A 115343-nucleotide genomic window follows, 5' to 3' on the forward strand; every position below is an offset into this window, starting at 1 on the left:
GGGGCAAGATAATATCCCACATCATAATCGTGTAGGGAACACCCATCGTCAGAGCAGCTTCCCGTTGTCCCTTATCAACTGCCAGAATACCGCCACGAATTGTTTCTGAACTGTAGGCAGCGGAGTTGAGCGAGAAGGTGATCACCCCTGCTTGAAACGGTGGAATGGCATAGCCGATGAGCTGGGGAGTTGAAAAATAAATAATCGCTAACTGCAAGATCAGGGGCGTTCCCCGAAAGACAGAGGTATAGAAATCAGCCAGGACTTTCAGCGGTTTAATATTTGAGATTTTGAAGATAGATAAAACTGTGCCCCATGTAAAGCCAAAAAAGGCAGAAACCAGGGTAAATGCCAGCGTAGTACTAATCCCGCCCAGGATGAACGGAATATTAGGCACAATTTGGGAAAAATCTAGATTTAATCCTGTTGCCTGAGCCAGCTTGAGCAGGGTTGAAGGGAACAGTATGGGATTCAATAGGAGGGTAAATAAGTCAGACACCATGCCCTAAGCAGTCCTTTATTTTTGAAGCATTGAATTGCCAGTTTGATTCCCAACAATGCTAAAAGTGCTAAAAGTAAAGGAATAAACTGACTGATCGAGTTGATCCTCCGATAGTCTACTACGAACAAAGGTAGAGAAAAGTAGCCAGTCGCTCAAGATTTGTTTCTTGCTCGATCGGCTCTAAAGCAACAAAGATCTAGCACAGCGATCGAAATAGAACCTCCATTATGGAACCTCCATCATTCGATCGCCCCACTAAACCTAAAAATTTGAACTACCCATCTGTACAACTTAGAAATCTATTGTAAGGACGCACAGCAGTGCGCCCCTACTGGGTACGTTACTTTGCCGCATACCCCTTACTCTGCGACTTAATTGGCTAACTCATCCGCTGCCGGAGAATCATCACCAAACCACTTCGTAACTAGCTCATCCATCATGCCGCTATCAATCATCTCTTGTAGCACTGGATTGAACTCTTCCCGTAGCTCTGAACCCCTGGGGAAGGCGATCGCTGAACCTGCTTCGCCCATGTTGGGAATATCATGCGCTTCGAGATCAGGGTTGGAGGCAAGAAAGCCCGCTGCAACGGTATCTTCCATGATGATGGCTTCAATTCGCCCCGCTTTGAGTTCCTGAATCATCTCGTTGATCCGGTTGAGTGGCTTGATGTCTAAGCCTTCTAAATCTCTGGCAGCCTGCTCTTGAGTGGAACCGAGTTGTACCCCAACGGACTTTCCAGCCAGGCTCTCAGGGGTGGTCAATCCACTGCCCTGCCGGGAAACGATCGTGTTTCTGGCTTCGTAGTAAATCTGAGAAAAATCGACGTTTTGTTGCCGCTCCTCCGTTGGAGTCATCCCTGCCATGACAAAATCAGCCCGGTTCGCCTGGAGAGCCGGGATCAAGCTATTAAAATCAATATTTTGAATTTCCAGTTCATACCCCAATTCCCCGGTGATATGTTGGGCAATCTCAATGTCAAACCCAACAATTTCCTGGGTTCCACCAGAGGAATCCACAAATTGATAAGGTGGATAATCGGCTGAGGTTGCCATGACTAGTCGTCTTGCCCCACTGTCAGCCGTGCCACCGCCCCCCGCACAGGCTGCAACTGCAACGGACAGGATCGCCGATAGGGCCGATGTGAACAAAAACTTGCGTCGTTTGATTGCCATCAATGATTCCTCTACTCGTGAATTAATAAATGTCAGCAGCACCAAGAAAGTAAATCGTTGAAGAGCCTATTTTCTAGCAAAGAGAAATGTATCATCCGTAACCGATCGACAGTCTAAACCGTAATGCCGAATCGTCTCTTTGTATGTCTAGAACCTACAAAGCATCAGAGTTTCCTGATCTTCTAGCTGTACGAAATGACAATCAGAAGCCAGAAACCTGATCCAAACAATCGAGTAGGTTTGCTGTGACTCTTTGGTTTTAATTCTTGCGTGAAACTACGCTGTGAATCTTCATCAGGAAGAGTGAGTTTGTATGCACAACCGTGTCATGCTAATGGGTGAACACCAAACTTTCTGCATTAAATGATGCTTTCTTGGATATAAAATACAATCTCATCCAGACTATCGCAAACCCATACGACTTGACATTCAACCCATTGAATATTTTGCTCCGTTACAATGCGGAAAACCGAACTGATGCCCGCTCAACATCAGAATAAATATCAAACCGACAGTAAACCGATATTAAGAAGTTGCAAATTTATAATCCCAAATCCACAGCAACTCGATGGGCACAGGCAAACCCAGAAAAGGCAACGGCATTCAAGCCCTGACCGGGGAAGGTGCTATCTCCGACGCAGTACAAGCCAGGAATTGAAGTGCGGTTAAACGGCATTCCCAACAAGCCCATCAGTTTCCGACTGGGGATAGGCCCGTAGGTGCCATCATCTCGTCCCAAAAAGCGGCGATGGGTGCGCGGAGTTCCCGCCTCTTGATAGTCCAACCCGGCGGAGAGTCTCGGAAAAATGGCTTCCAGGCGATCGACGATTTGCGCTGCCGTTACCTCTTTCTTTGCTTCGTAATCCTTCGGAGCAAGCCCCTGCCACTCCTCCATCCAGCTCGGCGTAAAGGTATGGATGATGTGATGCCCTGCCGGAGCCAGATCGGGGTCGAGCAAGGTGGGAATGGAAACAAAGATCGTGCCGCAGGAGTCCTCCATCCGGTTCCAATCTTCCAGAACAATATGATGGCATTCCGTGCCAGGGGGTAATACTTCGGCTTTCACTCCCAAATGCAGGCTAAAAAAGCTAGGGGATTTCTGGTACCGCTGCTGCCATTTTTGTTCCGATCGCGGCATTTGCTCTTTGTCGATCAGCTTCTCAAACGTGTCCCACCGGGTCGCATTGGAGATAATTCGTTTCGCGTATAATGCTTCACCGGTTGCCAACTTCACGCCGATCGCCTTGCCCTGTTCCAGCAAAACTTCCGTGACTCTGGCTCGATAGCGAATTTGCCCTTCCGCTTTTTCCAGCCCTTCCACCAACTTCTGGGCAATTTGCCCCACGCCCCCTTTGGGATAGTTAATCCCGCCATAGTGCCGATCGCTGAAGACCATCCCCGCATTAATCATCGGAGTCAGGGTTGCTGGAACCACCGACCAGCAGTAGCACTCGATGTCGATGAACTTGAGTAAGGCTGGATCGCTAATGTAGCGACGGGCCAGATCCCCAACATTTTGAGGCAAATACTTCACCAAACCCAGGCAGGCTAAGGGATTCTGGAAAAACACCCGCATCAGATAACGTGGCTCCTCCAGGGACAGCAGTTCGATCGCATTGAGGCAATTAAACACCTTCCAGCACTCATCATAGAACTGGCGAATCCCCTGAGCCTCATGGGGAAAGTGGGCGATCAATTCTTGCAAGAATTTTTCGTAGTCCCGATGCACCTTTAGCTCCAACTGATCTGGCAGGTGGTAGTGAATCTGCACGGGATCAGGCAAAGTTTCCAGGGACATATTGACCGCATCCAGGGCGCGAGTCAGCAAATTGGTGGTTCCCTGCGTCCCAAAACCAAAAATCATCGATGCTCCCACATCAAATCGATAGCCCTGCCGCTCAAAATACCCTGCACTGCCGCCCGGAATCACGTAGCGTTCTAAAACGAGGACATTTGCTCCCTTTGCCGCAAGCTGAGTCGCAGTCACTAATCCACCAATCCCAGAACCAATGATGATGGCATCAAATTCTTCAGAATCTTGATTAGCTCTGATGGTTGCAGCGGGTTGTGACTGAGAGGGGCGATCGGAGGGCATCGCAGATTGCGACGAAGAAGGAACGGCAGACATAGACAACAACTTTTTTGTGAAGAAATCCTACCTTGGCTGTCTATATAGTGTATCGGTTTGTGGAACCCCCTCTAAGTTCCATCCTTCTGAAACTGCGTCTTCTGCCAGCAAGTTCCTCAAGGATCCACCCAACAAAGATTCATAACCATCAAAAGATCCAAAAAAAAAGTGGGGGATCAGAAACCTGACCGCTCCCACCTGCCGATCCTTTGAGAGGAGAACACTATAAATAGATAGTAGAGTTATTGCGAATAGATGTCAACATTATTGAAAACTATTTTCAATAAAAAATCACCAGAGTGAGTGAAGCGAAGGGATTGGCTTGTTTGATAAAGTACGTGAGTTTGCTAGATTGCGCCAACGGAGAGCGATCGCCTGAGTGAAACGATGCATTTACTACCCAAATCCAAGCTCATCACCGAAATCCATGCCTGTTTGCTCTTAGCAGTTCCCTTAGCTGGCGCACAACTCGCTCAAGCAGCCACTGCTTTTGTCGATACGGTCATGATGGGGATTCTAGGCAGCCAGACGATCGCCGCTGGAGCCTTGGGAGCCTTAATGTTCCATGTGTTGACGATCGTGGGCAGTGCCATTCTGGCGGCGGTCAGTCCCCTGGTAGCAGAAGCCTATGGTGCAGGGCAAAAGGCTCGCGTGGGGCTGGTGGTGCGGCAGGGTTGGTGGCTGGCGATTCTGCTGGCAGTGCCGATGTCTCTGGTGCTTTGGTATGGCGAGGGGGTGCTGCGGTTAATGGGGCAGGAAGCTGAAACGGCCGCATTAGCTGGAACCTACCTGCGGGCGATCGTTTGGGGCTATTTCCCAGCCCTGGGGTTTGCTGTACTCCGCAATTTTGTTTCGGCTCTGTCCAGACCCCGTCCAGTAATTGTAGTGATGATAGGCGGAACGCTGGTTAACGTGACGATTAACTATGTTCTGATCTTTGGTAAATTTGGCTTGCCGGCGCTGGGACTGGCTGGAATTGGTCTGGCCAGCACTATTTCCCTGTGGGGAATGTTCCTGGCCCTGGGAGTGTACAGCCTTCAGCAGCGATCGATCCGTCCCTATGGAGCCTTTAGCAAGCTATACCAGTTCGATCGCGTTGTGTTTCTGGAACTGCTGAATGTAGGGCTGCCGATCGGAGTATTGGCTGCGGTTGAAACGGGCTTGTTTGCCGTGGTGACGCTCCTCATCGGTCAATTGGGCACCACCATGCTGGCCGCCCATCAAATCGCCCTACAGACAGCCTCCATGACCTTCACCATCCCCCTGGGCATTTCCCTGGCAACCACGGTGCGCGTCGGTCAACTCATGGGGCAAAACCATCCGACGGGAGCGCGATTGGCTGGCTTTGTCGGGATTGGGATTTCAGCCTTCTTTATGTTCTGTATGGGCATTCTATTCTGGGCGTTTCCCACCCAAATTGTCTCGCTGTATATTGATGTAACCGATCCCGCCAATTCCACCGTCGTTAACCTGGCCAAGGCATTGCTTGGCGTAGCGGCCATGTTCCAAATCGTGGACGGAATTCAAATCAGTGCAGCAGGGGCATTACGCGGGATTAAAGACACTCGCATTCCGATGTTGATTGGCATTCTGACCTACTGGGGACTGGGCTTAACCAGTGGCTATCTCCTCGGCTTACACTTCGGCTTCGGCGGGGTCGGGCTGTGGTGGGGACTGGCGATCGGCTTACTGGTGGCAGCCTGTGTGTTGACCTGGCGGTTTGGTACGGCGAGGCAGTGGCGATTGGGAGTGAGGAGTGAGGAGTGAGGAGTGAGGAGTGAGGAGTGAGGAGTGAGGAGTGGGGAGAAAATCCGTAGCGCAGGCATCTTGCCTGCGGGTAGAAGAAGGATTTCATTTAGGAACGCGAATTCAATAAACCGAAACTCTTGTGGGGTGGGCAGCGTTTCGACTGAGCTTTCGACCTGAACTCAAGCCGAAGGGCTCAAGCCGAAGTCTTGCCCGCCCAGTCAACAAAGTAAAATGCTTTGCAGTGCTTTACAGACTATTTCATCCAAAATCCTCAGGATGATTGGGGACGATCGGGTGTCTGGGTATCGGGAAGGTGCTTTAAGCCCCAAAGGGTGATGACTTTGAGCACAGGACGCAGGCTTTCCCCCTTCTCCGTGAGTTGGTAGTTCATGCGGCGAGAATGGTTGCTGTAGGGTTGCTTTTTGACCAAACCTGCCTCTTCCAGCAATCTCAGGCGATTGGCCAGGATATTGGTTGAAATACCCTCAGGGGATTCTAAGAATTCTTCAAATCGCTGTTTGCCAAAAAACATCATGTCCCGGATCACCAGTAACGTCCAGCGATCGCCAATCAGATCTAGGGTGCAGGAGACAGGACAGGGAGAGCGTCTGGGCTGATTCATCGCAAAAACGGCAGTGGAGTTACCTGGGAATTTATTACTTGCATTACTTGCATTACTTGCATTTTACAAGCTACGCCTGCTACGATTACTTTTAATTTGCAATTTACAAGTTATAAAATCAAACAACTGGAGTTTAGACTAATTGGGAAAGAAAAGCAGCCAAACCCGACGGTTTGGCTGCTTAATGGTCATGTTGCATCAATAATGATTGACCATGACTAATTTTGACCGCTTGAGGGCGTTTCGACATAAATCCTACATGCTGATTGGCAACGGCAAGGATGCTCTCTTCGACCTGATGGATGCCGTGCTAGTGAGCCGCAGTGTGTACTCCTTTGCCGAACTGTCGGTTGCCCCTGTCTTTCGACGCCAATGGCCGAGTTTGTATGAAGCCCTACAGGATAGCAACCCGCCTCGACTGGAGTGGATGGGGTTGTACCTGGAGCAAATGCCCCAGGACGAACGGGTTGTCTTAGCGGGAGACCACACGGCATGGTCAAGGTTACAGGCACAAACCCTGCGAGAACGGACGTATGAACATCAAGCAACTCCGATGAGTGGAGCCAAACCGGTGACGTTGGGACAAGGATATAGTACGATTGCGTGGATTCCAGAGGAGCAGGGCAGTTGGGCATTACCGTTGCTGCATGAACGCATCACTAGCGCAGAGAGCCCCATTAGCAAGGCAATAGTGCAATTGCGTCAGGTGTGTGAGCAGTTCCAGGTTCGTCCCTTATCTTTGTGGGATGCCGAATATGGCTGTGCCCCATTCCTCAATGGTACGGCGGATATTGCTTGTGACAAGTTGATTCGGTTGCGTTCCAATCGAGTACTGTATGGACCACCGCCTGTTTATAGCGGAACGGGTCGTCCTCGGCAGTATGGGGAGAAGTTCAAACTTAACGATGCCACCACCTGGTGGTCATCTGATGCCGAACTCCAGGTAGAAGAGTCCCGGTGGGGACGATTACACGTGCGGATGTGGTCATCAATGCGACTGCGACGCGTTGCCAACCAGACGATCTGGTTAATTCAACTGCAACGCCTCCATGACTCTGCCCTCCACCCCGCCAAACCTTTGTGGCTAATTTGGGTGGGACAAGCACCACCCGACTTAGAGACGGTGTGGCAACAGTATTTCCGTCGCTTTGCCATTGACCACTGGTATCGCTTCGCTAAGCAACGATTGCACTGGACGTTACCCCAGTTGGCAACGCCCGAACAATCCGAACGCTGGAGCGATCTGATGCCCTTGCTCACCTGGCAGTTGTGGTTGGCTCGTTGCCACGTCCAGGACTCCCCCCTGCCCTGGCAAAAGTCATCTGCTAAGCTATCTCCGGGACGAACCGCAAATGCCTTTGCCTCTGTTTTAGCGTTGATTGGCACACCTGCCCCCCCGCCCAAACCACGCGGAAAGTCACCGGGGTGGACTCCAGGGCAACCCCGTTCCCGCCGTATTCGCTATCCAACGGTCAAAAAGCGCTTCACCAGACCCAAGAAGGTGGCGAACAAGACCGCTTAACCACTAAATTTTTCCCAATCTTCAGTCTCGCTCAATCCAGATAAGGGGGTTGGGCTATTTCTGCTGTGATTAGTCTAAACTCCAGAAACAACCTATGAACATCGTGTCTCAGCGACCGTTTGAGGTGGAAATCCCTTTGCCTGTCAGAACCTACGATATCGACTTTGCCGGGATCGTCAACAATATTGTCTACGTTCGCTGGTTAGAAGATCTGCGCCTGGAAATGCTAGCCCGTCATTTCCCGTTAAATGAGCAGGTTGAGAACAACATTGCTCCTGTGCTGTTGCAGACCAAAATTGACTACAAGCAGTCAATTAAACTGTCAGATACTCCGATGGGAAAAATGTGGATGAAGTCGCTGGAACCCTTGCGATGGACGGTCAATGCCACGATCGGAGTCAACGAGCAGGTGGCGGCGATCGGAGAACAGGTGGGGATTTTCGTTAATTTGCAAACTAATAAACCAATTCGGATACCGAAAGTCCTAAAGCAAAAGTATTCAAAAGTATTCAGTTGATCGCCAGAGGTTTATCGCGCATCCTCAACACTGAAGGATCCTGGGTGTAGTGTTCCAACTCTGTCAAAGGCACCCACCGTAGGTCATGGGACTCTGAACTGACCATCAGCGGTTCCGATCGATCGCCCACCAAGCAATAGCGAATATCAAAGTGGTGATGGGCTGGAATGCCCTTACGTTCAGGGATTAAATGAACATCCACATCAAAGATGGTTTCAGGGTAAGAGAGCCGCTTTAATCCAGATTCTTCTATCGCCTCTCGGAACGCCGAGCCCATCACATCGGGTTCATCACAATGTCCACCCAACTGAAACCACTGATTCAGCTTGCGGTGATGGGTCAATAAAACTGCATCTGCTGCCACAATCCAGGCGGATGCGGTAATATGCCCCTTCAGGTTATGGCGATCGTACCAGTTGTGAGGATGTGCCTGAAGAAAGGCGATCGTCTGCGATAGGAACTCACGTTCGGCTGAATTATACGGCTGATGGGCTTCCAGTTCTGCAATCAGGGCTGTGCCTTTGAGCAGAGCAGTTTGTGCGAAATCTCGATCGGGGGTGGGCTGATGATCCGATGGGCTGAGTTGCTTAACCATAAAACAAATTGGCTTTCTCCAATAAAACCGTTGCGCTGTCCTCAGGGGAATATCCCGTTAAATCGATCGGGTAAATTGCAGCATCGCGGCGTTGCAGATCGTAGGTATAGGTTTTGTCGTAATAGTCCAGGATGATATCGCAGGCAGCGGCTAGCTGATCTTGACGGAGCAATTCCACCGCTTGCTGGGTGCGAAGTCCGCCCAACCGTTTGCGGATGCGTTCAGTGGCCGTAATTAATGCCTGGCGATCGGCCGTGCCATAGACTTCCACTAATGCCGCCAGACGTTCAGATCGGGAGCGGTTGACTTCTAAAACAGGCGATCGATCCATTTGCTGGAACAGCGGTTGGGGAATGCGGCAGGTGCCAACCCGCTTACTTTCAGCTTCAATCCAGATGGGTTCTGTCTCGTTAAAAGTAGCCCACTGCACAGCGACTAAATTCTCAAATTGTTCATTGCTGGGTTGGGGGGCAAACCCAAATTGCCATAGCTGCTGCCGCGATGATTGGCCAGAGCTTCCAGATCTAAAACTTGCGCTCCTCGCACGGCTAATTCCTGCAATATTACCGTTTTCCCTGCTCCCGTCATTCCCCCCAAAATTAAAATCGGCTTCGGCTGATCAAAGCAGGACAGCACCCATCGCCGAAACGACTTGTATCCCCCCTCCAGTACCGACACCCGCAGCCCCGCCATTTTCAATATCCAGGCGATCGCCTCACTCCGCATTCCGCCCCGCCAGCAGTGAACCCGCACCAGACGATCGGGAGCCAACCCCTTCGCTCGCCGGACAAACTCCGCACACTTCGGCCCAGCAATCTCAAACCCCAACTCGATCGCCTGCTCTCGCCCCTGCTGCTTATAACACGTTCCTACGATCGCCCGTTCCTCATTGCTGAACAACGGAAAGCTAACGGCTCCAGGAATGTGGCCCTGCTCATACTCAGCCGGACTCCGGACATCCAGGATGATGCCGGGGGTGGTGAGGAAGGAGGAGAGGGGGAGGGGCATGGGGGAGTGAGGAGTCAGGAGTCAGGAGTGTAGGGTGGGCATTGCCCACCACCATGCATTCATTTTGGAACGGGATTGAAATGACCTTGCCTAATTCTCTGGTTGGGTAATTTTCTGGTTGGGTAATTTTCTGGTTAGGTTGATTTTCTGGTTAGGTTGATTTTCTGGTTAGGTTGATTTTCTGATTAGGATCGTCAATTAAACGACCTGTGCAGCGTTGTACTTCGCTGACTGGGCGGGCAAGATGCCCACCCCACAAGAATTTCAGCTTAGTTGATTCGCAGTCCTTAGGTTAACTATCTGGTTGGATTAATTCTCTGGTTGGGTCGCAATCGCCATCCTCACTCCCTCGATCGCCCGCAGTCGATCCATGACGGTAATCACCTGACCGTGGCTGATAGCTTCATCGGCGTTGATGATCAGGAAGGGTTGCTGTCCCGTGAGAGCGAGGGCGCGCACCTGAGCTTCCAGTACCTCCAGGGTGATGGGTTCCTGATTAAAGAATAGATCGCCTTGAGCATCGATCGTCACGACAAGCTGGCTTTGGGGCTGCTGTTCAGACGTATCTGCGGTGGGCAGGTTGACGGGGAGTCCTTCGGAGCGGGTGAGGAACAGGGTGGACATGATGAAAAAAGTCAGGATCGCAAAGATCACATCGATCATCGGCAAAATGTTGATCTGAAAGGGGCGATCGGGTTCTTCAGGAAGACGCATAGGTGCCTCCACGCTCGTAGCGACGACGATAGATCAGTTCCAGTTGCCCGCCGTACTCTTGAATCAGGGCAATCTGGCGTTGGTATAGCCCGCGAAACAGGTTCGCAAAGAGCAGAGTGACGATCGCCACCACCAGTCCAGAGGCCGTGGAAACCAGAGCTTCACTGATTCCGGCTGAAACGTTGATCGAGGAACCACCTCCCAGATCGCCAATCCGCAGGGAGGCAAAGGCTGTAATTAGCCCCAGAATTGTGCCGAGCAGCCCCAGGAGCGGTGCCACACCAATTACAGTCTCAAACACCGTATTAAATCGCTTGAGCAGGGGAATTTCAGCTTGAGCCGCACTTTCCAGAGCCAGTCGGAAATCATCTGACGTGGCATGATCCAGTTCTAAAGCAGCCAGAAAAATCCGGGCGATCGGCAAATCTGCGTTTTTCTGAAGTTTTTGCATGGCCGCCTTGGCACTGCGTCGATACAGAGCCAGAACTTCTCGTACCACCTTGTCTTGCCGTCGTACCAGACGAAACCAGAATAATAGCCGTTCCAGAATCAGGGCGATCGCCAGGATCGAGAGTCCCAGCAGGGGCAGCATCACCACCCCACCTAGCGTAAATAGATTACCCGTTGGCATCAGTCTTTTTTCTCATCGGTGGATTGCACCCAGCACCCAACCGATCGCCGGATGCTATGTGCCAGGAAAATGATCGATTTGAGCGTATCCGCTAAAGACTAGCTTTTTCCCGTGCGTCTCTAAACGGTTAATTCGCAGCAGCACCCCGTCCAGATCAAACCGATCAAGATCGACCATATTATCTAACACTTCTGCGAAGGCCTGAGAGACAACTCCGGCAATTCCCCTGACATCCTCTGGAACCTGCTCCGCATCAAATTTTGGATTGCTAAAGGAAATCCGGCGACGCTTTTCTACGGCCAGCGTGGCGAGTAACCGAATGGGAATATTCTGGCGATTGGGAAAATCTGTTTCTGCGGCAATGCTGACCTGATTATCAGGCAACAGTTTCACCTCAACATTGCGAAACGTCACGGGTTCTCCCCCAGAGAGGTTGGTTAACTCCTCGGAATCCACGTTTTGCAGCCGCTTTTGGACCAGCTCCGCCTGGAATGCTCGGTTAATCCCCGCTTCATTCAAGGTGATTTGCGCCACCGCCTGAGTGGGTTGCTTGAGCCGAAGTTTGCCCCCCATCACCGAACCAAAGTCGATCGCCACCGCATCGGTTTCAAACGACATTTCATCCACCTCAAACTGCCGCCGGATCACTAGACCGCGACCGCTCATCTTGAAGCTGTCGATGCTGCCCTGGAGAAGCTTACTGGACGGATAGCACCGCACAGAAACCTCTACCACATCGCTCTTGGTAAATAAGTGCCGGATGGATTGGGCCGCGACTGTATTGAGCATTTGCTCGCCGAAGTCGGTTCCGGAAGATTGATTTGAACCTAGAAGACCACCAAACATGGAGTCACTCGTTGCAATGTTCTCGTCCGTTGTAACAAATTATGAAGCTTGTAGCAACACAAATAACTTTTAGTTAACTAAGGTTAAGTTTTATGAATGAATCTGTCATCCTGAAGATAGGTTACGTCTCTTAATGTTTTCAGCCCTTTGATGGGCTTGCGGTGGGCTGACTAAATTTTATCTATATGGCGATAGTAGCTGTGCAGGCAGCCCTTCACAAGAGTTCGTTTTATTCTTGGCAGAGAGACGCTGTTCAAAGCTGACCTGAAAGCACTAATCTAGATAGGGAACGGCATCCAGAGTCAGTCTTTACGGTTCTGAATGGGTGCCTCACCTGTTGTTCCATTTGCATCGGATACTGAGCGTGCCCAAAGCTGGCATCATTTACAACGATATCAAGCCTGTCGCTTGCCGTGTCGCCCAAGAACTGGAGAACAAGCTCACAGACTACGGTTGGGAAGTTTGTCTGGCCACAGGGGTCGGCGGAATTTTGGGCTATTCTCAGCCCGGTCGCCCGATTTGCCACACGCCAATTAACCATCTGGCTCCTCCAGGGTTTGATCAGGATATGGCCTTTGCGATCGTCCTGGGTGGGGACGGCACGGTTCTCTCGGCCTTCCGACAGGTCGCCCCCTTCGGCATTCCTTTACTCACGGTCAACACTGGACATATGGGCTTCCTGACTGAAACCTATGTGAATCAGCTACCCCATGCGATCGAAGTCTTACATTCCCAATCCTTCGATATTGAGGAGCGGGCCATGCTGTCGGTTCAGGTGGTTCGGGATGACATCCTGGTCTGGGAAGCCCTCTGCCTCAACGAGATGGTGATTCATCGGGAACCGTTGACCAGTATGTGTCACTTTGAAATTGCCATTGGCAACCATGCTCCGGTGGACATTGCGGCAGATGGAGTGATTGTTTCCACGCCAACGGGTTCGACAGCCTATTCCCTCTCGGCAGGCGGCCCTGTCATTGCTCCGGGGGTGTCTGTCCTGCAACTGGTGCCCATCTGCCCGCATTCCCTGGCATCGCGGGCCCTGGTGTTTGGCGATCATGAACCCGTGGCGATTTATCCAGCGAATCACAACCCGTTGGTGATGGTGGTTGATGGCAATGCGGGCTGTGCGGTTTTGACTGACGATCAGGTGCGGGTAGTGCGATCGCCCTATTCTGCTCGATTCATTCGCCTGCGTCCTAACGAATTTTTCCAGGTGCTGCGGGAGAAGCTGGGCTGGGGATTACCCCACGTTGCCAAACCCACCTCGGTAGAGTTGCCGTAGGTTTCAGCCTGGACAATGGGCTGTGGTCGATTGACTACGCTACTTTGCCTCAGAACTGGTAAAACAGAGGAGTCATACCTCGTGGTGCTTGATATGAATCCTCCCTCGGATCGGAGTCCCTGTGTGTTGGTGATTGAAACCGACGAAGCATTGGCGCACCATATCAGCTCTGATTTAAGGGAGTCTGGTTATGAGACGATCGTGGCCTTTGATGCGCCGAATGGGCTACGGCAGGTAAAGGAGTTTCAACCCGCTCTGGTGGTGGTCGATCGGATGTTGTCGGGCGAATCGGGATTATCCCTCTGTACTCACCTGAGGGCAGCGGGGCCAGAATGCCAGTCTTGCTACTGATGGCGCGGGATGCAGTGGACGATCGGGTGGCCTGCTTGCAGGCAGGGGCCGACGATTACTTCCTCAAACCCTACCGGACTGAAGAATTTCTCAAGCTCGTCCGGCTGTATCTGCAAACCGATGCCCCCAGCAACGAGCAATTGCGGTTTGGCGATCTGGTGTTGGATCTGGCAACGCGGCGAGCGATGCGGCATGAGCGGGTGATTGACCTAACCATGAAGGAATTTGAGTTGCTCAAGTACCTGATGGAGCATCCCCGTGAGGTGTTGACCCGTGAACAAATTCTGGAGAATGTTTGGGGGTACGACTTTATGGGCGAGTCCAATGTGATCGAGGTGTATATTCGCTACCTGCGCCTCAAGATTGAAGATGAGGGAGAAAAACGGTTGATTCAAACCGTGCGTGGGGTGGGATATGTCCTGCGGGAGACCTAGATCACTATCTCCAAGAAGTAAGGGCGCACAGCAGTGCGCCCCCAGCGGGTGTGTTACATATCCGCGTATCCCTGCGCCCCCAGCGGGTACGTTATATGTCCACATCCCCCGAAGCAGGAACCTGAACGGATAAAACCCGATCGTTAATAGAGATCCTTAACCAGGATCATGGGAGCATCCCACTTTTGTAATACGGTGAAGATTAACCCACCCCTGCCCCTCCCAAAAGGGGATTTGATGGACATTCTCCGGGTTGAGTAGGGATTTCCCAAAGTTTCCCTCCTGGGAGGGGTTAGGGGTGGGTTCCAACGTCTGATTCCACCGGATCTTTCTATGCCGATCGCCCTCATGGGGAAAGGGGTTGCTGCAAAACTGGGATGCTCCCAAGATCATTAACAGAGATTGTCAGTAGATGTTATGCGACCTATTTCTCGAATGAATTATTTAGCCAGCCTTGGGTTAATACTGCTGTTGGGCTGTAGTGCAGTGACCCCACCCACTTCACCCACTTCTTCAACCCCACCCACCTCACCCACCTCAGGTGACACCCACGCACCTGCCGAAGCAACTCCGATCGCCCAATCTCCTGAACCTCAAGCTGGACAAGCCCAGGTGTTACCCATTTCTGCTGAAGCTGATATCAACGGACAAATTATTCAACTGGAAGTGGCCAGGACTCAGGCACAACAGTCCCAGGGGCTAATGCACCGTCCGCCATTACCCGACGATCGTGGGATGCTGTTTGTGTTTGACCCACCCCGATTTACTCGATTTTGGATGAGAAATACCCCCTCACCCCTCGACATGGTGTTTCTGCGAGAGGGTGAAGTTCTGACCATCATCGACAGTGCCCAACCCTGCGAGGCGGATCCCTGTCCCACCTACGGCCCAGATACTCCCACCCGAATTGATCAGGTGATTGAACTGCGGGCGGGACGAGCGGCTGAACTGGGTTTAGCAGTGGGCGATCGGGTGCAGATTCGCTTCTTTGATTGACGCTGATTAACGCCTGAGATCCACCGCTTTCAGGTGTGGCAAGCTGGGTTCACAAAATTTATTGTGTTTAGCGAGAAAAATTAGTGCATTAGACCTGTATAGAAGATTGCCAATCTGCTATCATTCTCCTCCTAGAAGCAGCGCAATGGAGGGACTCTAATTCTTGCCCCAGACAGCATCACTGCTCCAAGGAGCCTTGTTCGGAAGTTTACAATCGTTTCGGGTTCTACGGAGTAACCGATCGTGATCTGGGATAGCCCAAATAAAAATGGAGGTAATCTTTCGGAAGATGCAGTCCAACTTTCAAGATTTAATCTATCCTTGATACTTAAATCTTGAGCATCTCAAAGTCATCCCGATCGCAAGAAACGGTTACAGCAAGAAACGGCTAATCGAAAGTTGCGGTTTTAGCTCAGGATGGGGTGAATCAGGATTGTGTTAATCAAGAGTGGGACGTGAGCTATTTGGGAACCCTGACTCAGAATCTCAACTAGATACAAATCTCAACCATATACAAATCTCAATTATATAAGGAGGTGAGCTGCTGATATGAACCCGACAAGTCATTCCCGTTTAATTCGTTTTCTCCAAGAGGATCTGGCTTTATCCTCCTCCTCGATCGCCATCGCCCTGCGCTATCGAGAGCAAGACCCCGGACCATTACCCATGATTTTGTGGCAATACGGTTTGATTACCCTGGATCAACTCGATCGAATTTTTGATTGGTTAGAAACGGCGCAAACCTCATAGTCTCCCTCAAGGAGGATGAATATGTTGAGTGATCAACACTGTATTGCTCCCTTGCATTCCACAACTCAATACACTAAAAAAGAGCGGGTCACTACAAGACTCGCTCTTAATCGTTTAAAGGGATTGATTCAGACCTAAGCCGTTAGCACTTTCGCCGCGGCCGATACGCCTGCTCCAGGGGTAAAGTCATAGTTCAACTTCTGCAACGTCGCTTCCAACGCCCCTAAGGCCGTCAAAATATCTCGATCGCTGACAAAGCCCAAATGTCCGACGCGGAAGATCTTACCCTTCAAATGATCCTGTCCACCTGCCAAAGCAATATCAAACTGTTTTCGCATCACCGATCGGATCTGCTCCGCCTCAACGCCGACCGGAGCCACCGAGGTAATGGCTGGACTGGCTGCATAATCGGGAGCCAGCAGGGGCAAGTTCAGCGCGCGCATGGCAGCACGAGTCGCGTTCATCTGCCGTTGATGCCGGGCAAAGATATTTTCCAGCCCCTCTTTCTGCATCATTTTCAGAGCCACTTGCAGCCCAAAGAACATATTGACGGGAGGCGTGAAGGGATGGCTGTTTTTCGCTGCCTCTTTGCGGTATTTGCCCAGATCCAGGTAGAAACGCGGCAAGTTTGCATGGGGATACGCTTCCCAGGCTTTTGGACTGACGGCAACAAAGCCCAATCCGGGAGGCAGCATATAACCCTTTTGCGACCCAGAAGCCACCACATCCAATCCCCATTCATCGATCGGCACAGTGGTTGCCCCTAAGCTGGTCACAGCATCCACCATAATCAGGGCTCCGTGAGCTTTGACATGGCGATTGATGGTTTCTACATCGTTGAGAACCCCCGCTGAGGTTTCACTGTGGGTGACAATCACCGCTTTAATTTGCTTGTCGGTGTCTGCCTCTAGCTGAGTGCGGAATTCTTCTGGGTCAAGGGGTTTACCCCACTCGGCGGAAATCCGGGTGACATTCAAGCTGTAGGCTTCGCACACCTGGGCCCATCGATCGCCAAACTTACCATTAGTGCCGACTAACACGCGATCGCCCGAACTCAGAAAGTTGATGATGCCTGCTTCCATCGCCCCAGTCCCGCTAGAAGCCAGGATCAGCAGATCATTTTGCGTTTGGTGCAGCCACTTGAGTCCCTCTGTCACCTCCGCAATGACCTTCGAGAAATCCCCACTGCGATGCCCGATCGGATGCTTGGCCATGGCCAGTAGCACCTGCTCCGGTACGGGAGTGGGGCCGGGAATCATTAACATTAACTTGTCGTCCATCTGAGTCTGTCCTGCTTTTCCAAAAAGTCACCTAGCACTCATCCAGTTTGCGGGCTGTTAGAGGCTCCAAAGCCTAATATTGTCTCATTGTTTTCGGATCTATCGATAAAGATAATCTATATTTCCACAGTCTATCTCCGATTTGAGCCATCTACTCCCTGGACTCCGCTTCTCCCATCAACCGCAATGGGCTAGGACTGCGTTTCTTGAAACGATCGCTGCTTTTCCCCAACTGCATCACAATCTGCTGATGCCGCTCTCGCGTAATTGGGTAGAAATACGCCAACACCAGTCCCCCAATTAGCACAATACTGGGCACAGGGGCAACCAGCCAGCGAATCGCCTGCAAGGCGGAATCCGGTTGGGTCAGAGTGACCTGATCCGCTCCACCCGATACTAAACCTGCCCACTCCAGGACTGCACTGACCACGAACAGGGCGATCGCCACCCCAATTTTTTTTAATTGCACCACGAATCCATAGAAAATCCCTTCGCGCCGCTGTCCCGTATTCAGTTCATCCAGATCGACTACATCCGGCAGCATTGACCACGGCACCAGATAGGCGGTTGCCAGTCCTGCCCCGGCCAGGGCACCTAATCCGTACATCCAGCCGATCTGCCCCGGTTGCAGGAAAAACAATCCAGCCTGAGCAATTAACGTGAGCGGAATCCCCATGCAGTAGATTGCCCGTTTACCGAATTTTTGACCCAACCATCCCCAGACCAGCATCGTCAGCAGAGCCGTTCCCTGAACCACCAGAGCCATCTGCGTGAAGTGGTGCTCCGGTAGCCCCATCCAATTGACCACAAAATAGGGTAGCATCGCCGCTGTCACCTGCAATCCTAACCAGGAGCAGAGATAGATCCCAACCACATAAAGAAAAGGACGATTTCTCAACGCCACCCGCATCTGCCACCAAAAGGGAGGAGCCGTAGGACGTTCCACCAAAGCCCGTTCAGACTCAATCTCTCGAAACCGGCGGTAAGTTCCCCAGATGCACAGGAATACCGCCAGCGTTGCCAGCCCGCCGCAGATGCCCCCCATGACGAGATACTTGTTACGGGGATCCGCAATCACCGTAAAGATCAGTTGCGCCAGGATTAAGCCAACAATGCTGCTGCCAATGCTAAAGGCGGCTTTATAGCTAACCAGGCTGGTACGTTCATCGTAATGACGAGTCAGTTCAGCGGCCAGGGTCGAGTAGGGCACAATCACCGCCGTTGAAGCAGCATAGAACAGAAAAGCGATCGCACTGTAATAGCCAAATAGCCCGATTTGATTCGACAGCGGGGGCACCCACCACTGCAAGACAAAACACAATCCCAGGGGAACCGCTCCCCAGACCATCCAGGGATACCGTCGTCCCCAGGGAGAACGGGTGCGATCGCTGAGCCAACCGACCAACGGGTCATTAATGGCATCCCAAACCTTTCCGACCAACAACACTGAACCGGCCAGGGCAGGGTTCAAGCCAGCGACATTAGTTAGAAAAAACAGCAAAAAGAAAACCAGGATACTACCCGGAATTTCACTCGACATTTCTCCCACTCCGTACCCTAATTTGGTTTGCAGGTCGGGCGGCTGGGTTGCGGCAGGCATGGACGGGTTAATCATTGAAGCGGATAGCAGATAGGGAGAAAGGCAATACCGACATCCTATCTTGAGAAGAGCCACGCTTATTCTTCGCATCTGTCACACTGGAGAAGTTAAGCGCAGGATTTCCGGTTCCTGGCTCCCCATTCTCGATTTCCCATTCTCGATTTCCCATTTCATGACTTCAAACCACGACTTCACCACCGATCTTGATCAGGCAATTCAAAGCTTCGGCGATATTCAGGCAGAACTGAACTATCGTCAGGCGCAGGAGGTGTTGCGGGAACTGGTGAAAAAACTGGATCTCACCCCCAAAGAACGAGAAGGTTTAGAGGCAGAAATTCAAAGCCTGGAGTTAATGCTGGATAAGCTCGATCGCCAGGTGATTCACATTGCCGTGTTTGGCATGGTGGGACGGGGGAAATCCTCGCTGTTGAACGCGCTGTTGGGACAAAACATTTTTGAGACAGGCCCAACCCACGGAGTCACGCAGACGATCCAAACCGCCCAGTGGAGTGCCAAGCGAGAGGCGATCGGCAGTAGTGATCATGATCTGTGGACTGTGACTTTACCCGGTTTAGGCAATTCCCGGATTGAACTGATTGACACCCCTGGCATTGATGAAGTGGATGGGGAAACCCGCGAGGCATTGGCGCAGCAGATTGCCCGACAGGCAGATTTGATCCTGTTTGTGATCGCTGGAGATATTACCAAAGTTGAATTTGAGGCATTGTCAGAACTGCGTCAGGCGAGCAAACCGATCCTGTTAGTCCTGAACAAAATTGATCAGTATCCTGAAGCCGATCGCATTGCCATCTACGAAAAAATTCGAGACGATCGAGTGAAAAAGCTGCTGTCGCCGGAGGAAATTGTCATGGCAGCGGCCTCTCCCCTCATGGCCAGAGCTGTGCGTCGTCCCGATGGCAAACTGGTTCCCAACCTGAGTCGGGGAGAACCGCAAGTAGAGCAGGTGAAGCTGAAAATTCTGGAAATCCTGAATCGGGAAGGGAAGGCCCTGGTTGCCCTCAACACCATGCTCTACACCGATGATGTGAATGCCCAACTGGTACACCGCAAGCTGGAAATCCGCGATCAAAATGCCAATCAGGTGATCTGGCGCGGAGTCATGACCAAGGCCATCACCACTGCAATTAATCCTATTACCGTTGTGGATTTGCTCAGTGGAGCGGCGATCGATGTGGCTCTGATCGTGACCCTATCTCGCCTCTACGGGATTCCCATGACGGAACAAGGGGCAGTTGGTCTGCTACAAAAAATCGCCCTCAGCCTGGGGGGGATTACCGCCAGCGAACTGTTGATTACCTTTGGGCTAGGTTCCCTCAAAAGCCTGCTGGGACTTTCAGCTCCTGCGACAGGCGGCTTATCCCTGGCTCCCTACCTTTCGGTTGCCATCACTCAGGCTGCCATTGCTGGAGTCTCGACCTACGGCATTGGCCAGGTGATCAAAGTTTACCTGGCTAATGGAGCTTCCTGGGGGCCAGATGGGCCGAAAGTGGTGATCGATCGGATCCTATCGACGCTGGATGAAACCTCGATTATGAATCGGATTAAGGATGAATTGCAGGCAAAGCTGGGAACCGTTGAAGAATAATCCGTAGTTTCACGAATTTCTCGTCAGTCTTCATCCCAGCTTAGTAAACTTTTCGCCATCTCAGATTAGTCTAGGTGCAGGGCTAGTTACATACCCTACCCCGGAGAGACGGCAGGCAGAGAAGGGGGCTTACATCTGTCTGCCCATCTCTTGGGCAATGGCAATAAAAATCCCCGCTTGGGAGCTACGGTGTACACACAAGTCATCTGCTCTAGCCACGACTGGGTTTGATCCTCCCTAACCCTCCTTAAAAAGGAGGGAACCGGATTAGAAGTCCCCCTTTTTAAGGGGGATTTAGGGGGATCTATCAGGGTTTGAGCCTCTCAGTCAAGATCTGTGTACACGGTAGCTCTTGGGAGGGGAAGGGTGGGTTTTACTTCGACTGCACAGCATACACACCATCCCAGGATGCGGGCGGAGATTCTTGCAAATAATGACTTGCCCGGTGCAGTAATAGCGCGGTAGCCCGATCGTCAGGTTTCAACCGTTGAGCCTGCCCAAAGTACTGCACAGCCGCCTTAAAGTTGCGCTGGTTATAGGCTTCTCGCCCAGCCTGATAAAGCTGAATAAATTCCTGCAAGGGACGATCGAGTCCTCGATTGCGATCGTCAATTAGTTCATAAATCCGAATTGGTTTGGTCTTCCCCTTCACCCGCACACAATCCAATTCCCGAACCCAAACTTTCTCCTGACAAAACTGATAGGTGAATTCGCTCAGGATAATGTCGCATCCGTATTCCTTGGTTGCACCTTCCAGGCGGGAACTGATATCCACCCCATCCCCAATCACCGTGTAATCCATCCGCTTTTGGGAACCAATATTTCCTGATACCACTTCACCCGAACTAATTCCCACCCCAAACCGGATCGGCGGTAAACCGATCGTTTCTCGCTTTTGGTTAAAGGCTGCCAACCGTTGTCGCATATCCAACGCAGACTGCACCGCCATCCAGGCATGGTTTTCCAACGGTAATGGGGCCCCAAATACCGCCATCAGCGCATCGCCAATGAACTTATCCAGCGTCCCATCAAAGTTAAAGACGGCTTCCACCATCGTTTCAAAGTAGTTGTTCAACAACGCCACCACATCAGCCGCATTCATTTTTTCGGTTAACGAGGTGTAGCTGCGAATATCCGAGAACAGGATGGTGACTTCCTTCCGTTCCCCCACCATCAGGGCATCATCGCCCAGGGCCATCACCCGCTCTGCCACCTCAGGAGTCATATAGCGATACATCGTCGCCTTCATCCGTTTTTCCTGACTAATATCCTCCAAAACCACCAACCCACCTCGAACGCTTCCTTCAGGATTGGTAAGCGGACTGACGGTGAGGTTGATACTGCGTTCAAAGGTTTGGATGGTCAGGAGTCCGGAGTCCGGAGTTGGGAGGGGGGAGTCGGGAGTCGGGGGAGAGGGGGAATCGGGCGGGAGAAGCGTTGGGTCGTTCCAGCAGGGGATGAAGGCGTTGGGGTTTTGGCGATCGCGGGTGGCTAAAACGAGCTTGACCTTGCCAGACTCCGGATCCTGGATTTCTCCCACACCAACGACCAGGCTTTGTTCAGGCACATAGTGTCTGGCTCCGGTCTTGAGGCTGTCTTCCAGGCGAAACTGCAAATGGTCGATCGGGACAATTTCCCAGACCAGACGACCCAGCAGTTGGGGAATCCAGTCCTCCCATTGCGATCGATCAGGCGAAGAGTTTGAAGCATTCAACGCACAGCCCAACAGGTGTAACGCAGCATCGTTAATCGTGACAATTCGGCCCTGCATATCAGTGGAAATGACGGCATCCGAAAGGCTTTGCAGAATATCTTTTTGATATTGCTTTTCCAATAGCACACTTTCAAACAGCTTGGCGTTTTCCAGGGCCATGCCCGCCTGAATGTTGAACGCCTGCATGAACTCCTCGTCAGAATTCGTAAAGTTGGACTGATTTTTGTTGATTAACTGCGTTACGCCAATCCGCACTCCTTCTGAGTTGTAGATCGGCATACAGAGAATATTTCGCGTTCGGTATCCGGTCTGCTGATCGATCGTGGGGTCAAAGCGGGGATCGTCGTAGGCATTGGGAATGTTCAGCGTTTGCCCGGTAGAGGCCACATAGCCCGCAATCCCGCGATCGGCCGGAATCCGAATTTCCATCATGGTTTTGCCATCGGCTTTCGCCACCTTCGACCATAGCTCCCCCTTGTCTCGATCGATCATGAACAGGGTGCTGCGATCGGCGTGCATCAGGTTGCGGGCTTCATTCATCACCACTTGCAGGGTTTTCTCCAGGTCTAAACTCTGCCCCAGAAAGGAGGTGGCCTTCATCAGGGCTGCCACGCCGCGTTGGTTGCGAGCTGCCACGTAGAATGAACCGCAACTCTCTAAAATAATGCCGATCGACTCAGCAAACTCCCGAAACTGCTGCTCATCCTCTGCTGAAAAGGGACTGTCCCCCAGCTTATTCAGCAATTGCACCACCGCCACCACCTGATTTTTTTTGGTGTTGAAAATGGGCATACAGAGAATGTTGTGGGTGAGGTACCCCGTTTCCCGATCGATTTCTTTGTTGAAGAGGGGATGGGCGTAGGCATCGGCAATATTCAACACTTCTCCCGTCGTTGCCACATGACCCGCAATCCCAGAATTCAGTGGCACTCGCAGTTCCAGGACTTCTCCATCTTCCGCCTGAGCGATTTTTGACCAGAGTTGCTCCCGCTCCCGATCAACGAGAAAAATCGTGGTACGGTCTGCCTGAAGAATTTGCCCGATTTTCAGGGTAAAGGCCTCCAGCAGTTGTTCGAGCATCAACTCCAAAGATTCGGTATTGATTAGCTCGATCGCCTTCAGAAAATGCTCAAACTCATCGGTAATTTGCCGTAACAGTTCCATAAACTGCGTGACAGGCAAGTCTCGGACGCGATCGGTTAAGGTGCCGGAATGGCTTTGAGTGAGGGCAGTTAGCATGGGGGACTGCAAAATGCTAGAGGCTACAGGTGAAAATATCAACAAAAATATAAACAATAGGCTATCGGCTATTGGTTGAAAAAAGAAGAACGGCGATGGAGAACTTGTCGGAATCTTTATCTTTCCTCCCTACTTCTACCTCCTATATTCATCACCCCGAGCACCAATCCGTGCATATGGGAGGAGATTACAGAGGCAGCAACCCCTAATTGATGCGAAATTGATGCCAATTTAAAGAGGGAGCATGTCACTTTTGCAGCCCTCACCCTAAATCCCTCTCCCTTTGGGAGAGGAACTTCCGATCCCCTTCTCCCTAGGGAGAAGGGACTGGGGGATGAGGGTAAACTTTCAAAGGTGACATGTTCCCATTTAAAGATGCCTCAAAGATGCCAATAAACATAATTTCCGTAGCGCAGGCATCTTGCCTGCCCGTAAGCTATTGGTGCTGCCCGTGAGCTATTGATCCTGTAAACGCAAAACAGAGATACATCAGAGCGCAGACTCCGATCGCCAAAGCTGAATGCGATCGCCCAGCCGGAGTAGGTCTGTAATAAGATTGCAATCAGAACGTCATACCTGCGTCATCTCAATGGAGGGCAAAAAATTTATACTGAAACGAATTTGCCAGTACTCCATAGCGCAGTTCGCTTGTCCGTAAACCAGATGTACCGACTTAAAGAGCTTAGGGGGAATTTAAAGAAATTATTAAGCAAACTTAATTCAATTCCGGGTACATTTACGAAAAGACTCGTTATTCTTAATGAATAAAGAATAAAATTTGCTCAGGGAAAAAACTGAAGTGCCCTGATACCTGTCAGCAGAAATACTGCCTATCCCGTGTTCCTCCTGACTTCTAACTCCTGATGAAGGGTTGTCGAACGGATATCAGGGGTGACGGATACAGGTCAGGGTGAGTCAGCAAGGAATAGGCGATCGATTCTTGCAGATTCAATGTCTGAAGATTAAATAGCCTCAAGGTCGATCGTCTGGGACGGGAATCCCTGAAGGGGTTCAAACCGTCTGTATTGTGAGGATGTGAACCAAGATCTCCGTTATCGGTATGAAGTTAACGTTTGGTAGACGATTCAAAAAATTAGTGGCTTTGATGAGCGCAGGTTTGTGTAGTGTGTTGATCCTGCAAGCCGGGCAAGCCGTTGTCAGAGCTTTGGAACTGGGTTTGGTTCCTACTGATCCCGTCCTGGAAATCACTGAGCAAATTCAATCTGTCCCTTTCCCAGGGGACGACACGGAGATTGAATTTCCGACCCTGGGCACCGGACTTTCGCCTTCAACTTCGGATGCAGCTTCGGCTACTTCATCGGAAGCATCCTCTGATTCTGAGGCTCAAACTCCAGAGGCTCAAACTCCAGAGGGGCGATCGACTTCCGAACGGCAACTGGTAGCGGTGAATACGAGTGAAGTCGCTCCACAGGAACCCGTTTCCCAGGTTTCTCCCCAGCAAATCGCTGCCAACGACTGGTATGGAGCCTCATTTCCGGTTGAAGACTTTCAGGCGTATACTTCTCCCTTTGGCTATCGTCAATCTCCCGATGGCGGCTACTCCACTGAGTTTCACTATGGGCTGGACATGGCCGCTCCTGACGGCAGCTACATCCGCAACTGGTGGGGCGGTGAGGTGATTGAAGTCTCAGACGATAGCAATTGCGGCACTTCGGTCGTCGTCCAGTCTGGCCCCTGGATGCACATCTACTGCCATATGCGCGGTCATGTGGAGGAAGATAGCCGGGGTCGTTACATGATCGATCGAGATGGCGGGATTCAAATCTGGGAAGGACAGGAAATCATCGCAGGGGGTCGCATTGGTCGAGTTGGGATGACGGGTCGCACCACGGGGCCCCATCTGCACTGGGGCTTGAAGTATGACGAAAACTGGGTCGATCCAGCGTTAGTTTTACGGGCGATGTACACGACTCAGCAGGCGGCTCAGGCGGGTAGCAGCGGCGTGCAGTGATTTCCCTCAGCAGGGTGTACCATTAAAATTCTCTCTGGGCGATCGGCTCAGGTTCCCAAACTGAAGCAGTCGGCGCGTAGAACTGAGGCGGAGGGGGAGGGGGCGCAGGCTGCGGGGAATATTGGGTGATTTGGACAAAGTTGGGCGTGAAGAGAAAAACGTTTTCACCAATTTGCTGCTGATGTCCATCAATTGCAAAAGCTCCACCTGCCACATAATCAGCACAGCGTTGGGCCTGATCCACCTCAATGTAGTTGAGGTTAAGGATGATTGCTTTGCGTTCGCGGAGGGCGGTGACGGCATCGGGAATTTCCTCAAACGATCGCGGCTGCATCAGAATCACTTCCATCATCAGTCCGGGTAGCCCGATCACATTACTGGATGGATGATTGAATGGCTGATTAGATGCATTAGAAGCATGACCCGTCGTATTGCTGGGTAAAGCCTTCCGTCGAGGAGCGTCTTCTTCTTCCAGGTAAGGCTCCTGGTTCATCTCCTCCTCTGGATAGTAATACTCATCGTATTCTTCGTTTAGTCCCAGCGCATCCCGCAAGCGTTGAAAGAGACCCATAGATACCCTCATCTCTTGAGTAGATCGCTTGTTCTATCTTAAACCGAGATTCGCTGGAAAACATCCGTATAGAGCAGTTTCTATGGTTTTTTTTCTAAGAATGGCCGAGCCAGCATATAACTAGATATGGATTTTGCATCGATCGGCGGATTACCCGTCAAAACAGCCTGCTCAAATTCTTCGGGGGTCATTAACACGACTTCAATATCTTCGTCATCATCTTGAGCGGGCAAAACGTCCAGGGCTTCTAAATCTTCTGCCAGGTACGCATAGATAATCTCATCGGAGTAGCCTGGAGCCAGGAAAAACTTGCCCAACGTTCGCCACTGCTTCGCCCGATAACCCGTTTCTTCCTCAATTTCCCGCCGAATTGTTGCTTCTGGATCTTCACTCGGCTCCACCGTCCCTGCCGGAAACTCCAGCAGCCGATCTTGCGCCGCAAACCGATACTGACGCACCAGCACCAACTTCCCTTCGGAGGTAACGGGAACTGCCAACGCTCCCCCTGGATGACGCACACACTCCCATTCGCCTTCCGCCCCATTCGGCAACCGCAGGCGAATCACCTCATAGTCAAATTTGCGGCCGCGATAGAACAGTTTTTGCTTGAGGAGTTGGGGGGGTTCAGGTCCAAAGGGCATGAGTGTTTTAAGGATAAAAGGATGAACAATGGGCGATCCGCCTGGGTGACTGGGCAGGCAAGATACCCACCTGACAAGACTTTCAGGTTATTCAATTCGCATTCCTAAGGAGCATAGATTAAATAACCTGCGCAACGTGTTACTTCGCTGACTGGGCGGGCAAGATGCCCACCCCACAAGAACTCCAGATTATTAAATTCGCATTCCTAAGGTATGCTCTACGCTTTAGGATTCTGGTTGCTTTGAGCGTTAGCTTATCAATGAATGGTCGATCGGCTCAACGATCGGTTGTACAGCTTCACTCCTGAACAGTCTACCTGCTGAAGGAGTTCGGCGATCGTCTGCCCTGTAACAGGTTCAACCCAGGAGGGTGCAATCTCATGCAGGGGAACCAGCACAAACGCCCGTTGAGCCATGCGGGGATGGGGAATTTCCAGCTCAGATTGCCGCAGGATCAGGTCATCAAACAGTAACAAATCAATATCCAGCAGACGGGCCCCCAGCGTTCCCGCCGTACCCGCCCAAACTCAGCCTCCACTGATAGAAGAACTGAGAGTAAGGGTTCAGGATCGAGGCGGGTTACAAGCAAGGCACAGGCATTGAGATAGTCTGGCTGGGGCGGCCCCACAGCAACAGTTTGATACACCGGGGATTGGGCTTTTACCTGAATTCCAGGAGTCTCCGCTAAAACCCGCAGGGCCCCTTCCAAAATGCCGAAGGAATCCCCCAGGTTACTACCCAATGCGATCGCCACTCGATGCAACATCTCTACCCTCAATCTCTAATCCTTGATGCTTGACCCTGTTTAGGGTAAATAGCCGATCGCCCCTACGTCATACTAATTGCGGTTTGAGCTGCACCCTTCACCTACCCTCTGCTACCAGGTCGGATCCACAAACAAATTAATCGTCATCACTTTCTGATCCGCAGGAACAGAACTCATACAGGCGCAAATAATCTCCCCATCCTCCAGTTCCACCTCGCAGGCATGACAGGATCCCATCAAGCAGCCCGTTGGAATGGAGAGTCCCGCCCGTGCGGCCACCTTGAGGAGAGGTTCTCCGGCAGTGGCTTCGATCGTCACATCATCCGGTAGAAAGTGAATTTGAACGCTCATGTTGTCCTGTTTGAACGATGAAGGAGCATGGATTAAATAACCTGCAACGTTTTTCTTCGCTGACTGGGCAGGCAAGATGCCCACCCCACAAGAATTTCAGATTATTAAATTTGCATTCCGAAGTCAAACCTGAATGATCCCCAGAGTTGATCCAGATTATTGATCCAAAATTGCTCCAGATTATTGATCCAGGCTTTGGAGGATCTGATTCAAGTCTAAATGTTTTCCAATCTCGTCTGCCAGGGAGTTCAGCATCGCTTCTCGCTGTTCTCGATAATTGGAAATCCCGGTGGGCAAGGATTTTAGACCACGCTGTTGCCGTAACCGATTCAGCCAGGCTCGTCGCCAGGGCCCATTGTCGAAAATACCGTGGAGATAGGTGCCCCAAATCGACTGCGTAGAGTCCACGACCCCCAGGTTGTTGTCTTCAAACAAGGGCTGGTAAACCATGTCGCCATCCGGTTCGTTAAACACAATATGGCTGCGCCCCTGGTGAATTTCGTACCCCGCCACGGGCAAGCCTTCCTGGGGGAAATTAGAGGTGACTAATCGCTGTCGAGCTACCTTTTGAGGGGTAATCACGGTTTTCAGCGGCACCAGACCCAACCCTTTGTAGCGACCTTCCTGCCCTTCTAACCCTTCCGGATCGGCCAGGATTTTACCCATCATCTGGAAGCCGCCACAGACCCCCATGACGGTTCCCCCCGCCGCCACGTATTCCTGAATCGCTTCAGCCATACCACTGCGTTGGAGTGCGACCAAATCGGCGATCGTGGTTTTAGAACCCGGTAAAATCACAGCATCGGGATAGCCCAGCGACTCCTTGAGGCTGACATAGCGCACGGCTACGGTGGATTCTGACTCCAGGGGGTCAAAGTCGGTGAAGTTGGAAATCCGGGGCAGGCGAATCACTGCGATCGTCAAATCACTACTAAAGCTGCTGGCTCTACGCTCAAACAACGACAGGGAATCTTCCGCCGGAAACATTTGCTCCAACCAGGGGATCACTCCGATCACCGGAATGCCGGTACGCTCCTCTAGCCAATCGATCCCCGGTTGCAGGATCGATCGCTGACCGCGAAACTTATTAATCACAATTCCGCGAATGAGCTGCCGTTCCTCTGGCTCCAGCAGTTCCAGGGTTCCCACCACATGGGCAAAGGCTCCACCGCGATCGATATCCACCACCAAAATCGTTGGCGCATTGAGATGCTTGGCCACCCGCATATTGCTCAAATCACGGTGCTTCAGGTTGATTTCCGCCGGACTGCCCGCCCCCTCACAGACAATCAGGTCAAACTCTTCTCCCAATCGCTGCAAGGATTCTTCGATCGCCTGCCAGCCCATCTCAAAAAACTGTTCATAGTAGTCGGAGGCTTTGGCCTGTCCCACCACTCGTCCCTTAATAATGACCTGAGAAGTCATATCCCCTTGGGGCTTCAGCAGAACCGGGTTCATTTCCACTCTGGGAGAAATGCCTGCTGCCCAGGACTGTACCGCCTGAGCATGACCAATTTCACCACCCGTCGTCGTCACGTAGGAGTTCAGTGCCATGTTCTGCCCTTTGAATGGCGCAACTCGCCAACCGCGACGGCTCAAAATTCGGCACAGTGCTGTTGTCATCAAAGATTTACCGACGTGTGAAGTCGTCCCCACAACCATGATGGCTTTCATTTGGAACCTCCAGGGAGGCGTAGTGAATTACAAATCAGTTGTCCAGTCATACACATCAGGGAATTAATATTGTTCTCAATGAGTCTCAACTATTGGATCAGCACTACTCTCTATACAGTTGAGGGGCGCGGCAATTGAAGCAAGGAATGATACAAGCTCGTTAGTTCAAATCAGTTCGGACGGTACAGGTAATTGAACGAGCAGGGACTACTGAAGCCAGGCTGGAAAGCGTACCCAGCGATGACAAGCATTATATAAACGATCGCCCACCGACGGGGGAGGTAAGGTATCTCCGCCTTGCTGCCACTGATTGACCAACTGATGCCCCAGGGGGGTAAGTCGAAAACTATCGGTTAAACCCTGCCCATCCACTTCACGGCGCAGCAGTCCAACCTGAATCAGCCAGAGCAGCGCATTTTCTGCGGTTAGTTCAGAAATCGATTGAGCTGTATAACCATTTTGAACGCCTGTTTTTCCGGCGATCGCCCGTAACCCCACACTCTGCCGTTGCATGGTGCAAAACAAGGGCAACTGAAACGGTGTACAGCGGGCAGCACGTTCCGCTCGGAGAATCGTTGTGGGAGAGTAGGTTGTCCGTTGAGAATTGGGAGAAGTAGAAGTCATTTCCAGCTATGCGAATCAAACTATGCAAATCAAACTATGCAAATCAAACTATGCAAATCAAACTATGCAAATCAAACTATGCAGATCCAAGTATCAAACGGCATATTCAGGCTTGAGCAGTCCAGCGTTAATTGAGTGATTACTCCCAGTGTAGGAAGAAATCACAACCGTTATCCTCTATAATATTTTGTTTTGCTATGTGAAAAGCAACCAGATTCTATGTCAGTTTACTAAGCAGTTCAGAGGGTCGGCAGCCCAAAACCGTTCAATCTTGCCCTCATCACTTCAATTTGCGAACAATAGCCTATTTTCCCTATGAAAGATGCAGCGTTTGGAATTGTGCCTGTTCATCGTCACCCTGCAGGCGATCGCTTCCTGTTAATCCAACACCATGCTGGACACTGGGGTTTTCCGAAAGGCCATGCTGACCCAGGAGAAACGGCCCAGGAAACGGCCCAACGGGAGTTTGAGGAAGAAACGGGCATCCAAGATTACCGCCTTTTAGAAACTGCCTTTGTTGAGCAGTATCAATTTCAGCAGCAGGGGAAAACGATCGAAAAAACCGTGACGTACTTTCCTGCGATCGTCCAGTCTGAAACGGTAACTTACCAGGAAGCGGAAATTCAAGCCTATGCCTGGCTTCCCTACGATGCTGCCCTGGAAACAATTACCTTTGAGCAGTCCAAACAGCTTTTGGTGAAGGTTGCGGACTATCTCAAGCGTCAAGGTTGAGCCGATCTGGTTAAATCAGCGGCAGTAAGCGCAGACTGGCAGCCCAACCCACGGCTAATCCAGTCAAGGAAAAGATACTCAGGATGATCAACGCCTGAAAGCGGTTAAACCCGGCATTCTGTAAGTCCAGACGCGCCAGGACTTCAGAGGCAATCAACACCAGGATGTACCCAAAGACCCTGAACCAGAGAAAAACGATCGTCACCCCCAGGGAAAACAGCATAATCAGGGTGAAATAACCGACATCAGACTTCAGCCATCGCGCCAGCAGCATTTTCAACCCATCAAACAGGGTCGTCAGCAGCAGAGCTTGGAACACGGTAAACGCCAGCACGATGACCCAGGCTAGCCAAGTCACTGTTTCATGCGTCAAAAACGCACTAAAGGTCGTATAGGCAGCGAACAAAACGGTAAGGGATAACCAGGGTAGTTTTCTCACGAGCAGCGTGTTGATGTCCATTCAGCCCAACCATCCCTGAGTGTACTGGCTTTGCAGCAGCTTTATCTCAATCAGTGTACGAGCAGGCCACGGTCTGCACCAATTGGGCAAACTGCTGAACTGCACCCGATCGCCCCCGCACCTGACGTAATTTTCTCCGTGTTTCTGCCAGAACCTCTGGTCGATCGAGCCAATCCAGCACCAGATCCGTTACTGCTTCCGGCTGAAGCTCCCCGATCAGTTCAGGGACGATCGCCTCTCCTGCCCAGATATTCGGCCAGGCTAGTAATCTTGATTTTCGTAAAAACCAGCCGTTAATCAGTTTGGCAAACAGAGTACCAACTCCCGGTAGGTTCGCCAATAATCCCGGAATCCCATCCCAGGCTCGCATCGCATCCAACTGTTGAGTCGGAATCAGCACCACCATCGGAATCGCCAACGCCCCCAGTTCCGCCGTATTTGCTCCCACCGTCGTAATGCAAAGGCAACACTGCGCCAACACATCGTAGGCTGGAGCCGTCGTCCAGAGCCGAATCTGAAGCCCACTGGATGTTTTCAGGTAATAGTCCTCCCCCTGCCGCACCACGATCGCCGATCGTTCCCCAAACAGCCGCGCCACCGGATTCTGGTTTGGATCGGCAAACTTCTCTAATGTGACTGGGTCTAAGGTTGGAGCGATTGGAATCACAAACCGAGTCTCTGGACGCGCCCGGTGAATTTGCTCCACGATCGCCAGTCCCAGCGGCACTCCCTGTGCCAACTTTGCAGGCTTAGACCCCGGCAACAACCCAATCAAAATCTCCTCCCCATCTTTTTTCCCGACTCCCGACTCCCGACTCCCCACTCCCTCCCTTCCCACATCCGCCATCAAATCTCCCACCACCACCACCTTATGGCGATACTGGCCGGGCACTCGATCGACTAACTCTGGCTTCATCACCCCAAACCGATCGACCCACCGATGCCAGCGGGTTTCCCACTCGCCATAGACCACAATCCGGTAGCCCAGACGCTTACCGATAATCACCGGATAAACCTGATCGCCACCGAGAAATACGACAATTCCCTGCGATCGCCAGTCCCAATTTGCCGCCGTTTTACCCCAGAGCAGAAAGGGAAAGAAAGATTGGGCTGCTTGAACGCGATCGATTTCAGGATAGCTTTGGGCAATTTCCACCTCCCGACCGCTGGCATTGGGGCAGGGAGAAAGCACCAGGGAAATCCGCAACTGCTGGCGATCGTCTCCCATATTTTGCCGCAGGGCTTTCACGACAGGACGAACCCAGGTGGTCAATTCGCCCGGGCCGTTGGAGAGGATGAGGATATCGAGGGGGGACATGGGAGTGGGGAGTGAGGAGTGAGGAGTGGGGAGTGGGGAGTGAGGAGTGGGGAGTAGGGAGTAGCGCAGGCATCTTGCCTGCCTGGTCTCAGATATTGGGGGGGAGTCGGGAGTCGGGAGTCGGGAACCTAGAGAGGCTTAGGCATGGAAATTAATCACCTGAAATTCTCGTGGGGTGGGCAGCATTTCGACTGATCTCAAGCCGAAGTCTTGCCTGCCCAGTCAACTCAGCGAACCGATCGCCCAGATTATTTAATCAAAGTTCTTAGTCGCTGGGGGTATGGCTGGAGAACACATAAATCCGCTGGGTTGCCAGATTGTCGCAGACCTGGGAGGGTTGAACGGAATCAGACTCAGGATGGGGATCGAGTCGGAAAATTTGCCGATCGAGTTGCACTTGTAGGTTGAGGAGCGGATCATGTCCTGAAGAAACCAGGAACTCCAGGCGTTCAACCGTTGACCAGGATACCAGTTGATCCAAAATCTTGCCGATCGCCAATACACAGGGGTGATCGGGCTGGGTAAACCAGTCTGTGGCAACTACATTCGGTTGATCAAATCCCAGATGGAAGATTAGCGATGAGCCAACAAATAGAGCCACCCCCAGCGATCGGGCTTCCTCTTGCAGGAGCATCCCATAATCCTTGGCGATATGACGCATTTTTTCTAACCGCTCGTAGCGTTCTGCTAAAGGGGGTTTGTCCTGCCAGTGGATGGCGATCGTGGTCAGGTAGGTTTGCAGCAGCAGATGCCCCAGTTTTTCGGCTTTGGTGGTGAGATAAATCGCATTGTGGGTACTGGCTTCGATGATTAACGGGACGCGATCGACCATTTCCAGTCCGTAGCCCTTCAGTCCAGCAATCTTGCGGGGATTATTGGTAATCAGCCGGAATTTTTGTACCCCTACATCGTTGAGGATTTGCGCACCCATGCCGTAGTTGCGTTGATCGGCGGGAAAACCTAACCGTTCGTTGGCCTGTACGGTATCCAGCCCCATGTCTTGCAGGGAATAGGCCTTGAGCTTGTTAATTAACCCAATCCCTCTGCCCTCCTGCCGCAGGTACACCAGCACCCCCTCCCCTGCATTGTCGAGCATCTTCAGGGCCGCCTGGAGCTGCATCCGACAGTCACACCGCAGGGAGCCGAGGGCATCTCCGGTCAGGCATTCGGAGTGAACTCTAACCATCACCGTTTTGTCTTTGAAGGTGGTGGGATCGCCCTTCACCAGAGCAATATGTTCTGAGTTATCCAGCTCGTTGTGGTAGGCATACACCTTGAACTCACCAAACTGAGTCGGAAGGTTGGCGATCGCCTCTCGCTGGACAAATCGTTCATGCTGAAGCCGATAGCTGATCAGATCGGCAATGCTGATGATCTTCAGGTTGAAATGTTTGGAGTATTCGATTAATTCTGGCAACCGCGCCATTGAACCATCGGGATTTTGGATCTCGCAAATTACCGCCGCCGGATACAGTCCCGCCATGCGGCCAGATCAACCCCTGCCTCCGTATGTCCTGCCCGCTTCAAAACTCCACCTTCCTTGGCTCTCAGGGGGAAGATATGACCCGGACGACGCAAATCATTCGGCTTACTGGTGGGATTAATGGCAATCTGAATCGTTTTAGCCCGATCGTCTGCTGAAATTCCAGTGGTTACGCCCAGGTGATAAGCTCCATCAATGCTGACGGTGAATGCCGTTTGCTCGTTGCTATCCTCATAGGCGCGGTTACTCACCATCAGGGGCAAATCCAGCTCATCCAGCCGATCGCCCGTCATCGCCAGGCAGATCAACCCCCGCGCTTCTACTGCCATGAAATTGATCATGTCTGGCGTGGCAAATTGACCTGCACAGATCACATCGCCTTCGTTCTCGCGGTTTTCGTCATCCACTACCACGATCGCCTTACCCCCTTTCAAATCCGCCAGGGCAGCATCGATCGAGTCAAATTCAAATAGTACGTTGGGATCAGACACAGGTTCGTCGGAGGGGGGTAGCGGTTCCACAGGAAATTTCCAGAATTTTCAGGTGAATTTTCGGTCAAATTTTCGGACAAAAATATATGAACTTTTTTAAAGTTCTCTCATTATGATCTTATCGTGTCTCAGTGGGTGCAGGATTCGCTACATTAAATTGGCAGCAGGATTAGCGATATTAAATACTATTGTGATTGTGTACAGATAGCCAAACCACCACGATCGCTCCCTTCAAACCAAATTGCCTTAAACCCAAACTGATTGAAAACCAAAATGCCAGCTTTGATCAATGCAGCAAAAGTAAATCCAATCTTCATAGACGCAGTTGACGGGGTTCCCTTATTGTATTTCTACTTAAACCTTGGAGTGTTAAACCATCATGGGTGATTCAGGACGCATACCCGTTGGTATTGTTGGTGCGTCGGGCTACGGGGGCGTACAGTTGGTGCGTCTAATACAAGACCACCCAAACCTCGAGCTTGTATACCTGGGAGGAGACAGCACGGCTGGAAAACCCTTCTCTGAAATTTATCCTCACCTGGGGCATCAGACGGATTTGGGCGTTGAGGCGATCGATCTGGAGGTAATCGGGAATCGCTGTCAGGCGGTTTTTCTGTCTTTACCCAATGGGCTAGCCTGCGATATGGCTCCTGCCCTCCTGGAAAAGGGGTGTAAAGTCTTAGATCTATCTGCCGACTATCGCTTTGACAATCTGGAAACCTACGAGGTTTGGTACGGCAAGCAGCGTACTGATCATGCCATTGCTGAAACAGCGGTCTATGGATTGCCAGAACTGTACCGCGATCGAATTTCTGAGGCTCAGCTGGTTGGGTGTCCGGGATGCCACTGTACTGCCAGCCTGCTCGCCATTTCGCCCCTACTCAAACAAGGATTGATCACGCCAGAATCCGCCATCATCGACTCCAAGACCGGAACCTCTGGGGGCGGACGGAAAGGCAGCATTCCCATGCTGTTGTCAGAAGCCGATCAGTCGGTGGGAGCCTACAATGTGGCACGCCATCGCCATACGCCGGAGATCGAACAGGTTTGCAGCGATCTGGCGGGTCACGAGGTATTGGTACAGTTCACCCCTCACCTGATTCCCATGATCCGAGGCATTTTAGCAACGGTCTATGCTACCCTCCGCGATCCCGGACTAGTCAGGGATGATCTCCTCACCATTTACCAGGCGTTCTATCGTTCCTCTCCCTGGGTAAAAATTCTGCCCAGCGGCACCTATCCCCAAACCAAGTGGGCCCTGGGCACCAACCTTTGCTATATCGGTATTGAAGTAGATCCCCGAACCGATCGGATCATTGTCATGTCGGCGATCGACAACCTGATGAAGGGGCAGGCAAGTCAGGCGATTCAGTGTCTCAATATCATGATGGGCTGGGATGAAACGCTGGGCTTACCCCAGTTAAGTTTCTATCCGTAATGCCAAATTGGGGACATAGAAACTATAGAATTCTCTATATGCGTTTGCGCTAATTTTCGTTTGCGTTAATTTTTGGATGATCACAGGAAAGAAAGCATGCCAGATGCGGTGGGCGTAATTCAAACCTACGGGTTTCCGGCAGTACTGTCGGCAGCGGATGCAATGGTGAAGTCGGGACGTGTCACCCTTGTCTACTACGATCGAGCGGAGAGCGGTGAGCAGGTGGTGGCCATTCGAGGCCCTATCTCAGAAGTTCGACCGGCAATGGAAGCGGGGATCGAAGCGGCAGACAAAGCTCCACCCAACGGAAAGCTCGTCACGTACTACATTGTCCCCAATCCACCCGAAAATGTCGAAATGGTTCTACCGATTCACTACACCGAAAAGGTAGAGCAGTTTAGATGGATCTAAAGCTGCGTAGAATAATGGATGGCGTTCACCACTCAGCAATTACTTTAAGGAGACAACAATGCCTGTTGCGGTTGGAGCATTAGAAACAAGAGGATTTCCTGGGATTTTGGCGGCAGCCGATGCAATGGTTAAGGCGGGTCGTGTGACCCTGGTGGGGCATCTGCGCTGCGGAAGTGCCCGGTTCTGCGTCATTATTCGGGGTGACGTTTCCGAAGTGAAAACCGCAATGGCAGCAGGGGTTGAAGCAGCCGAAAATTGCTTTGGCGGAAACCTGGAATCCTGGGTGATTATTCCTCGTCCTCACGAAAACGTAGAAGCCGTATTGCCGATCGACTTTAGTGAAGAGGTACAACGCTTCCGTGACTCAGTGGAAATTCCAATCATTCCAGGACAGAGTGGGAATCGGTAGAGGACTGAGGACTGAGGGCTGAGGGCTGAGGACTGAGGACTGAGGACTGAAGATACAAGGGTGGGCACTGCCCACCTTATATTTTGGAGCCATACTTTGAAGCGTCATATTTTGGAGCGTCAGGAATACCATCATGCTGCCTGCCCACGATGCTGAACGGCTGATTCTGGAATTGGTTACTCCCCTGAATGCCCAACGGGATGTAGAGACGATCGATCTGCTGTCGGCATCGGGACGAGTTTTGGCGGCAGATGTCAGCGGTGCGCTGGATTTCCCCCATTGGGATAATTCAGCAATGGATGGCTATGCCGTGCGCTACGACGATGTTCAGGGATGCAGTGCTGATCATCCCGTCACGCTGGAAATTGTGGAGGAAATTCCCGCAGGCTATCAACCTCAGATGACGATTCAACCTGGACAAGCAGCACGGATTCTCACGGGATCAATGATGCCAGCAGGAGCCGATACGATCGTCATGCAGGAAGAAACCCAGCGAGAGGGCGATCGGGTCACCATCTTAACCACTCCAAAACCCAAAGCTTTTGTGCGCCATCGAGCTGCTTTTTATCGGGCAGGCGAACCTTTACTACCCGCCGGGATTTCCTTAGCTGCCCCCGAAATTGCGGTTTTAGCCACGGCGCAATGTCCGAGCGTGACCGTATACCGCCGTCCCCGCGTGGCCATTCTATCCACCGGCAATGAACTAGTTTCCCCCGATGAACCCCTTGCCCCCGGACAAATTGTAGACTCTAACCAATACGCCCTCGCCTCCCTGGTTGCCGCCGCCGGAGCCGAACCCGTCCTGATGGGTATCATTCCCGACCAGCCCGAACCACTCCAGCAGGCGATCGCCAACGCAGTCTCTTTGTCCGACATGGTGTTATCCTCTGGCGGTGTTTCTGTGGGAGATTATGATTACGTCGATCGGATTCTGGCTGATTTGGGCGGAACCCTCCACATTCGATCGGTCGCCGTCAAACCCGGCAAACCCCTCACCGTCGCCACCTTCAACAAACCAGAAGCGCAACCAGACGCTGAAGCGCAATCCACCCACTCCTCACCCCTCACTCCTCACTCCTCACTCCTTTACTTCGGACTCCCCGGCAACCCCGTCTCCGCCCTCGTTAGCTTCTGGCGATTCGTCCAACCCGCCCTCCGGAAGCTCTCTGGATTAACCGCCGACTGGCATCCCAACTTCGTTCAGGGTCGATCGCACCACGAATTGCGATCGGACGGAAAGCGAGAAACCTACCTGTGGGGAAGGGTTAATCTCGTTGATGGAGTGTATGAATTCCAGTTAGCAGGCGGCTCCCACAGTTCAGGGAACTTAATTAACCTGGCTCAAACCAATGCCCTGGCGATCGTGCCTGTGGGTCAGACTGCGATCGCCCCAGGGGACGCAGTCCAAATCCTGCTCATTCACTGAGGACAGCAAGTCCAATCACTTAAAATTCTTGTGGGGTGGGCATCTTGCCCGCCCAGTCAAACCCTACAACAGACTGAGTACAATAAAGCATCGGGTTTGGAATTGCTCATGACTCAAGAACTCATAGATGACGAAATCGTCACCGAACTTGACATCAGCCATTTGGTCATCGAAGACGACACGCCTGTGGATAACTTTCAATCTGAAGTGCAGCAACGCTTGCTCGTGGAACCGCTTTACAGTTCTAAAGCTTTACCGTCTCCCTTCCTGGCGGCTGCAAATGTCGGACTGTTCTACAAACTCAAAGGCGAACCGATCGTGCCTGATGTCATGCTCAGTCTGGGAGTGCAGCGTGCCGATGACTTTTCCCAGCGACGCAACCGCTCCTACTTTGTTTGGGAATTTGGCAAAGTTCCAGAGGTTTGTATCGAAATTGTGTCCAATGCGGAAGGGGATGAGCTGATCCTCAGCCCAAAATCCCGCCAGAAAGGTAAAACAGCCGCCAAGAAAGAAATCTATGCCCAAATTGGAGTCCGCTACTACGTCGTGTTTGACCCTCTACAACAGATTCAGGGCGAAGACGAAATGAACAGTGCCTTGCTGCGAGTCTGGTCAATCTCACCGGAAGGATACACCGAACTCACGCCACCATCAGGAATCACAACTCCCGGAGAATCGGTTTGGTTGAATAGTGTGGGGATTGGCTTGACGCTGTGGGAAGGACAATTTGAGGAAGAGATCCCTCGCCTGTGGCTGCGCTGGTGCGATCGAAGGGGACAAGTGATTTCAACCGGAGCCGAACGAGCCGATCGGCTTGCAGAACGACTCCGGGCAATGGGCATAGACCCAGATGAGATCTAGCTATCACCATCACGCCCTGGGGACGTAGATGGCTGGGAACGTAAATGCAGCAATTCCTCCAGCGAAGCCAGAAGATTTACTCGCACCTGCTCAATCTTGCCCTGAGCATTGACGACAAATACCCAGCTCACACTGACCTCAAACACCAGCAGCCGCACCTGACCCCCAACCTGCACCTGGATTTGGCGATCGGGCAGAACTTCAAAAGCAAAGCGTTTGGGGGTAATGTGCATCCCCTCAGCTTCCTGGTTCAGGTAAGCGACGATCGCCGCCTGTCCAACCACTGGCTCATCAAATGGCGGAAACAATACCCCATCCGCAGCGAAGAGAGCGGCCGTGTCCTGAAATTGTCCCTGGTTCAGCATGGAAAAGTAGCGTTCAATCACTAACTTTTCCACACTGAATCGAGACACATCATCCACTAATAAAGGATGTGTCATACAACGTCCTACGCATCAACCGCGAGGGGATCTACTCCCATGTCTACCACAGCCTTCCGCAGAACCGTAATTTGCTGACCAAAATCCAGGGATTGGATGGCGTTCAATACTTCCGTAGCTGCAGCCGAAAGTTCGTAGCCAGAAGGAACCGGAACAACCAGCGTCCCCATCCATTCTGCTAACTGATACCAGAAAGCGAGTTTGGTGTTGGTGCTCAACAACCCGTAGGCGCGAGAAATGGGAGTATTGACTTTGTTAGCCAGATCGCGCATGACCTGAAGCTGCTCATCATGAGACATTTGCTTGATCTGATTCAGGGTACCCTCAGCAAATTGCAAACGGGCTGCACCTAGGGCAGCTGGGGTAACGGAGCGTCCCATTTCCGTGTAGGCAAACCACAGCACTGCCAGTTGGTCATCCACACTTAACCGAGTCAAGGCAGTGACGGCTGAAGGAACAGCCTGAGTTCCGGTTTCGATGGCAATTCGATTCATTGTGGTCGGACGATCGTTTGTGAATGTCATGGTAAAAGCCTCCAGAAGAGAATAAACTAAGTGACTTGAAAACAGAAATGACCCGAAGTTGTGAAGTCACTTCGCTGCTCACTGCGAAGGCGGTAAGCATGGCAAGACCGTTTGTGTTCGTCCAGCCTGTAACGTTATGTCAACAATCGTAACAATTGATTTACAAAATGTGTAGACTTGAAAACTTATGTCTACTATCGGCGATTTCTATGTGCTAAGAGCTACAAGCACAGAAACATTGCGTCCAGTCCTCCGTAGCGCAGGCATCTTGCCTGCCCGTAGTCCGATCGCCCGATCGCCATGTGCTTTCCAAGGAATGCAAAGTGAATAAGCGAAATTCTTGTGGGGTAGGCAGCGTTTCGACTGAGCGTTCGACAGCTCGAGTGAGCCTCGCCGAACTCCTGATCTCACGCCGAAGGGCTCAAGCCGAAGTCTTGCCTGCCCAGTCAACAAAGCAGCGTGATGGACAGGGTATCTAATTCACAATCCTAAGGAACGCGGATTAAATAAAATTGAAAATTTAATCTCCACAAGGGACGCACAGCAGTGCGCCCGTACAGAAAAAATCGGAGTTATTTAATTTGCGTCCCTAAAAGAAGGGAAACCGACGATTTTCTCGACCATAAAAACTCAGTCGTCCATAGCCGAGAAACTGCCCCGCAGCAAATTCTGCTTCTGGATACGCAGTCACCCCAAACAGGTAAACGCCACTCAGACGCGGGTTTCGTTGCGGTTTCAGTCCTACAGTGACCACTGTTGCGGGTGGAACGGGGGAATCAAAAATGACTGTAACGGTTTGACTCTCCCGATCGAAGCGAGTTTCTCGGACAGGAATCTCATTGCCGCGATTGCGAGGCGTACCTTCAAAGGCGATCGTGTCTTCAGAGTAGCGAATCAGTCGGGCGGCACTGGAGCCATCTCGCTGGCTAATTTCTACCCGTCCCAGGGATTCCCCAGCATCCTCAAACATGGTGAGCGTAAAGTAGTAGGTGGGTCGCCACGCCAGGACTGTATTTTGGGTGGTCGTGATGTCATCCAACATCGGTGGACGGACAAAGTAAGTCTGACCATCCTGCAATTCCACAGCTTGAGTCGATCGCACAGGCAACCCGATCGCCCCAAGGGTTAAAGATGCCGCAACTGCCAAACTCAAACAAATGGAGGAACGCATATCTCACCTCTACTGAGTCCAGGATGGGTAACACTCATTGATCCTAGCGTGCTTGGCTTGGAGGATGGGACGTTGAGTGAGCAGTGATGGCAAATTGAAACCCGCTAAAATGCTCTCAGGACTTTGTTGTCAGCTCAAACTAGTATCGGCTCAGAATGGCTTCCCAAGTTTTTGAACAATCGATTCAAATTAAAGCAAGTGCAACGGCAGTTGAGCATTGCATCACCGATTTGTCCCTGATGCATCGATGGTTAAACCCCGCTCTGCGTTGTGAACCCATTGGCGAATGGAGTACCGACTTGGGCGGTAGAAGTCGCTTTGTGATTCAGGTGCCGGTTCTACAACCTACCCTCAACAGTAAAGTGGTGGAACGAGCACCCGGTCTAATTGTCTGGGAGTTTCGCGGTTTTTTTGAAGGGCGCGATCGCTGGGAGTGCTATCCCAACCTCAAGGGCACTAAGTTAACCAATCGGTTTGAGTTCAAAATTCCCAATCCGATCGTTCGCTATGGATTCCAAACATTTGCATCCCAGTGGACAAAGCAAGACATGGAAGCCCAATTGCGGCGATTAAAGCGGGTGGCGGAGGGTGAATATCGGCGGATGGGTTAGGGAACCTGGCTGGGCGGGCAAGATGCCCACCCCACAAGGGTTTCAGGTATCAAATCTGCATCCCTAAAGCTTAATCACTGAAAGGGTGACTTCGCTATCATTATCGTCCAGATGCGTATCAATGAAGAAGGCACAGAGCTGGCATGGCTCAACCACACCCAGGTTCAGCGTTTCGTTGTAACCATTTAAGGTTGACCAGGTTGCCGCCACTGGAACGCTCGTTTTTTGGTTGATCACCTTGCCACCATAAATCCATAGCAACACCAGAGGTTCCGCCTCATCCACCAAACTGTTCTGGTAGCTAAACGCACCTTCTTTAATCCGAACGATGTAACTTCCAGGCACCAGCTCGATCGATGTCGCAATCTCATCCTGAAGTCTTTGCATCTGCTCCTGATCCAACAGGAAGCTATTGTGCTTGCTGTGGACGCGGATATTAGCGATCGCACATCCAGGCTCGGCACTGTCCATCGTCGGGGGAATGGCAGGGGATTTTGAGGCAGTAACAGCCGTTGCACCTGTTGCAGCCGTTGCTCCCGTTGCAGCCGTTGCTCCCGTTGCCAGGACTGCCGCACTGCCGATGATCGCAGCTGGAACACCTGCTGCCCTTGCCGGAACCTCTGCCATTTTGACTGTGTTGGAACGGGCCAACATCAGCCACTTGCCATCATTATCCACATAGCCAACTTCTGCTCGGTACACCCGATCGGGAACCGTAATCGGAATGTGGCGATCGGTTGCCTGATCATCTAACTCAAACACTTGAACCCTGTGGACTGAACGGGCACCCGGATTAACCTCAGGAACATCAGCATCAGTGACATCATAGAGCCGCAGTTGCAGTTCCTGTCCACCCTGTGCCCGCAAATTCGCTCGGTGGCTTTCTGGTGTTTCCCAATAGGCATAGAGATTCTTTGGGTCATAGGGCGTGATCACCATGCGGCTCTCACCGATCGCCCCTGCTGGAGGAACGACTGCCGGAGGAATTGATGCTGGAACTGAATTAACGGCTGCCACTGGTTCGGGCGGTAGGGCTGTTTTGGCAACGGCTGCACCTGCCAGGGCAACCCCTCCCAACGCAGCAGCGGCTTTAATCCCATCGCTGCCTGTAACGGGCGGACAGGCTGGAACCCGAACCTGATCCGACTGCGCCAACTTCACCCACTGCCCATCAGTCGTGGTGTATCCTAATTCAACCCGGTAATCTCGATCGTCTACAGCAATGGGCAAGTGCAAATCCGATTCTCCCGGAATGCAGTCAAACTCCTCCATGCTATGGGCGGACTGGCGATCGAGTTCAATATCCGTCACGTCATATAAACGAAGTTTGAGCGATCGGTTGTTTGGCAAATTGCGGGCGACGGAATCCGGAATTTCCCAGTAGGCATAGGCATCTCGACAATTGCGGGGAGTCAAGATAATCCGACTATCTCTGGTGGGAAGAACGGCTGCTCCTGCAACGGCTGCTCCTGCAACGGCTGCTCCTGCAACGGCTGCTGCCCCTAACGGAACCGCTGTCCCCGTTGCTGCTGCTGGAGGAGTTGCCACTGGAGGGGTAGCCACTGGAGGAGTTACCGCTGGAGGGGTGGCCGCTGTAGCTGCCGGAGGAACGGTCTCCCGCCCTTTGAATAACCACCAGAGCAAGCCACCTAAAATTGGAATGCCCAATAGCCACCAGGGAAATCCACCCCGTCCGGTCGTAGCGGCTCCATCTGCGCCAGTAGACGGAACCAGGGCCGTGTCAGCGTCGGGGTTGGGAGACACTCCTCCTGCGGCCGCGCCAGCCACTGCATCCGGGGAAACCTCAGTCGTTTCGAGGGTTGTACCTGCAGCTTCAGGGTCAGCTCCCGCTTTCTCAACGCCCTCGATCGCAGTTCCTCCAGGGGGAAGAACCCCTGCGGCTTCCGTTTCGATCGCCTCCCCAACGATTTCCTGTCCCGGTTCAGAGGTGGCAAATCCCAAAAATGCTTGTGCTGCTGGGCTTAGGGCACCTTCCCGATAAACATAGCCACGAGGTTGGGAGTAGGGATAGCGGGGATCATCGGGCAAGGTTTCGTGCATCGGCAGAATGGTCACAACATCTTCCTGCCCCAGCACCTGACTGGCGACTGCATAGCTGATGCCATCGTTACCCAGTTCACGAATGACCGTTGGTGTTTCATCGTCCGCCACCTGGACGGCATTGGGCCCGGTTTCAAACGGAATGCCTTCAAACACATCGTATTTGCTCAGGGCAAGGCGCGTATCACTGTAGTCCGGGCGATCGATAAACCGAATGGCTCCGGGCTGCCCGCCCACTTCTGACCAGTCGGTGATTTCACCTCGAAACATCTGGGCAAATTGTTCAAAAGTCAGGTTGCTATTGAATGGATTGTCCGCCCCAACAATAATGGCAATCTTTTCGCGGTTAATGGGAACTTCAATCAATCCCTGCGCTTTTTCCGCCTCTGTCAAAGGTCGGCCGATCGCCGCCAGTTCAATTTCCCCTCGTTGCAAGGCGGCCAGAGCTTCATCCGTACTGCTGGCATCCAGGGTAACGGTGATCTCAGAAAACTGTTGTTCAAATCGCTCCTTCAGGGCTGTGTTGACCACTTGCATACTGGTGGAACCATCAACCCGAAGCATCGACCCTTCCGGAATGGAACTGGGTACGGGAAAACTGGTTGGAGAGGGAGCCTGCGCCAGTAAAGGGATCTCCGTTAGGGGCGCAATGGCGATCGCTCTGGACGCTGCTGTGAGGGACAGTAAGGCGATCGAAAGATGGGTCAATGTTTTTCTATGGTGCAGCTTAGAATACGGCATAGTCATTGCCTCGGCTTATTGAATCTGCTTTGGTATTAAAGTGGAGCAGCGTCCATCGGGAACCGATAGGAGCATAGGCGGTTTGAACCGCTTCAAGGATTGCTGATTCGACACAGCTGAACCATTCATTGCCCTCGCTAGCGTTCCCTGTTTTCTGACGCTTCAACGAAGGCAGCGCAGTAACGATTAAATGCGGAATTCAATACAGACGCAACGAATACTTTAGAACAGCATTCCTACCCTTGTTGCGATCGTTTACTGCATGGTTTACTGCATGGTCTACTGGATGATCTACTACATGGTCTACTGGATGATCTATTGCGATCGTCCAGAAACTGATCTGAATCGAAACGTTAGGACAACTTTGACAAACCTTACCCAAATCAACAATATCTAAATCAGGAAACTGAGTAACACCAAAGCTACTCATTCCCTCATCAAGATCTTGAATGGAAAAGAATGCGGATTGAAGCCTGCAAAGAGATCTGAAATACCGAACTTAAGACCGGACTTAAGATTTGGAATTTAAGATCTATTACAGCTCAACTTCAATTGTTAAATTCGCACAACGGACAGAAAAACTTCTCCCTCATTGTCCTCAAGGTAAGTATCGAAAAAGAAGGCACAAAGCGTTGCCTTTTCCTTCACATTTAGGGTCAACGTGTCATCATAACCGTTCAGTGAAGACCAGGTTGCTCCTACTTCCACTTCCGTTTTTTGGTTCGTCACCTTGCCACCGTAAATCCAGAGCAGCACCAAGGGTTCAGCCACCGTCCCGTCCACAGTTCGATAGCTAAACGCGCCACTTCTAATTTTGACAATGTTAATACCTGGCTCCAGAGGCACTGAAACGGCAACCTCATTCTGAATTTTTTGCATTTGCTCAGGACTCAGGACAAAGCAATTTTTCTTGCTATGAACCTTGAGATCTGTAACAACACAACCTTCCATACTTACCTCACTTCTAAGATTCAGTGATAGATGAACAAGCTAACCAGCAGATTAAGGAATGCAAATTGAATAATCTAAAATTCCTGTGGGGTGGGCATCTTGCCCGCCCAATTAATCAGGCGGAATGATTGACAGGTTATCCAATTCACAATCCTAAGGAGCGTGGCAAGCAGATCAAGGAGTGTTCAGATTCAGGAGCGTCTAATCAAGGAGTTAAAATAAACAGCCTGGAAATTTGTCCACTGCTGTATTGCCAAAGGACGATCGGAAATCTCAACCGGGTCAACCCACAAGGATTTAATGAATCAACTTTGTGGACGATCGAGTCATCCATATCGCGCCATACATCACGAGAATCATAACGGCTTGTTGCAGGATTGTAAAGCAACGATGTGCGCTGAGTGACTCAGGGTTACGGAATCAGCCCCCATTGGCTCTGGCAAAGCTGTCTCTGGCTTCATCAGCTCGTCCTAACCGCATCAGCGCATCCCCTCGACTGATCCAGGCATCAGGGAAAGCAGATTTCAGTTCTACGGCCCGATCGAAGTTATGGAGGGCTGCATCGTAATGTCCTAAGCCCATTAGGGCCCCTCCGCGAGCTGCCCAGGCTTCGGGTAAATCGGGATTGTAATGAATCGCCCGATCGAAATTGGCAATGGCTTCCTCTAGTCGTCCCATATCCACCAGCACATTGCCCTTCGTCACCCAAATAGTAGCTAGCTCTGGATTCAGGTCAGTGGCGCGGTTGAAGCTGTCGATCGCCTCCTGAAGTCGTCCCAAACCAATTAGCGTATAGCCTTTACTTGTCCAGGACTCCAGCAAATTCGGTCGGTAATCAATGGCGCGATCGAAGTTAGGAATCGCTTCTTCACGGCGAGCGAGACAGGTTAACACGGTGCCTTTGCTTACCCAGACTTCTGGTAAATTGGGCTGCAAATCCGTGGCGCGGTTGAGGGTATCCAGGGCCTCATCCAGCCGACCCAGCACAAATAGCGCATTCCCTTTACTAGCAAAAACGGCGGGTAAGTCTGTTCGGACTTGTAAGGCGCGATCGAAATTGGGAATGGCTTCTTCTAAACGACCCTGCCGGATCAGGAGATTCCCCTTAGTCGCCCACACTTCAGCAAAGTCTGGTTTGAGATCCGTAGTGCGATTGAATGCGGCCAACGCTTCATCTAACCGTCCTAACTGAAACAAGGCATAACCCTTTACCGCCCATAACTCTGGATTGTCTGACTGTGAGGAGGCGCGATCGAATTCCATCAACGCTTCAGTGAATTTGCCAGCTTCATACAATGCCATTCCCTGCGCAAACGCTGAAATAGTAGATGTATCTTCTAAATTTTGTTCTGGGATCGGTTCTGAGATCGGTTCTGAGATGGCTTCTGGGATCAGCTCTGGAATCGGTTCTGAAGTGATTTCGGGAATGGATGCAGTGGATTCACCTTTGAGGTTACGTTGAGTGAGCCAGCGGAGCAACCCAATGACCACAACCACGAACAGCAACAAAATCCAGGGAAATCCGGTGGCAGGATCTGAGCTTGCACCTGAAGCAATATCGGAAGGAAGGTCGGGAGGAAGATTGACCTGCGGTGCGATCGGCGGTGAAGCGGTGAAGTCGGAGTTCAGATCAACCCTTTGCGGTTTAGTAATTTCTGGGTTAACAATCTTTAAATCTGGCGTGTTAGCCGCTATCCCCTCCGCCTGAACGGGGAGCGAAACAACGGGGATACTCACGATCACTAGCAGCAACACTAACTTGGGGAAAATGGCGCGGTTGGTTTGCATATTGCGACCTGCTTTCACCTCAACGTTCCGATAACATCCAAAAAAATATTCTATGGCTATCAATTTTGTCTGCTTGAGTGATTCTTAGCACCTATCCCAAGGGGAATAGTGCTGAACTTCAACGAGATCAGGCAGAACTGAAGGTATTTTACGCTGAAACCCCAGTTTATCCGAATTCCTTTTGGCTGAGCAGTTACAACTAGCAAGACAAAAGAGGGGGCAGTTCAGCACCCCCTCATCGTTGTAGATTCATACTGATTAGAAGCCGAACCGATCGATGAGACTGTAGGCGATGAGTCGATCGTTTTACGCCAACCCCACCAGCTTCTCGCTCAACTCCCACATCCGTCCCGCCTTTTCATCATCCCGGGCCTGGGGAGATACCCGTTGGGCAAAGGATTTGCCATCCTTTTTCTGACGATTTCCCCAACTCCAGTAAACTCCAGACTGGTTGTAGGCTGGGTCAGCCACCACCGCAGCTACTCGCTCACCGGCCAGTTCCTGAGACACATAGCCGCCCGTAATGTGCTTCTGGAACAGGGGAAAGAGTTTTTGGAACAGGGGGTAATGGTTGCGGAACAGAGGCGTATCGGCCACGCATCCGGGATAGAGCGAACTGAAGACAATCCCCGTGGAATCGTGGTAGCGACGGTGCATTTCCCGCATGGTCAACACATTACACACCTTGCTATCTTTGTAGGCTTTAACGGGTTCAAATTTCTTACCGTCGGCCATTGTGACCGGGTCTTTGAATCCCGCCGCAAAGCCCTCAAGGTTCCCTAAATCGGGACGGGGCGGAATTTTACCCCCCAGTTCATCAGGGTTGTGTGTCACCGTACCCAAAATCACGACCCGTTTTTCTGGCGCAGGGGAACGCTTGAGGTCATCCATCATCAGGTTGCACAGCAAGAAATGCCCCAGATGATTGGTAGTCATGGTCAACTCATAACCCTCTGGCGATCGCTCCGGTTGCTTCAGCAAGGGTTTATAGATCGCAGCATTACAAACCAATGCCTCCAGGGTTTTACCACTGGCTCGAAAGGTATCGACAAACGATCGCACACTATCTAAGGAACCCAGATCAATATGCATCAGGGTATAGCTATCTTTGGGAATGCCGACGGTTTGGGCTGCATCCTCCGCTTTCTTCAAATCCCGACAGGCCATTACGACATGCCATCCTCTGGCAGCAAGGGCTTTTGCAGCGTATAAACCAACCCCAGAAGAAGCCCCTGTGACAACAACCGTTGACTTCTGATTTTGTGTCATTTTTTAAAACTTCGTTAATCACCGTTGATAATCTTTATGATCTCATAGGGATGGATCAGCCGATCGGACTGTTTATGGTGCTTAACAGTTGATTGTATTCAACGTAATAGTTGACTGTACTCAATAGTTGATCGGCAGTGACTCAGCAGTGACTCGGCTCAACCGTCTTTAAAGATGTTTGGAAAATGAGCTGCGATCGAAGGATTCAGAAGAATTTTGCGCTTCCTTATGATTAGCGAGACGCTGAATGGTTAACAGGGCTGAGACTAAGGCTCCCTGATTGAGAGTGGGACAATTTAATAGATCCAAAATCCGCCTCATGCGGTTAACCGCTCCACTGACCAATGCATCTTTGCGAAATCGGGGAAACAGGTCGGCTGCCCCTTGAAAAACTGCCCATTCCCGCTCGGAGGGAATGATCTCCCGCTGGGCTCCATTCACCAGGACGATTTTGATCTCAGGATAGTGTTCGCGGCACCAGCGGCAGAAAGTATAAGGGTTAAACGTCTGGACTCGGGTATCAATCAAAATTAAATCAGGCAGGGAAAAATCCGCTGATTTTAAGTGATCCAGGCTGTCCGCCAGGTTGACATCTGCCGCTTCCCAAATCACGGAAATACTTTGCGATCGCAGGATAGATTGCCAGATCGAGCCTTGTAAATTCATTGGCTGAATCATCAAGACAAATTTCGCACCATCCGCACCCTGCTCGGAATCGGTGGAAGGCACGCTTGCCAGATCTAGATGATTAGACGGAATCCCTGATGATGAATGAGTCTGCACGGAAGGAGGGCACAATAGCATATGACTAAGTATAGTTACTGGTCAGAATACCTAATTGAAGGCTATTCTCTCACAGGGGTTTCACGCAACTTGTGCCCTAAACTTCATCACCAATACGCGAAATGTTTGGAGCCAGTATCTAGTCGGAGATTCCCGATAAAATTAGCTCCCCTGTCCCCGCAATCACTTCACCGATCGCCCAGGTCTGAAGCTCTTGCTCACCGAACCATTGCAGCGTTGTCTCAGCCTGATCCGGCGGGACAAACAGGACAAATCCAATGCCCATATTGAAGGTATTAAACATTTCCACCGGGTTAATAAATCCAATGGTCGCCAGCCACTCAAACACAGAGGGTGTGTCCCAGGCATGGGGATCAATTTGTACCGACTGACCTTCCGCCAAGCAGCGCGGTAAGTTTTCCGGCAACCCCCCCCCGGTAATGTGGGCCATCCCGTGAATGTCCAGACCTGCCCGCAGTGCTGACAAAATAGGCTGAACATAAATTCGGGTTGGAGTTAGCAATACGTCTCCCAAAGCATGGCCCTCCAGCAGTTCTACCTGATCGCTGAGAGCTAACCCCGATCGCTCCACGACTTTCCGCACCAAGCTGTAACCATTGCTATGAATTCCGGCACTGGCCAACCCGATCGCCACATCCCCGATCGCCACCTTTGATCCATCCAGAATCTCGCTGCGTTCCACAATGCCAACACAAAATCCCGCCAGGTCATACTCTCCAGGCTGATAAAAACCTGGCATTTCTGCCGTTTCCCCTCCCAGCAAAGCACAACCCGCAGTGCGGCAACCTGCGGTAATTCCCGTCACCACCTGGGCCAGTTGATCCGAATTGAGCTGTCCCGTCGCCAGATAATCCAGGAAAAACAAGGGTTCAGCCCCGCAGGTCAACACATCATTGACACACATCGCCACCAGATCAATCCCTACAGTGTCATGGCGATCGTACTGTTGCGCCAGCTTCAGCTTCGTTCCCACTCCATCCGTTCCCGATACCAGCACAGGTTCTCGGTAGCCCGTCGGCATCTGAAAAAAGCCGCTGAATCCCCCCAACCCTCCCAAAACTTCAGGTCGATAGGTGCTTTCCACCAGCCCACGAATCCGCTTAACAAACGCCCGTCCTGCCTCAACATCTACCCCAGCTTCCCGGTAGTCCATAATCCTTCCCTGCGATCGTCTGCAAACAGGTATTGTAGCTGAGGACAGGTAGGGAGTTCTCTAGACTCAGGATCGCAGGTTAAATAATCTGGGCAATGATTCTGCTTCGTTGACGGGCGGGCAAGACTTCGGCTTGAGCCCTTCGGCTTGAGCTCAGGTCGAAAGCTCAGTCGAACGCTGCCCACCCCACAAGAGAGAAGAAAGGCGGAAGCATGAAGGCGCAACAAAGGAACTTCCTACTTCCTCACTCCTCACTCCTCACTCCTTACTCCTCACTCCTCACTCACTCCTCAACGCTCCACCACGCCAGCGCATAGGGCTGAATTGGCTCATTCACCTGTTCATCGAACACAACCCGCAGTTTGTACTGTCCGGTTTGGGGAATCTGGAAGAAAATGTGTTCGACGCTATCTACAGGACTGTTAGAGGCCCAAATGGCTTCACTGATATCGTTGGCTAGGGCGGGCATCAGGTAAAGGTTCAGGTCATTCAGGTGGCGATCGACGAAGGATTCCCCAACGTCGTATTGTCCGTTGTTGTTCTGATCTTGCAGGTCTACAACCCGATCCCAGGCTAAGGTGGCTGAAATGAAGCTCTCCCGCTTCAGGGGCGCATCGAAAAAGTAATCTCGATAGGGGGCAGTGTGTTGCCGAGGGGCTTGCTCCGATCGATCGGTCGGTAAACTGACGGTGCGGTAGTCCCAGCCGATCGCCGGAATTCTCCCTGGCTGCCACTGTCCTGGACTAAATTGTTGATAGGCACGAAAAGCGTTCAGGTGCCCGGTTCCCAGGTCAGCATCCAGGGGCAAATGGGTCGATTCGTAGGCATCAGACTCCAACCAGGTACGGTTCCGCGGGCTTCGCAGGGTGCGGGTCATGCCCAGGTGTAGGCCATTGCCGTTATCTTCAATTTTGTCAGCCGAGTTCATTAAGACTGCTTTCATCACCAGTTGATGACGAGCATCCAGACCCCAGTGGGTTTCCTGAGGATCACGGGATGACTGGACGACTTCTCGAATCGAGCGATCGCCAAATTCCTGAAGTAAAGCCACGGTCGCTGCCACATGGGGTGCAGCAAAACTCGTCCCTGAGGCGGGTGCAGCGGTTTCACCATCTGGGGTGATGGTTTGCAAATTGCTCCCAGGGGCAACGAGGGCCACAGACCGACGCGCTCCAACATTACTTTCGCTGGATGGATCTCGTCCAGGGACGACGGTGGGTTCACTGCCTAAACTGGAAAAATCCACCCTGGTAAAGCGACCATTCACCGACATTGAATTAGCAATCACCATCCCATTAAAGGTGTCAGTCGGAATGGGGAAGCCCCCCGATCCTGATTTCCTGCCACCACATGCAGCACATCATGGACTCTGGCCGACCAGTCCACACATTGAGTCAACAGCGCATTGCCATCTAAAACGGCATTGGGCCGGGGATCTCGATCGAGGGATTCGCCAAAGCTGTAGTTAATGGCCCGTAGATCTCCCCCATTTTGCATTGCCAAAGTTTGTAACGCTAAACATTCTTCGGGTTGTTCACTCCGATCCTCCAGCCCAATGGCCGCTGCATAAAGGACTGCATCCGGGGCTACCCCCGTCAGGGTTTTATCCTGGCTGATCATCACGCTGGCCACACTGGCGGCATGGCGATCGACCAGGGTATCTGATTCCGCCTGGGAATCCCGGAAAAATAACCGATTGGGACGTACTGCCCGGTTGGTTGCCCCAGCTTTGTCTAGCCCGAAGAGTGCCGGACGACCAATTTCCACCTGGCCGATCGCAATTTTTCGTCCCGTTAAGTTATAAGGCGGCTGATGCAGTACCGATGCCTGAATGCCATCCTCCCCAATGGAAACCGATAGTCCAAAAACTGGAGATACCAGTGGGGAAGCGAGTACCGCACAAATCAATCCACAAACCAATCCCAACCATTGCCGTTTCAGCCACCGATTCATGCAGTTCTCCAGAGTAATCTATTCATTTCAAGCCATCTCAAACTATTGGCGATGAACTCATGCAAAATTCATCATTGATTTCGACGATTCCGGGGATCATCGGGTATTGGGACAACAACACACTTTGTTAAACTAATTACAAGACAGGCAGCAGGAGAGTACAAATACCCATGAGCCAATCCACTAAACAGACCGTAATTGCTCCGTCCATTCTATCGGCAGATTTTAGCCGTTTAGGTGAAGAGATTCAGGCCGTTGACAAAGCTGGAGCCGACTGGATCCATGTTGATGTGATGGATGGTCGTTTCGTACCCAACATCACGATCGGCCCCCTGATTGTCAAGGCAGTTCGTCCCCACACCCAAAAGCCTCTGGATGTCCACCTGATGATTGTGGAGCCGGAGAAATACGTTGAAGATTTTGCCAAAGCCGGAGCAGACATCATTTCGGTTCATGCAGAGCACAATGCCTCTCCTCACCTGCACCGTACCCTTTGTCAAATCAAAGAACTGGGCAAACAAGCTGGTGTTGTGCTGAATCCTTCCACGCCGCTGGATTTGATCGAGTACGTCCTGGAAGAATGCGACTTGATCCTGATCATGAGCGTGAACCCTGGCTTCGGCGGCCAAAGCTTCATTCCCGCTGTGGTTCCCAAAATCCGTAAGCTGCGGCAAATGTGCGATGAGCGCGGCCTCGATCCCTGGATTGAAGTGGATGGCGGATTGAAGGGGAACAACACCTGGCAGGTCCTGGAAGCGGGAGCCAATGCGATCGTCGCTGGGTCTGCGGTCTTTGGTGCCAAGGACTATGCTGAAGCAATTTCAGGCATTCGCAACAGCAAGCGACCGGAACCTGAGTTGGTGACTGCGTAATTAATTAGAGGTATGCAAGATAGCGTACCCGGTTGGGGCGTACTGCTGTGCGCCCTTACAGCAGCTTTCTGCAAGAATTGGGATGGCATCACGTCAGATGTAACATCCACCGGGCAAATTTCAGGTAAACCCATACTCCGAGAATGTCAACCACCACAGAGCTGACCGGAGCAGACATCAGGGCTGGATCAAAACCCAGTGCCTTAAAGCAATAGGGCAAAATAGAACCTGAAACCGCAGCAATCACAGCAACCGCAAATAGACTAATACCGATCACGATCGCCACATCCCATTCTCCCTCCAGGACGATTGCAATTCCGGTCACGACCGCTCCCAATACCAGCCCCAGCAGAATCGATACAAACGTTTGTTCAACAACTCGTTTCAGGCTGACTCGCCAATTCACTTCTTCCTGACTCAGGGCCCGCACAATCACGGTGGCAGACTGAGTGCTGACATTGCCCCCACTGCCAATCAACAAGGGAATAAAGGCGGCCAAAGCAACGACCTGTTGCAGGACACTTTCCTGGGCATGAATTACAGCCGTTGTAGCCGTATTTGCCAGCAGCAAAACCACCAACCATACAATTCGCTTCGCCGCCCGCTGCAACACGCTGATCTGAAAGTAGTCTGTTTCCTGATCGATCGGCTCCCTAGACTCAGAACCTTGAGGGCTATTGTCTCCGTTCCCCGATTCCTGCTGCGACAAAATGGCTCCCAGCGAACTCTGGCGAAGGTGCTGCACCAACTGCTGCTGCTGATCTTCCCTCAAATTCTGATACAGCTCAAGGGCGATCGTCGGCGACAGATCCTGCAACGCCACTATTTGCTCCTGAAACGACAGGTCTTGAAACTGCACAGCAGCCTCAGAGGGTGACAGCTTCTGCAAGGAGGGGGGATTTAGCTCGGACGGAATGGACATGAATCTTCGGACAACCCAAACGGGGTGTTTTAGCCATCAACAAAATGATACGTCTTCGCATCATACTCAGCGGGCGATCGCTTTCCTCTGTATCGGCAGAGATAACTCCCCCAACCCCTCAGCCCATCCAAAGAGATAAATGGGCACACTAAATATTCCTCCGCCCTCCGCCCTCCGCCCTCCGCCCTCCGCCCTCCGCCCTCCGCCCTCCGCCCTCCGCCCTGCCGACTCCCGACTCCCGACTCCTCCCTCCGCCCTCCGCCCTCCTCACTCCTCACTCCTCACTCCTCACTCCTCACTAAAAAAGAGGCACTCCACCGAGCACCTCTCAAAATGGGGATCAGCCCAAAAGCGTTAGAACGTCATTTCGGCAGCCTGTACCCGTTCCACTTGCTTCTTCTTCAGCACCAGCATGATCTGGGACAAAGTAACTGCCGCCAGGAACGCCAGCAAACCCTTCACCCGGTTGGGGCTTTGCAGCACAATTTCCGTATCTTTCTGACCAAAGCCACCCACATTAGGGTTGTTGGTCAATGCTGCCCCTGCGGCTACCTCATCGCCCTCAGACACAATCAGTTCAGGGCCGGGCGGAATCGCATCCATGACGGTTCCATCCACCGACTCAATGGTGACGGAATAACCACCATCGTCCGCCTTAGCGATCTGACTCACAGTACCGGCGGCTGAAGCGGTATAGACAGTATTATTGCTCTTTTCACCCGTAGGATAAACCTGCCCGCGGCCCCGGTTGCCACCCAGGTGAACCGAATACTTACCAAAATAAACAGATTTGTTGGTGCTGGGGTCAGGGGAAAGTACCGGGAAAACGATTTCCTGATACTGATCGCCTGGCAACGGCCCCACCAAAACAATATTTTCTTTACCTTCTGCGTAGGGCTGGAACAAGTAGCTGGGCCCTACCTCTTCCTTCATTTCTTCGGGAATGCGATCCTCTGGAGCGATCGTAAAGCCGTCTGGCAACATCAGGACAGCCCCAACGTTGAGGGGGCCTTTATCGCCTGTACTCTGCACTTGCTGAAGATTAGTATCGTAGGGAATCTTCACCACTGCTTTGAATACAGAATCGGGCAGAACGGCTTGCGGCACTTCAATCTCAACTGGTTTCTGAGCCAGGTGACAGTTAGCACAGACAATGCGTCCCGTTGCTTCACGCGGGCTTTCGTAGTTTTGCTGCGCCCAGAACGGATAGGCATGGGCAGCCTGGGGATGAATTAAATCACTTCCCAACAGTAGAGTAATAGCGGCCAGGGCAACCAGGGCACTGTGGCGCAGAACCCTTCCTCCCTTAGACCATAGCGTTGACCAAAACGTTGACTTCATGGGTACGTCGTGTTCAGTTACAAAGGATGCGATCGACAAAATAAATAATGGCTGATGTTATGCCCACCAGGGATTTTCGCCCGTCCGGAAATCAGTCTCTGTCCATTCCGTGAAGGAAATCTTACCGTTTTCAGTCACGTTGGCATGGGCCAGAGCCAGGGAAAGGGGAGCAGGTTCACGAACCACCTTCCCTTGAGCGTTGTACTGAGAACCATGACAGGGGCAGACAAACTTGTTCTCGCTGGCATTCCAGGGCACTACACAACCCAGGTGAGTACAAACGGCATTGATCCCATAGTCAGCGATCGCATCGGTGCTTTCCACCACGATGTAGGTCGGATCACCCTTGAGTCCTTGAGCCAGAGTCCGCTCACCGGGCTTATGCTCGGCCAGAAAATTCGCCAGGGTAATATCGTTACCCAGGGCATCTTTGGCGATCGTTCCACCGCCAGCACCACCGCTAGAGGGAGGAATGAAATATTTGACGATCGGATATAACGCTCCCAAAGCAGTTCCAGTCACCGCTCCGAAGGTTAGCAGGTTCATAAATTGGCGACGACCCAGATCAGGTACGTCGGGGGTTCCAGAAATTTGAGCCATGAGTTGAGCAGAAGTGTATTGACAAAACAGTTAAACAATGTGGCTTTTAATTAAAGTAGCCTGCGATCGGACACTTTAACGTAGAGTCCTATAATTTTTTCCCGGTCTGCTGTGCCTTAAAGCCTGGGCAGACGGAAACAGCTTTGAAACTGCAAACCGTGAAGCCACCGTCCAACACAGCCATCGTTGCCATAATTCAGCAACTTTACAGTTATTCATTATCGCATGGATGGATCTCAGGAATGAAGGGTTCTGCGGGAAGTGATAAGCTAAATTCAGACGCAAAAAAACAACATCAAAAAAATGTTTGACAAATGCGTCATCAGTCAGCACAATAGAGATTGCGCGAAAAAACAAGGGACTGTAGTTCAATTGGTTAGAGCACCGCCCTGTCACGGCGGAAGTTGCGGGTTCGAGCCCCGTCAGTCCCGTAGAAGTTGGTTTCATATAAAAAGCTTGTACTAGAAATTAGATTTTCTGGAGCGAGTACATTTATTCCTGGAAGATTTTATTGGGATTTGGCGCAAAGATTTAGCTTTAGGCGTAGGCTACGGAAGCAGTCTTTGGGCTAAGTTTCCCATAGGGGTTTGGGCATGACGTACTATCAACCGGATCATCTGGCTCACTTTGGAGATGTGGGGGAGGGTAATTCTGAACTGGCAGAAAAATTTTTTGCTTACTACGGCGCGGTTTTTGCTGAGGGGCCCTATCCGCACGGGAAAAGGCGTTGATCGCACTGGCGGTGTCCCATACGGTGCAGTGTCCTTACTGCATTGAGGCCTATAGTAAAGAATGTTTACAGCAGGGTTCAGATCTGGAGCAGATGACGGAGGCAATTCACGTCGCAACAGCCATCCGAGGTGGAGCGTCCCTCGTCCATGGCATGCAGATGTTGGATCACGTGAAGCAGGTAGGGATGTAACGTAGGGCCCCGTTGCGTAGGGGCGCATTGCTATGCGCCCGCACAGGGAATGACGAGGTAGGGACCCATTGCCCACGCCTGAAGTGTAATGCAGGAGCACAGGGCCCACACCCGAACAAATTGAATGGTTTTTGCCGCAATGTATAGAGGAACGTTTCAAAATGTTTGAGGAAACGCAAAGGGAAGAATCGATCGCAGTCTCACTAGATCTAGAAAGTCTCAATCTAGAAAGTCTCAATCTAGAAAGTCTCAATCTAGAAAGCCTCAATCTAGAAAGCGTGGAGGCTGGGCGAAAACCCACCACCTCTTTGATGAAACGTCGATCGCCTCTAGCTGATCCCCAGGAGCAGTTAGCGAATCTAGAGGCAGTGGATTTATCCCACACGCGACAGAACGGTAATTTTTCCGCACGATTAGCCAATGTAGGATATTCAGGTCTACGTCCTGGAACGTTAGAAATTTTCCAAATCAATGTTGGTAAACTCTGTAACATGACCTGTCGCCACTGCCATGTGGATGCAGGGCCCGATCGCCGCGAGATTATGAGTCGGGAAACGATCGATCTGTGTTTGCAGGCATTAGATCAAACCCCGGCCTATACGGTAGATATCACTGGGGGTGCGCCAGAGTTAAATCCCCACTTTCGCTATCTGGTGGAACAATGTGTTGTGCGCGGCAAACACGTCATCGATCGCTGTAATCTCACAGTACTGCTGCTGCCAACGATGGAGGATTTGCCGGAGTGGTTAGCGGAACGGAAGGTGGAAGTGGTCTGTTCGTTACCCCACTATCGCAAGCTGAATACGGATTCGCAACGGGGGCAGGGAACCTTTGAAAAGTCGATCGCAGCCCTCAAACGATTAAATGCAGCAGGATATGGTTCAGGTCATCCCGATCGCCAGCTTACTTTGATGTCTAATCCCGTGGGCGCATTTTTAGCCAGTGGTCAGGCTCGAATGGAGCAGGAATGGAAAGCGGGGTTGTTTAAGAATCATGGTGTAACATTCGATCGCCTGATTGCGCTGAACAATATGCCCATCTCTCGGTACTTAGAATGGCTGGAACAATCGGGCAACCTAGAACGGTATATGGAACTGCTGGTGAATTCATTTAATCCAGGAACGATCGAAGGATTGATGTGTCGAAATACGCTTTCAATTTCCTGGGATGGTCGCTTGTTTGACTGCGATTTTAACCAGATGTTGGAACTGGAAGTGGCATCCCCTGAAAATCAGTCTGCTCACATTCGAGACTTTCAGCCCGCATGGTTGGCAGAACGGGAAATCGTTACGGGACGACATTGTTTTGGTTGTACTGCTGGAGCCGGAAGTTCCTGTGGTGGGGCGATCGAGAAAGGTTAAACGGAACCTTTGCCGAACCGTTGCAAGAATTTCTGACAACCCATTGAAGAATCAAACAGGTGTAGCCCAAAATAATCCGATAACTCCTCACACACTTTCACCCCCCGAACGCTATTGGCGCGATCGTCCAAAGGCGGAGAAAAAACTGCAATCCCAAGCTGATTGGGCACAACCACAATAATGCCGCCAGAAACTCCACTCTTTGCCGGTAGACCCACCCGATAGGCCCACTCCCCCGCAAAGTTGTACATGCCGCAGGTGTACATCACGCTGAGAATGTCTCGAATGTAGGTTGCGGCAACAGCCCGTTCCCCGGTAATCGGATTCACCCCCAGATTGGCCAATGTGGCAGCCATCACCGCCAGATCGCGGCAGGAAACCATGACGGAACACTGCTGAAAGTACAGATCCAGTGCCTCATCGATCGCCCCATCGATCATGCCGAAGTTTCGCATCAGGTAAGCCATCGCCCGATTGCGATCGCCCGTTGCCCGCTCACTCATAAACGTGGCAATATCTACAAAAATATCGTGCCCAATGTAACGACGAAACATTTCCAGCATCCGATTCAGTCGTTCCGTTGGATCTGCGCCTTTAATCAAACTGGTGGTAGCGATCGCACCAGCATTGACCATCGGGTTGTAGGGCCGTTTGGATTGCTCATCTAAAATGATGGCGTTAAAGGCATCCCCGGTGGGTTCAACGCCCACTTTAGTCAGAAAATAATCTCGCCCATGATCTTCCAGGGCCATCCCCTGCACAAATACCTTAGAAATAGATTGAATGGTAAACAGCTGATCGGCTTCTCCAACTGTAAATACCTGCCCATCGACGGTCGCAACGGCAATTCCAAACCAGTCTGGATCCATCTTGGCTAGTTCGGGAATATAGTTCGCTACTTTACCGACAGTCAAGGATCGATATTTCGTATGCAGTTCACTCAGGATGCTCTGGCAGGAAGGAGAAGTCGGATCGATCGCTGGGAGGGGAGTGCTGTCAGATGGAGGCATAGAAGGGGAAGGAGAGGGAGGACTGAGGACTGAGAGGGAGGACTGAGAGGCAGAGGGAGAGGGAGGACTGAGGACTGAGGGCTGAGAGGGAGGAGGGAGGAGGGAGGACTGCGAATTTGATCACCTGAAATTCTTGTGGGGTGGGCATCTTGCCTGCCCAGTCAGGAGGACTTCTGAAATTCTTGTGGGGTGGGCATTTTGCCTGCCCAGTCAGGAGGACTGAGGATTTGGGTACACTGGTTGGGAACGTGACGGCATCATGCTGGTATTGCATCGTGCCATGAGCCATATGATAGGTGGTTTTATCGCGGTTGATTGACAAAACAGGACTGGCGCGACAGGAGAATCGGGATTTATGCCTAAACCAGACGATCGCCTACGCGGGTTTTCTCCAAATTCTGTAGATATTGAAACCACCCTGAGCCAGATCGCGCAACTGGGGCAATCTGGACAGTTAGCCAAGGCAGAAAAGCAGTGTCAGCAGTTTCTCCAACGGCATCCCAGGGTCGCAAGGGGCTGGGATATGCTGGGGTTAATTGCCCTGCAAAAAGGACAACCTCAGGCGGCCCTGCAACATATTGAACAGGCGATTCATCTAGATCCAACTCAGGCGGACTTCCATGACCATGCTGGAGTCGCCCACTGCAATGGCGGAGATCTGGCAGCCGGAATTCTCTGCTATCAGGAAGCTTTGCGGCTCAATCCTCGGACGGCTCATGTGCAATACAATCTAGGACTGGCGCAATCGAAGCTGGGTCATTACGAGGAGGCACTCCACACCTTTGCCATGTTGACGGCTCAACAGCCCAGCCATGCCCCTGCGTACTACCAGATGGGCAATATTTACCAGCAGCAGCGAGAGCTGAACACTGCGATCGTCCATTACCAGCAGGCCGTCCGCCATTATCCGCAGTATGCCGAAGCCTGGTACAACCTGGGGGTGTCTTTTCAGGAAACCAGCGAATATCCGCAGGCTGAAGCCGCCTATCAGAAAGCACTGTCCATCCGACCCGACTATCCAGAAGCCCTGAACGGCATGGGAACCATCCTGGAACGGCAGGGACAAGCCACCGCTGCGATCGACCATTATCAACGCGCCCTCTCCCTTCAGCCCCAATCGATTCACGCCTTACTGAACCTGGGTAATTTGTATGTTCGATTAGAGCAATTACCAGAAGCCAAAGCCACCTACCGTCAGGCCCTCACCCTGGAGACGCAAAACCTGCAAGCGTTAGATAACCTGATCAAAATCCAGCTCAAACAGTGCGATTGGCAAGATTTAGCTGAGTTAGTCGATCGCCTCAAAACCCTCACCCTGGCTCACCTCACCCCCTCCCTGACTCATCCCCCTTCCCCCTTCAACAGCCTCTTCCTCCCCTTCACCGCCGCCGAACAGCAACACATCGCCCAATCCCACGCCCAAACGATCGCCCAACGCATCCAGCCAACTCCAGATCCGACTCCTGACTCGTCTGGGCGATTCGCCGATCGCATCCAACCAACCTCAGATCCGACTCCTGACTTCTCGTCTGGGCGATTCACGAATCGCCCCTACCCTACCCTGCGCCTCGGTTATGTCTCTGGCGACTTCCGCTACCATGCGGTGGGTCATCTGATCCTGCAACTGTTTGAACGCCACGATCGCCAACAGTTTCAGGTTTATGCCTATTCCCTGGGGCCGAAGATGGCAGCGATGAACGCCAAAAGCTGATGGCAGACTGCGACCAGTTCCGGGAGGTCAGAGACTTAACCCCGCGCCAAATTGCCCAACAGATTCAGCAGGATCAAATTGATATTCTGATTGACCTGTCCGGCTACACCGACTATTCCTGTCCCGAACTCTTCGCCCTCCGTCCTGCCCCGATTCAAATCAATTACCTGGGCTATCCGGGAACGATGGGTGCGGATTACATGGACTACATTATTGTCGATCCAGTCGTCGCTCCTCCAGAAGTGGCGGATTACCTGACGGAGCAATGCCTCTACCTCCCCGACTCCTACCAGTTGAACAGTTATTCCGCCATTGATTTAGCTCCAACCGCGATCGCCTCCCCTGTCACCGATTCCGCCTTTGCCTTTTGCTGTTTCAACAAGAGTGAAAAAATTGAGCCGCAACTGTTTGCCGTCTGGATGCGAATTCTGGATCGAGTGCCAGGAAGCGTCCTGTGGTTATTGAGCGATCGCCCAGAAACAGAGCAAAATCTAAGAGCGGAAGCAGAACGCCACGGGATTGACTGCGATCGACTCCAATTTGCGCCACGGGTGCTCAAGGCAGAACATTTAGCCCGCCATCCATCCTTCGATTTATTTTTAGATACGCTGTTCTACAACGCCCATGTCACTGCCAGCGATGCCCTCTGGTCGGGTGTGCCCGTGATTACCGTAGCGGGTCAAACCTTTGCCTCTCGCGTCGCCGCCAGTCTACTCACTGCCGCTGGCTTACCCGAACTGATCACCCACTCCCTCCAGGAATACGAACAACTCGCGGTTCACCTGGCTACCCATCCCACTGAACTGAAGCAACTGAAGGATCGGTTGATCAGCGATCGGCATTCCTTACCCCTATTCGACACCGATCGTACGGTTCGTCATCTAGAGGCGGGCTATCGTCAGGTTTGGGAACGGCATCAGGCAGGGTTGGCTCCGGGGGTGGTTTGGGTAAAAGTAAGGGGAGTGGGGAATGGGGAGTCGGGAGTGGGGAATGGGGAGTCGGGAATCGGGAGTCCTGATGCAGGTTCCGCGAATCCTGGCAGGCAAGATGCCTGCGCTACGGAGACTACGCCTTCCTCCTCACTCCTCACCCCTCACTCCTCACTCCTCACTCTGCAATCACTCCTCACTCCTCACCCCTCACTCCCTACTCCCCACTCCCCATCTACCCTCACCTGCTCGATCGACTCTGGCTTCCAAACCTGGCTCAAACAGGCCAATGGTTCCGTGCTGATTACCACCTATCAGGCCGGTAAGGTGATTTTGGTGGGATGGAATGGGGAGCAGGTGACGATTCTGCCGCGTCAGTTTCCTAAACCGATGGGGGTGGCAATTACCGCCGATCGCATGGCTCTGGCCACTCACCAGGAGGTGCTTCTATTTGCCAATGCGCCTGCCCTGGTGCGAGATTATTTACCCGATCAGCCTGGACAGTATGATGCGCTGTACATCCCTCGTGCAGCTTACTTCACGGGAGATTTGCTGATTCATGATCTGGCCTTTGGAGGGGATGAACTTTGGGCGGTGAATACGCGCTTTAGCTGTTTGGTCACCCTCAGCCCTGAATTTAGCTTTATTCCGCGCTGGCAACCTGCATTCATTTCAGAACTGACTCCAGAGGATCGGTGTCATCTGAATGGCATGGCGATCGTTGCGGGTCAACCGAAGTATGTCACAGCACTGGGCAGTACAGACACCCCACGGGGTTGGAGTCCTGGTAAGGTCAATGGCGGGATTTTGATCGAGGTGGAAAGCCAGGAAATTCTGCTACAAGGGTTATCCATGCCCCATTCCCCCCGCTGGTATCGAGACAAACTCTGGCTCTTGAATTCGGGTACTGGCGAACTGTGGCAGGTTGATCCCGCATCGGGACAGCAGGAAGTGGTCTGTGCTGTACCTGGCTTTGGGCGCGGTTTGGCGTTTGTGGGAGACTATGCCCTGGTGGGATTGTCCCAAATTCGAGAACAGCACATCTTCGGCGGTTTACCGATTCAAACTCAGTTCGATCGCCTCCTGGCGGGGGTAGCGGTGATTAATCTCAAGACAGGCAACCTGACGGGACTCCTGGAATTTCCCACGGGCAGTCAGGAACTCTATGATGTGGCCTTCTTGCCCAATCTGCTGCGACCGATGCTGCTCAATCCTTCTGATGAGGCGGCTGAAGCCATCACCACCCCCGACTTTGACTACTGGATGCGCCGTGCCTCCCCCTGAATCAAACTCTAAAATCTAAAATTACCAGTAGAGGGATTTCAGACGGTCAATCATCAGCAACAGGAAGCAGGCGGCAATGCACCAGGCGTTCTATCAGCAGGGAATGGCGAAAGTCAGGGAAGGAAATTGGGAACAGGCGATCGAACAATTCGATCAAGCCCTGGATGCAAATCCCAATTTTGCTGAAGCTTACTATCAGCGGGGACTGGCTCAGTTCAAACTGGGCAACGGGCAGGCAGCCGTGAATGATTACACTCGCGCCCTCCTCAGTGATGCTGAGAACCCCAGGATTTACTACGCCAGAGGGTTGGCTCACCTGGCGATCGGCAAAACGGAGTATGCAGTGGCGGATGCCAAACAGGCGATTTTGCTAAATCCCACGGATGCTGAAGCTTACCGAGTCCTGGCGGCGGCTCGTCGTCAACAAGGAGCGATCCAAAAGGCAGTCAACAGCTACCAAAAGGCGGCTGAATTGTATCTGGATCAACCGGATGTAGCGAACTGTCGTTACTGCCTGGAACAAATTCGCGCCCTCCAACCCGATCGCATCCCAGATGCCGGATCGATCGCAACTCCTTCGACCTCCTTTTCCTCAGAGACATTTATCAACCAGGCCACGGCAAAGGCTAAACAGCGCAACCACCGCTCTGCCCTGGAGGATTTGAACTGGGTCATCCAACTGGATCCGGGCGATGTTCAGGCATATATCCACCGGGGCCAAATTCTGGCGGATCTGCGGGACTGGCGGGGCGCGATCGCCGACTATCATCAGGCAGCTCGGATTTTCCTCGATCGGGCGGATAAGACCAATGCCCAGAACATGCTCGATCGGATTCAGCAGCTTAAAACGGCTCAAACCGAAGCGGCTCGATCGGTGAGAAGAACCCCCAGTAATGTGGTGATGTTTCCGACTCGATCGGTTCCGCCCAGAGAACTCAGTGCCGTTCTGCGCTACAAACTCCAATCGCTAGTCGGAGATGATCGCCGGATTGTGGCAGGACTGGTCGATCGCCTCAAACTCAAACATCCGGGAATGCCGGAGGAATGGTACTGGGGCAAGGCAATTTACGACCTGGAGCGCGATCGGCGGTAGAGAAAAACCGTAGGGCGATCGTCGCGATGGGTCAGATCCTCCCCCGTAGTTTCCGGCTCACCCCCTCAGTTCCTTGATTAATGAAGGCAGAGCTATATCAGTGAGCCTTCCATGCCACCCGGAGTTTTATTTTTTCCCAGCCAAATTGTTCCACCTGAATTCTTTGTGGGGCGATCGAACGAAATTGCCACCGCCTTCGATCAAATTGCCGGCGGGGGAGCCAGCCGTGGGCATTTAGCCATCTGGGGCGGGACAGGGATGGGAAAATCTTCGTTTCTAGAACTTTTAACCTCACCGCGAGTATGGCAATGGCACAACCAGGATCACCACAGGGCTATCATTGTCCACTTTAACTGCTGGACGCTGACTCCCTTTACCCCTGATGCCTTCTGGCGCGAAGTATTGACGCTGATCCAGGAGGAAGTAGCAGCCGAAAATCCGCTCCATGCCGAGCTAAGGGGACTGCTGGCGGAAGAGACCGTCACCGTTAATCATCTGCGGCAGGTGTTAAAGCAATTGGGTCAGCAAGGCAAATTTCTGCTGTTACTGGTGGGCGATTACGATGTGGCTTTGCGATCGAACCCCTACTACAGCGATGAGTCCATGGAAATCTTCCTGAATGACTGTCGCAACCTGGCCTCGCACCATCGAGAAAAGAAATTTTTTTCCATGGTCGTCACCACCCTACGGCCCCTGGATACCCTGGGGCCCCAAATTACCCCCGATCGCTCCCCCTGGTTTAACCATTACCTGTACCTTTGCCTGGGCCCCTTAACCGTAATCGAAATGGATACTCTGTTGAGCGGAATGCCCATGACTCCTGCGCTGCGGGAAGTCATTCGTCAAATTGCGGGAGGAAATCCTACCTTACTGCAAAACGCGGGTTACGTCCTCTATAGTCGCCTGCGGCACGGTAAAGTACCTACTGCTGACGAGTTTTTTGCTGATTTTCTCGAACGCACCCAGCAATACTTCCGCAAAACCTGGTCAGTGATTAATGAAATCGAACGGACGCTGTTGATGCTGATTGCTTTAGCGGGCTTGAAAGGACGGTTGCAAAATCGGCATTATGATCTAGGAGACATCGATCGCATTTTCAGCCAGAAGGAGCGAGAGTTGATTGACCTGAGCCGATGGGGTGTAGTCGTCCGGCAGATGCATCAGGGGAAAGTTTCCTATTCCTTTGCCTCCTCGGTGATGGAATGGTGGGTGATTAAGGAAATTGAAGAACTGGCAGGGGATACCCAAAAGAGCCTGGAAGACCGTCAGAAGGTATTTCTCAACCTGATGAGTAAAAAACAGGCCACTCAGGTGACAAACGCCATCCTGTATTTATGGGATCATAGAGAAGAGATCCCGGCGATGACAGAGTGGTTGGGCAAGTTAGCTGGGGCATTCTCACGGGGATTTGTTGGGTAATCTCAGCCAGTTGGGGTGCGATAGAAGGATAGACCGATATGATCGCTTCAACCGCTTGGAAAGGCAATCCCTATGTCATCGGTACGCCCATTGATGACACACAAATGTTTTTTGGGCGCGAAACCCTATTGCAGTTTATTGACGATAACCTGCGGCAAGGGGCGCGAATTGTATTGCTCTATGGGCAGCGTCGTATCGGCAAATCTTCGGTGCTGGCGCAAATCCCTAACTTTATAGAACCCGATCAGTTCTGTTTTGTTTCCTTTGATCTACAAAATCAGGGCAAACGGATGCTGGGGGAAGTGCTGCATTCCCTGGCACTGACGATCGTCGAACAACTGGAAGATGAGGATGATCTGTTGCGCGATGCGATTCAGTTACCCTCCGAAGCCGATTTGTTGCGGGATCCCGATCAGTTTTCCTACCAATTTTTACCTGAGGTTTTTCACCACCTGGGCTGCAAAAATTTGGTACTCCTGCTGGATGAATTTGATGTATTAAGCAACTATAGTTCTGAATCCGCGATCGAACACTTTTTTCCGTATCTCAAGTCAATCATTTCGATTCACGAAAAGCTGTTTATTATCCCGGCGATCGGTCGTCGGCCGGAGGATCTCCAGAATTTAATTAGTCTATTCAAAGGAGCACCGGCTCAAGAGGTTTGGCTGCTGGATGACCACAGTGCGCGATCGCTGATTACGAAACCGGCTGAAGGACTGCTGCACTTTGAACCAGAGGCAATCCAAACCATTCTGGATCTCACCTCTGGCCATCCCTACTTTACCCAGGTGGTTTGTTTCAGCATTTTTGGGCAGGCGCGGGCCCGGGAACGCTGGACGGTGACGCAGGCAGATGTGGAACAGGTGGTGCATAAGGCGATCGAAAGTAGTCGTCCGGGACTCACCTGGTTTCGAGATAGTTTGCCGATCGCCGAACGGGTGATTTTTTCTGCCGTGGCCGAAGCCCAACAGCAGGCGCGATCGAATCCTGGTTTGCCGCTTCAGTCTCCCCTATCTCTCCTGAAAGCCTATGGCATTGTCCAGACGGCATCCCTGGCGCGAGCTGGCAACCGTTTGGTGGAATGGGGATTCCTGGATGCGCTAAACCCTGCTGGTAGCTCTAAGTTTCCCCTGTATCAGGTCAAAGTAGAACTGGTGCGCCGGTGGTTGGTGGAAGCCTATCCGCTGCACAAGGAAGCCTGGGAATTGGAAAAGCTGATCCCAGAGGCAGAACGCCTTTATGCCCTGGCTGTGGAACAATCTCAGATGGGAAATCACTCAGCAGCACTCCAAAATTATGAACAGGTTTTAGAACTGAATCCAAACCATTTCACGGCGGTATTTGAAGCAGCAGATGCCTATTTGGAATTGGAGGAATTCTCTAAAGCGGTGAAGCTCTACCAACGCGCCTTTAAGCTGGATGCCCTGCGCGTACAGGATGGGTTAGTGCAATCGCTGCTGGACTATGGACGAGATTTAATTCAGCAAGGTCTGATCGATCGCGCCAGGGAGCAGTTTACTGAAGTGCTGGATATTGAACCGGAAAACGCGATCGCCCGGAAGCAGCTTGAGGCCGTGCAGGCCCACATTGGGCAACGTTATCTGGCGGCCCCAATCCCTTCACGGTGGGGCAACTGATTTCCCCCCATCGGTTCATCGGTAGAAGCGGTGAACTGGCCACGGCCTTTGATCATCTATCCAGCTATGGGCACTTAAATGTTTGGGGTGGGCGGGGTCGGTAAAACAACGTTTTTACAACAGCTTGCCTCCCACTGCGTCTGGCAGCAGCACGGCTTTGAGCCCAATTCACTGGTGATTGTTCTGGTCAGTTGTCTGAGTGTTGCCCCCCCCTTTACGGCGGCCAACTTCTGGTTTGAAGTGTTGAATTTGCTCCACGATGAACTGGAGGATTTGCCCCAAGTGCAGGCAGAGGTCAACACCCTGCTGGAACAAGAAACTTTTAACGTGCGGGGCATTCGCCAAATTTTGCGGCGATTGAGCAAGTACAACAGGCGGTTGGTGCTGCTGATTGATGACTACGAGGAAGCCCTCCAACCCCATGAGCACTATACTAAGGCAGAAATTGATTTATTTTTGACCGAGCAGCGCAGCCTGGCCTACTCTTCCACCCAACGACAGCAGATCTCGCTGGTTGTCTCTACGTCGCGTCCCCTGGGGGAATTCAGTTTCCCGCCTCGACCCGATCGATCGCCCTGGTTTAATCATTATTTGTTTTTACCGCTGCATTCCTTTAGCCGCAGTGAAGCCGAAGCACTACTCAATCCGATTTCCATGCCAGCAACGCTTCAGGATACGGTGTGGGAAGCGACGGGGGGAAACCCTACGCTGCTGCAACTGGCGGGTTCACTCCTCTATACCGAGCTGCGGAATGGTCGATTGCTAGAACCGAATCAGTTTGTGCAGGCTTTTGTGCATCAAGCAGAACCGTTCTTTCAGTACATCTGGACGGAGTTGAGTGAGATGGAACAAATGCTGTTGATTGTGATTATCCTGAGGAATTTGGCACATCGCCTGCAAGGAAAGCAAGCCGTTGATTTATACAAAATCGATCGCCTGCTGAGTCAGCGAGAGCGGGAATTACTTTACCTGGTAGATTGGGGAATTCTCACCAAGGGTTCGCATTCGGGGGAAATGAGCTACACTTTCTGTTCATCCATGCTGGAATGGTGGATGCTCAAACAAATTCAGGAAAGCCATTCAGAACGATTGCCCGATCGATCGATCACCGCTTTCAGTTTTGTTGATGCCGATCCGGCAAATGATATGTCTGGAATTTTCCGTCTTGTATGGCAATACGTGGATCTAAATGTATCGATTTCAGAGTGGATGAATTATGCTTTAGGGCGTTCAAATCGTTAGATTGAATCGTTTCTAAGTAACGAAATCCCAGTTGACCCATTTGCTGCAAAATCCATCCCTGCCGTTGTCGCACCTGAAAGGAAGGGGCATCGACAAAGTAAATCTCTGGGCCAGGCAAAACAGCGGCCAGTAAAGCCGCCTCTTCCACCCGTAGGTCAGCGGCTGACCGATCGAAAAATTGCTGACTGGCTGCCTCCACGCCAAAGACTCGATTACCAAACTGAGCAATGTTTAAATACACTTCCAGAATTCGCTGCTTTGACCACAGCAACTCAATAAATAGGGTCAACCAGGCTTCTAACCCCTTGCGAACAAACGTCTGCCCCGACCACAAGTACAAATTCTTCGCCACTTGCTGCGTGATGGTACTTGCCCCCCGCAGGGCTTCCCCTTGCTGATAGTCCTCGATCGCCCGTTCCAATTCCGTCAGGTCAAACCCACGATGCTCAGGAAACCGCTGATCTTCGGCGGCAATCACGGCCAGGGCCATGTTAGGCGAAATGTTTTCATAATCCACCCACTGGTAACGATAGGGCTGAGACTGGGCAACTAAGGTCTGCACCATGAAGCTCGTGGTTGGCGGCGGAACCCATCGCCAGGGCAGCACCAGCAAAACGGTCAGCACAATTAACGCGATCGTCAGTTGGGCGATCGTTTTAATGAGCCAGCACAGTAGGCTTCTGGAACGACGACGTTTACGCCTGGGCACGAGGTAGATCTCACCTTTACAGCTTTGTCTTCTTCATTAAACCAAATTCGTTACAATCTGGTTACACAGATACATTGATGGGAAATTCAGTTTCATTCGGTTAAGCCACACTGCCCTCTACTCTCCACTCCCTACTCCCTACTCCCACTGTGGCCTATCCATCTGAAAACTGCTGCCAATACTCTATGTCAACGGATAAGCTAAAGGATCATTGCCCGATCATGTTGTCAGCAGGCTAGCGGCTGAGTTATCCTAATGCTCTCCTCACTTAGATTCCTATGAATCAACTCATCGAAAGCATTGATCAAGAACTGCTTCCCAAACTCCAAATTGAGAGCCCTGATACTCACAATCCCGTCGTTGTCCACGTTGTACCCGCTCCCTGGCAACTGTTGGGTACTGGCAACTATGCCGCTGTGTTTTGCCATCCCGACTATCCAGACTTGGTTGTGAAAATCTATGCTCCCGATCGCCCCGGTTTTGAAGCAGAGGTTGAGGTTTATCGCCGCCTTGGTTCTCATCCGGCTTTTTCTGAATGTTTGCACGCGGGAAAGAATTACCTCATCCTTAAGCGGCTTCATGGCGTAACACTTTATGATTGCATGCAACGAGGATTGCGAATTCCCAAGCAAGTGATCCAGGATATTGATCAGGCATTGGAATATGCCCGTGAACGTGGACTATACCCCCACGATGTGCATGGGCGCAATGTGATGATGCTGAACGGTCGGGGGCTGGTGGTGGATATCTCAGACTTCTTGCAGGAGGAAACCTGCTCCAAATGGCATGACTTGAAACGGGCTTATTACGGGTTGTATCTGCCGCTCCTTTCTCCGTTGGGGCTGCGGTTGCCCTACTGGGTGCTGGATCTGGTTCGGCATAGCTACCGTTTGTTCCGCCGTTTGACGGAAAAAAGAAAAGAAAACCGTAGAGCAGTGAGGCAAGATTCTCTTCATTCAAGATTCTCTTCATTAAGGAGGATGAAACCCTAAAATCAGTTGTGAGAGGGTAGGGCGGATGCTATGAATTTATGATTAAAACCTATGAGAAGTTTGTTGCAGCTTGAAATATTACGTGAGCATTCTTCCCGTTCTCAGAAAAATAGAAGCTACGAAGATATTGTAGTAGTGGGTCAGCCGCTCCAAGTCTCCTTAACCGATCTGGCTCCTTCTGAGGATGCAATGGTCAGCCTTAAACTTCATGGAGAACTTGAAATCTACTCGGAGGCAAATCAACGCATCGATACACAAGTGTTGATCCCGCTTAAACAGTTTCCAAGCATTACCCTAATTGCCAGAACCTTCAGCGATCGCCGCAATGATCGTTCCCTAACCATCATGTTTGAAGATGAGCAGGGTCAACTCCTGCGGCAAGTTCAAGTGAAGCTCACCTGTCTGAGAGTCTGTCTGGATGTGGATGCCGATCGAGATGGCATTGTGGATGATGATAATCCTTATAAGGCAGACTGGCAATGGGGACAGGAGGGTCATGGGGCAATCCTGATGGTGACCACCGATCGAGATCATGTGCATTCCGATAGTCAGTATGTGGAGCGCATGAAAGGACTGATGGATCTGAAGGATTCCAGCTTTATGATTATTCGTAGGGTGGGATTACCAGAGAAAGATCTGCCGTCTGGATGCGAGGTTTACCTGTCTGTGAGTCAGGACACAGCCCAACGGATTTGCGTTTATGATGAGCTGGACAGAAGTGGCTACGAAATCATTAGCCCAAAGCGATCGAAAGCCAGAATCCGAAATACCGATCGGGATATTTTGTTAGCGGTTCGGGGTGTCAGCTATCCCGACATTGACTTTGATGGACTGGTGGAGATTCACTTAGAGCTGGTAAAAGATGGAGAAACGATTCACCGCGATCGCGTTGTGTTTCGGGTCGCTCCCTGGATGATGACTCCGAATACGCTCACACCAACTACCGTCTTTGTATCTCGATTGTCTAAAGGACAGAACGAGGAATTTATTGAGGATTTGAGAAAAGTCGTCAGTCAAGCCAACGCCCAACTTGATCCCGTGCCCTACGAATATCACAAAGATGATCCCTGGATGCGGGATGAGATTGAAGTGGGATACACGCAAGCACCCGGAAAATTTATTCATGTGGTACTGGATTCACCCCGCGATCGGGGACTGGATCACCTGACCAAACGCCAACTGATTGGGGGTGATTTTGGCTATGTGATTCGCAAAAGCCGCCATCCAGTGACCAAATTGGACTCCTTCGGCAATTTGGAAGTTTCTCCACCCGTCACCGTCAAAGGAACAGAGTATCCCTTCGGCCGTCTGATGTTTGGCGGAACCCGCGAGGAACTGTTTGCCGAACCACGCCGCAAGTTAAAAGTTTTACGCGATTTCTTCTTTGCCCAAAAGATTCAAGCCCCGTTTGAAATCTTTTCAGATTGGTTGAGTGTGGGACATATTGATGAGTTTATGAACTTTGTTCCCGCGCCGAACCCCAAAGGGTTTAAACTCCTACTGGCCAGTCCCGATAAGACGTATGAGCTACTTAAAAGATTACGAGAGGAAGGCCATGCCCAGGCAATCTTGCGGCAGGGTAAACAAATTGGTGACGAACCGGCTGATATCAGCGTGGAAGATCTGCTGAACAATGAAGATTTAGCGCAGCAAAACCAACGCTTTCAGGAATACATTCACTGGAATCGATCGGTTTTGCAGCAGGAACTGGGGTTAGAGGCAGATGACATCATTGATTTGCCTGCGTTGTATGAAGCAGATGACGATGGACGCGCCAAAGCTTTCTTCCCCAACATGGTGAATATGCTCGTGCTCCAGCAGCAACTAGCCATCCCAAAACCCTTTGGGCCTCAGGTCAATCACCAGTATCAACTGGAAGCCGCTGTGAAAGAGGTTCTGGAACCCCTGGGTTTAGCCTGCCACTTTATCGATGATTGGGACACTTATTTCCGGGATGGTGGGGAAATTCATTGCGGAACGAATACCGGCCGCCAACCCTTCCCGCAAAAATGGTGGGAGATCGAACCCAAATTCCTCAACCCTGCTTAACCCAAATTCCTGATTCCCAAAAATCTTATCCTCTCTCCATCTGGCTTGGGCGATCGGCAGTCAAGGACACCGCAGATCAGGTCGGAGGCTTTACAGTTTCTTTAGCTTCTGCTCTTTGCCTTTTGGCTTCTGACTTTTGCCCCCGGTTGTTTGGCCCTGGGCGATCGCCCTCATATTTTCCTCACAAGTTCCACATATTCTTTTCCTATAGTCAGAAATATAGATGTGAAACACCCCAACCCCCTTCAAGCTGTTTCCATCACGCTTCCATACTTTTAATCAACCAGGCTGGAGGAAAGATCCATGCTACAAACAGCAGCCGCCACCCAATCGACTTCGACTGCAAAAACCAGAGCTTTTGTCTTGCCGTTCCGAGAAGTGGGAATTACAGACATTCCCCTGGTCGGTGGTAAGAATGCTTCGCTGGGAGAAATGTTACAACAGTTGTCACCTAAGGGCATTAGCGTTCCCGATGGATTTGCCACCACAGCTCACGCCTATCGTTACTTTGTTGAAATTGCAGGATTAGAGGCAAAACTGCGTCAGTTGTTTGCGGAACTTGATATTGAAGATGTGCTGAGTTTGCGTCAGGTCGGGAAACAAGCCCGATCACTGATTCTGCAAACGCCCTTCCCCGATGAACTGCAAGAGGCGATCGTTCAGGGATATCACCAACTTTGCGAGCGGTATGGTGCAGATACCGATGTGGCGGTTCGTTCCAGCGCCACGGCAGAGGATTTGCCCGATGCCAGCTTTGCCGGACAGCAGGAAACCTACCTCAACGTCCACGGGGTTAAAGGGGTTCTGGAAGCCTGCCACAAATGTTTTGCCTCGATCTTTACCGATCGGGCCATCTCCTACCGCCAGCTCAGAGGCTTTGATCATTTTGAAGTGGCTCTGTCGGTCGGTGTGCAAAAAATGGTGCGATCGGATCTGGCTGCTTCTGGAGTGATGTTCTCGATCGACACGGAAACAGGCTTCAAGGATGCAGCGTTGATTACGGCCGCCTACGGGTTAGGGGAAAATGTGGTGCAGGGAGCCGTTAACCCGGATGAATATCTGGTGTTCAAACCCACTCTAAAACAGGGTTTCCGTCCAATTTTAGAAAAGCGACTGGGCAGTAAAGAGATCAAAATGATCTATGATGTCGGCGGTTCTAAGTTCACCAAGAATGTGCCTGTCCCCCCGGAACAACGCCGCGAGTTTGCCCTGACGGATGATGAAATTCTGACGCTGGGCCGCTGGGCCGCTGAGATTGAAGATCACTATTCCAACGTGCGGGGCATGTATACCCCAATGGACATTGAATGGGCAAAGGATGGCATGACCGATGAATTGTTCATTGTTCAGGCTCGCCCCGAAACCGTGCAATCTCAGAAGGCTCAGAACGTATTGCGGAACTATGAGCTGAAGGAAAAAAGTGTGGTTCTGGTGAAAGGTCGAGCTGTGGGCGAAATGATTGGCCAGGGTAAAGCTAAGGTCATCCTGGATGTCCACAAAATCGATCAGTTTAAACCGGGTGAAGTCCTGGTTACAAACCGAACTGATCCGGACTGGGAACCCATCATGAAGAAAGCCAGTGCGATCGTCACCAACCAGGGGGGACGAACCTGCCACGCCGCGATTATTGCCAGGGAAATGGGAATTCCGGCGATCGTCGGCTGTGATAATGCCACAACTGTATTGCAAACGGGACAGGAGGTGACCGTCTCCTGTGCCGAAGGGGAAGAAGGTCGGGTTTATCAAGGCTTGCTGCCCTTTGAAATCAAGGAGGTGGCCCTGGAAAATCTGCCACGCACCCGCACTCAAATTTTGATGAATGTGGGTAATCCAGAAGAAGCCTTCAGCCTGTCTGCCATTCCCAATGATGGGGTCGGGTTAGCCCGGATGGAGTTTATTATTGCCAATCACATTCAGGCTCACCCCCTGGCATTGCTCCACTTTGACCAACTGGAGGATGAACTGGCTCGCTACAAGATCTCTGAACTGACGGCTCAGTACGAAGATAAAGCTCAATTCTTTGTAGACAAGCTGGCTCATGGGATTGGCACGATCGCTGCCGCCTTCTATCCCAAACCAGTGGTCGTGCGTCTGTCTGACTTCAAGAGCAACGAATATGCCAACCTGCTGGGCGGACGGCAATTTGAACCCCACGAAGAAAACCCGATGATTGGCTGGCGCGGGGCATCGCGGTACTACGACGATCGCTACCGGGAAGGCTTTGCCCTGGAATGTCAGGCGATGAAGCGAGTGCGGGATGAAATGGGCTTAACCAATGTCATCCTGATGGTGCCCTTCTGTCGGACTCCTGAGGAGGGTCAGTGCGTTCTGGAGGAAATGGCCCACCACGGTCTGGTGCGGGGTGAAAATGGTTTGCAAGTCTACGTGATGTGTGAGTTACCCAGTAACGTGATTGCAGCGGATGAATTCAGTGCTGTCTTTGATGGTTTCTCCATCGGCTCCAATGACCTGACCCAGTTAACCCTCGGACTCGATCGGGATTCCTCCCTGGTGGCGCGGTTGTTCGATGAACGCAACCATTCAGTCAAACGGATGATTGCCCAGGCGATCGCCACTGCCAAACAATACGATCGCAAGATTGGCATCTGCGGTCAGGCTCCCAGCGATTATCCTGAGTTCGCTCGTTTCCTGGTAGAGCAAGGCATTGATTCGATTAGCCTTAATCCGGACTCTGTGCTGAAGACCATGCTGGAAATTGCGGAGGTTGAAGCAGGTTAATCTCCATGAACAAAGTGTTGAGTGAATCCCCCTGATTTGCTCAACACTGTCTTTATTTCTTGTGGGGTGGGCATCTTGCCCGCCCAGTCCTTATTTCTTGTGGGGTGGGCAGCGTTTCGACTGAGCTTTCGACCTGAGCTCAAGCCAAAGGGCTCAAGCCGAAGTCCTGCCCGCCCAGTCCTCTCAGTCGATCCTCTCTAAACGAATTTTTAAACAAATCCGCCAATTAATATTTAAGGAGAATCAAATGATTCAAAAAATTCTAGTCGCTCTGGATGATTCTGACCTGAGCCAATTTGTGTTCGAGAACGCGCTAAGCCTGGCAAAATCAACCCACAGTCAATTGCTTTTAATCCATGTTCTTGCTCCAACAGACGCAGAGTATCCAGCCACTCCCATCTACACAGGGGTAGACACCTACTATATGCCCATCTACGAGGAGTTAATGAAACGCTGGCGGGATGACCTCTCCGAATACGAGCGACAGCAGTTGATGAAGTTGCGATCGTTTGCCTCAGCAGCAGAAGCGGCAGGGGTTGCAACTGAACTGACCCAAAGCCTGGGTGAGCCAGGGAAAATGATTTGCTCCACGGCGTTGACCTGGGGGGCCGATTTAATTCTGCTGGGTCGTCGCGGGCGATCGGGAGTTAGCGAATTCTTCCTGGGCAGTGTCAGCAATTATGTAATGCACCATGCCCCTTGCTCGGTATTGATTGTACAAACTCCCGGTGGAGTGAAATCCGAAAAATCCTAGTGCTGGTTTGGGTACTCAGGGGGACAGATTGTAGATCATGCCAGAGGATCGTGCCAGATCATGGATTCAGATCTGGCATCCCTCAACCTAATTCAACCGATGCTTTAACCAGAAGTCTAATAGGGGCAACGCAATCCGATACCCAGACTTCGGCCCGTAAATCAGTCCCTTTTGCTCCAGGCTATTCAATGCCCCTTGCAGTCCCCCCCCGCGAGAAAGCTGGTGTTTTTTAATGTAAGCGCTCGCCTGAGGGCTGTCCGTCGGATCGAGGGCCAGACTCTCCAGCACGCGAGCCTGGGTGGGGGGTAACAGCAGCAGCAACGACTCGAACGTAATATCCATATCCTGCACTAACGTCATCATAGCCCGATGTACATGGTGCGCTTGAATTAACCCAGGTGGATGGGGTGTAAAAGCCTGGTGGTCTAACCAGAGCCGTTGAGCCAGCGTACTGGTATCCTTCACATGGCCCTGGACGTAGCTGAGAAATAGAGCCAGAGCCTGACTTTCCTGATCAAATTCCAGTCCGGCAGCATCCAGGGTAGTAACAATCCAGGGGGCTAATTCCTCATCGCTGAGGGGGGGCAATTGGATGACCGGCAACTGGCTGGCATACACCCAGGGTTCGGCAACCGTTGCAATCAGGGCATAGCTGACTCGACTTTGCCGTTGAATTTCCTCTCGCAAGTAGGTTTCCCACTTTCCCTGCCGATCCCAGGAGCGAATATGGGGAAAGTTATGAAAAACCACCACCACCTGGCAATCCAACTGTTCCGCCATTTGTTGCGGTAGCGCCAACAGACTTTCAAACAAAGCCCATTCCTTACTGGGAGCAGTTGGCCACACCAGACGGGCCTTAGCCGCCAGGGACTGATCAAGGGTGAGCGGTTTCTCCAGACTCCACTGCTGGATCAAAGCCAGTTCCTGCGGTGGGGCAAAAATTTCTGTCAATCCGTCAGCCAAAAACCGCAAAAACTGTCCGCCATTGCGACAGCGCAAACAGTCAATTTCTAGAATTCGCGCCCCAACCTGTTGAGCCGCCGATCGAATTAGGGTTCGCCGACCAATCCCTGGTGCCCCTGTCACCATAAAATCACTGTCCTGGCGTAAAAGGTTGCAAACCTGCTTCAGCTCAGCAGTTCGACCAATTAAGGGTAGGGAAGCAAAGGATTGATTCAGCATATTTAGTAATTGCTAGCACTATTTTTTAGTGTTATAAATAGGTACTTAGCACTTCAAAATAGTAACTCCATTTTTCCAAGGCAGGAACCCTCCATGTCCTCAAGTTCGTTTGCTCAGTCGCCTTCGGTCCCAAATTCCGTTTCAGATGAAGGCAGTGTGGCTTGGCATACCCTTTTACCGGACGAAGCTCTCACCGAATTAGGTAGCCAGCACAATGGTTTATCCCAGCAACAGGTCGATCGCCAGCGAGCTATCTATGGAACGAACGAATTAAAAGAAGCTGCCGGACGCAACGCCTGGGGCATTTTCTGGGATCAGTTCAAAAACATCATGCTGCTGATGCTGATCGCAGTTGCGCTGGTGTCTTTAACACTAGATTTGCGTCAGGGCAGCTTTCCCAAAGATGCGATCGCCATTTTTGCGATCGTGCTGCTTAACGGCGTATTAGGCTACCTCCAGGAAAGTCGGGCTGAGAAGGCCCTGGCTTCACTCAAAAAAATGACGACTTCCCGGGTGCGGGTGCGGCGGCAGGGACAGGAAGCCGAAGTGGATGCTAAGGAATTAGTCCCCGGAGATATTCTATTGCTGGAGGCGGGAGTGCAAGTTCCCGCAGACGGTCGGTTGCTAGACGCGGTGAATCTCCAGATTCGAGAAGCAGCCCTGACCGGCGAAGCGGAAGCGGTCATCAAATACGCTGACCAAACGTTACCCGAAACGGCACCTCTGGGCGATCGACTGAATCTGGTGTTTCAGGGGACTGAAATTGTCCAGGGACGAGGAACTGCCGTTGTGGTTCAAACGGGCATGAGTACCGAATTAGGACGGATTGCTGCCCTGATTCAGTCCGTTGATGCAGAGCCAACTCCCCTACAGCAGCGCATGGGGCAACTGGGGAATGTGTTAGTCTCTGGCGCGATGGCCCTGGTTGCGGTGGTCGTGGTCTTTGGTCTGTTGCGGACTGGCGATCTCAGCTTATTTGATGATCTGCTGGAAGTCTCCCTCAGTATGGCAGTGGCAGTCGTACCGGAAGGACTCCCGGCCGTAATCACCGTGACCTTAGCCCTGGGAACCCAGCGTATGGTGCGGCGCAACGCCTTGATTCGCAAACTGCCTGCGGTCGAAACCCTGGGTTCAGTCACAACCATCTGCTCGGACAAAACGGGAACCCTGACCCAAAACAAAATGGTGGTGCAGTTCGTCCAAACCATTGATACCTCCTTTCAAGTTACGGGAGAGGGTTACGCGCCGATCGGTGAGATGATGCACCAGGGACAAGCTGTTGCTCCTGAGGCTCACCCCGCCTTGAAACCGTTAATGCTGGCCTGCGTGCTGTGTAATGATGCCATCCTGAAACATGAGGGCAGCCTGTGGACGATTTTGGGCGATCCAACTGAGGGGGCATTGCTATCTTTAGCAGGTAAGGCGGGATTAGACAAAACTCGTTTGTCGGAACGCTATAAGCGGATTGGGGAAGTTCCCTTTTCCTCTGAGCGCAAACGCATGAGTGTGATGGTTCAAGCCCATGAGCAGACTTTCCCTGGCAGTGAAACAGCAACGGTTTTACTCACCAAAGGTTCACCGGAACTGGTACTGGAGCAATGTCGATCGACGTTAAGCCATACGGGTTTGCTGCCGTTGAACGCCGAGAGGGTGCAGGAGATTCAGCAGCAGAATAACGCGATGGCAGCGCGGGGGTTACGGGTATTGGGGCTGGCAATGAAACCGATGCCCACGCCACCTCCAGGGGAAGAATTAGATGCCGCTGAAACGGATTTGATCTGGCTAGGACTGGTGGGTATGCTGGATGCACCTCGTCCAGAAGTGCGGGCTGCCGTGGCGGAATGTCAGCGGGCAGGTATTCGTACAGTAATGATTACGGGCGATCATCAACTCACGGCCCAGGCGATCGCAGAGGATTTAGGGATTGCCCAACCGGGTGATGTGATTTTGACAGGACGTGAACTCTCAGAATTTGATGCAGAACAACTGGAAAAAACGGTTCCCTTGGTCAGCGTGTATGCCAGGGTGGCTCCAGAACATAAACTCCGCATTGTGCAAGCGCTCCAACAGCAGGGGGAACTGGTGGCGATGACAGGAGATGGGGTGAATGATGCCCCGGCCTTGAAACAGGCAGATATCGGGGTGGCGATGGGCATTACGGGAACGGATGTCAGTAAGGAAGCCAGTGATATGGTGCTGCTCGACGATAACTTTACAACGATCGTGGCGGCGGCTGAAGAGGGGCGAGTAGTTTACGATAATATCCGGCGATTTGTCAAATACATTCTGGGCAGCAACATCGGGGAAGTGATTACGATCGCCGCTGCTCCCCTGATAGGTTTAGGTGGAGTTCCCCTCTCTCCCCTACAAATTCTCTGGATGAACCTGGTGACGGATGGTTTACCCGCATTAGCGTTGGCCATGGAACCCGCCGAACCCAATGTGATGAATCGTCCTCCCTACAATCCTCGTGAAAGCATTTTTGCCAGAGGGTTAGGCTTGTACATGATTCGAGTTGGATTGGTGCTGTCGATTCTGACGATCGTATTAATGGTGTGGGCCTATGACCATACCCATGCGGCTCGTTATCCTGGCGATCCAGAAACCTGGAAAACAATGGTCTTTACAACGCTCTGTTTGGCGCAGATGGGTCATGCGCTAGCCGTTCGTTCCGATACGCAATTAACATTACACCTCAATCCCCTTTCTAATCCCTATGTCTTGGGATCTGTGATGTTCACGACGATATTGCAATTACTTTTAATCTATGTACCACCGTTGCAAGATTTCTTCGGTTTGCATTCATTGAGCATGACTGAACTGGCTATTTGCTTTGGATTTAGTGCGTTAATGTTTGTCTGGATTGAAATAGAAAAACTATTCATCCGCATCGTCCAGAGCCGGAGAAATCGTTTCCATAACCGTAAAGTGGCTGGTCATTTTTACGGTAAGTAGGATTCACAAGAAATTTCTGTTTTCTGATTGTTCTCTCCAGTTGTTCTTTAATGTCGAAGGTCGGATACTCGAAGATGTCCAGTCGATTTTCTCAAGAAATTAAAACGCTCCTGGAACGAATTACGCACCAACCGCTCACCCTGTCTGATCTGCTGACAGAAACTTCAGAACGGGGGTTTTCCCTGATCATTGGGCTGCTGGTGCTGCCCTTCCTGGTGCCTATGCCCCCTGGACTGTCTACCGTTCTGGGAGGAGGCTGTTTGTTGTTATCTGTACAAATGGCAATGGGTCGGCGATCGCCCTGGCTGCCGCGAAGGGTGGCTCAATTTCAATTTCCCAGAAATTTAGCTTTGCAAATTCTCAATCCCCTGCGACGATTTAGCACCTGGTTAGAGCGGTTTACACGTCCCCGCTTAACGGGGGTGACCCAACATCCCCGCATCTGGCAGGTGAATGGGCTGTGTCTGACCTGGCTAACTTTGTTGCTGATGAGTCCAATTCCAATGACGAATCCACTCCCAACGGTAGGAATTCTGGCGTTTGTGATTGCGACCCTGGAGGGAGATGGACTGCTGCTCTGTATAAGCTACGGTTTGACCACAATCATTACTGGATTTTTTGGGGTGATCGTTTACCTGCTCTGGCAGTCGCCCGCCTTAATTCAGCAGTGGTTGGGTCAGTCATAGCAATGCATCAAGCCCACAAGGATTTCAGATGATCCAGTCCGCATTTCTAAGGATTGCAGTAGGAACATTGGGCTGGATCTGCAAATTCCTGACCATTGGGAAAATAACTGACGCTGCTGAAATCACATTTTTGACAACGATGGGTCACAGCCAGAGGGAGGGCAGTTGGAAACTGACACAGGGCACAGGGTAATCCAGCCTGACGCTCCACTGCGGTAAAACCAGGATAACCACACTGCGGACAACATTGACTCATTTTGGTCACGAGATCCTGCGTCGCCTGGGCAATCACCTTCATCCGGGTAGGGTTGTGCATGGCTCGCATATCGGTTTCCAGGTGAGCCTGACCAAACTGACGCAGTAATTCGGTTACAGCGTCCACCAACTGGGATTCATCAGTAATGCCCTTAAAGATAGGAGAACCAGGGAGGGGGTGCGCCTCGGGCATGGCCACAACCCCGTGGGATGGAAACCCAACTTTTTGCGCAAAGGCGATCGCAGACTCCAGGGTTGTGACCTGTTGCTGGCTGTAGTTGGTGTCGGTGGAAATCACCTGACCGACGATCTCCAGATCCTGTTGGCGATCGATCAGCACCACGAGTTCTCGATCGCAAGCCAGGAAGGGAATGGAGGAGTGATGACCAAAACTCCCTTCGCTAGCCAGTCCCAGATCTAACCCGGTGAGTGCCATTGCCTTTTCTGCTTTGAGGCGGGCTGCCTGAAGTTGATCCCCCGTCCGCTCCACCTCGCGGGTAAAGGTGCCGAATTCATCCGTATTTAATGCTTCAGGCACAACAATTTGCATACCAATCTGGGCTAAAACGGGACGAATGGCCTGTTCTTTCCGGTGCATCGTGGCCAATACACCAGTTCGATTGTGAAACAGATTGTGGGCAAATTCATCACGGCTCATGGGTAGTGCTGACCTGAATCGGGGGACGTTCGCAGGCGATCGTTTTCCAGTTCTTCAACCGGGCGATCGGTTGGATCGGCGATCGGTTGGATCATTTCAAATTATCACCCTAAACATCCCTGAAATAGCACCTTAATCCTCTTCCCCTTCCTCCTCCTCACTATCCTCTTCTTCCTCCTCTTGTTCTGCGGGTTCTCCAGGTTGAGCTTCCTCCTCCTGCTCAGTATTGCCAGGAGCCGTTGGATTGTTGGGTTGACAAGCCGCCAGGAACGTCAGCCATAGGATGACAGGAAGAATAACTAAGCGTCTGATTTGCATCGTTGTGTACTCCTTCAGGGTTGATGTAGTGTGTTCTAAAATCCTGATTCACTGCCTGCTTTATCCCATCAAAATGACTCGATCGAGGACATGAATCACCCCGTTGTCCGCTTCAATATCGGCTGCCAACACCGTAGCGTTTTTCACCTCAAATCCATCGGATAAATCGATCGGAATGGGCGAACCTTCGATCGAAGTCAGGGATTCTACCTGCTCCAGATCCGCCTTCATCCATTTGCCTGAAACCACATGGAAGGTCAAAATTCGGGCCAGTTGAGGCACATTTTGTACCAGGGTTTGAATGGTTCCCGGAGGAAGTTTAGCAAAGGCATCATCATTCGGAGCGAAGACCGTGAACGGGCAGGGCCCTTCAGGGTTTCCACCAAATCAGCCGCTTGTACGGCTGTCACCAGCGTTTTGAATCCTTCTGCGCTTACTGCAATGTCAACAATATCTGCCATAGTTTGGAAGGGAAAAAGGAAAGAATGAAGAACGAAAAAAGAAGATTTCAGTCCTGCTACCTGTCAATCTCTTGTGGGGTGGACATCTTGCCCAGTCCACCAAGCATAGACTCTGATCTTTATTGTGGGGTAGGCATCTTGCCCGCCCAGTCTACCAGGCATCAACACCGATCAAGGGAGCCGTTTCTAGACCGGGCACTTTCCTTCATCGGTAATCCTGACTTTGAATATCTCTCAACCGCGCTTCCGGTCGCTTAAACCGATCGAGTTGCGATTCAAAGAATTTGCGATTCGCCATCAGGTGCCTGGGATTGGGATCATCCAGGGGATAGAGGAGGGCAGTCCGTAGTGCCTGAATTACCGCTGAGGTGACGTTGTACATCGATCGCTGGAAAGTAATCCCCAACTGGATCAGCATATCATCCTCACCTCGACAATACTGTTGATAATAATCCAGCAGGTATGGCGGTAAGAAGTGCAACATATCCTGCATTAGCAGTGTAGGAGGAATGCCTGCGGAACCGACCGGGAACACATCCGCATAGAGAATGCCGTAGTGAAACTCTTTTTGATCGAGGGGAACCTGCTTTGCCTGCGCATTGTAGGACTTGGTGCCCCGGAAGGGTGAAGTTCGGTAAAATACCGCTTCGACGTAGGGCAGGGCCGCTTCATAGAGCCACATAAAGCCCTTTGATTTAGGAATAATTTCGTAGCACTCACCCTGAATGTAAACGTGATGGTAAATCGGACGACCGGCGATCGCAAAAATACCGTTCACAAGAAAATTCATCGCCTCTGGAACCGTCGTCAATTTTCCTTCATCGTACAGATCCGACATCTCAAAAAACACCGGAGCCATGACTTCCCAGAACAGACCCAGGTTAGCGTAGTAGGATAGTTCCCGCACCTGCTCCAGGAACATATCCGGGAATAATTGGTACAATCCCAACATCACCGGATTGCCCCGGAAGTAAGCTCGAATGGCGCGATCGGCGTTAGCTTTATACTCCTCACTATCAAGGTACGGATCAAACTGGCCGCCCATGCCCCGATGCCAGAACATCGCCCGCATACAGGCTTCCGCAAACTCCATATTGACGCGATCGTGCCACAGATGGTGAAACAGCTTGGGTAATTTCTGCTTCAGTTCTCCCTTTTCCATGAAAGCCAGAAGTTCGGGATGGGCGGTAGCTTCTCCTCGCCAAATCCGCAGATCCGCATCATCCCCAGCATAATGATTGTGCAAATCCAGATACTCCTGGGGTAGGAAGTACTTAAAGGCCGGCAGCGGATTGAGAAACACCCGTTCGGCAATGTAGAGCAAATCGCGCCAGTAGAAATCCATCGGCACGGCATAGGCCTTGTAGATACCGATGATCTGCATCAGATTTTCCGGCGTATCGGGCAGCATAGAACCACCCGCCTCCAGGCGATGGATCACATCAGCGAATTCGTGGGTGGAAGGGGGGAGTTGGGTTTGAGAGAGGGTTAGGGTCATGGTAGGGAAGGGGAGTGGGGAATGGGGTAGGGGCGAATCGCGTTCGCATAGCGACTCCGAAGGAGTGATCGCCCGTACAGGGAGTGGGGTAGAGGCAAATTGCGTTCGTCCGTACAGGGAACGAGAGTTCTTGTGGGATGGGCAAGATGCCCATCCTGATTTAAATCCGTAGCGCCGGCATCTTGCCTGCATAAGACGATCGATCGACGATCGTCTTATGCAGTAACCGGATCTAATCTTTCACTTCCATCATGCCAGGGTAAGGGTCATGATTCGCTATTGCCTCTGATGGCTCTGCAACCTGGACGATCGTCGGTTGCGTCAGGGTGGGAATGGCGGCCACCATAGAGAGAGTAGTGGATTCGCTCCAGCGGACTAACCAGGTGGGTTGAATGCCCAGGAAGAAAATAATCATGGACAGGATTAAAGCCGGAACCCGTTCTCGCCACTCTACTTTAGGGAAATAGGCGATCGCATTATCCAACTTACCAAAGCAGGTGCGGTTCAACAGAATCACGAAGTACACCGCCGTTAAGCCTGTTCCCACCACACACAGCAAAGTCTGAACCGGAAAGACTGCATAGCTGCCCTGGAACACCAGAAATTCTGCAATAAAGCCGACTAATCCTGGAATTCCCGCACTGGCCATGCCCCCCAGAATCAGCAGGGCACTGACCAAAGGCAATCCCCGGATCGGATTCATCAACCCGTTGAGGACATCCAGCTCTCGCGTTCCCACTTTGGCTTCAATCACACCCACCAGATGGAACAGAATCGCCAGAATTAATCCATGCGCCACCATTTGGGCCACCGCACCCACCAGACTTAGTGGGGTTAATGCAGCCCCCCCCAGCAGGATGTATCCCATGTGGCCAACGGAACTGTACGCGACCATGCGTTTGATGTCCTTTTGGGCGATCGCCACCGTTGCTCCGTACAACACACTGACCGTTGCCCAGGTCGCTAATCCTGGAGCCAGAACCGCCCAGGCTTCGGGAAACAGTCCTAAGCCAAACCGAAAAATGCCATAGGCTCCCAGCTTTGCCAGTACGCCACCCAGCAAAATCGCTACGGGGGCAGAAGCCGCAACGTAGGTATCCGGCAGCCAGGTGTGTAACGGCACCAGGGGAATTTTGATGCCGAAGCCCACCAGGACAAAGCCCAGCAGGATAGTTTGAATCCAGAGGGGCAACGTCTGTCCCATCAATGCCTCGTAGGCAAAGCTGTCCGCTCCTTGCTGCCACACCAGTCCCAGGAAGGCAACCAAAATCAATGCGCCAGACAGAGCCGTATAGAGCAAAAATTTGGTCGCAGCATAATTTCGCTTTTCGCCACCCCAAATCGAAATCAGCAGATAAAAGGGGACGAGTTCCACTTCATAGAACAGGAAAAACAGCAGCAAATTTTGGGACAGAAGTGCGCCCGCAACGGCCCCACTCACCAACAGCACCAGGCTGTAGAACAACCGGGGGCGCTCAGTTTGTTCCTGGCTACTATAAATGGCGATCCAGGTGAGCAAACTGTTGAGGAGGAGGAGAGGCAGAGACAATCCATCTACGCCCAACTGATAGTTCAAGCCCAGTGCTTCCAGCCAGGGGAGATATTCCTGGAGTTGCAGTAGTGGATTGGAGAAATCGAACTGAGCCGCAATCCAGAGGGACCAGAGCAAGATCAGCCCACTCAGAATCAGAGCCGTCAGTTTCGTCTGGCGAATCGGCAAAATGACGATCGCAAGGGCACTAAGAATCGGAAACCAGATGAGTGTACTTAGCATTTTGGGGGAATCGGGAATCGAGAATCGAGAATCGGGAATCGGGAATCAGAAGAAACTCAGTAGGAGCGGTAGCTGGGTTTGCTGAGGATCATGGATTAAATCACCTGTAAAGCGTTTTGCTTTGTTGACTGGGCGGGCAAGATGCCCACCCCACAAGAATTTCAGCTTATTTAATTCGTCGGGTGGATACTACCAAACCAACGTCCAACTAATACTTAAAGCAATCACCGCCAACCCAATGGCGATCGTCAGGATGTAAAACTGTCCCTGACCAGAGTTACCGTATTTCAGGGCTTCTCCACTGAAGAGTGATGCCACTCCCACCAAATTCACCACTCCATCTACCACATGGCGATCGAACCAGTCAATCAAACGAGAAGCCCGATCGACGCAGAAAACAATGCTGGAGCGATAGAGTTGGGGCGTGTACAGGTCATAGGCAAAGAAGGACTGAAGCCGTTTCCAGGGCAGTTGAATCGGTTTGGGAATGCTTTGCCCAATGTAGACGACGGCTCCAATGCTAATGCCCGCCAAATCAGACCATACCAGAAGCAAGGCCATATCCTTGTTCAGGTCAGCCCAACTGGGGAGTAAGGAGAGGCTTTGCAGGATCAGGGGCAAATGCAGCGTCACACCCATCAGCACCATCATCGGTAGCGTCACCAGCCAGAAGTTTTCCGGCGATCGCTCAGTCATTTGCTTGGGAGAACCGGCGAAAATTAGACCAAATTCACGGATCAGGCTGAAGGCGGTCAATCCATTCACCAGGAGCAGAACGCCCACCAGCCAGGGTTGCGTCGCCCACAGTCCATCCGCCAGCTTCAGCAATGCCCAAAATCCACCCAGAGGCGGCAAACCCACCAAACCAGCAATGCCCACCAGACAGCACAAACCGGAAATCGGCCGACGGCTCCAGAGTCCCCCCAGTTGGGTCAAATCCTGAGTAATACTGTTCAACACGATCGACCCCGTACTCATGACCAGCAATCCCTGAGCCAGGGCATGGCTAAGAATCAACAATAGGGCGGCATCGGTTTGTCCGGTGCCCACAGCGATGAACACCAGTCCCATGTAAGCACTCACCGAGTAGGAAAGCGATCGTTTCACATCAATCTGAGCGATCGCAATCAGGGTTCCGCCCACGGCCGTCAGCGCCCCAATCGCAATCATCGCGGTGAGCACCGTAGGAGACAATGCCAAGACGGGCTGGAGTTTGATTAATACCCAGGCTCCGGTTGCCACCACCACGGAATTCCGCAGAATTGTACTGGGGATGGGCCCTTCCATTGCCTCATCCAGCCACAGGTGCAGGGGAAATTGAGCGCACTTACCCATCGGCCCAGCCAGCAGAGCCAGGCCAACCAGAGTGGCGATCGTTGGATCTACCGTAGCCGTTTCGGCCCACTGCGCCAGTTCACTGAAATTCCAGGTTCCCGCCAGAGGGTAAATTGCTAATACCCCCATGAGCAAAAACAAATCACCCACCCGCTTGGTGAGAAAGGCATCTCGCGCCCCCGTCACCACCAGCGATTGATTAAACCAGGTGCCGACAATCAGGTAAGTTCCCAGGGTGAGAATCTCCAGAATGATGTAGCTGAAGAAGAGGGAATCACAGAACGCCAGACTACACATTCCGGCTTCAAACAGAGCCAGCATGGCAAAAAACCGTGACCACCCCCAGTCCATCTCCAGATAGCCGATCGCATAGGTCTGGGCCAACACATTTAAGCCGGTGACGACCAAACTGGCTCCCACCGTTACCGCAGAAATTTCTATAGGCAGGGAAAGATCTAACCCTGCCACCTGTAACCAGGAAATGGAAAGCGTTTGAGCCGGCTGCTGCCACACCAATGGAAAGGCCGCCAGACTGTGAATAAACGCCAGAAAAGTCATGAGTAAGTTAATGTAACCCGCAGGACGGGGCCCCGTACGACGAATTAGCGCCGGTGACCAGAGACTGGAGGCCACAACGCCAACGATCGCGTAGCAAGGAATGAGCCAGACGGTTTGCAGCAAAAAAGGAGTCATGCAGTTTACCTGTAGGACTTTCAGAGAACGGATGGGGGAAGGCGCAAACTAAGTTGCCGACAAAACTTTCAGGATCAAATCAGCCCCATTCACACTGACCCAAGATGGTTAGAAGGGGTTGCACCCCTGTCAGGAACCAAATTTTGACTCTTAACCCATCAAAGTGCGATCGATTAGATTGGCTGATGACATCAGGTTTAGTCTATAAAATGGCTTGCCTGAATAGATTAAAATCTATCCTAAGAATACTCTAGCCGCATGAATCCAAAAGATCAATGAGATTAACTATAGAGGTTGCTGGAGCGAGGGTAAAGCTTTGCTTATTGGTTCTTTGGGAAGATGACAGACCAGATGCCCGCCCTGCAGGATGAAGGCTGATTCTGGAGAGGGGAGGCTCATTCATTCGCAGAGGGTTCAGAGGGGAGAGCCTTCTGGTCAAACTTTTCCGCTTCCTGAAGCGACTTTGCATCCGACGTGCTTTCCATTGACTTTACAGAAATGGTTTTAGGATCACGGTAGAAAGATCGACTGTCTCTGGACTGAATCACGCCCTGTTTCTCTAGAAAACCCACCACCAGAATCGTCAGGAGTCCGATCGCCAGCAGCACATTCCCAATCAACGAAAGGTTGAATCGATTTTCGCTGGCATGAAGTTGTGCCTGTAGTTCCTGACTCCGCTTCTCAGCCTCCTCTGCCCGTCCCACCTGTTTACCAATTTCGATCGACTGTTCCAGAATCGCATTCCGCTGCACTTGAATCTCGGCCAGTTCCCGTTCAGCCTGTTCCTTTAATTTATCGGCATCAATTTGAGCGGGCTTCACCCGTCCTCTTTTCGTACTGGCTTCTTTGGTTAATCGCGTAATCTCTTTAATATCAATTTCATGTTGCCGTTGCAGGGTGCCAATATCTTTCTGGGCCTGCATATAAAGCTCTTTATAAACCGCCCCTTCTCCTGCCCCGACTCTATACCCTGCATGGTAGCGAGTGTTCCAACTAAACAAGAGCACAATGCCCAAAACAAGTACTAGGGTCCAGGCAATAATCCCACTACTCTCAGCAGTCGAGGAAACATTTGCCCAGAACCCTGCTTTTTGCTCCGTCTGCTCCGTCATTTGCGCTACTCCCCACTCTTCACTCTTCACTTTTCTCTCTTCTCTTTTCTCTCTTCACTCCATCTTCCCGATCACCCCCTCATAGAGATCCTTCAACCCAATTTCAACTGGCACCGAGGATAAACCAATCTGCGCCTCTAACCCTTTGTACTCTGTAAACAACCACTGATGCTCAGACTGCCAGACAAACTGCTCAACATGAGCTTTGGATTGATCAATCAGCAAATATTCCTGAAAGGTCGGGATCGTGCGATAGGCTGCAAACTTTTCCCCTCGATCGTATCCCTGGGTTGAATCCGATAACACTTCCGCAATCAGCACCGGATTGGTAACGGTATCTTTTCGTCCTGGCTTGAGTTCCAGGGGGCGTTGGATCACCATTACGTCTGGGTAAGTATAAAGATCTAAATCAGGAATCCAAAGGCGTTGATCGGTCACAAATATACTGTAAGGCTGTCCTCTCAAAACGGACTTCAGTAAATAAATTAGATTGCCTGTGATTTCGTTATGCTCAGGTGTGCCGCCAGTCATGGGAATGATTTCTCCGTTGCGGTATTCATGGCGAATCTCAGACTCCACCTCCAACGCCAGATATTCTTCTGCGGTGTGGGGCTTGGGCTGTCTAGGGGCGATCGTCATGGTGAATCTCTCCTGACGGTTGACACTTGTAACTCTGTTGTAACAGTTTGGGCGATCGGTTCCAATGTCGTACCACTTGAACGGTAAAAAAATTGAAGCAGATTTGTCTTATCTAAAATTGAAGATATGAATGATTTGGAGCAATCATGGTCGCTCAAATTCAAGTGGGGTTGGTTGGTTATGGCATTGCAGGTCAGGTGTTTCATGCCCCCCTGATTAATGCTGTTCCGGCTCTAAAGTTGGCAAAGGTTGTGGAACGTCACGGTGAAGCTTCTCGCCAGCAATATCCCTGGGTAGAAGTCGTTCAGAATGCAGATGCCCTGTTCCACGATCCAGCGATCGATCTGGTGGTCATTGCCACCCCCAACCCGACACACTTTGAACTGGCCCAGCAGGCCTTATTGGCTGGAAAACATGTGGTCGTTGATAAACCCTTCACTACCACTTCCGCTCAGGCTCAACAATTAATTGAGCTAGCCCAGAAAACTCAGCGAATTCTTAGTGTTTATCACAACCGTCGCTGGGATGGAGACTTTCAAACCGTCAAACAGATCATCGCACAGGGAATCCTGGGAGAATTGGTAGAATATGAAGCCCACTACGATCGCTTTAGAAACACCCTCAAACCGGGAGCATGGCGGGAAACGCCGGAATTGGGAAGCGGCATTCTGTTTGATATGGGGTCGCATTTGATCGATCAGGCGCAGGTCTTATTTGGTCTGCCCCAATCCGTTACCGCAGATGTGCGAACTCAACGAGCAGGGGCAAAAGCCGATGATTATTTTGAGATTGGCTTGGACTACGGCAGCTTGAAAGTGATCCTGAGGGCTGGAATGCTGGTGAGAGAACCGGGGCCCCACTTCATCCTGCATGGCTCAGAAGGTTCGTTTGTCAAATATGGCATGGATCCCCAGGAAGCAGCCCTGCGACAGGGGTTGACTCCCGTCGAGCCAGATTGGGGATTGGAACCCCAAGCGCAGTGGGGAACGTTGAACACACAAATGGGTCGTTTGCATTTCTACGGGCAAATTGAAACACTACCAGGCTGCTATCAGGCGTTCTATGAAAATGTTTATCAGGCGATCGCGCAAGGGGCAGAACTGGCGGTTAAACCGCAGGAAGCCAGAAACACAATTCGCATAATTGAATTAGCCCTGGAAAGCCACCGAGAGCAGCGGACAAAACTCTACGGGGACATTGCGGCCAGCAACTAGCTCTCGTCAGTTGGAAAAGGCTGACTGGCTAAGATTTTGCGAGATGCAGACTTGATACGAGATGAATTTATCGCCCTACTAAATTTAATCCCATGAGAATCAAGGCACTGATCTATCCTGCCGAGGGTTGGCTGAAAGTAGCAACCGATCGGGGGGATCAAAGATAATCACGTACTCTGCATCTGGAGTCATCTGCTGCAAAATTTTGAGATGCGCCTCGGCATCATTGCGTTTACGAAATCGGGCAACCACGGTGCGCTGCATTTGCGGGAGAAGGCGGATGATGCACCAGGGATGGAGGCGATCGAAGTAGGGAGTGGGAAGTGGGGAGTGGGGAGTGGGGAGTGGGGATGGGAAAAATTGGGCAGCGTGAACTGAAGCCGTTGAATGGAACGGGTAGGCTGATATCATGAGGATTACTCCTGAATTTTCGGGAAATATATGGTGGATCGCCCTTCAGTTTTTCAGGCAGGAGGGCGATCGGCTTTTGAAGCTGAACTTATTAAAGGCTACGATCGTAGCCTTTGTCAACTGCATGGGACGGATCAGATTAAAAGTCCGAGAATTTGCTGATGAGAAAGGCTGGACATTAAAAGAGGTGTCTGAGCGATCGGGGGTTCCCTACGCCACAGTAAAGAAGTATGCTCAGGCTCCGACTCTAGCGACGGTGGACTATACGGCTTTGATGAAACTGGCTCGGATTTTTGAAGTGATGACGGATGACTTAGTGGAAGTTGTAGAGGAGTAAGGAGACGATTGGGGCGAATTAAGCTGAAAATCAGAGAATTTGCTAAAGCGCGAGGCTGGACGTTAAAGGAAGTCTCTGAACGTTCAGGAATTGTTTACAGCACCTTGAAAACCTATGCCTGATCGCCTGGAATGTCCACGGTAGACGTAACAGCTTTACTCAAACTGGCTTGGACTTTTGATGTGGCGATCGAGGATCTGGTTGAAGTGGTGGAAGAGTAGGAACAACGACAATACCGGCATTTTCCTGAATTCTGTCAGCGGCTTCCCTACCTCACCCCATCGAAAGGCGACAGGTTAAGATTTGCTCAGGTGCGATCGGTTTTTATCAAATCCCATACCTGTAATGCCAGACCTTTTGCAGTTACTTGAAAACTTATGGCAGTTTGCCCTGGAGCATGACGGTATTGCGATTGCAATTGCAACTCCGATTTTGACGTGTCTGGGTTGGTTTCTTACAAAAGCTGGGCGAGCATTTTGGCGGACATTGAAGAAGCGACGAACCCATCCGCCAGTGTCAAGTGATTTGTTTCCGTTTGAGGTGATTCAGCCTGGTACGGGTGATGTGCTGCAACGACTGTTGGATTCGCGGCAGAGCAAGGCTGATCCGTTGGCGGATTTTAATGTGCCCTATCAGGCTCGACGAGAAGCGGCAGATATTCGGCAAGAGCTAGAAAATCAGCTTAACCGGGGCTGGTTGCTGCTGTTGGGGCGGACGGGACTGGGTAAAACGCGAGAAGCGGCTGAACTGGCTAAACTTTTGAACGGTGAAGGCTGGGTGGTTCTGCGATTGAAGAATGATGAGTGCGCCTGGTTGACTGAGCCGAGTCGCTTTCCAATAGAGCAGATTGGGGTGAGTCAACCGAAATTACTGTTTGTGCTGGACAACCTGGGACAGGCGATGTATTTGGGCAGTCGATCGGCGGGTGCTATCCAGCCGTCTTCGGATTCTTCAGATTCCCAGGAAAAACCGCTCCAGCTAGCAGACACTCCTTTGCATGAGCGTTTGTTGAAAACGCTGAAATTTTATGAGAATGCCTGCGGGAAAGACCGGGTTCGAGTGTTGGCAACGGCACGGAATGAACCGGGAGAGTTAGAGAAACTGGAACTAGAAAATCATCTGCTGTGGCAACGGTTTCAGCAGTATGAACTGCCTGACCCCAGCAATCAGGCGATCGTGAATTTACTGGTCGATCGTACAACGCAAGCAAACATCAAAACCAATCCTGAGGAGTTGGATGACATTGCTCGATCGAATGATGGAACCTTCAGGAACATTGTTGAAAACTTGGTGAAAGCCAAAAATCGAGATGTGGCTCTGACGGGACAAACCTTTCAGCACTCTTTGAAAGGAACCTGGAAGGAGCGATATGACAGTGCAATTCAGACGGCTCCTCTTGCTGAGTACATTTATGATGCGGTGGATCTGTTGCGTCAGATGGGGATCGTGCTCCATGAAATTACCGTTTTACCTACAGCACAACAGTTGGCAGGAGGTAATTTTTGGCAAAGACAATGGCGTAAGCAAAAACTTCGTACTGTGCTTCAATCTTTAATTCAAACTGAACGGATTCTACAACCGCGTGATGGTCAGATTGAAGCCAAAGGAACGCAAATTGATGTTAAGCCACACATTCCATTTTTACTCTCTTTGTTGCTGAATCTAGTCGATCGTGATCCACAATTCATGCTAGTTTCCTTGTTTAGCTTCGGGGTTGAAGCCATTGAGCAACAACAATATCAAGCTGCACTATCTAGCTCTGAAAAACTCCTCGAATTCACCCCAGATTCTGGACTTGTATGGTTCTTGAAAGGCATTGCACTGGTCAACTTAGGGCAATACCAACAGGCGATCGACTCCTATGACAAAGCACTGGAGTTCAAACCTGATTACCACCAAGCTTGGTACAACCGAGGAGTTACACTGTACAACTCAGGGCAATACCAACAAGCGATCGACTCCTATGACAAAGCACTGGAGTACAAACCCGATAAACACCAAGCTTGGTATAACCGAGGAGTTGCACTGGATGACTTAGGGCAATATCAACAAGCGATCGACTCCTATGACAAAGCACTGGAGTACAAACCCGATAAACACCAAGCTTGGAACAACCGAGGAGTTGCACTGAAAAACTTAGGGCAATACCAACAAGCGATCGACTCCTATGACAAAGCTCTGGAGTTCAAACCCGATGACCACGAAGCTTGGTACAGCCGAGGAGGTGCTCTGTACAAATTAGAGCAATACCAACAGGCGATCGACTCCTATGACAAAGCACTGGAGTTCAAACCCGATGACCACGAAGCTTGGTACAGCCGAGGAGGTGCACTGTACAACTCAGGGCAATATCAACAAGCGATCGACTCTTTGGACAAAGCTCTGGAGTACAAACCTGATTACCACCAAGCTTGGAGCAACCGAGGACTTGCACTAGCTAACTTAGGGCAATACCAACAGGCGATCGATTCCTATGACAAAGCTCTGGAGTTCAAAGCCGATCAACACGAAGTTTGGTATAACAAAGCTTGCTGCTATGGATTGCAAGGAGATATTGAACAAGCCATTCAGAACTTGCAACAATCGATCGCCCTTAACCCTGAATGTCGAGAACTAGCAAAAACAGATGAGGACTTCGATCGCATTCGTCACGACGATCGGTTTCAGGCATTGATAGAGGAATAGGGGCAATAAGGCTCCGCCTCGCTAACGCGATAAGGCTCCGCCTTGCTAGTGCGATAAGGCTCCGCCTCGCTAACGCGATCGATTTAGAGGATAAGAATGGTCTGATGAGTGAAACCCTCCATTGGCATTCCCTGATGTAACGATCGATGTACTGCATCTCCTCATTTCAAGCTGACTATTAAGCTTTATTATCCAGATTGCCCAGTCAGGTCTCAGAATGGGCGATCGGCTTGGTAGAATCTGGGCATAGACGAAAAAGACCGCATTGAAAAACTCAATTCAAAAACTTTACTAATCTAGCTGAGGTAGATTTCACCATGAGTACCCAAGAAGAAGCCAGAAAAGCGGCAGCACAACAACGCCAGGATGAGAAGCACCTGCAACAATCCATGCGAAGTCGTTCTGAGGAAGCACTGGAGGTGGGCGATCGCCATACCTCTGTGACAGAAGAAGCGAGAGAACGGATGGTGGAAGAGCATCAGCATGAAAAACATATTCAAAAAACAATGTTAAACCGTGCCGAATCTGAACTGGGAGTCAAGCATGGAGAGGATTCTGCCCATCAGTGATGGTTTCCTTCGTGTCACCTGAATCATGGTTTTATCGCTTTATTCCTTCATTGCCCTGATTCCCATCCTTACCGTTTTCCTGCTTCTGGTAGGAGTACGGATGCCTGCTGGACGAGCGATGCCGATCGCCTACCTGGTGACAGCAACGATCGCCCTCCTGGTGTGGCAAGTGCCGTTTAACTGGGTGGCGGCCTCTACGGTACAAGGGCTATGGATTGCAGTTGAAATTTTATACATCGTCTTTGGCGCAGTATTGCTACTGAACACCCTGCAAGCATCCGGAGCCATTCAGGCTATCCGCCAAAGCTTACTCTCCATTTCCGGCGATCGTCGCGTTCAAGTCATTATTATTGCCTGGCTGTTTGGCAGTTTTATCGAAGGTGCGTCGGGCTTCGGTACTCCAGCCGTCATTTGTGTACCGCTCCTGGTGGCGATCGGCTTTCCAGCAATGGCAGCGGTTCTGGTGGCACTAATCATTCAGAGTACGCCCTCTACCTTTGGCGCAGTGGGCACTCCCATTCTGATCGGAATTGATGCCGGGTTAAGCGGAGTGACGGCCGTACAGACACAGGTTTTGGCATTGGGGCTAACCTATCCAGAGTATCTGCGGCTGATTGGACAATATGCTGGAGTGGTCAATGGGATCGTTGGCAGTTTTATTCCATTAATCCTATCGTTGGTATTAACGGTCTTCTTTGGCGATCGTCCTTCCATCCGTGCCGGACTGTCTGCCTGGAAGTTTGCTCTGTTTGCGGGCATTGCCTTTACCATTCCCTACGCGCTGACTGCGATCGCACTGGGCCCAGAATTTCCGACGATTGTAGGAGGCCTGGTGGGATTGGCCCTGGTAGTCTTCGTTGCCAAACGGGGATGGTTAGTTCCTCAACAGCCCTGGGATTTTCCACCCCGAGAACGCTGGGATGTCTCATGGTTAGGCAATTCCCCTGCCACCCTGTCAACTAATCCAGCAACAATGGGAGCGGTTAAAGCCTGGCTTCCCTATGGATTAGTGGGGGTGCTACTGGTGATTTCGCGGGTGGTGCCTCCCGTCACGGCTGCTTTGCGATCGGTACAGATCCGCTGGAGCAATATTTTTAACACTTCCCTCACTGCTACCCTGCAACCCCTTTACATACCCCCCACTATCCTGCTGCTGGTGGTGGGCATTACCTACTTTTTGCATCGCATGAAACCAGCAGATCTGCGGCAGGCGATCGGGGATGCACTACCCGTCATTCGTAAAGTGACCCTGGCGTTGGGTGCAGCAGTGTTGATGGCGCGAGTCTTCATTAACTCCGGCACAAATACCACAGGATTAGACAGTATGCCCTTAATGCTAGCCGACACAATGGCAGCGATCGTTGGGCAAGGCTGGGCTTTCTTTGCCCCGGTGGTCGGATTAATCGGCGCATTTGTAGCGGGCAGTGTCACCATCAGTAACATGATGTTTTCCTTGTTCCAGTTTGGCGTTGCCGATCAACTGGATCTATCTACCGCTTTAATTCTGGCGTTACAGTGTGTGGGTGCATCAGCAGGGAACATGATCTGTGTGTCTAATATTGTGGCGGCTGCGGCAACGGTAGGGTTACTGGGGCGGGAAGGCATCATCATCCGACGGCTATTGTTGCCAGCAGGATACTATATTGGCTTGGCGGGTATTCTGGGAATCCTCTTGCAGTTGTTAAGGGTATGAGATTTCCGCCGACTCCAAGGAATCCTGAATATCGACTCAATCATCCAAGTACGAATCTGTAACGCCAGCAGCCTGACGCGAGACAGACCAGTGGCGTTACAACGCAGCCGCATTAAATTAACAGTTAACGCACCAGCACCGTCATGTATTTCCCGTTGGCAAAGGGAGCCGGAATGATGGGGGTGAACTGAACCCGATCGGTGGCTACTCGTCGGACGTATAGCTCATTCATAGTGAAGATGACCTGATCGCGGGTGCCGATAATCCAAAGTTGGGCCCGATCGTCTGGTGCGACGGGCAATCGTTCGTTGAACTCTGAAGACATATTTAGTTCCTCGCTGAGATGATGTAAGGGAAGAAAAGCTTAAGGTGTGGGAGTATGTTCCAGGAACAGCCCCCCAGACTCCTTACTAAACAGCGAGGCGATCGATTGTCGATCCGATGATCTACAATCAGCACAGCCTAGCTCTCTGGTTGTCGCAGAGAGTCAGGTTAGCTGGTTAGGGTTGTTTGCGGCTTCCCTAATCAGCGCAGACCTCACCTTAAGCCGATGGGTTCACTGGCTCCTTCTCGTTGAAACAACCAGCATCGCAATAGCATAAGGGATACACCTGGAGAAGATCAAGCGTATCCCAATACTTTTTGATGAAACTTTAGATGAAACTTTAAGGGCAAATCGATCGCGTCCTACTGTTCTCCATAACTTTCCTCAATTTTTAGCCATCGACCTGCTTAGATTGGACAGTTAAAGTGAAAACATCCTGAGAAACGGATGAGAGCGAACTGAAAAGAGCCAGCATTTAGCCCTCTACAAAAGCAGCTTTAACCCCTCAGAACGATCGCTCATTATCACCGAACTGGATCACCTCGCAATGCTAGTAGGAATCCAACTCGGATGATTTTTGATGCCAGATTGTGAGGAAAAATCCTCAAGCATGAATATATTCAATCACCCCTTGCAACGAATAAAGGAACAAGAACAATGGCAATTATCAACGGTAACGAAGCAAACAATAACCTTGTAGGAACACCGGCTGACGATCAGATTAATGGTTTGGGTGGACATGATACCCTCATCGGGGGTGCAGGCGATGATACCCTTGCCGGAGGGGATGGTTATGATGTCCTGAAACCCTATGGTGGTGTTTATCAACCCAATCCCGCCAACGTGATCAGCGAGTTTGATGTCCTGATTGGAGGCAAAGATCCGGATCTGTTTGATTTAACCGATCGCTCTGGTAATCCTGCCTACTTAAATGACGATCGCTTAGATGACCCTACGCCCAAAGGATTTGCTTTAATTAGAGACTTTAATTCCATCCTCACTTCAACTGAAGGCGACAAAATTAAACTCAGTGGTGCGCCGGCCCACTATCGGATTATTCCAGTATTCTGGGGACAAAAATTTGGCAACGAAGATACTGCAAACACGGCTGATTTAGCTCTGGTTTATATTGGCCCAGAACAAGATAAACAGGATGTTGTCGCGGTTTTACAGGATGCTCCCCGTAGCTTTATCGATAACGAGGGATTATTAAGACTCGAAAGTATCTTTGTGTTTGATCCGAACTATCAGCATCCCGCTCCCCCATCGCCACCCCCTAACCCAAACGTCATTTCCGCAGTCAGCTACACCCTGGGAGCCAATGAAAGAAACTTAACGTTAATTGGAACGGATAATGTTAACGGAACCGGCAACGAGTTTGATAACGTGATTATCGGTAACAGTGGTAATAACCTGTTACAAGGCTTAGGCGGCAATGATACCCTAGTAGGCGGTGCAGGTGATGATACCCTGGATGGCGGCACTGGAAGTAATCTGATGCAGGGTGGATTAGGGGACGACACTTACATCGTCAACAGTGCCACTGACTTAGTAGTTGAAAACCCAAATGAAGGCACAGATACGGTTCTGGCTGCCCTCAGCTATACATTAACGGAAAACGTTGAGAACCTGCGCCTTACGGGTAATGGTAATATCAACGGTACGGGTAATGAACTCAATAACGTCATCATCGGGAATGCAGGCGTGAATACTCTGGATGGAGGTGCAGGTAATGATACGCTGATTGGCGGCCGGGGGCGAGATAGAATGGTGGGCGGATCAGGAGCCGATCGCTTTGTCTTCACTGGGCCGCGAGATGGAGTCAAGCGGATTGCGGACTTTAACCGTCGGGAAGGGGATAAGCTGGTCTTTCTGAATCAGGCGTTTGAAGGCTCAGAAGGCTTTGAGGGACTGCGTTCCGGTCGGATTAGACGCAATCAGTTCCACGTCGGCAAACGGGCAGAGAGCGATCGGCACCGCTTCATTTACAACGAAAACCGGGGCATCCTGTTCTACGATGCAGACGGTGCGGGAGGGCAGAGACAGGTGCGCATTGCCACCTTTGCCAATCAGCCAACTCTCAGAGCAAGTGATATCATCGTTGCTGCTTCACCCTTCTAAATCAGTTCGCTCACCATCCATTTCTTTTCTTCAATTCAGCCAAGAGCTTATCAGGGGTAGTCCACAAACTGCCCCTATTTCATTCTGTTGATTCAACCTTTGGGGGAGGAGCGAAGTCACAAGGGGAAAATGTTGTTTGGTCAAATATGCATCCCAAATAACCAAACTTCTCTTCAACTAAAGTTGTGTTGTAAAACACGAAAAGTCAACTTTTGATTTCAAGCCAGGAAATAACAAATAGAACCAAAGCCAGAAGTTAAACAGGGCTTTTTTAGGGAAGCTGGAGTTAATAGCGGCGCAATCTTTCGCTGTTTTTCTCAAGATAAAGGGTTGTTAAATACTCAGCCTTAAGCATAGAAATTGGAGAATCCTATGAAGCCCTCTAAAGTAGCTAAGAAAATCGGAACCAGTGCGATCGCTCTTTGTGTCGCATCCTTCGCAGTCGTACTGCCTGTTTCAGCCCAGGCTCCTGCCCCTCCGGGAGATCCCACTGGAACACAAGGAACCGGGACGGGAGCACCAGCCCAGGAGCCAGGAACGACTGGAACGACTGGAACGACTGGAACCGCTGGAACCGCCACCGATGATAATGATGGATTTGATTGGGGATTGTTAGGTCTACTGGGTCTGCTGGGTTTAGCAGGGTTGGCAGGTCGTAACAATCACAATAACGAGCCAACTCGATACCAGGATCCGCGCGTCGGAACGACAACCTCTACTTCTCGCATCAATGATTCTAGTCGAATTAACGATCCGAATCGGATCAATGACCCTACGCGCATTAACGATCCCAATCGTTAAGTGGCATGGGTTCAAGAGAGATGGATTGCAGTTATTGTCCGATCGCTTGAAAGGGAATGAAATCATCTGAAGTCTCTGTAGGGTGAGCATCTTGTCCGCCCCATCAGTACCTATCCGAAAACCGACTAGTAGACCTTGGCGTGAGTTTAGCTACCGTAAAGCAGGCATCCTGCCCGCGCAGGCTAGAAGCCTGCCCTACAGATGGTAGGCATATTCAAGCCGCAGTGTACTAGAGTTTTTGGAATCCAAAGCTCCTGGTAGGGTTTTTGGGTAGGTTCTCAGTGAGTGAAACATAGAAATAGGAGATATGGAATGAAAGCTGTATGTTGGCATGGTGCGAATGATATGCGGGTAGAGACAGTGCCAGACCCAACTCTACTCAATCCGCAGGATGCCATTCTTAAGATCACTTCTACAGCGATCTGCGGTTCCGATCTACATATTTATGACGGTTATATTCCCACCATGCAACCCGGAGACATCATGGGCCATGAGTTCATGGGAGAAGTGGTGGAAGTGGGTTCTGAAGTCAAAAAGCTGCAAAAGGGCGATCGCGTCGTGGTGCCTTTTCCAATCTCCTGTGGTCATTGTTTCTTCTGCCAGCGGGATTTGTGGTCCCTCTGCGACAACTCTAACCCTAAGGGTTGGTTGACGGAAAAGCTTTATGGTCATACCCCCGCAGGCATTTATGGCTACTCTCACTTGATGGGCGGCTACGCAGGCGGACAGGCAGAATACGTGCGCGTCCCGTTTGCGGATGTGGGCCCGGTTAAAGTGCCCGATGGGTTAACCGATGAACAAGTGCTGTTCCTGAGCGATATTTTGCCGACGGGATACATGGCGGCAGAGAACTGCAATATTCAACCTGGTGATACGGTAGCAATCTGGGGATGTGGCCCGGTTGGGCAGTTTGCGATCAAGAGTGCCTTCTTGCTGGGCGCGGAGCGGGTGATTGCGATCGATCGAGTGCCTGAACGCCTGGAAATGGCCCGAAAAGATGCAGGAGCCGAGATCATTAACTTTGAAGAAGTGGATGCAGGGGAAGCTCTGAAGGAAATGACGGGCGGGCGGGGTCCAGATGCCTGCATTGATGCCGTGGGTTTAGAAGCGCACGGAATGAACGTAGAAGGGCTATATGACAAAGTGAAGCAAACGGTGCGGCTAGAAACCGATCGCCCTCACGTCTTACGTCAAGCCATCGTAGCCTGTCGTAAGGGGGGAACTGTCTCTCTGGCTGGGGTCTATGGCGGGTTTACGGACAAGATTCCTATGGGGGCAGCCTTTAACAAAGGTTTGACCCTGAAGATGGGACAAACCCATGTCCATCGGTATCTGCGCCCCTTACTCGATCGGATTCAAAAGGGTGATCTAGATCCATCCTTTGTGATTACCCATCGTCTCCCGCTGGAGGATGCACCCCGCGCCTACGACATTTTCAAAAATAAGGAAGAAAACTGCATCAAAGTGGTTCTCAAACCTGGAACATAGAGCTTCCACCTTTTGTTCTACCTTCAACGGGCCGCTCTTTGCTGCTGGTAAATTTCTTTAAACTGTCGTTGTCGCTGCTTGTGATCCACGATCGGTCGGGGATAATCACAGCGATCGCGTTCATCATCGGGAATTTTACCCGTCACCAGCAGTTCGGTGTCTAGACTTTTGAGTTCAGGCAACCATTCACGGATATATTCTCCCTCCGGATCAAACTTTTGGGATTGGCTGGCAGGGTTAAAAATTCGCAACGGTTTGGGATCCATACCGCTGGACGCACTCCATTGCCACCCGCCATTATTCGCAGATAAATCTCCATCCATCAGCTTCTGCATAAAATACTTTTCTCCCCATCGCCAGTCAATGATCAAATCTTTGGTCAGGAAGCTGGCGACAATCATGCGGCAACGGTTGTGCATCCAACCGATCGTATTTAACTGGCGCATGGCGGCATCGACGATCGGATATCCAGTTTTGCCTTCACACCATGCCTGAAAAAGCTCCTGATCATTTTCCCAGGGAAAATCCTTAAAGGGGTCACGGTAGGGACCCGTTGCCAGTTCCGGGAAAAAAAACATGGCATGTTGATAAAATTCTCGCCAGCATAATTCTTGCTGCCAGGTTTGCACATTCTGACGGGTTTCATCACTGCGGCTGCGGTTATAAACGTCCTCAGCAGCAGACCAGACGGTGCGAATGCCGATCGTACCAAACTTGAGGGCTGCACTTAGTTGAGAAGTACCTGGAACAGCAGGAAAGTTGCGCTGTTCACCGTATTCCTGAATCGCCCGATCGCAAAAGGCTTCCAGTCGTTCCTGGGCCGCTTGCTCTCCCGGTTCCAGGATCAGCTCATGTTCCCACTCAAACCCTAAATCCTTGGCAGTCGGTAGGGCGATCGTCCCTGCGGCCTGCGCCTGCTCTTGTTCCGACGGGGTTAAACCTTCCACATCCGCCAGGGTCGTTAGAGGAGCCGCTTTCTCCTGAGCTTTCCAGTTGCGCCAGAAGGGAGTAAACACACTATACGGTTCTCCCGCATTGGTCATCACCTGCTTGGGTGGATGGAGTAATTGATCCCAAAATGGCTGCACTTCAATCCCAGACTCCTGGAGGGCTTCGATGACCGATCGATCGCGCTCCTTAGCGTAGGGTTCCACATCCTGGTTGAAGAACACAGCAGTTGCCGCTAGAGATTTTGCCAGACCGGGAATTGCCTGGTCTGGAGAGCCTTTCACAATTAACAGTTGGCTCCCTACCTCCGAGTAGCGTTTCTCCAGTGCCGCCAGGCTACCGATTAAGTACATTACCCTGGCCGGGGCAACATCATCCTGGTCTAGAATTCCTGGATCCAGGCAAAAAATCCCCACTACCTTAGACGTGCGTTCCCTTGCAGCGGTCAATCCCACATTATCTGCAATTCGCAGATCGCGTCGATGCCAAAACAAAATCAAGTCCGTCATGCTATTCATTCGCCATGAGGTTCCTTGAGTATTGTAAAAGGGCAAACCGGAAAAGGTCGGACAATCCCCCTGTTCGTTCCTGTTTCCGGTGTTCTATCCTGGACAATAAAGACCTGCTTAAGTTTGTCGTCCTCTGCGGCCAAATCTGCTACATCTGAATCTAAAGAGATTTTGATGATAAAGCTCAGGTCAAACAAGACGCGGTGTTAGGTTCAATGTTTGCAATTTCGGGAGGTCGCTGTGAATCAAAATGGCTTTAGAAACCTGCAACTCAACTGGTCGGGCTTACGGTTCTGGCTGACTCTCCTGCTGATCATTTGGGTGCTCAGTTCGATCGGACTGGGCTGGCTGGTACAGTTTTCCTTCATTGTGCTAGGATTCTTGCTCATTGCTCCAATCGTTGCCTTTGCGGTATTTCGCTGGTGGCTGAAGCGGAATCTAGTCGTCGATCGCTGCCCTGTCTGCGGCTATGAATCGGCAGGGATCAATGGCACTCAACTACGGTGTCCCAGTTGCAGCGAACCCCTTAAAATTGAAAACAAGAAGTTTCATCGCCTTACTCCCCCCGGTACAGTGGATGTAGAGGCGATCGATGTCACGGTGAAGCAACTGGAGGACAGTTAGTCTCCGTCGCGTAGGTGGCTTAGAAGAAATCTACTGTAAGGGCGTACTGCTGTGTGCCCCGATCGGGTTGGCTGGGCGGGCAAGACTTCGGCTTGAGCGCTCAGTCGAAACGCTGCCCACCCCACAAGATTTTCAGCTTATTTCGTTCGCATTCCTAATTTTCCTGCGTGATCGACAGCGTATAGGGATGACTGCCCTGGGCCAAATCACCAACATAGATAGAATAGGTTCCCGGTTCCCAAACGCCCGGAAGCTCAATTTGCCCCCCAGACAATCCATCCGCCATGACGCAGCGATCGACGGGGCCGGCAATCCAGAGCGTGGGTTGTCCCTGGGCTTCCAGTTTGAAGCGTAATGCAGTCGGTTGATTCACCACAATTACCTGGCTGGGTGTACCGGAGATAAAGCCACACTGACTCGCCTGCCCACCACCAGAACTGCCGTTCACTGTCACAGGAGCTGAGAGGGGAGTTTGTACCGGATTACCCTGTACCGTTGTAGCGATCGCCAGGGTTGCAGCAAGGGCTGTCGGAAACACAAACCAGTTCATTTTTCGTTTCATTACCGTTCTCCTCCACCGGGGTCAATTGTTCAAACTTGTCAAACACACGCTCAATAAAGAATGAAATGATTCAAACTCAAGGATTCGATTGAGTTAATTGTGGAGATGCAGAACTTCATTCTTTTCGTTAAATTCACTACATTACCTGCCTACTTTGATCCTATCCACTCTGCTCAGGCGTTGCCCCTGGAGTGTGTGCCAGTTCTGGAAGTGCATTGGGAGTGAGGAGTGAGGAGTGAGGGGTGAGGAGTGAGGAGTGAGGGGTGAGGGGTGAGGGGTGAGGGGTGAGGGGTGAGGGGTGAGGAGATCTCAGGAGGGGGCTGTCCAGACGAGTTTGGGGGCCAGGTGAGGGATGTTGTCGAGGTCGATCGGTTGGCCGATGCCCAGGAAGCGATCGGTTTCATTTAATACCCGATAGAACTGCGATTTTTCTTCGTTGGGACAATTAGATGTCCAGGGAATGCGCTGCCCCTTGCACCATCGATCGGCTGCCTCTGGAGATAGATGCAGGGTTGCCAGGTGTTGGAGGGCCGGGTTAGGAGGAATAGGTTGAAAGGTTTGGGATTCAATCTGATGGGTCAGGTCTTCCAGGGTGAGACTGGTTTCCAGGGAGAAGCCGTTGCTCTGAGTTCTTTGGAGAGCTGCGAGAGTTCCACCTGTGCCGACAAGCTCGCCTAAGTCGCGGGCGATCGATCGAATATAAGTTCCTGTTCCGCAGGCAATCATCAGATCCAGTTCGGGAAACTCCCCCGATCGCCATTCCAACAGGTCGATCTGATCAATTTGCACCGTCCGCACGGGAGCCTCTACCTGTTCCCCCGATCGGGCCAGCTCATATAACCGCTTGCCGCCCACCTGAATCGCACTGTAGCTGGGAGGAATTTGTTCGATCGTCCCGATAAACTGCGGTAAGTAAAACTGGACTTTATCCAGGGTCAATTCAGCCGCCGGAGCCGATTCTAGCACCTCTCCCTCCAGATCATCGGTAGTGGTCTTCAGCCCAAATCGAATCGTGGCCCGGTAAGCCTTGTTGTGATTTAAGTACTGCAACAGTCGAGTTGCCTGACCAATGGCGATCGGCAAAACACCCGTCGCGGCTGGATCAAGGGTTCCTCCATGCCCTACTTTTTTCGTACGCAGTAATTTTCGGACTCGCGCCACGCAATCATGGGAGGTGAAGCCAGCAGGTTTGTTGAGATTCAGAAAACCGTTCACAGGAGCAATAGAAATAAAGGCGATCGAGAAGGGTTCAGTCAGCCACGGACTGTCTTAATCCAGTGTCGCAGATACACCACCCATTTTCGTGATCGGGTCAGTTTCAAACCCTTCCAGTTGCAACTGCTGCACTTTAATCACTTGCACTTTAGTCACTTCCAGCACCCAGCCAGCGTCCATTCGGGGACAGGTATGATCGAAGAACAGCAGGCAATGTCCAGGCAATGTCCAAGCAATGTCTACCCGCAATACTAATCCAGCCCGTGTATGGTTGAAACTCCTTTCTCAAAGCAAACCCAGATTCCGGCCGTTCCTCCTCTGGAATGCGGCGATCGGCTGAACCGTTACGAATTTGAGCGGCGGTATGAAGCTATGCCTCACCTCAAAAAAGCCGAGCTAATTGAAGGAGTGGTCTATATGCCCGCAGCCCTGCGATTTCGGAGTCATGGTTAACCCCATAGCAGAATCATGGCATGGTTGGTGGTGTACGCAGCGGCAACTCCGGGCGTTGAAGTGGGCGATAATCCAACGGTAAAGCTTGATCTCGATAACGAACCCCAACCGGATGCCGTCATGTTGATCAGCGAAGCGGCGGGCGGACAAGCGCGAATCAGCGAAGAAGACTACATCGAAGGGGCACCGGAACTGATTGTGGAAGTTGCTGCCAGCAGTGCTGCGATCGACCTGCGAGACAAAAAACGGGCCTATCGTCGCAATGGTGTTCGGGAATACCTGGTAACGAGTCTCTCTTTCGGGATTGTAAATTAGATTGTGTCAGAGAATAAAACAAGATCTAATGAACTATAGAACTTGAGACACAACCCTATGACTTTTCGACCTGAATTACTCGATGAACTGCTCCAAGGCTACGAGAACCCGGAAGACCTCCTAGGCAACGAGGGCATTGTCAAACAATTGACGGCAGCCTTGGTAGAGCGGTGTTTGAATGCAGAGATGAAAACGCATCTGGAGGAACAATCCTCTGAACCAGCCAGTGAGGGCAAAACGGCTCGCAATCGTCGCAACGGGCACAGCAAGAAGACAATCAAGGGCGAGTTTGGACAAGCTGAGATCGCGGTTCCCCGTGACCGTCACAGTGAATTTGAGCCCATCATCGTCAAGAAGGGACAAACTCGCTTTAACGGGTTTGATGACAAGATTCTCAGCCTGTATGCCCGAGGCATGAGTCCTCGTGATATTCAAGCTCAATTGCAAGACCTCTATGGAGTGGAGGTATCGGCTGGACTGATTTCCAACATCACTGATGCGGTCGAAGCGGAACGCAAACTCTGGCAAAATCGACCGCTTGATGCGCTCTACCCGATTGTCTACTTTGATGCGATTGTGGTCAAAGTTCGCCAAGACGGACGAGTGGTCAACAAAGCGATCCACCTGGCTCTGGGGGTGACCTTGTCCGGTACCAAGGAATTACTGGGGATGTGGATGACTCAGAATGAATCTGCCAAATTCTGGTTAGCGATTCTGACAGAGTTACAGAATCGAGGACTCAAGGACATCTTCATCGCTTGTGTCGATGGACTGACAGGCTTTGCCGATGCCATTGAGACGGTCTTTCCCAAAACGACGGTGCAGTTGTGCATTGTCCATATGGGGAGGAATTCCCTAAGCTATGTCTCCTACAAAGATCGCAAAGCAGTTGCTGCTGACCTGCGATTGATCTACACCTCTAGCACTGAAAACCAGGCAGAACAGCGGCTAGTTGAGTTTGCAGAGGCTTGGGATAAACAATACCCGACCATCAGCAAGTCCTGGATGAATCACTGGGGACGCATCATCCCATTCTTTGCCTTTCCAGCTGAAATTCGCAAAGCTATCTACACCACCAACGCCATCGAATCCCTCAACATGACCCTCAGGAAAGTCCTCAAAAATCATCGAGCTTTCCCAACCGATGATTCTGCGCTCAAAGTCGTTTACCTGGCAATTGCTAACATTGCTAAAAAGTGGACGATGCCGATTCAAAATTGGAAGGCGGCACTCAACCGTTTTGCCATCGAGTTTGAAGATAGGTTTCCGCTTTAACTTTGCTCCCTGACACAATCTGTTTGACATATCCAACCGATGTTCTGATCTAAATCGGAGATTAAGGAGACTTTATTACTGAAATCCAGCCGAAAACGGGCACTTTAAGGGTAACTCTAGTAAACATCCTGCATGGCTCCTACTGTCTCCCTCATCATCACCAGCTACAACCGATCGGTTTACCTGGCAGCAGCGATCGAAAGCGTCTTGAAGCAAACCTACACAGACTTTGAGCTACTGCTCTGGGACGATGGCTCCACCGACCTTTCCCCCCACATTGCCCGTTATTATGCTCTGCAAGATTCAAGAATTCGGGTTAAGACAGCCCCACACCAGGGAGTTGCTCCAACTCTGAAAGCCGCCATTGCTGCGACTACAGGACAGTATCTTGGTTGGGTCGATAGTGATGACCTGCTCGCACCCATTGCTCTAGAACAAACCGTAGCCGTCCTGAATACTTATCCTCATGTCGGTATGGTCTACACCAACTACCGCGTTATAGATGCCCAGGGACGCGATCGCGGTTTAGGCAAACGCTGCCACATCCCCTACTCTCCAGACAAATTGCTAGTGAATTTCATGACCTTTCACTTCCGCCTGATCCGCCGATCGCTTTACGAACAAGTCGGCGGTATCGATTCAAGCTTCACTTATGCGATCGACTATGATTTGTGTCTCAAACTTTCAGAGGTGACAGACATTTATCACCTGCCCCAAGCTCTTTATGCCTACCGTACCCATGCTCACAGCATCTCCACCCAGTACCGTAGCGAGCAGGACACCTGTGCCCGTCGAGCTATCGAAAACGCCTTAATTCGTCGGGGAATGAACTGTAAAGCCGATCGCTCCAGCAACCCTGCGTTACAAACAGGCGACTTCAGGGATAACTAGCTAGTGAACCTCCTTACCCCCAGCAGGCACTCGTCATGAAATCGCCCCCAAAGCCACCTCTGAAAGAACCTGTAGGTATTTGGGCTAAATCCTTGACTTGAGATTTATAGTGAAGATGCCAACCCCACAGAGTAGGGACGATCGGTTGTTCAATGGGCAGGCAAGACTTCGGCTTGAGCTCAGTCGAAACGCTGCCCACCCCATAAGGTAGGGGCGATTCGTGAATCGCCCTCGCTGTTCAGGAATAAAAATTATCGCACCAGAACCGTCATGTATTTCCCAGTGGCAAAGGGTGCAGGGATGATCGGGGTGAACTGAACGCGATCGGTTGCCAGCTTTCTGACATAGCATTCGTTCATGGTGAAGATCACCTGATCCCTTGTACCGATAATCCAAATTTGTACCCGATCGTCTTGTGCGATGGGCAGCAGTTCGTTGAACTCTGAAGACATATTTAGTTCCTTGCTGATGCGTATTAGGGGAAGAAAAGCTTAAGGTGTGGGGAATGCAAAAAACAGCCCCAAACATCGTCGTTCATCAGCAGGGCATCCGAAAATAGACAGCGTGATCTACAATCAGACAGCCTGACTTTCTGGTGCTACAGAAGTTAGGTTAGCTGGTTAGGGTCGTTGTCGGCTTCCCTAATCAGCGCTACACCTCACCTTAAGCGGGTTTGGTTCAGTGACTGCTCCTGGGTAGAAACAATCAACATCGCAACAGCATAGCGGATACGTTGGGCAAACACAAGCGTATTCAGACACCTTTTGGCCTGAAATTAGAATGAAACCAGCAGGATAATCTGAATTGTAGTCGGGTCGGGTAGTCTGATGCAGTCAGGAATGAATCCACGATGTGATCGCCCTCATCCTGACCTGATCTAGAGGCTAGGTTGCCTTAGCCCATCAGCCCCTAAAAATTGCCCTAGAGAACGCTTTGAGAAGGTTTAGTGAAGCGCTTTTTAGCATATTCTTCTGGATCAGCGCTTCAAAAAGACAGTAAAATGAGGTGTTAACCCGTTCTCAATATCTGATGTGAATGGGAGGTCAGCAAACGAACGCGATCGCCAATGGCTAACTTCCAGGAAAAAGCAGACTTCATTTGGGGGCTTGCCGATATGCTGCGGGGTGACTACCTGCGGCGCGAGTACCCTGATGTGATTTTGCCAATGGTGGTGATCCGGCGGCTGGATCTGGCGATGGCGGCAACTCGTGAAGCGGTACGTCAGGCTTACGAAAAATATAAAGGTAAGCTAGAGAATCTACATAGAGTTCTCACGTCGGCAGCTGGCGGTTCTCTTGTCTACAACACCTCGATGAGCAAATCCATATAGCAAATTTCTTGGATCAAGAAAATTCAAAAATCAATGAGCTTCTAAAAATTACTCAAAGTTCTATAGAAGCCCTTGAAAACTATCGCCAAGCCCTCATCACCGCAGCGGTCACGGGCAAAATTGATGTGCGGAAGGTAGTAGAGCCATGAATCTAGAAACCCTGCGAAGCCAGCGAGAGGCTATCCTACACATTGCCGCCAAACATGGGGCATTTAACCTGCACGTTTTTGGTTCCGTCGCACGACAGGAAAGCACCCCTGACAGTGATATTGATTTGCTGGCAGAGCTTGAACCCCAGCGCACTCTACTCGATCAAATTGCGCTGATTCAAGACCTGAAAGAATTGTTGGGTTGTCCGGTTGATGTGGTTGAACCCGATAGCCTGCATGACTTGATTCGAGATCAAATTCTTCATGAGGCAATCCCCCTATGAAAAGCGATCTCCGTATCCGTACACAGGGTAAAGCAGAAAGAGTGAGCGATGTGAGGGTAAGTCTGCTAGGCTAAAACGCATGGAATCCCCGAATGCCTTTTTAAGCGAAATTTCAGCAGAGGACTGGGCCAACACACCGGAGAGTGTCAAGCAGTTGGTGCAGCGTCTATTGGAGCGTATTGAGGCATTAGAGGCAGGCCAGCAAGCGTTACAAGAGCAAATTCAGCGCAATTCCAAAAACTCCTCGCAACCGCCTTCGCAAGACCCTCCGAAGGGATTCAAGGCTACCCCGAAAAGAAAAGTGGGAAAGCGCGAGGCGGACAACCGGGACATCCGGGACATTCGCAGGAACTTTACCCGCCGGAACAATGTACGCGCATTGAGGATCACTACCCTGAGGTGTGTTGCGAATGTGGACATCGCTTGAGAGGGAAAGATGCCAATCCGCAACGGTGTCAGATCGTAGATTTGCCACCGTTACAACCGATTGTTTTGGAACATCGCTTTCATGCGTTGGAGTGCCCCCAGTGTGGGGTAAGCAGCCGTGCCTATGATGGCGAGATTGTGGATGGTTGTCGCTATGGGGAAAGGCTGTGTGCATTAGTCGCACTGTTGAGTGGAGAGTATCGTCAAAGTCACCGGATGGTGGTGCGGCTGTTGAGTGAATTGTTTGAGATTCCCATCTCCGTGGGCAGTGTCGGACGCTTGCGGCAACAGATGAGTGAAGCGATTGAGCAACCCGTCGAAGCGGTTCATCGCTATGTGCAGCAGCAACCCGTTGTTGGGATAGATGAAACGAGTTTGCCTCAGGGTAACGCCGATGGGAACAATGGCAAGGGGAAGCGAGGCTGGTTGTGGGTGATGGTAACCCCGTTGGTGTGCTATTTCCAGGTGGCGTTAAGCCGCTCTCAAGCCACCGCTCAAAGCATCTTAGGAACTGATTTTGCTGGGATTGTCAACAGCGACCGCTACAGTGCTTACAACTGGTTAAACTTGCAATGGCGACAATTGTGTTGGGCGCATTTGAAACGCGATTTCACCAAAATTGCCGAACGGGGTGGGGTGAGCCAGACCTTGGGAGAGCAACTTCTCCAACAGCAAGAGAAATTATTTGAGTTATGGCATCGGGTGCGAGATGGAACCTTAGCACGCCCCCAATGGATAGAAGCCGTAGCACCCATTCGACAACGGGTGAAAGCACTGTTGGAAGAAGGAGCGGCTTACCCAATTGGGACCAAAGAAAAGACACCTTTGGCAAAGACGGTGCGAACCTGTCAGCAGTTACTCAAAGTAGAACCTGCTTTATGGTTATTCGTCACAACCGTTGGAGTAGAGCCAACCAATAATGCAGCAGAACAGGCGATTCGTCCAGCAGTGTTGTGGCGACGCTGTAGCTATGGCTCCCAAAGTGAGGCAGGCAGTTTGTTTGTCGGACGAATGATGACGGTTGTAGCAACGCTGCGGCGGCAAAATCGCCATGTCCTCGATTATCTCACCGATGCTTGCTATGCCAAGCGTCGGGGCTTGCCTGCCCCTTCTTTACTTCCGCTTCCCGACCTACAGCGATCCTCCTGACTACCTTGCTAACCCTGTGTACGGATACATGAAAAGCGATCTCCTTTACCTGACGAATATTAAAGATTGTATTCAACGCATCGAAACCTACACAATTGAAGGCAGAGAAAAATTTTTAGGCACTCCAATGATTCAAGATGCCGTTATTCGCAATTTTGAAATTATTGACGAAGCTACCAAGCGCCTCTCTCCAGAATTAACAAATACCTATCCTGATATTGCCTGGAAGCAAATTGCTAGATTGAGAGACATCTTAATTCATGATTATTTGAAAGTTAACCTGAACCGTATCTGGGGGATTATCGAGCAAGATCTACCTAACTTGAAACAAGCTGTTGAATCGATTCTGCACAGTTCCTAAGCTGCCACGTCTCAAGACAAGCAACAGCTTATTCAAATTCTGCAAGGGCAGATTAGACCAAATTAATGCCCTACTTGGCACTCCCTAACCTGGACTAGCTCAAAAGCCAAATTTCTATAATTAAATCAGTTCTCTTATCCCTAAATTGCCATGTCACAACTCATCCTTAACAACATCAATCCCCCACTTCTCGAAAAATTAAAGATTCGAGCTGCCAACCATCAACGCACCTTAGAAGAAGAACTCAAAGCCATTTTGAGAGAAGCCCTTGAAACGGAGCAGGCTGCTAAAATGAAAGCCTTCAGCGAACAAGCTGCCCACATGCGGCAGGCACTCTCAGGACGAGTTCATACCGACAGTGCCGAACTGGTACGAGAGGATCGCGATCGATGACGACCTATGTAGTGGATGTCTGTGTAGCTGTTAAATGGTTTATACCTGAAAAATACAGCCAGGAAGCAGCTGTGCTTTTGAACGGTAGCCATAGCTTGATGGCACCCGATTATCTACTCCCTGAAGCAGGCAATGTCTTCTGGAAGAAAATTCGTTTTAAGGAAATTAGCCTGGAAGAAGGACAGCAAGCCCTTACAGCCATTCAAAATGCGCCGATGCAGCTCGTAGACTCTAAGCTTCTCCTTAAAAATGCCTTTGATTTAGCCAATCAGTCAGGACGTAGCATTTATGACTGCTTTTATTTGGCACTGGCAATCCGAGAAAACTGCCAGATGGTGACATCTGATGAGAAATTGTTTAACGCCTTGCAGAACACCGCCTGGGCTGGGCCACTTGTTTGGATAGAAAACATACAAAGTTAGCGATCGCTATGGCAAAAATCACCATTGACATCCCCGACGACCTTGCTCAACGGCTTCAGCCGTTTCAAGCCCAACTGCCCCAGGTGCTAGAGCTAGGTTTACAGGAGCTAGAAACCCAACAGCGATCCGCTAATTTTCTCGACGAGCAAGACATGATTCTTCTTCTTGCCAGCCAGCCCACCCCAGAACAAATTCTTGCCATTCGCCCTTCCCTAGAATTTCAAGCACGGGTCAGCGATCTGCTAGCTCAAAGCAAGACAGGCATCCTTTCTGCAAAAGGCGAAGCTGAACTAGAGCGCTACCTCACCTTAGAGCATCTCGTGCGTTTGGCTAAAACCCATGCCCTGGGACAGCTTCAGGCATCATGAGTACCTATGTGTCCGCCGCCCTACATAAGCAAGTCACTGAACGAGCAAACAATCGCTGCGAATATTGCCGCTTTCCCTTAGAGTCTTAACCACCATTGGGCATACCACTATATTTTTGCTAAAAATGAATGAGGCTAGCTGGCTCTAGTTACGCCAAGCTTCAGCAGTGCAGGGAGACTTACCCAATCTGAGAGACGGGTAGCCGAACCAACCCAACGTCACCTGGCGGGGAATCCTTGAATTTATGGATATCACCGAAAAAGCCTTTGAAATCCATATCGTGGATCATCTATGTCAGGTTCACGGCTATCGTTTGCGGGTATCCAAACAAAAAAACGACGCTAGAGACTCCCACTATCAAAAATTCCTGTGCCTCGACTGGGAAATTCTCCTAGAGTTCATCACCGCCACCCAACCCGACACCTGGAAAGCCCTCGAAAAACAACACGGCACCGCTACCGTAGGCGATAAGTTTCTCCAACGGCTCACCCGTGAAATTGAGCGGCGAGGCACCTTAGACGTGCTGCGTCGGGGTATCAAAGACTACGGCTGCTATTTCCAACTCGCCTACTTCAAGCCCGTCAGCACCCTCAACCCAGAGCATCAGATCCTTTATCGCAAAAATATCCTCAGCGTCGTGCGCCAGTGTCACTACAGCGCCGTTGAAACCAAAGACGCTCTCGATATTGTTATTTTTCTCAATGGGCTACCCATCTTTACCCTAGAACTCAAGAATAAGCAGACTGGGCAAACGGTAGATCATGCCCGTGAGCAGTATGCTAAAGACCGCCAGCCTAAAGGCGAACCCCTACTTCAATTCAAACGTTGCCTCGCCCACTTTGCCGTAGACGACGATGAAGTCTACATGACCACCCGCCTAGAAGGTAAACAAACCTACTTCTTACCCTTCAACCAAGGCAATAACGGCGGTGCAGGTAATCCACCGAATCCTAAAGGTTACGCCAGTGCTTATCTCTGGGAAGACCTCTTTGCCACCAATAGCATCCTGGAACTCATCGGCAGCTTCATCCACTTAGAAACCGATGAACGCAACGGTGTCAAAACAGAGAAACTGATCTTCCCTCGCTATCATCAGCGCAGTGCTGTACAGAGCCTCATTGCCCATGCTCAACAACAAGGCGCGGGTCAGCACTACTTAATTGAGCACAGTGCCGGAAGTGGCAAAAGTAATACGATCGCCTGGTTAGCCCATCGCCTCGCCTCTTTGCACAACGAGAAAAACCAGCGGGTTTTTGACTCCGTGATTGTAATTACCGATCGCCGGGTGCTCGATCGCCAACTCCAAAATACCGTCCGTCAATTTGAGCAAACCCCTGGTGTCGTTGCGGTCATCGACAAACACAGCGATCAACTTGTTGAAGCCCTGACCAGTGGCGCAAACATCATCGTCAGCACCCTGCAAAAATTCCCCATCATCGTTAACAAGGTCGATCAGTTACAAGGGCAAACCTTCGCCATCATTGTTGATGAAGCCCACTCCTCCCAAACCGGAGAAGCTAGCAAAAGCCTCAAGGAAGTCCTCCAGGCTCAAACTCTGGAAGAGGCGGAACAACTCGAAGCAACCGTACCTCCTACGGATGAAGACCTGATCAACCAAAACATGGAAGCACGGGGACGACAGCCCAACCTCAGCTTCTTTGCCTTCACCGCCACGCCCAAACAAAAGACCCTGGAGTTGTTTGGTACCCCACAACCAGACGGTAGCTTCCGTCCCTTCCATCTCTACACCATGCGGCAGGCGATCGAGGAAGGATTCATCCTAGATGTTTTGCAAAACTATACCACCTTTACCACCTACTTCAATCTGCAAAAGAAAGTAGTCGATGACCCCCATGTCGAGAAAAGCAAAACTATTGCCCTGCTCAAACGCGAAGTGGAATTGCACCAGTACACGATTGACCAGAAAACTGCCTTAATGGTGGAACATTTCTGGGAAACGGTGCGCCACCAAATTCCTGACAATAAGGGTAATGGACAAGCCAAAGCAATGGTAGTGACTCGTAGCCGTCTCCACGCCGTGCGCTATAAGCAAGCCTTTGATAAATACCTAAAAAATCAAGGTTATCCCATCAAAGCATTGGTCGCTTTTTCTGGCACAGTGAACCATCAAGGTTTGGATTATACCGAAGCCCAGATGAACGGCTTTTCTGACAAACAGACCGCAGAACAATTCAAAAAGCCAGAATACCGGTTTTTGATTGTGGCAGAGAAGTTTCAAACCGGATTCGATCAACCTCTCTTGCACACCATGTATGTGGATAAAACCATCAGTAAAGTTGCGACGGTGCAAACCCTGAGTCGCCTAAATCGCATATACCCACGTAAAACGGAAACAATGGTTTTAGACTTCGCCAATGAAGCGGATGATATTCAGTCTGATTTTCAGCCGTACTACGAAGCCACTTTACTGAGTGAGGGTACCGATCCAAACAAGCTCTACGATACCCAAGCCCTACTCCAAGAGTTTCGCCTCTACAGCGATGAAGAGGTTTCTGAA

The 115343-nt window shown here is 51.3% G+C and carries 97 protein-coding genes, 1 tRNA gene and 11 pseudogenes (2 of these 109 only partly in view); 54 read left to right on the forward strand and 55 right to left on the reverse strand.

All coding sequences use genetic code 11. The annotated features are described in order from the left end of the window. The 3 genes and pseudogenes from ACM1PF_RS33575 to crtH all read right to left on the reverse strand — a co-directional run. Positions 1–418 (reverse strand): annotated as a pseudogene (locus tag ACM1PF_RS33575) (amino acid ABC transporter permease); its annotated part reaches 239 nt to the left of the window's first position; the annotation flags it as partial. A gap of 455 nt (positions 419–873) precedes the next feature. Beyond that, positions 874–1677, reverse strand: a complete 804-nt coding sequence (locus ACM1PF_RS33580; protein ID WP_416670834.1) for a transporter substrate-binding domain-containing protein — start codon at positions 1675–1677, stop codon at positions 874–876. Between the two features lie 541 nt (positions 1678–2218). After that, positions 2219–3805 carry a carotenoid isomerase gene (gene crtH / locus ACM1PF_RS33585; RefSeq protein ID WP_416670835.1) on the reverse strand — a complete coding sequence of 529 codons (1587 nt, stop codon included), beginning with the start codon at positions 3803–3805 and terminating at the stop codon, positions 2219–2221. Positions 3806–4192: 387 nt separating this feature from the next. Between crtH and ACM1PF_RS33590 the strand changes: the two genes are divergently transcribed. Continuing rightward, a complete protein-coding gene (locus ACM1PF_RS33590) occupies positions 4193–5572 on the forward strand; it encodes an MATE family efflux transporter (protein WP_416670837.1) in 1380 nt (459 codons plus the stop codon). Between the two features lie 253 nt (positions 5573–5825). Here ACM1PF_RS33590 and ACM1PF_RS33595 read toward each other — a convergent pair whose 3' ends face one another. Beyond that, positions 5826–6176: a winged helix-turn-helix transcriptional regulator gene (locus ACM1PF_RS33595; RefSeq protein ID WP_416670839.1), complete on the reverse strand. Its 351-nt coding sequence runs from the start codon at positions 6174–6176 to the stop codon at positions 5826–5828. Between the two features lie 214 nt (positions 6177–6390). On the opposite strand from ACM1PF_RS33595, the gene ACM1PF_RS33600 reads away from it, so the two are divergent. Together ACM1PF_RS33600 and ACM1PF_RS33605 are read left to right on the forward strand one after the other, a co-directional pair. Beyond that, the gene (locus ACM1PF_RS33600; RefSeq protein ID WP_416666339.1) at positions 6391–7698 is read left to right on the forward strand and encodes an NF041680 family putative transposase; all 1308 of its coding nucleotides are present in this window, start codon (positions 6391–6393) and stop codon (positions 7696–7698) included. Between the two features lie 94 nt (positions 7699–7792). Further along, positions 7793–8215: an acyl-CoA thioesterase gene (locus tag ACM1PF_RS33605; protein ID WP_416670841.1), complete on the forward strand. Its 423-nt coding sequence runs from the start codon at positions 7793–7795 to the stop codon at positions 8213–8215. Here ACM1PF_RS33605 and ACM1PF_RS33610 read toward each other — a convergent pair. The 6 genes from ACM1PF_RS33610 to ACM1PF_RS33635 all read right to left on the reverse strand — a co-directional run bounded on the left by ACM1PF_RS33610 (position 8208) and on the right by ACM1PF_RS33635 (position 12009). Beyond that, positions 8208–8810 (reverse strand): NUDIX hydrolase, encoded by a 603-nt coding sequence (locus ACM1PF_RS33610; protein WP_416670844.1) that lies wholly within the window; start codon positions 8808–8810, stop codon positions 8208–8210. The two genes, ACM1PF_RS33605 and ACM1PF_RS33610, sit on opposite strands and share 8 nt — an antisense overlap. After that, the gene (locus tag ACM1PF_RS33615; protein ID WP_416670846.1) at positions 8803–9240 is read right to left on the reverse strand and encodes a hypothetical protein; all 438 of its coding nucleotides are present in this window, start codon (positions 9238–9240) and stop codon (positions 8803–8805) included. The genes ACM1PF_RS33610 and ACM1PF_RS33615 overlap by 8 nt, the downstream gene beginning before the upstream one ends. A gap of 5 nt (positions 9241–9245) precedes the next feature. Then, the gene (gene mnmH / locus ACM1PF_RS33620) at positions 9246–9818 is read right to left on the reverse strand and encodes a tRNA 2-selenouridine(34) synthase MnmH (RefSeq protein ID WP_416670847.1); all 573 of its coding nucleotides are present in this window, start codon (positions 9816–9818) and stop codon (positions 9246–9248) included. Between the two features lie 309 nt (positions 9819–10127). Beyond that, positions 10128–10532, reverse strand: coding sequence for an ExbD/TolR family protein (locus ACM1PF_RS33625; RefSeq protein ID WP_416670848.1), 405 nt, complete (start codon positions 10530–10532; stop codon positions 10128–10130). Beyond that, entirely contained in the window at positions 10519–11163 is a 645-nt protein-coding gene (locus ACM1PF_RS33630; RefSeq protein WP_416670850.1) for a MotA/TolQ/ExbB proton channel family protein, read from the reverse strand. Before ACM1PF_RS33630 ends, ACM1PF_RS33625 begins: the two co-directional genes overlap by 14 nt. A gap of 54 nt (positions 11164–11217) precedes the next feature. After that, a complete protein-coding gene (locus ACM1PF_RS33635; RefSeq protein ID WP_416670851.1) occupies positions 11218–12009 on the reverse strand; it encodes an LmeA family phospholipid-binding protein in 792 nt (263 codons plus the stop codon). Positions 12010–12373: 364 nt separating this feature from the next. Between ACM1PF_RS33635 and ACM1PF_RS33640 the strand changes: the two genes are divergently transcribed. The 4 genes and pseudogenes from ACM1PF_RS33640 (at position 12374) to ACM1PF_RS33655 (ending at position 15822) form a co-directional block, all read left to right on the forward strand. Then, positions 12374–13291 carry an NAD(+) kinase gene (locus tag ACM1PF_RS33640; protein WP_416670853.1) on the forward strand — a complete coding sequence of 306 codons (918 nt, stop codon included), beginning with the start codon at positions 12374–12376 and terminating at the stop codon, positions 13289–13291. 93 nt (positions 13292–13384) lie between these two features. Continuing rightward, positions 13385–14076 (forward strand): annotated as a pseudogene (nblR, locus tag ACM1PF_RS33645) (response regulator transcription factor NblR). A 417-nt stretch (positions 14077–14493) separates the two neighbouring features. Next, positions 14494–15072, forward strand: coding sequence for a DUF192 domain-containing protein (locus ACM1PF_RS33650; RefSeq protein WP_416670855.1), 579 nt, complete (start codon positions 14494–14496; stop codon positions 15070–15072). A 549-nt stretch (positions 15073–15621) separates the two neighbouring features. Beyond that, positions 15622–15822, forward strand: a complete 201-nt coding sequence (locus tag ACM1PF_RS33655) for a DUF2949 domain-containing protein (protein ID WP_416670857.1) — start codon at positions 15622–15624, stop codon at positions 15820–15822. Positions 15823–15956: 134 nt separating this feature from the next. Here ACM1PF_RS33655 and ACM1PF_RS33660 read toward each other — a convergent pair whose 3' ends face one another. Together ACM1PF_RS33660 and ACM1PF_RS33665 are read right to left on the reverse strand one after the other, a co-directional pair. Further along, positions 15957–17102 carry a pyridoxal-phosphate-dependent aminotransferase family protein gene (locus ACM1PF_RS33660; RefSeq protein WP_416670859.1) on the reverse strand — a complete coding sequence of 382 codons (1146 nt, stop codon included), beginning with the start codon at positions 17100–17102 and terminating at the stop codon, positions 15957–15959. 151 nt (positions 17103–17253) lie between these two features. Beyond that, positions 17254–18717, reverse strand: coding sequence for an MFS transporter (locus ACM1PF_RS33665; protein WP_416676922.1), 1464 nt, complete (start codon positions 18715–18717; stop codon positions 17254–17256). Positions 18718–18874: 157 nt separating this feature from the next. Here ACM1PF_RS33665 and ACM1PF_RS33670 point away from each other — a divergent pair, with 157 nt between their 5' ends. Further along, positions 18875–20308, forward strand: a complete 1434-nt coding sequence (locus ACM1PF_RS33670) for a GTP-binding protein (RefSeq protein WP_416670861.1) — start codon at positions 18875–18877, stop codon at positions 20306–20308. A gap of 373 nt (positions 20309–20681) precedes the next feature. Here the strand turns inward: ACM1PF_RS33670 and ACM1PF_RS33675 are convergent, their stop codons facing one another. Beyond that, the gene (locus ACM1PF_RS33675; protein WP_416670864.1) at positions 20682–23261 is read right to left on the reverse strand and encodes a GAF domain-containing protein; all 2580 of its coding nucleotides are present in this window, start codon (positions 23259–23261) and stop codon (positions 20682–20684) included. A gap of 1405 nt (positions 23262–24666) precedes the next feature. Here ACM1PF_RS33675 and ACM1PF_RS33680 point away from each other — a divergent pair. Then, on the forward strand, positions 24667–25233 hold the full coding sequence (locus tag ACM1PF_RS33680) for a M23 family metallopeptidase (protein ID WP_416676923.1): 567 nt from the start codon (positions 24667–24669) through the stop codon (positions 25231–25233). A 22-nt stretch (positions 25234–25255) separates the two neighbouring features. On the opposite strand, the gene ACM1PF_RS33685 is transcribed toward ACM1PF_RS33680, so the two are convergent. The 6 genes and pseudogenes from ACM1PF_RS33685 to ACM1PF_RS33710 form a co-directional block, all read right to left on the reverse strand. Then, entirely contained in the window at positions 25256–25804 is a 549-nt protein-coding gene (locus ACM1PF_RS33685; RefSeq protein ID WP_416670865.1) for a cell division protein SepF, read from the reverse strand. Between the two features lie 80 nt (positions 25805–25884). Next, on the reverse strand, positions 25885–26445 hold the full coding sequence (locus ACM1PF_RS33690) for an NUDIX hydrolase (protein WP_416670867.1): 561 nt from the start codon (positions 26443–26445) through the stop codon (positions 25885–25887). Between the two features lie 257 nt (positions 26446–26702). Then, positions 26703–27211: pseudogene (gene folK, locus ACM1PF_RS33695) on the reverse strand (2-amino-4-hydroxy-6-hydroxymethyldihydropteridine diphosphokinase). 111 nt (positions 27212–27322) lie between these two features. Then, positions 27323–27562: a 2Fe-2S iron-sulfur cluster-binding protein gene (locus ACM1PF_RS33700; RefSeq protein ID WP_416676925.1), complete on the reverse strand. Its 240-nt coding sequence runs from the start codon at positions 27560–27562 to the stop codon at positions 27323–27325. A 180-nt stretch (positions 27563–27742) separates the two neighbouring features. Further along, the gene (gene cobQ / locus ACM1PF_RS33705) at positions 27743–29236 is read right to left on the reverse strand and encodes a cobyric acid synthase CobQ (RefSeq protein WP_416670869.1); all 1494 of its coding nucleotides are present in this window, start codon (positions 29234–29236) and stop codon (positions 27743–27745) included. Positions 29237–29443: 207 nt separating this feature from the next. After that, a complete protein-coding gene (locus ACM1PF_RS33710; protein WP_416670871.1) occupies positions 29444–29860 on the reverse strand; it encodes an Npun_F0494 family protein in 417 nt (138 codons plus the stop codon). Positions 29861–30175: 315 nt separating this feature from the next. On the opposite strand from ACM1PF_RS33710, the gene ACM1PF_RS33715 reads away from it, so the two are divergent. Further along, positions 30176–30592 (forward strand): bis(5'-nucleosyl)-tetraphosphatase, encoded by a 417-nt coding sequence (locus ACM1PF_RS33715; RefSeq protein ID WP_416670873.1) that lies wholly within the window; start codon positions 30176–30178, stop codon positions 30590–30592. A gap of 10 nt (positions 30593–30602) precedes the next feature. On the opposite strand, the gene ACM1PF_RS33720 is transcribed toward ACM1PF_RS33715, so the two are convergent. The 3 genes and pseudogenes from ACM1PF_RS33720 to ribBA form a co-directional block, all read right to left on the reverse strand. Next, positions 30603–31052 (reverse strand): hypothetical protein, encoded by a 450-nt coding sequence (locus tag ACM1PF_RS33720; RefSeq protein ID WP_416670876.1) that lies wholly within the window; start codon positions 31050–31052, stop codon positions 30603–30605. Positions 31053–31098: 46 nt separating this feature from the next. Next, a complete protein-coding gene (locus tag ACM1PF_RS33725) occupies positions 31099–32370 on the reverse strand; it encodes a lipid-A-disaccharide synthase (RefSeq protein ID WP_416670877.1) in 1272 nt (423 codons plus the stop codon). Positions 32371–32635: 265 nt separating this feature from the next. Then, positions 32636–34374 (reverse strand): annotated as a pseudogene (gene ribBA, locus ACM1PF_RS33730) (bifunctional 3,4-dihydroxy-2-butanone-4-phosphate synthase/GTP cyclohydrolase II). A 349-nt stretch (positions 34375–34723) separates the two neighbouring features. On the opposite strand from ribBA, the gene argC reads away from it, so the two are divergent. From argC to ACM1PF_RS33755, 5 genes are all read left to right on the forward strand, one after another. Beyond that, positions 34724–35782, forward strand: coding sequence for an N-acetyl-gamma-glutamyl-phosphate reductase (gene argC / locus ACM1PF_RS33735; RefSeq protein ID WP_416670879.1), 1059 nt, complete (start codon positions 34724–34726; stop codon positions 35780–35782). A gap of 96 nt (positions 35783–35878) precedes the next feature. After that, positions 35879–36193 carry a carbon dioxide-concentrating mechanism protein CcmK gene (locus ACM1PF_RS33740; protein WP_416670882.1) on the forward strand — a complete coding sequence of 105 codons (315 nt, stop codon included), beginning with the start codon at positions 35879–35881 and terminating at the stop codon, positions 36191–36193. Between the two features lie 58 nt (positions 36194–36251). Next, on the forward strand, positions 36252–36602 hold the full coding sequence (locus ACM1PF_RS33745) for a carbon dioxide-concentrating mechanism protein CcmK (protein ID WP_416670884.1): 351 nt from the start codon (positions 36252–36254) through the stop codon (positions 36600–36602). Positions 36603–36735: 133 nt separating this feature from the next. Further along, entirely contained in the window at positions 36736–38028 is a 1293-nt protein-coding gene (gene glp / locus ACM1PF_RS33750) for a molybdopterin molybdotransferase MoeA (protein WP_416670886.1), read from the forward strand. 108 nt (positions 38029–38136) lie between these two features. Then, the gene (locus ACM1PF_RS33755; RefSeq protein ID WP_416670888.1) at positions 38137–38889 is read left to right on the forward strand and encodes a Uma2 family endonuclease; all 753 of its coding nucleotides are present in this window, start codon (positions 38137–38139) and stop codon (positions 38887–38889) included. Here ACM1PF_RS33755 and ACM1PF_RS33760 read toward each other — a convergent pair. After that, a complete protein-coding gene (locus tag ACM1PF_RS33760) occupies positions 38886–39329 on the reverse strand; it encodes a ketosteroid isomerase family protein (RefSeq protein WP_416670890.1) in 444 nt (147 codons plus the stop codon). The two genes, ACM1PF_RS33755 and ACM1PF_RS33760, sit on opposite strands and share 4 nt — an antisense overlap. 8 nt (positions 39330–39337) lie before the next feature. After that, positions 39338–39853, reverse strand: a complete 516-nt coding sequence (locus ACM1PF_RS33765) for an orange carotenoid protein N-terminal domain-containing protein (protein WP_416670893.1) — start codon at positions 39851–39853, stop codon at positions 39338–39340. A gap of 187 nt (positions 39854–40040) precedes the next feature. On the opposite strand from ACM1PF_RS33765, the gene ACM1PF_RS33770 reads away from it, so the two are divergent. After that, positions 40041–40184: a hypothetical protein gene (locus ACM1PF_RS33770; RefSeq protein ID WP_416670896.1), complete on the forward strand. Its 144-nt coding sequence runs from the start codon at positions 40041–40043 to the stop codon at positions 40182–40184. A gap of 258 nt (positions 40185–40442) precedes the next feature. Here ACM1PF_RS33770 and ACM1PF_RS33775 read toward each other — a convergent pair whose 3' ends face one another. After that, positions 40443–41024 (reverse strand): DUF2808 domain-containing protein, encoded by a 582-nt coding sequence (locus ACM1PF_RS33775; RefSeq protein WP_416670897.1) that lies wholly within the window; start codon positions 41022–41024, stop codon positions 40443–40445. Positions 41025–41179: 155 nt separating this feature from the next. Between ACM1PF_RS33775 and ACM1PF_RS33780 the strand changes: the two genes are divergently transcribed. Beyond that, the gene (locus ACM1PF_RS33780; RefSeq protein WP_416670898.1) at positions 41180–41635 is read left to right on the forward strand and encodes an SRPBCC family protein; all 456 of its coding nucleotides are present in this window, start codon (positions 41180–41182) and stop codon (positions 41633–41635) included. Positions 41636–41698: 63 nt separating this feature from the next. Here ACM1PF_RS33780 and ACM1PF_RS33785 read toward each other — a convergent pair whose 3' ends face one another. The 8 genes from ACM1PF_RS33785 to ACM1PF_RS33820 all read right to left on the reverse strand — a co-directional run bounded on the left by ACM1PF_RS33785 (position 41699) and on the right by ACM1PF_RS33820 (position 52355). Then, a complete protein-coding gene (locus tag ACM1PF_RS33785; RefSeq protein WP_416670900.1) occupies positions 41699–44437 on the reverse strand; it encodes a DUF4912 domain-containing protein in 2739 nt (912 codons plus the stop codon). A 555-nt stretch (positions 44438–44992) separates the two neighbouring features. After that, positions 44993–45316: a hypothetical protein gene (locus tag ACM1PF_RS33790; protein ID WP_416670902.1), complete on the reverse strand. Its 324-nt coding sequence runs from the start codon at positions 45314–45316 to the stop codon at positions 44993–44995. A gap of 492 nt (positions 45317–45808) precedes the next feature. Then, positions 45809–47176, reverse strand: coding sequence for a tetratricopeptide repeat protein (locus tag ACM1PF_RS33795; RefSeq protein ID WP_416670903.1), 1368 nt, complete (start codon positions 47174–47176; stop codon positions 45809–45811). A 306-nt stretch (positions 47177–47482) separates the two neighbouring features. Further along, a complete protein-coding gene (locus ACM1PF_RS33800; RefSeq protein WP_416670904.1) occupies positions 47483–48445 on the reverse strand; it encodes a protochlorophyllide reductase in 963 nt (320 codons plus the stop codon). A 168-nt stretch (positions 48446–48613) separates the two neighbouring features. Then, positions 48614–49174: a response regulator gene (locus tag ACM1PF_RS33805; RefSeq protein ID WP_416670906.1), complete on the reverse strand. Its 561-nt coding sequence runs from the start codon at positions 49172–49174 to the stop codon at positions 48614–48616. A 193-nt stretch (positions 49175–49367) separates the two neighbouring features. Then, entirely contained in the window at positions 49368–50402 is a 1035-nt protein-coding gene (gene purM, locus ACM1PF_RS33810) for a phosphoribosylformylglycinamidine cyclo-ligase (RefSeq protein ID WP_416670907.1), read from the reverse strand. Between the two features lie 283 nt (positions 50403–50685). Next, positions 50686–51693 (reverse strand): S8 family serine peptidase, encoded by a 1008-nt coding sequence (locus ACM1PF_RS33815; protein WP_416670909.1) that lies wholly within the window; start codon positions 51691–51693, stop codon positions 50686–50688. Then, the gene (locus ACM1PF_RS33820; protein WP_416670910.1) at positions 51687–52355 is read right to left on the reverse strand and encodes a S8 family serine peptidase; all 669 of its coding nucleotides are present in this window, start codon (positions 52353–52355) and stop codon (positions 51687–51689) included. The genes ACM1PF_RS33815 and ACM1PF_RS33820 overlap by 7 nt, the downstream gene beginning before the upstream one ends. A gap of 170 nt (positions 52356–52525) precedes the next feature. Here ACM1PF_RS33820 and rpe point away from each other — a divergent pair, with 170 nt between their 5' ends. After that, positions 52526–53227, forward strand: coding sequence for a ribulose-phosphate 3-epimerase (gene rpe / locus ACM1PF_RS33825; protein WP_416670912.1), 702 nt, complete (start codon positions 52526–52528; stop codon positions 53225–53227). A gap of 88 nt (positions 53228–53315) precedes the next feature. Here the strand turns inward: rpe and ACM1PF_RS33830 are convergent, their stop codons facing one another. The 3 genes from ACM1PF_RS33830 to petC all read right to left on the reverse strand — a co-directional run bounded on the left by ACM1PF_RS33830 (position 53316) and on the right by petC (position 56090). Then, on the reverse strand, positions 53316–54149 hold the full coding sequence (locus ACM1PF_RS33830) for a magnesium transporter (protein ID WP_416670914.1): 834 nt from the start codon (positions 54147–54149) through the stop codon (positions 53316–53318). Between the two features lie 354 nt (positions 54150–54503). After that, positions 54504–55490 carry a cytochrome f gene (gene petA / locus ACM1PF_RS33835; protein WP_416670915.1) on the reverse strand — a complete coding sequence of 329 codons (987 nt, stop codon included), beginning with the start codon at positions 55488–55490 and terminating at the stop codon, positions 54504–54506. 57 nt (positions 55491–55547) lie between these two features. Further along, on the reverse strand, positions 55548–56090 hold the full coding sequence (gene petC / locus ACM1PF_RS33840; RefSeq protein WP_416670916.1) for a cytochrome b6-f complex iron-sulfur subunit: 543 nt from the start codon (positions 56088–56090) through the stop codon (positions 55548–55550). A 357-nt stretch (positions 56091–56447) separates the two neighbouring features. Here petC and ACM1PF_RS33845 point away from each other — a divergent pair. The 3 genes and pseudogenes from ACM1PF_RS33845 to arsS all read left to right on the forward strand — a co-directional run bounded on the left by ACM1PF_RS33845 (position 56448) and on the right by arsS (position 58373). Further along, a tRNA-Asp gene (locus ACM1PF_RS33845) sits at positions 56448–56521 on the forward strand. Between the two features lie 162 nt (positions 56522–56683). Then, a pseudogene (locus tag ACM1PF_RS33850) lies at positions 56684–57012 on the forward strand (arsenosugar biosynthesis-associated peroxidase-like protein). A gap of 311 nt (positions 57013–57323) precedes the next feature. Further along, positions 57324–58373: an arsenosugar biosynthesis radical SAM (seleno)protein ArsS gene (arsS, locus tag ACM1PF_RS33855; protein WP_416676927.1), complete on the forward strand. Its 1050-nt coding sequence runs from the start codon at positions 57324–57326 to the stop codon at positions 58371–58373. Here the strand turns inward: arsS and glsA are convergent. Continuing rightward, the gene (glsA, locus tag ACM1PF_RS33860; protein ID WP_416670919.1) at positions 58370–59383 is read right to left on the reverse strand and encodes a glutaminase A; all 1014 of its coding nucleotides are present in this window, start codon (positions 59381–59383) and stop codon (positions 58370–58372) included. The genes arsS and glsA overlap by 4 nt on opposite strands. Beyond that, positions 59370–59705 (reverse strand): hypothetical protein, encoded by a 336-nt coding sequence (locus tag ACM1PF_RS33865; RefSeq protein ID WP_416676947.1) that lies wholly within the window; start codon positions 59703–59705, stop codon positions 59370–59372. The genes glsA and ACM1PF_RS33865 overlap by 14 nt, the downstream gene beginning before the upstream one ends. Positions 59706–59827: 122 nt before the next feature. Here ACM1PF_RS33865 and ACM1PF_RS33870 point away from each other — a divergent pair. The 5 genes and pseudogenes from ACM1PF_RS33870 to ACM1PF_RS33890 all read left to right on the forward strand — a co-directional run. After that, positions 59828–63304 (forward strand): annotated as a pseudogene (locus tag ACM1PF_RS33870) (tetratricopeptide repeat protein); the annotation flags it as partial. A gap of 79 nt (positions 63305–63383) precedes the next feature. After that, positions 63384–64400: a tetratricopeptide repeat protein gene (locus tag ACM1PF_RS33875; protein ID WP_416670921.1), complete on the forward strand. Its 1017-nt coding sequence runs from the start codon at positions 63384–63386 to the stop codon at positions 64398–64400. Positions 64401–64511: 111 nt separating this feature from the next. After that, positions 64512–65819, forward strand: a complete 1308-nt coding sequence (locus ACM1PF_RS33880) for an ATP-binding protein (protein ID WP_416670924.1) — start codon at positions 64512–64514, stop codon at positions 65817–65819. A 38-nt stretch (positions 65820–65857) separates the two neighbouring features. Beyond that, entirely contained in the window at positions 65858–67456 is a 1599-nt protein-coding gene (locus tag ACM1PF_RS33885; protein WP_416670927.1) for a tetratricopeptide repeat protein, read from the forward strand. A gap of 78 nt (positions 67457–67534) precedes the next feature. Then, on the forward strand, positions 67535–68698 hold the full coding sequence (locus tag ACM1PF_RS33890) for a hypothetical protein (protein ID WP_416670929.1): 1164 nt from the start codon (positions 67535–67537) through the stop codon (positions 68696–68698). A gap of 13 nt (positions 68699–68711) precedes the next feature. Here the strand turns inward: ACM1PF_RS33890 and mtgA are convergent. After that, a pseudogene (mtgA, locus tag ACM1PF_RS33895) lies at positions 68712–69416 on the reverse strand (monofunctional biosynthetic peptidoglycan transglycosylase); the annotation flags it as partial. Between the two features lie 269 nt (positions 69417–69685). Here mtgA and ACM1PF_RS33900 point away from each other — a divergent pair. From ACM1PF_RS33900 to ACM1PF_RS33915, 4 genes are all read left to right on the forward strand, one after another. Beyond that, positions 69686–70399, forward strand: coding sequence for a serine/threonine protein kinase (locus ACM1PF_RS33900; protein WP_416670931.1), 714 nt, complete (start codon positions 69686–69688; stop codon positions 70397–70399). A 51-nt stretch (positions 70400–70450) separates the two neighbouring features. Beyond that, positions 70451–72448: a protein-arginine deiminase family protein gene (locus tag ACM1PF_RS33905; protein ID WP_416670933.1), complete on the forward strand. Its 1998-nt coding sequence runs from the start codon at positions 70451–70453 to the stop codon at positions 72446–72448. 303 nt (positions 72449–72751) lie between these two features. Further along, complete coding sequence (ppsA, locus tag ACM1PF_RS33910; protein ID WP_416670935.1) at positions 72752–75187, forward strand: phosphoenolpyruvate synthase; 2436 nt, start codon at positions 72752–72754, stop codon at positions 75185–75187. A gap of 247 nt (positions 75188–75434) precedes the next feature. Continuing rightward, positions 75435–75941 (forward strand): universal stress protein, encoded by a 507-nt coding sequence (locus tag ACM1PF_RS33915; RefSeq protein WP_416670937.1) that lies wholly within the window; start codon positions 75435–75437, stop codon positions 75939–75941. 87 nt (positions 75942–76028) lie between these two features. On the opposite strand, the gene ACM1PF_RS33920 is transcribed toward ACM1PF_RS33915, so the two are convergent. Further along, on the reverse strand, positions 76029–77123 hold the full coding sequence (locus ACM1PF_RS33920; protein WP_416670939.1) for an ATP-binding protein: 1095 nt from the start codon (positions 77121–77123) through the stop codon (positions 76029–76031). Positions 77124–77216: 93 nt separating this feature from the next. On the opposite strand from ACM1PF_RS33920, the gene ACM1PF_RS33925 reads away from it, so the two are divergent. Together ACM1PF_RS33925 and ACM1PF_RS33930 are read left to right on the forward strand one after the other, a co-directional pair. Then, a complete protein-coding gene (locus tag ACM1PF_RS33925) occupies positions 77217–80078 on the forward strand; it encodes a cation-translocating P-type ATPase (RefSeq protein ID WP_416670942.1) in 2862 nt (953 codons plus the stop codon). 74 nt (positions 80079–80152) lie between these two features. Next, complete coding sequence (locus tag ACM1PF_RS33930; RefSeq protein WP_416670944.1) at positions 80153–80764, forward strand: exopolysaccharide biosynthesis protein; 612 nt, start codon at positions 80153–80155, stop codon at positions 80762–80764. Between the two features lie 46 nt (positions 80765–80810). Here ACM1PF_RS33930 and ACM1PF_RS33935 read toward each other — a convergent pair whose 3' ends face one another. The 8 genes and pseudogenes from ACM1PF_RS33935 to ACM1PF_RS33970 all read right to left on the reverse strand — a co-directional run bounded on the left by ACM1PF_RS33935 (position 80811) and on the right by ACM1PF_RS33970 (position 89507). Then, a complete protein-coding gene (locus tag ACM1PF_RS33935) occupies positions 80811–81677 on the reverse strand; it encodes a DUF6671 family protein (RefSeq protein ID WP_416670946.1) in 867 nt (288 codons plus the stop codon). A 132-nt stretch (positions 81678–81809) separates the two neighbouring features. Then, complete coding sequence (locus ACM1PF_RS33940) at positions 81810–81995, reverse strand: hypothetical protein (protein WP_416670949.1); 186 nt, start codon at positions 81993–81995, stop codon at positions 81810–81812. 60 nt (positions 81996–82055) lie between these two features. Continuing rightward, positions 82056–82456, reverse strand: a pseudogene (locus tag ACM1PF_RS33945) (fasciclin domain-containing protein). A gap of 205 nt (positions 82457–82661) precedes the next feature. Continuing rightward, positions 82662–83954: a CO2 hydration protein gene (locus tag ACM1PF_RS33950; protein ID WP_416670951.1), complete on the reverse strand. Its 1293-nt coding sequence runs from the start codon at positions 83952–83954 to the stop codon at positions 82662–82664. 232 nt (positions 83955–84186) lie between these two features. Further along, the gene (locus ACM1PF_RS33955) at positions 84187–85728 is read right to left on the reverse strand and encodes an NADH-quinone oxidoreductase subunit M (protein WP_416670952.1); all 1542 of its coding nucleotides are present in this window, start codon (positions 85726–85728) and stop codon (positions 84187–84189) included. Positions 85729–85917: 189 nt separating this feature from the next. After that, the gene (locus ACM1PF_RS33960) at positions 85918–87756 is read right to left on the reverse strand and encodes an NAD(P)H-quinone oxidoreductase subunit F (protein WP_416670954.1); all 1839 of its coding nucleotides are present in this window, start codon (positions 87754–87756) and stop codon (positions 85918–85920) included. 395 nt (positions 87757–88151) lie between these two features. Continuing rightward, positions 88152–88898, reverse strand: coding sequence for a hypothetical protein (locus tag ACM1PF_RS33965; protein ID WP_416670956.1), 747 nt, complete (start codon positions 88896–88898; stop codon positions 88152–88154). Positions 88899–88922: 24 nt separating this feature from the next. Further along, the gene (locus ACM1PF_RS33970; RefSeq protein ID WP_416670958.1) at positions 88923–89507 is read right to left on the reverse strand and encodes a Uma2 family endonuclease; all 585 of its coding nucleotides are present in this window, start codon (positions 89505–89507) and stop codon (positions 88923–88925) included. 146 nt (positions 89508–89653) lie between these two features. Between ACM1PF_RS33970 and ACM1PF_RS33975 the strand changes: the two genes are divergently transcribed. Further along, complete coding sequence (locus ACM1PF_RS33975) at positions 89654–90721, forward strand: oxidoreductase (protein ID WP_416670961.1); 1068 nt, start codon at positions 89654–89656, stop codon at positions 90719–90721. A gap of 99 nt (positions 90722–90820) precedes the next feature. On the opposite strand, the gene ACM1PF_RS33980 is transcribed toward ACM1PF_RS33975, so the two are convergent. Then, the gene (locus tag ACM1PF_RS33980; RefSeq protein WP_416670962.1) at positions 90821–91132 is read right to left on the reverse strand and encodes a hypothetical protein; all 312 of its coding nucleotides are present in this window, start codon (positions 91130–91132) and stop codon (positions 90821–90823) included. A gap of 124 nt (positions 91133–91256) precedes the next feature. On the opposite strand from ACM1PF_RS33980, the gene ACM1PF_RS33985 reads away from it, so the two are divergent. The 5 genes and pseudogenes from ACM1PF_RS33985 (at position 91257) to ACM1PF_RS34005 (ending at position 96416) form a co-directional block, all read left to right on the forward strand. After that, positions 91257–91469, forward strand: a complete 213-nt coding sequence (locus ACM1PF_RS33985; protein WP_416676928.1) for a helix-turn-helix domain-containing protein — start codon at positions 91257–91259, stop codon at positions 91467–91469. An 8-nt stretch (positions 91470–91477) separates the two neighbouring features. After that, positions 91478–91690: pseudogene (locus ACM1PF_RS33990) on the forward strand (helix-turn-helix domain-containing protein). Positions 91691–91814: 124 nt separating this feature from the next. After that, on the forward strand, positions 91815–94154 hold the full coding sequence (locus ACM1PF_RS33995; RefSeq protein WP_416670963.1) for a tetratricopeptide repeat protein: 2340 nt from the start codon (positions 91815–91817) through the stop codon (positions 94152–94154). Between the two features lie 317 nt (positions 94155–94471). Beyond that, positions 94472–94723 carry a hypothetical protein gene (locus ACM1PF_RS34000; RefSeq protein ID WP_416670965.1) on the forward strand — a complete coding sequence of 84 codons (252 nt, stop codon included), beginning with the start codon at positions 94472–94474 and terminating at the stop codon, positions 94721–94723. 25 nt (positions 94724–94748) lie between these two features. After that, complete coding sequence (locus ACM1PF_RS34005; RefSeq protein WP_416670967.1) at positions 94749–96416, forward strand: L-lactate permease; 1668 nt, start codon at positions 94749–94751, stop codon at positions 96414–96416. Positions 96417–96540: 124 nt separating this feature from the next. Here ACM1PF_RS34005 and ACM1PF_RS34010 read toward each other — a convergent pair whose 3' ends face one another. Further along, positions 96541–96741, reverse strand: coding sequence for a hypothetical protein (locus tag ACM1PF_RS34010; RefSeq protein ID WP_416670969.1), 201 nt, complete (start codon positions 96739–96741; stop codon positions 96541–96543). A 657-nt stretch (positions 96742–97398) separates the two neighbouring features. Here ACM1PF_RS34010 and ACM1PF_RS34015 point away from each other — a divergent pair. The 3 genes from ACM1PF_RS34015 (at position 97399) to ACM1PF_RS34025 (ending at position 101151) form a co-directional block, all read left to right on the forward strand. Beyond that, a complete protein-coding gene (locus ACM1PF_RS34015) occupies positions 97399–98862 on the forward strand; it encodes a calcium-binding protein (protein ID WP_416670971.1) in 1464 nt (487 codons plus the stop codon). A gap of 372 nt (positions 98863–99234) precedes the next feature. Continuing rightward, the gene (locus ACM1PF_RS34020; protein WP_416670973.1) at positions 99235–99663 is read left to right on the forward strand and encodes a WGxxGxxG family protein; all 429 of its coding nucleotides are present in this window, start codon (positions 99235–99237) and stop codon (positions 99661–99663) included. Between the two features lie 312 nt (positions 99664–99975). Then, positions 99976–101151: a zinc-dependent alcohol dehydrogenase gene (locus ACM1PF_RS34025; RefSeq protein WP_416670974.1), complete on the forward strand. Its 1176-nt coding sequence runs from the start codon at positions 99976–99978 to the stop codon at positions 101149–101151. A gap of 23 nt (positions 101152–101174) precedes the next feature. Here ACM1PF_RS34025 and ACM1PF_RS34030 read toward each other — a convergent pair whose 3' ends face one another. Beyond that, the gene (locus tag ACM1PF_RS34030; RefSeq protein WP_416676929.1) at positions 101175–102608 is read right to left on the reverse strand and encodes an FAD-binding domain-containing protein; all 1434 of its coding nucleotides are present in this window, start codon (positions 102606–102608) and stop codon (positions 101175–101177) included. A 240-nt stretch (positions 102609–102848) separates the two neighbouring features. Here ACM1PF_RS34030 and ACM1PF_RS34035 point away from each other — a divergent pair, with 240 nt between their 5' ends. After that, positions 102849–103232 carry a hypothetical protein gene (locus ACM1PF_RS34035; RefSeq protein WP_416670977.1) on the forward strand — a complete coding sequence of 128 codons (384 nt, stop codon included), beginning with the start codon at positions 102849–102851 and terminating at the stop codon, positions 103230–103232. A 154-nt stretch (positions 103233–103386) separates the two neighbouring features. Here ACM1PF_RS34035 and ACM1PF_RS34040 read toward each other — a convergent pair whose 3' ends face one another. The 3 genes from ACM1PF_RS34040 to ACM1PF_RS34050 form a co-directional block, all read right to left on the reverse strand. Next, positions 103387–103794 carry a hypothetical protein gene (locus ACM1PF_RS34040; protein WP_416670978.1) on the reverse strand — a complete coding sequence of 136 codons (408 nt, stop codon included), beginning with the start codon at positions 103792–103794 and terminating at the stop codon, positions 103387–103389. A 309-nt stretch (positions 103795–104103) separates the two neighbouring features. Beyond that, positions 104104–105009 (reverse strand): tRNA pseudouridine(55) synthase TruB, encoded by a 906-nt coding sequence (gene truB / locus ACM1PF_RS34045; RefSeq protein WP_416670979.1) that lies wholly within the window; start codon positions 105007–105009, stop codon positions 104104–104106. Between the two features lie 54 nt (positions 105010–105063). Next, on the reverse strand, positions 105064–105189 hold the full coding sequence (locus tag ACM1PF_RS34050) for a hypothetical protein (RefSeq protein WP_416670981.1): 126 nt from the start codon (positions 105187–105189) through the stop codon (positions 105064–105066). Between the two features lie 87 nt (positions 105190–105276). On the opposite strand from ACM1PF_RS34050, the pseudogene ACM1PF_RS34055 reads away from it, so the two are divergent. From ACM1PF_RS34055 to ACM1PF_RS34065, 3 genes and pseudogenes are all read left to right on the forward strand, one after another. Beyond that, positions 105277–105747: pseudogene (locus ACM1PF_RS34055) on the forward strand (Uma2 family endonuclease); the annotation flags it as partial. An 87-nt stretch (positions 105748–105834) separates the two neighbouring features. Next, positions 105835–107052: an IS256 family transposase gene (locus ACM1PF_RS34060; RefSeq protein ID WP_416670982.1), complete on the forward strand. Its 1218-nt coding sequence runs from the start codon at positions 105835–105837 to the stop codon at positions 107050–107052. A gap of 132 nt (positions 107053–107184) precedes the next feature. Then, complete coding sequence (locus tag ACM1PF_RS34065; RefSeq protein WP_416670984.1) at positions 107185–107943, forward strand: glycosyltransferase; 759 nt, start codon at positions 107185–107187, stop codon at positions 107941–107943. A gap of 251 nt (positions 107944–108194) precedes the next feature. On the opposite strand, the gene ACM1PF_RS34070 is transcribed toward ACM1PF_RS34065, so the two are convergent. Further along, the gene (locus ACM1PF_RS34070; protein ID WP_416670987.1) at positions 108195–108395 is read right to left on the reverse strand and encodes a hypothetical protein; all 201 of its coding nucleotides are present in this window, start codon (positions 108393–108395) and stop codon (positions 108195–108197) included. A gap of 614 nt (positions 108396–109009) precedes the next feature. On the opposite strand from ACM1PF_RS34070, the gene ACM1PF_RS34075 reads away from it, so the two are divergent. The 9 genes and pseudogenes from ACM1PF_RS34075 to ACM1PF_RS34115 form a co-directional block, all read left to right on the forward strand. Next, a complete protein-coding gene (locus ACM1PF_RS34075; protein ID WP_416670989.1) occupies positions 109010–109273 on the forward strand; it encodes a type I restriction-modification system subunit M N-terminal domain-containing protein in 264 nt (87 codons plus the stop codon). Positions 109274–109281: 8 nt separating this feature from the next. After that, complete coding sequence (locus tag ACM1PF_RS34080; RefSeq protein WP_416670991.1) at positions 109282–109422, forward strand: type I restriction endonuclease subunit S; 141 nt, start codon at positions 109282–109284, stop codon at positions 109420–109422. Next, positions 109419–109706: a nucleotidyltransferase family protein gene (locus ACM1PF_RS34085; RefSeq protein WP_416670993.1), complete on the forward strand. Its 288-nt coding sequence runs from the start codon at positions 109419–109421 to the stop codon at positions 109704–109706. The genes ACM1PF_RS34080 and ACM1PF_RS34085 overlap by 4 nt, the downstream gene beginning before the upstream one ends. 79 nt (positions 109707–109785) lie before the next feature. After that, a pseudogene (tnpC, locus tag ACM1PF_RS34090) lies at positions 109786–111281 on the forward strand (IS66 family transposase). Positions 111282–111309: 28 nt separating this feature from the next. After that, a complete protein-coding gene (locus tag ACM1PF_RS34095) occupies positions 111310–111642 on the forward strand; it encodes a HepT-like ribonuclease domain-containing protein (RefSeq protein WP_416670995.1) in 333 nt (110 codons plus the stop codon). A gap of 150 nt (positions 111643–111792) precedes the next feature. Further along, a complete protein-coding gene (locus tag ACM1PF_RS34100; RefSeq protein WP_416670997.1) occupies positions 111793–112035 on the forward strand; it encodes a FitA-like ribbon-helix-helix domain-containing protein in 243 nt (80 codons plus the stop codon). Then, the gene (locus ACM1PF_RS34105) at positions 112032–112457 is read left to right on the forward strand and encodes a type II toxin-antitoxin system VapC family toxin (protein ID WP_416670998.1); all 426 of its coding nucleotides are present in this window, start codon (positions 112032–112034) and stop codon (positions 112455–112457) included. Before ACM1PF_RS34100 ends, ACM1PF_RS34105 begins: the two co-directional genes overlap by 4 nt. 8 nt (positions 112458–112465) lie before the next feature. Continuing rightward, positions 112466–112825, forward strand: a complete 360-nt coding sequence (locus ACM1PF_RS34110; protein ID WP_416671000.1) for a hypothetical protein — start codon at positions 112466–112468, stop codon at positions 112823–112825. 244 nt (positions 112826–113069) lie between these two features. Next, a protein-coding gene (locus tag ACM1PF_RS34115; RefSeq protein ID WP_416671001.1) for a type I restriction endonuclease subunit R crosses the window boundary here: on the forward strand, positions 113070–115343 show its 5' portion. The gene runs 717 nt beyond the window's last position; only the first 2274 of its 2991 coding nucleotides appear in the window; its start codon is at positions 113070–113072; the stop codon falls past the right edge of the window.

This window comes from Egbenema bharatensis FJBBOT/2019 (genome assembly GCF_048077055.1).
GTDB lineage: Bacteria > Cyanobacteriota > Cyanobacteriia > Elainellales > Elainellaceae > Egbenema > Egbenema bharatensis.

Excerpts from the sequence above, each read along its gene's own strand:
- ACM1PF_RS33580 (WP_416670834.1), bottom strand. The coding sequence starts at position 1,677 with ATGGCAATCAAACGACGCAAGTTTTTGTTCACATCGGCCCTATCGGCG.
- crtH (WP_416670835.1), bottom strand. The coding sequence starts at position 3,805 with ATGTCTGCCGTTCCTTCTTCGTCGCAATCTGCGATGCCCTCCGATCGC.
- ACM1PF_RS33590 (WP_416670837.1), top strand. The coding sequence starts at position 4,193 with ATGCATTTACTACCCAAATCCAAGCTCATCACCGAAATCCATGCCTGT.
- ACM1PF_RS33595 (WP_416670839.1), bottom strand. The coding sequence starts at position 6,176 with ATGAATCAGCCCAGACGCTCTCCCTGTCCTGTCTCCTGCACCCTAGAT.
- ACM1PF_RS33600 (WP_416666339.1), top strand. The coding sequence starts at position 6,391 with ATGACTAATTTTGACCGCTTGAGGGCGTTTCGACATAAATCCTACATG.
- ACM1PF_RS33605 (WP_416670841.1), top strand. The coding sequence starts at position 7,793 with ATGAACATCGTGTCTCAGCGACCGTTTGAGGTGGAAATCCCTTTGCCT.
- ACM1PF_RS33610 (WP_416670844.1), bottom strand. The coding sequence starts at position 8,810 with ATGGTTAAGCAACTCAGCCCATCGGATCATCAGCCCACCCCCGATCGA.
- mnmH (WP_416670847.1), bottom strand. The coding sequence starts at position 9,818 with ATGCCCCTCCCCCTCTCCTCCTTCCTCACCACCCCCGGCATCATCCTG.
- ACM1PF_RS33625 (WP_416670848.1), bottom strand. The coding sequence starts at position 10,532 with ATGCGTCTTCCTGAAGAACCCGATCGCCCCTTTCAGATCAACATTTTG.
- ACM1PF_RS33630 (WP_416670850.1), bottom strand. The coding sequence starts at position 11,163 with ATGCCAACGGGTAATCTATTTACGCTAGGTGGGGTGGTGATGCTGCCC.
- ACM1PF_RS33635 (WP_416670851.1), bottom strand. The coding sequence starts at position 12,009 with ATGTTTGGTGGTCTTCTAGGTTCAAATCAATCTTCCGGAACCGACTTC.
- ACM1PF_RS33650 (WP_416670855.1), top strand. The coding sequence starts at position 14,494 with ATGCGACCTATTTCTCGAATGAATTATTTAGCCAGCCTTGGGTTAATA.
- ACM1PF_RS33655 (WP_416670857.1), top strand. The coding sequence starts at position 15,622 with ATGAACCCGACAAGTCATTCCCGTTTAATTCGTTTTCTCCAAGAGGAT.
- ACM1PF_RS33660 (WP_416670859.1), bottom strand. The coding sequence starts at position 17,102 with ATGGACGACAAGTTAATGTTAATGATTCCCGGCCCCACTCCCGTACCG.
- ACM1PF_RS33665 (WP_416676922.1), bottom strand. The coding sequence starts at position 18,717 with ATGATTAACCCGTCCATGCCTGCCGCAACCCAGCCGCCCGACCTGCAA.
- ACM1PF_RS33670 (WP_416670861.1), top strand. The coding sequence starts at position 18,875 with ATGACTTCAAACCACGACTTCACCACCGATCTTGATCAGGCAATTCAA.
- ACM1PF_RS33675 (WP_416670864.1), bottom strand. The coding sequence starts at position 23,261 with ATGCTAACTGCCCTCACTCAAAGCCATTCCGGCACCTTAACCGATCGC.
- ACM1PF_RS33685 (WP_416670865.1), bottom strand. The coding sequence starts at position 25,804 with ATGGGTCTCTTTCAACGCTTGCGGGATGCGCTGGGACTAAACGAAGAA.
- ACM1PF_RS33690 (WP_416670867.1), bottom strand. The coding sequence starts at position 26,445 with ATGCCCTTTGGACCTGAACCCCCCCAACTCCTCAAGCAAAAACTGTTC.
- ACM1PF_RS33700 (WP_416676925.1), bottom strand. The coding sequence starts at position 27,562 with ATGAGCGTTCAAATTCACTTTCTACCGGATGATGTGACGATCGAAGCC.
- cobQ (WP_416670869.1), bottom strand. The coding sequence starts at position 29,236 with ATGAAAGCCATCATGGTTGTGGGGACGACTTCACACGTCGGTAAATCT.
- ACM1PF_RS33710 (WP_416670871.1), bottom strand. The coding sequence starts at position 29,860 with ATGACTTCTACTTCTCCCAATTCTCAACGGACAACCTACTCTCCCACA.
- ACM1PF_RS33715 (WP_416670873.1), top strand. The coding sequence starts at position 30,176 with ATGAAAGATGCAGCGTTTGGAATTGTGCCTGTTCATCGTCACCCTGCA.
- ACM1PF_RS33720 (WP_416670876.1), bottom strand. The coding sequence starts at position 31,052 with ATGGACATCAACACGCTGCTCGTGAGAAAACTACCCTGGTTATCCCTT.
- ACM1PF_RS33725 (WP_416670877.1), bottom strand. The coding sequence starts at position 32,370 with ATGTCCCCCCTCGATATCCTCATCCTCTCCAACGGCCCGGGCGAATTG.
- argC (WP_416670879.1), top strand. The coding sequence starts at position 34,724 with ATGGGTGATTCAGGACGCATACCCGTTGGTATTGTTGGTGCGTCGGGC.
- ACM1PF_RS33740 (WP_416670882.1), top strand. The coding sequence starts at position 35,879 with ATGCCAGATGCGGTGGGCGTAATTCAAACCTACGGGTTTCCGGCAGTA.
- ACM1PF_RS33745 (WP_416670884.1), top strand. The coding sequence starts at position 36,252 with ATGCCTGTTGCGGTTGGAGCATTAGAAACAAGAGGATTTCCTGGGATT.
- glp (WP_416670886.1), top strand. The coding sequence starts at position 36,736 with ATGCTGCCTGCCCACGATGCTGAACGGCTGATTCTGGAATTGGTTACT.
- ACM1PF_RS33755 (WP_416670888.1), top strand. The coding sequence starts at position 38,137 with ATGACTCAAGAACTCATAGATGACGAAATCGTCACCGAACTTGACATC.
- ACM1PF_RS33760 (WP_416670890.1), bottom strand. The coding sequence starts at position 39,329 with ATGACACATCCTTTATTAGTGGATGATGTGTCTCGATTCAGTGTGGAA.
- ACM1PF_RS33765 (WP_416670893.1), bottom strand. The coding sequence starts at position 39,853 with ATGACATTCACAAACGATCGTCCGACCACAATGAATCGAATTGCCATC.
- ACM1PF_RS33770 (WP_416670896.1), top strand. The coding sequence starts at position 40,041 with ATGTCTACTATCGGCGATTTCTATGTGCTAAGAGCTACAAGCACAGAA.
- ACM1PF_RS33775 (WP_416670897.1), bottom strand. The coding sequence starts at position 41,024 with ATGCGTTCCTCCATTTGTTTGAGTTTGGCAGTTGCGGCATCTTTAACC.
- ACM1PF_RS33780 (WP_416670898.1), top strand. The coding sequence starts at position 41,180 with ATGGCTTCCCAAGTTTTTGAACAATCGATTCAAATTAAAGCAAGTGCA.
- ACM1PF_RS33785 (WP_416670900.1), bottom strand. The coding sequence starts at position 44,437 with ATGCCGTATTCTAAGCTGCACCATAGAAAAACATTGACCCATCTTTCG.
- ACM1PF_RS33790 (WP_416670902.1), bottom strand. The coding sequence starts at position 45,316 with ATGCAAAAAATTCAGAATGAGGTTGCCGTTTCAGTGCCTCTGGAGCCA.
- ACM1PF_RS33795 (WP_416670903.1), bottom strand. The coding sequence starts at position 47,176 with ATGCAAACCAACCGCGCCATTTTCCCCAAGTTAGTGTTGCTGCTAGTG.
- ACM1PF_RS33800 (WP_416670904.1), bottom strand. The coding sequence starts at position 48,445 with ATGACACAAAATCAGAAGTCAACGGTTGTTGTCACAGGGGCTTCTTCT.
- purM (WP_416670907.1), bottom strand. The coding sequence starts at position 50,402 with ATGGACTACCGGGAAGCTGGGGTAGATGTTGAGGCAGGACGGGCGTTT.
- ACM1PF_RS33815 (WP_416670909.1), bottom strand. The coding sequence starts at position 51,693 with ATGGTGATTGCTAATTCAATGTCGGTGAATGGTCGCTTTACCAGGGTG.
- ACM1PF_RS33820 (WP_416670910.1), bottom strand. The coding sequence starts at position 52,355 with ATGAATCGGTGGCTGAAACGGCAATGGTTGGGATTGGTTTGTGGATTG.
- rpe (WP_416670912.1), top strand. The coding sequence starts at position 52,526 with ATGAGCCAATCCACTAAACAGACCGTAATTGCTCCGTCCATTCTATCG.
- ACM1PF_RS33830 (WP_416670914.1), bottom strand. The coding sequence starts at position 54,149 with ATGTCCATTCCGTCCGAGCTAAATCCCCCCTCCTTGCAGAAGCTGTCA.
- petA (WP_416670915.1), bottom strand. The coding sequence starts at position 55,490 with ATGAAGTCAACGTTTTGGTCAACGCTATGGTCTAAGGGAGGAAGGGTT.
- petC (WP_416670916.1), bottom strand. The coding sequence starts at position 56,090 with ATGGCTCAAATTTCTGGAACCCCCGACGTACCTGATCTGGGTCGTCGC.
- arsS (WP_416676927.1), top strand. The coding sequence starts at position 57,324 with ATGAAACGTCGATCGCCTCTAGCTGATCCCCAGGAGCAGTTAGCGAAT.
- glsA (WP_416670919.1), bottom strand. The coding sequence starts at position 59,383 with ATGCCTCCATCTGACAGCACTCCCCTCCCAGCGATCGATCCGACTTCT.
- ACM1PF_RS33875 (WP_416670921.1), top strand. The coding sequence starts at position 63,384 with ATGCACCAGGCGTTCTATCAGCAGGGAATGGCGAAAGTCAGGGAAGGA.
- ACM1PF_RS33880 (WP_416670924.1), top strand. The coding sequence starts at position 64,512 with ATGCCACCCGGAGTTTTATTTTTTCCCAGCCAAATTGTTCCACCTGAA.
- ACM1PF_RS33885 (WP_416670927.1), top strand. The coding sequence starts at position 65,858 with ATGATCGCTTCAACCGCTTGGAAAGGCAATCCCTATGTCATCGGTACG.
- ACM1PF_RS33890 (WP_416670929.1), top strand. The coding sequence starts at position 67,535 with ATGTTTGGGGTGGGCGGGGTCGGTAAAACAACGTTTTTACAACAGCTT.
- ACM1PF_RS33900 (WP_416670931.1), top strand. The coding sequence starts at position 69,686 with ATGAATCAACTCATCGAAAGCATTGATCAAGAACTGCTTCCCAAACTC.
- ACM1PF_RS33905 (WP_416670933.1), top strand. The coding sequence starts at position 70,451 with ATGAGAAGTTTGTTGCAGCTTGAAATATTACGTGAGCATTCTTCCCGT.
- ppsA (WP_416670935.1), top strand. The coding sequence starts at position 72,752 with ATGCTACAAACAGCAGCCGCCACCCAATCGACTTCGACTGCAAAAACC.
- ACM1PF_RS33915 (WP_416670937.1), top strand. The coding sequence starts at position 75,435 with ATGATTCAAAAAATTCTAGTCGCTCTGGATGATTCTGACCTGAGCCAA.
- ACM1PF_RS33920 (WP_416670939.1), bottom strand. The coding sequence starts at position 77,123 with ATGCTGAATCAATCCTTTGCTTCCCTACCCTTAATTGGTCGAACTGCT.
- ACM1PF_RS33925 (WP_416670942.1), top strand. The coding sequence starts at position 77,217 with ATGTCCTCAAGTTCGTTTGCTCAGTCGCCTTCGGTCCCAAATTCCGTT.
- ACM1PF_RS33930 (WP_416670944.1), top strand. The coding sequence starts at position 80,153 with ATGTCCAGTCGATTTTCTCAAGAAATTAAAACGCTCCTGGAACGAATT.
- ACM1PF_RS33935 (WP_416670946.1), bottom strand. The coding sequence starts at position 81,677 with ATGAGCCGTGATGAATTTGCCCACAATCTGTTTCACAATCGAACTGGT.
- ACM1PF_RS33940 (WP_416670949.1), bottom strand. The coding sequence starts at position 81,995 with ATGCAAATCAGACGCTTAGTTATTCTTCCTGTCATCCTATGGCTGACG.
- ACM1PF_RS33950 (WP_416670951.1), bottom strand. The coding sequence starts at position 83,954 with ATGACCCTAACCCTCTCTCAAACCCAACTCCCCCCTTCCACCCACGAA.
- ACM1PF_RS33955 (WP_416670952.1), bottom strand. The coding sequence starts at position 85,728 with ATGCTAAGTACACTCATCTGGTTTCCGATTCTTAGTGCCCTTGCGATC.
- ACM1PF_RS33960 (WP_416670954.1), bottom strand. The coding sequence starts at position 87,756 with ATGACTCCTTTTTTGCTGCAAACCGTCTGGCTCATTCCTTGCTACGCG.
- ACM1PF_RS33970 (WP_416670958.1), bottom strand. The coding sequence starts at position 89,507 with ATGACGATCGCCCCTAGACAGCCCAAGCCCCACACCGCAGAAGAATAT.
- ACM1PF_RS33975 (WP_416670961.1), top strand. The coding sequence starts at position 89,654 with ATGGTCGCTCAAATTCAAGTGGGGTTGGTTGGTTATGGCATTGCAGGT.
- ACM1PF_RS33980 (WP_416670962.1), bottom strand. The coding sequence starts at position 91,132 with ATGATATCAGCCTACCCGTTCCATTCAACGGCTTCAGTTCACGCTGCC.
- ACM1PF_RS33985 (WP_416676928.1), top strand. The coding sequence starts at position 91,257 with ATGGGACGGATCAGATTAAAAGTCCGAGAATTTGCTGATGAGAAAGGC.
- ACM1PF_RS33995 (WP_416670963.1), top strand. The coding sequence starts at position 91,815 with ATGCCAGACCTTTTGCAGTTACTTGAAAACTTATGGCAGTTTGCCCTG.
- ACM1PF_RS34000 (WP_416670965.1), top strand. The coding sequence starts at position 94,472 with ATGAGTACCCAAGAAGAAGCCAGAAAAGCGGCAGCACAACAACGCCAG.
- ACM1PF_RS34005 (WP_416670967.1), top strand. The coding sequence starts at position 94,749 with ATGGTTTTATCGCTTTATTCCTTCATTGCCCTGATTCCCATCCTTACC.
- ACM1PF_RS34010 (WP_416670969.1), bottom strand. The coding sequence starts at position 96,741 with ATGTCTTCAGAGTTCAACGAACGATTGCCCGTCGCACCAGACGATCGG.
- ACM1PF_RS34015 (WP_416670971.1), top strand. The coding sequence starts at position 97,399 with ATGGCAATTATCAACGGTAACGAAGCAAACAATAACCTTGTAGGAACA.
- ACM1PF_RS34020 (WP_416670973.1), top strand. The coding sequence starts at position 99,235 with ATGAAGCCCTCTAAAGTAGCTAAGAAAATCGGAACCAGTGCGATCGCT.
- ACM1PF_RS34025 (WP_416670974.1), top strand. The coding sequence starts at position 99,976 with ATGAAAGCTGTATGTTGGCATGGTGCGAATGATATGCGGGTAGAGACA.
- ACM1PF_RS34030 (WP_416676929.1), bottom strand. The coding sequence starts at position 102,608 with ATGACGGACTTGATTTTGTTTTGGCATCGACGCGATCTGCGAATTGCA.
- ACM1PF_RS34040 (WP_416670978.1), bottom strand. The coding sequence starts at position 103,794 with ATGAAACGAAAAATGAACTGGTTTGTGTTTCCGACAGCCCTTGCTGCA.
- ACM1PF_RS34050 (WP_416670981.1), bottom strand. The coding sequence starts at position 105,189 with ATGGACGCTGGCTGGGTGCTGGAAGTGACTAAAGTGCAAGTGATTAAA.
- ACM1PF_RS34060 (WP_416670982.1), top strand. The coding sequence starts at position 105,835 with ATGACTTTTCGACCTGAATTACTCGATGAACTGCTCCAAGGCTACGAG.
- ACM1PF_RS34065 (WP_416670984.1), top strand. The coding sequence starts at position 107,185 with ATGGCTCCTACTGTCTCCCTCATCATCACCAGCTACAACCGATCGGTT.
- ACM1PF_RS34070 (WP_416670987.1), bottom strand. The coding sequence starts at position 108,395 with ATGTCTTCAGAGTTCAACGAACTGCTGCCCATCGCACAAGACGATCGG.
- ACM1PF_RS34075 (WP_416670989.1), top strand. The coding sequence starts at position 109,010 with ATGGCTAACTTCCAGGAAAAAGCAGACTTCATTTGGGGGCTTGCCGAT.
- ACM1PF_RS34085 (WP_416670993.1), top strand. The coding sequence starts at position 109,419 with ATGAATCTAGAAACCCTGCGAAGCCAGCGAGAGGCTATCCTACACATT.
- ACM1PF_RS34095 (WP_416670995.1), top strand. The coding sequence starts at position 111,310 with ATGAAAAGCGATCTCCTTTACCTGACGAATATTAAAGATTGTATTCAA.
- ACM1PF_RS34100 (WP_416670997.1), top strand. The coding sequence starts at position 111,793 with ATGTCACAACTCATCCTTAACAACATCAATCCCCCACTTCTCGAAAAA.
- ACM1PF_RS34105 (WP_416670998.1), top strand. The coding sequence starts at position 112,032 with ATGACGACCTATGTAGTGGATGTCTGTGTAGCTGTTAAATGGTTTATA.
- ACM1PF_RS34110 (WP_416671000.1), top strand. The coding sequence starts at position 112,466 with ATGGCAAAAATCACCATTGACATCCCCGACGACCTTGCTCAACGGCTT.